This is a genomic window from Pseudomonas sp. BF-B-26, assembly GCF_019956495.1.
GTDB lineage: Bacteria > Pseudomonadota > Gammaproteobacteria > Pseudomonadales > Pseudomonadaceae > Aquipseudomonas.
Genome location: NZ_JAHBDP010000054.1, coordinates 1 through 109,858, shown reverse-complemented (window position 1 = coordinate 109,858; position 109,858 = coordinate 1). Strand labels below are relative to the sequence as shown.

Sequence of the window (109,858 nt, the reverse complement as noted above, 5' to 3'; positions counted from 1 at the left end):
CGAAGGCGGAGTGTCAGTCGACAATGATGTTGGCTGACACTCCGCCTTCGCGAGCAAGCCCGCTCCCACAGGGGATTTTTTGGGGTTCAAAATCCTTGCTATTTGCTGATTGATTGCAGCATTCGATGGAGCATGGTGTCGCAGGCGGTGAGTTGTTCGAGGCTGACGAATTCGTCGGGTTTGTGGCCTTGGTCCATGCTGCCGGGGCCGCAGACGACGGTGGGAATGCCTGCGGCGTCGAATAGACCGCCTTCGGTGCCGAAGGCTACGGTGCCGAACTCTCGGGAGCCGCAGAAAGCAGCAATTAATTCAGCCGCTTCGCTGTGCGCATCGGTCGCCAAACCGGGATACGCCGACAACTCGCTGAAGCGAATCTCGCTCTGCTCACTCACCGCCCGCATGCGCGGCAAGACCTGTTGCTCGGCGTAGGCCTTTAGCTCCTGCGCAACCTCACTCGGATCATGCGAGGGCAGGGCGCGGATTTCGAAGTCGAAGCGGCAATCGGCGGGGACGATGTTCAGGGCCTTGCCGCCGGAAATGACACCGGTTTGCACGGTGCTGAACGGCGGATCGAAACGCGTGTCGTGATGCTTGGGCGCTTTGAGCCGGTTGCCGATCCGCCCCAGTTCACCGATCAGTTCGGCGGCGTATTCAATCGCATTGACCCCGAGCGGTGCGTACGCCGAATGGCACGCTTCACCGTGAATATCGCAGCGCATCGCTAGTTTGCCTTTATGGCCCAGCACCGGTTTGAGCTCGGTCGGTTCACCAATGATGCAGAGCATCGGTTTGACCGGACGCTTTTCCAATTCCGACAGCAACGAACGCACACCAAGACAGCCGACTTCCTCATCGTACGAAAGCGCGATGTGCACCGGCAGCCGCAGCGAGGCGTTCACCAGGGACGGGACCAGCGCGAGTACGCAGGCGATGTAGCCTTTCATGTCCGCCGTGCCGCGACCGTACAACTTGCCGTCGCGCTCGGTGAGTTCGAATGGCGCAACGGTCCACGGCTGGCCGTCGACGGGCACCACATCGGTGTGCCCCGACAGCACGATGCCCGGCCGGTCCGCCGGACCAATGGTTGCGAACAGATTGGCTTTGCTGCGCTGCTCGTTGTAGACCAGCTCGCAAGGCACGTCGAAGCGTTTGAGGTAGTCGCGGACGAACTCGATGAGGTGCAGGTTTGATTCGCGGCTCGTGGTGTCGAAGGCCACCAACGTTTTCAGCAAATCGAGGCTGTTGCTCATCGGTCGTCTCCGGCGACACCGTAGCCAGGGGATTTGTCGGGGGCCAGGGCGCGGTCGATGTAGTCCTGGACCTGTGGGCGATAGGCGTCCCAGAGTTTCTCAAGCTGGCCGATTGGATCGTGATCTGCCCAATCCACCCGCAGGTTGATGATCGGCCAGGTCAATTCGCCGACCACCACCACTGCCGCCGAATGCACCGGCCCGGCTTCACCGCCCGCGGCGATGGCCGCTTTCATGGCCGCGAGCAGGCGGTCGGTCAGTTGGCCTTCACCATGCTCGAACGCCTCGACCATGGCCTCGATCACTGCACGGTCCGCCAGCATGTTGCCGGCCGCGACGCATTGGTCACCGGAGACGGCGTTGTGGTTGCCCAGGGTTTGTGCGCCGCTGAAGTGCGCGGTTCGGCCGAGGTGGTCAATCGCCGTGATCTGGCGATATTGGCTGTAGCCGTTGCGGGTCAGGACTTTGTCCAGTGCCTCGGCCGGTGCAAGGCCCTGTTCCATGAGGGCGAGGACTTCCGGGCCGAGTGACGGCAAGGTGATGTTTTGTGTGGAGACGGCGCCGACGCCGGGCAGCAGCCAGGGACAGCGGGCGCCGACGGCGATGCTTGAGGAACTGATCGCAATGCCGAACTGACCGGTTTCGGGGCAACGTGCTGCGATGGAGAAGGTCATGGGTTTTGCTCCTGGTTTAGCCTTGGCAAAGTGGGTGTCTGGGCGGGCCCCTTCGCGAGCAAGCCCGCTCCCACATTTGATCTGCGTCGCACACACACTATGTGTTCGCTGAAGATCCCCTGTGGGAGCGGGCTTGCTCGCGAAGGCCACGCCTCGGTCTACTTCCTTACTCAGGAATCACCGCAATCACATCAATCTCCATCAACCACTGCGGTTGCCCCAACGCCGACACCACCAACCCGGTCGAAATCGGAAACACGCCCTTAAGCCACTTGCCCACTTCCTGATACACCGGCTCGCGATACCGCGGATCGATCAGGTAGGTGGTGGTTTTCACAATATGGCTGAGGTCGCTACCAGCCTCTTCCAGCAACTGTTTTACGTTGCGCATGGCTTGCTCGGTTTGCGCTCGCGGATCACCGAGGCCCACCAGGTTGCCTTCGAAATCAGTCCCGACCTGGCCGCGAACATAAACGGTGTTGCCGGCCCGGACGGCTTGGCACAGGTCATTGTCCAGGCTCTGGTTCGGGTAGGTTTCCTTGGTGTTGAACATGCGAATACGGGTATGGGTTGGCGTGGACATTTGAAGCTCCTAAAGAAAAATGGCTCAAGCGCTGACGGTTGCTTTATGGGCGGCCGGGACGGTTTCAGCCTCGCGTTGCGCGGCGTCGTGGTAGTCGAGGTAGGAACGCTGGATGGCGATGTGATCAGCCACGTACTTGGCGTCGTGCCAAACGCCCCAGATGAACGAAGACCCGCGACGGGACTGCCACGGCAGGCCGAGGAAATACACGCCCGGCTCGCTCGAGACGCCGCGCTGATGCGCTGGTTTGCCGTTGTCGTCAAAGGCATCAACCTTGAGCCAGCTGTAATCCGTGGCAAAACCGGTGGCCCAGATGATCGAGGTCACGCCGGCCTTGGCCAGATCGAGCTCAAGAATCGGGTGAGTCACGCATTCCGGATCGGAAAAGGTAATACGCGCTTCAGGTTCTTCTGGCAGGTCCAGACCGTTGCGCTCGATGTAGGCATCGGCGGCATTGAGCAGCGCCAGATAGTTCTCATCGCCGCGCGCCAGGTTCTCGGCAAGGTTCGGTTGAAAAGTCGCTACGCCGCCGTTGAACGATTGGGTCAAACCCACCAGCGTCATGCCGCGATGAGCCAGACCACGGAAGTCCACGGTGCGGCCGCCATGCGCGCCGCTCACGGCGATGGTCACGTGTTCCCGGCCGGGTTTCATCGCCGCCTGATCCCACTCGCCGAGCACACCCAGCCACCAGCAGAAATCACGGTTGCGATAGGCGCGAGGAGGGCGGTCGTGGGCGCCGACCGAGAGGTAAACCTTCTTGCCGGCCCGCTGCAGTTCATCAGCGATTTGCACGCCTGACGACCCGGCACCGACCACCAGCACTGCACCCTCGGGCAGTTGCGCCGGGTTGCGGTATTCGGCCGAGTGGATCTGGGTGAATGGCTGATCTTTCGGCGCGATTGGCGGGATAACCGGACGCTGGAAAGGCCCGGTGGCAGCCACTACGCGGTTGGCTTCGATCACGCCTTCAGAGGTTTCAATGGTGAAGCCCGGGCGACCGACATTGCGCTCAACGTTCAGCACGTCCACGCCGGTGCGGATCGGGGCGTTGAATTTTTTGGCGTAGGCTTCGAAATAGTCGGCAACCCGCTCTTTCGGGGCGAAGTCGTCGGGGCTGAGGTCGTCGAAATCGAGACCGGGAAAACGGTCGTGCCAGGCCGGACCATTCGCCACCAGCGAATCCCAGCGCCCGGTGCGCCAGCGTTCGGCGATACGGTTGCGCTCCAGTACCAGGTGCGGCACGCCGAGTTTGCTCAAGTGTTCACTCATGGCCACGCCAGCCTGACCGGCGCCAACAATCAGCGTATCTGTTGTTATTTTTTCAGTGGTCATCTCTACACCCTTCGAAGTTGGATTTAGGTCGGTAACGGCCTGCCATTTCTTGGGGTCAAGACTAGGGATCACCCTGGTATCGGTAAAATATTATTAAGCTGGCATTTGAGTATAAATAACTGATGCAGAGCGTTTGGCTTGGCGGCTCGCCCTTTAAACGTTAGGCGCTGGCATCGGCCTGCAGGGCGGCATCGAGTTCGGACAGGGGGAGTGGCGCTAAGAGAAATCTCCTTGCAAACAGGTGCAATCGCAAAAGTTTAGTCGTTGTCGATGCGTCGCGTTGTGATAGGTCAAGTCTGAACTAAGCTGTTCGATGTGCTTGCGCAGGCCGGGTCTTGGCCATCCAGGCACGGCTGAAAACCAGGACAGGACCACGCTGACGCAGCCGTGGCGAGGATGAGCGCATGCGAAGCACTGGAGAGCAAAAGCGGGCCCGTGTTCTTGATCCGGTCGACCGTGTCACGGAGGTCATCTTCGGCCTGCTGATGGCAATGACCTTCACGGGGACGATCAGCGTGGCCACGTCAGGCCAGGAGGCAGAGCGCACGATGATGATCGCCGCGCTGGGTTGCAACCTCGCCTGGGGACTCGCGGACGCTGTGATGTATTTGTTGCGAACCCTGATTGAGCGCACGCGCAACCGTACGCTTTGCACCAACCTGGTCGGTGCGACGGACGCCGCCGCCGGGCAAGCGCTCATTGCCGAGGCGTTACCCCCGCGTCTCGCCGCTGCGGCCGGCCCTGAAGAGCTGGAATCGTTGCGTCGCCGCCTGGTCGAATATTCATCCATGCCGGTACAGCCGCGCCTCGGTTGGGATGATTTCAGGGGTGCTTTCGGCGTGTTTCTGTTGGTGGTGTTCTCGACTTTCCCGCTGGTGGTGCCGTTTCTGTTGCTCGACCAGACGCCACTCGCTGTGCGTCTGTCTAACCTGGTCGGTCTCGGAGTGCTGTTCATCGCCGGTTGGATGCTCTCGAAGTACGCCGGCGCAAGACCGTGGCAAGGCGGTCTTGCGACGGCCGTCATCGGCGCTGTACTGATCACCGCGATCATCGCGCTCGGCGGATGAGCAGAAAGCAACCTACGCTCAATACCTATCGGCGACTGGCATCTATGAGGTCTTGGTCATGGCAAAGGACAAGAAGAAAGCCCCTAAGCGTAATGCTGCTGAAACCCCGCAGCTGAAAAACAAGGAATACCTGGAGCAACTGCGCCACCTGCATGTCGAGTTGGTCAAGTTGCAGGAGTGGGTAAAAGCCAAAGGCATCAAGGTCTGCATCGTCTTCGAGGGGCGCGATGGCGCTGGCAAGGGCGGAACGATCAAGGCGATTACCGAACGTGTCAGCCCGCGTGTCTTTCGGGTGGTGGCGCTAACGGCGCCGAGTGATCGAGAGAAAAGCCAGATGTATGTCCAGCGTTACCTGCCGCACCTGCCCGCGGCCGGTGAAGTGGTGATCTTCGATCGCAGTTGGTACAACCGGGCGGGCGTCGAGCGGGTGATGGGGTTCTGCACCAAAGAGCAGGTGGCCAATTTCCTGAGGACAACGCCACTGGTGGAGCGGGCTATCGTCGACTCGGGTGTGATCCTGCTCAAATACTGGCTGGAAGTCAGCGAAGAGGAGCAGACCCGTCGGCTTCAGGAGCGCATCAAGGATGGGCGCAAAATCTGGAAACTGACCCCCATGGACCTAAAGTCATACAGCCGCTGGTATGACTATTCACGCGCGCGTGACGACATGTTCAAGGCAACCGACACCGATCATGCCCCATGGCTGGTGGCCAACTCGAACGACAAGCGGCGGGCGCGCCTTAACATCATTAACGATTTGCTCAGCCGGATCCCGTACAAGGAAGTCGAACGCGAGGAGGTGATATTGCCCAAACGGCAGAAGCCAGGCGGCTATCGCGACCCGGATTATCCGCACCGGCGAGTGCCCGAAAAATTCTGACGGGCACGTTTAATCGAATCTGCGCTGTACACCTATAGGCCACAGCTCTATGAGCGATTCGGATTCTTCACCTCCCGTCCCGGAACCGGGCCGGATTGCACACCGCAATACCGGCGTGCAATCGGGCTGGAGCCGTTGGCTTCCCGGGCTTCGCACGCTGCGCGGTTACCAGGTTGCCTGGTTGCGTCACGACATCATGGCCGGGCTGGTGCTCACCACGATGTTGGTGCCCGTCGGCATCGCCTACGCCGTGGCATCGGGCGTACCCGGCATCTATGGCCTCTACGCGACCATCGTTCCGCTACTCGCTTACGCATTGTTCGGGCCTAGCCGGATTCTGGTGCTGGGCCCGGATTCCTCACTGGCCGCCGTTATCCTTGCCGTCGTGCTGCCGCTGTCGGGCGGCGACCCGCATCGCGCCGTCGCCCTGGCGGGCATGATGGCGATCGTTTCAGGGGTCGTGTGCATCCTGGCGGGCATCATGCGTTTGGGCTTCATCACGGAGTTGCTTTCCAAGCCGATTCGCTACGGGTATATGAACGGCATCGCGCTGACCGTATTGATCAGCCAACTGCCCAAGTTTTTCGGTTTTTCGATTGAGTCCGACGGCCCGCTGAGAAACATATGGGCGATCATCACCGCGGTGATGGAAGGAAAGACCAACTGGACCACGTTCATGATCGGCGCAGCCACCTTGGTCGTGATCATGCTGCTCAAGGGCTTCAAGCGCGTTCCGGGCATCTTGATCGCTGTGGCAGGTGCGACCATTGCCGTCGGTGTGCTGGACCTTGCCGCGCGTGCGGGTGTGTCGGTCCTCGGCGCTCTGCCACAAGGTTTACCGGCGTTCGCCATCCCCTGGATCACCCGCGCCGATATTGTCCCCGTGCTCATCGGCGGTTTCGCCGTCGCCCTGGTGTCGTTCGCCGACACCAGCGTGCTCTCGCGTGTGTATGCGGCACGGACCCGTTCCTATGTCGATCCGAACCAGGAGATGGCAGGGCTCGGTTTTGCCAATCTGGCGGCGGGGTTTTTCCAGGGCTTTCCAATCAGCAGCAGTTCTTCACGCACCCCCGTGGCCGAAGCCGCAGGCGCCAAAACCCAGTTGACCGGAGTTGTCGGCGCGCTGGCCGTTGCCCTGCTGCTGATGGTGGCGCCGAACTTGTTGCAGAGTTTGCCCAGCAGCGCACTGGCAGCGGTCGTGATCGCCTCGGCCATCGGCCTGATTGAAGTCGCCGACCTGCGCCGCATTTATCGTATCCAGCGCTGGGAGTTCTGGTTGTCGATCGTCTGCACCGTCGGTGTGGCCGTGTTCGGTGCGATCGAGGGCATCGGGCTGGCCATCGTGATCGCCGTCATCGAATTTCTGTGGGATGGCTGGCGGCCGTATTCCGCGGTGCTGGGGCAAGCCAAGGGGGTCAGGGGCTACCACGACATCCAGCGTTATCCCGACGCGAGCCTTATCCCCGGCATGGTGCTGTTTCGCTGGGATGCGCCGTTGTTTTTCGCCAATGCCGAACTGTTCAATGACCGAGTGCTTGCCGCCGTATCGGCGTCGCCTACGCCCGTGCGCTGGTTGGTCGTTGCGGCAGAACCCGTCACCAGTGTGGACGTGACCTCTGCCGACATGCTGGCTGAACTGGACGACACCTTGCACGCGGCGGGTATCAAGTTGTGCGTGGCCGAGATGAAGGACCCGGTCAAGGACAAGCTGAAGCGATTCGGGCTGTTCGCGCGGCTTGGCGAAACGGCGTTCTTTCCAACCATCGATGATGCCGTCGACAGTTACCTGGTGATCCATCCGGTGGACGCGGCGCGCTGATTGGCATGGGCGTCACTCAGCGCTTGGGGTTTTCTGACTTCAAGGTGCACGAAGAGCGAACCCGTACCAGAATGCACGAACCCGTTTTGATTCTGGAGAACCAAGATGATCAGCAAAAACACGATTTGTCTGTGGTACGACGGCACCGCGCTGGACGCTGCGACGTTCTACGCCAAGACGTTTCCCGACAGCGCCGTGGGCGCAGTCCTTCGCGCGCCTGGCGACTATCCGGCAGGCAAGCAGGGCGATGTCCTGACGGTCGAGTTCACGGTGATGGGCATCCCTTGTCTCGGACTGAACGGGGGCTCGGGGATCAAGCACAACCAGGCTTTTTCGTTCCAGGTGGCAACCGACGACCAAGCCGAAACGGACCGCTTGTGGAACGCAATTGTCGGAAATGGCGGTCAGGAAAATGTATGCGGCTGGTGCCAGGACAAGTGGGGATTGTCATGGCAGATCACACCCCGTGTTCTGAGCGCCGCGATAGCCAATCCTGATCAAGCAGCGGCCAAACGCGCGTTCGATGCCATGATGGAAATGGGAAAAATCGACATCGCTGGGATTGAAGCGGCTGTTAAGGGTTAACCCACGCTGCTGGGGGTTACTGCGATTTCCAGTGACCTCCACCCGACTCGCAATCAATCTTCGCCTGACTCAAATGCTCAGCGCCGTAGTAATACGTAGTGACCTGAGCATTGTTCGGAATACTCAGCGATGTGCTGCTCTTGTCCTTGCTGGTGGAGTGAGGATTGGCCAGCGATTCTTGGGTCAACGTGGCGATGCAAGTGGCCTGAGCATGATCGGCGCACTGTTCGACTTTTTTCTTGGTGCTGGTCAGCATGTCTTTGCTCTCGTTGCTGCATGACCAATCGATGGCGTTCACCGGCATGCCTTCGTACTCATAGCAGCTATGCGTTTCGACCACCGGCACGGAAGGGCTTTGAGAGCGGGTCAGCACGTCACACCCTTCAGCCATGACCAGGCTGGGACTCAGGCTGGCCAGCAAAAACAGCAGTCTACTGTTCATCGGGATTTCCTCTTCAATGGCGCCTTGCTTGATCAAAGATGAGCGCTGATAGGGTTTCGAAAACGCGATGGGGCGCGGGGTTCCATTGGTTTTTTAGATCCGCCATGGGCGAGGGCGAAAAAAGCGCAGCCCCGATGGTATGCTCGCCGCGCCACGCGCTGGCAATCCAGGGAACACTCTTTAAGGAAGGGAATGGCGGATGATCGATTTCAACAACAAAGGCTTTTTCAAACTCAAGCAAAACAACGAGTACGCAGAGCGAGTCACCGCGTTGCTACTGGACGGCGAGCAGGTCATTGATGCCTATAAATCCATGCGCGACGGCGTGGTGTTTACCAACAAACGCATCATCGCAGTGAACGTGCAAGGCATCACCGGCAGCAAAAAAGACTTCACTTCGTTGCCCTACAAAAACATCGTCGCTTACTCCGTGGAAACGTCGGGCACCTTCGACCTGGATTCTGAGCTGGAAATCTACTTTTCGGCGCTGGGAAGAGTGAAGTTTGAATTCACCGGAAGGACATCGATGGTCGAGATTTCCAAACTTATTTCACAGCATCTGTTGGGCTGAACCCGGATTTTCGAGAACGCCATGAGCCAGACACTGGAACGCGCCGTTGCCATCGCCGCCACCGCGCATGAGGGGCAGGTCGACAAGGGCGGTAGCCCTTACATCCTGCATCCGCTGAAAGTCATGTTGCGGGTCAACACGCTGGAAGAACGCATCGTCGCGGTGCTGCATGACGTGGTCGAGGACTGCGGCATCAGCCTTGATGACCTGCGCAAGGAAGGCTTCAGCGAAGCCGTTCTGACCGCCATCGAGTCGGTCACCAAAGTGCCGGGCGAGTCCTATGAAACCTTCGTCGAGCGCGCGGCACAGAACCCGATAGGCCGGGTGGTGAAACTGGCGGACCTGGAAGAGAACAGCGACTTGTCGCGGATCGCGCAGCCGTCATGGGAAGACCTGGAGCGCGTTGAAAAGTATCGGCGAGCGATTGGCGTGTTGCGCTCCTGACGAGCCGAATAAATAGATCTGTCCCATTTCCTTCCGGATCGCCCTCTCCCTGGCAGGAGAGGGCCGGTGCCAGCCTCAGGTGTGATGAATTTCCCGATCCTTGGTTTCCGGCAGGAAGAACGTGCCAAGAATGGCCGTCATCACTGCGATGACAATCGGGTACCACAGCCCGTAGTAGATATCACCCGTGGCCGCGACCATGGCGAACGCCACCGTGGGCAGAAAGCCGCCGAACCATCCGTTGCCGATGTGGTAGGGCAGCGACATCGAGGTGTAGCGGATGCGCGCCGGGAACAGTTCCACCAGCCAGGCGGCGATCGGGCCGTAGACCATGGTCACGTAGATCACCAGGATGGTCAGGAGCAGCACCATCATCGGGTAGTTGGTCTTGGCCGGGTCGGCCTTCTCGGGGTAGCCGGCCTCCTTGAGCGCGGTGCCGAGGGTGGCGGCGAAGGCGTCGTTCTTGACCTTGAAGTCGGCGCCCGGCATGCCGGTGCCCTCGAAACTCGGGATCACCTTGTCGCCGATGCGGACCTGCGCGACGGTGCCCGGTTCGGCTTTCACGTTCTTGTAGGGAATGGCCTTCTTCGCCAGCACCGTCTTGGCGAGGTCGCAGGAGCTGGTGAATTTGGCCTTGCCCACCGGGTCGAACTGGAACGAGCACTGGCCGGGATCGGCGACCACCGTGACCGGGTTCTTCTCCTGCGCAATGAACACGTCGGGGTTACCGTATTGGGTCAGCGCATGGAAGATCGGGAAGTAGGTCACTGCCGCCAGGATGCAGCCGGCCATGATGATCCCCTTGCGGCCGATGCGGTCGGACAGGCTGCCGAATATCACGAAGAACGGCGTGCCGATCAGCAGGGAGCCGGCAATCAACAGGTTGGCGGTCTGCGGATCGATCTTCAGCGTCTGCAGCAGGAAGAACAGCGCGTAGAACTGTCCGGTGTACCAGACGACGGCCTGGCCGGCAGTGCCGCCGAGCAGGGCCATGATCACGATCTTGAGGTTTTCCCAGCGGGCGAAGGATTCGGTCAGCGGCGCCTTGGACGACTTGCCTTCTTCCTTCATTCTCAAGAACACCGGTGACTCGCTGAGTTGCAAGCGGATGTACACCGAGACGATCAACAGCAGGATCGACAGCAGGAACGGAATCCGCCAGCCCCAGGCCTCGAATGCTTCGGTGCCGAGAATGGTTCGGCAGGCGAGGATCACCAGCAGCGAAAGGAACAGCCCAAGGGTTGCAGTGGTTTGAATCCACGAGGTGAAGTAGCCGCGTTTGCCTTTCGGCGCATGCTCGGCCACGTAGGTCGCCGCGCCGCCGTACTCACCGCCCAGGGCCAGGCCTTGCAGCAGGCGCAGGCTGATCAGGATGATCGGTGCCGCCACGCCGATGGTCGCGTAGCCGGGCAAAAAGCCCACCACGGCGGTGGAGATACCCATGATCACAATGGTGATGAGAAAGGTGTGTTTGCGTCCGATCATGTCCCCCAGTCGGCCGAACACGATGGCGCCGAAGGGGCGTACCGCGAAGCCCGCGGCGAACGCGAGCAGCGCGAAGATGAAGGACGTTGTCTCATTGACGCCGGCGAAGAAGTGCTTGGCAATGATCGCCGCGAGAGACCCATAAAGGTAGAAGTCGTACCACTCGAACACGGTGCCCAGGGACGAGGCAAAGATGACCTTGCGCTCCTCCTTGGTGATCCCGTGGTGGGGCGCGCTGCCCGTGGAAGTGTTGTCGATTGCGGCCATGAGTCTTCTCCGTCGTTCTTGTTATAGGCCGGAGTACCTCGTTACCTTTTTGCCGCACCCAGGCCCTGGGGCTGATGTCGTCGGATTACGGATTGCGCGAAGCATGCACACAGGCTGACGGCCTCGCATCGCTGCAAGGTTTCTTGAAGCATAATCGGCTTCGCGCAGATATCCACTCGCCATCACGTTTACCCCTGGGCTGATTCCCCCCTGTGAGCCGCATCGCGCCCCGGCGCATCAGTGGCTGCGGGCAATTGTTATCTGAATGAGATCTGTGCAAACCGGCCCTGTAGGAGCAAAGCTTGCTCGCGATGCTGTTGGTGTACTCGAGGGCCCCATCGCGGGCAAGCCATGCTCCTACAGATGATGTGCGCGTCACTTAATGTGGGCGCGTCTTGATCACGTACCCGTAGGCTCGAATGCGATCACCTTCCTGTTTCAAGTACACGCCCTGGAGTTCCGGCGTGAAGCCAGGCAGTGAGTTGATGCCTTCCTCCAGCGCCAGGAAGTACTTGAGCACCGCACCGCCCCATATTTCCCCGGGCACCAGGCAGAGCACGCCGGGTGGATAGGGAAGCGCACCTTCGGCAGCGATGCGCCCCTGCGCGTCGGCCAGCGCCACCAGTTCGACGTTGCCACGGATGAATTCGAACTGCGCTGCTTGTGGGTTCATGGCCTTTTTCGGGAAGTGTTCCTTGCGGAACATTGCCTTCTGCAATTGCTGGACGTTGTGGGTGCGGTAGAGGTCGTGCATCTCCTGGCAGAGTTGGCGAATGGTGTAGTTGCGATAGCGCTCCTGATGCTGCGCATAGATGGCCGGCAACACCCGGCTCATCGGCGCGTCATCACTGATGAAGCGTTCAAAGCGCGCGATCTGTGAGGCGAGATGCGTCATCTTCGCCCAGTCTTCGGCCGGGGTGAGCAGGAACAGAATCGAGTTCAGATCGCACTTTTCCGGAACGATGCCATTTTCGCGCAGGAAGTTGGCGAGGATGCCGGCATGGATACCGAAGTCGGTGTAACTGCCATCGACCGGGTCGATGCCGGGCGTGGTGAACAGCAACTTGCAGGGGTCGATGAAGTATTGCTTGTCGGCGTAACCGCTGAAGGCATGCCAGCGATCCTTCGGATGGAATTCGAAAAAGCGGATGTCTTTGGCGATGTCTTCAGTGGGATGGTCCTGCCAGGGGCGACCGTCAATGGTGTCCGGCACGAAGGGGCGAACCATGGTGCACGCTTCCAGAATCAGCTTGCGCGCGTCGATGCCGAACTTCACACAGTCTTCCCACAGGCGCAGGCCACTGCGGCCGGAGTGGATGCGCGCGTTCACATCCAGTGAGGCGAACAGCGGGTAAAACGGGCTGGTGGAGGCTTGGGCCATGAAGGCGTTGTTCAGCTGCGCATGGCTGCAATAACGGGCCTGGCCCTTGATATGGCGATCTTTCTTGTGGATCTGCGACGCCTGGGAAAACCCCGCCTGCTGTTTGTGCACCGATTGCGTGACAAAGATGCCGGGGTCGTTCTCGTGCAGATCCAGCAGCAGCGGCGAGCAGTCCTTCATCATCGGGATGAACTGTTCATAGCCCACCCACGCCGAGTCAAACAGGATGTAGTCGCACAGTTTGCCGATGCGATCGACGACCTGTCTGGCGTTGTAGACGGTGCCGTCATAGGTGCCCAGCTGAATGATCGCCAGACGAAACGGCCGTGGCAGCTCGGCCTTGTCCGGTGCGACTTCGCAGATGAGTTCGCGCAGATAGCCTTCTTCGAAACAATGGGCGTCAATTCCGCCGATGAACCCATAAGGGTTGCGCGCGGTTTCCAGGTAAACCGGGGTCGCCCCGGCCTGGATCAACGCACCCTGGTGATTGGATTTGTGGTTGTTGCGGTCGAACAGCACCAGATCGCCAGGCGTGAGCAGCGCGGTGGTGACCACCTTGTTGGAGGCCGATGTGCCATTGAGTACGAAGTAGGTCTTGTCGGCGTTGAACACCTGCGCCGCGTGTTTTTGCGCCAGAAGGGCCGGGCCTTCATGGATCAGCAAATCGCCGAGCTTGATATCGGCGTTGCACATGTCGGCGCGAAACAGGGTCTCGCCGAAGAAGTCGAAGAACTGCCGGCCAGCCGGGTGTTTGCGGAAAAACTGGCCGCCCTGGTGACCCGGGCAGGCAAACGTAGCGTTGGCCGATTCGGTGTAGTGCTTGAGCGCGTCGAAGAACGGCGGCAGCAGACTTTCTTCATAGGCTTTTGCCGCAGTCTCCAATTGGTTGCCATGGTATTCGGCGTTGTTGCGTGAGGGGTCAAAAATGCCATTCACCTGAAGCAGAACATCTTGCAGGTGCTGGTAGACGTCCCGGGCGCGGTTGCCGGAACCGGGGGAGGCGACGAGAAAAATGGGGATATCAAAACCGGTACGCTGCAGGGCGTCCAGGGCGCCCGTCATCACATCTTCCACAGAGAACACCGCAACCGCGACATCGGTGTAGTCAGTTTGATTGAGCGCAATGACTTCTCGGGAGGTGTGGAAACAATCGAACGCGGAATCACTGGCGGCAATTTTCAGGGCTGCTTTCATGCGGGGGAAATCTCCTGGCGGACAGTCACTTGTCGGCTTTTTTCAAGAGATCAATTTAGCGAGGGCGCCTTCAAGGCTCCCTGATCCAAATCATGTGGATACGGGTTATAGACCTTGTTGGGAGGGATTACGGCTTTTCCGCCGGCTTTTGCCAGGCGCTCGACCACTTCTGCTTCGGCAACCCCTTGGTTTCCGCTGATCAGGCGTGCCCCAACGCAATGGCAAACGAGACCACGATCATGCAGGCAAAGGCAAAATTTAGATTCATGAAGTTTTCATCCAAAACATGTGTGATGGCGCCATCTTGAATAGGTCACAAACAAATAAAAAATTCGGCTTCATGATTTGAATCATCGAAACAATCGATAGCTGGCTGGATTGTGTTTACCCCGCGCTTTGGCTAGTCTCGCGAAAACACGCAACTACACGCAAAAGCGGGCAAAAACATGCGCGATTCACATTCAGCCGCCGAACTCCCTCATCTGCGTCGGCAAAAAATCTTGTTGATTCTCGAACGTGACGGCAAGGTCATGGCGGGCGAGCTGAGCCAGCATTTCGCGGTGTCCGAAGACACCATTCGCCGTGATCTGGCGGAGCTGGCGACCGCCGGGCTGGTGCAGCGGGTGCACGGCGGGGCGTTGCCGCGGCCCAAGGACACCGGCAAGGATTACTTCACCCGCGTCAGCGAAACCGATGAGGTGAAAACCCACCTGGCGAAACTCGCCGCACGCCAGGTACACAACGGCCAGATTGTGATTTTCGATTCGGGGAGCACGACGCTGCAGATCGCCCGATCGCTACCTTTGGACATTGCAATCACGGCCGTCACCGCCTCGCCGATGATCGCGATCACCCTGGCCGAATACAAAGGCATCACGGTGATTCTGGCCGGCGGGCAACTCAACCCCGCGACCATGTCGGCCAGCGGACATGAAACCCTGCGGCTGATCGAGGGCATCAAGGCTGATCTGCTGTTCACGGGCGTCTGTGCGATTCACCCGGAAGTCGGCATCAGCTCCCTGCATTTCGACGAGGTGCCGGTCAAACAGGCGATGCTCGCCAGCGCCTCCCATGTCGTAGCCGTCACCACCGCCGACAAACTGGGGGCGGTGGAGCCGTTCGTGGTCGCGCCGTGTCAGCGCATTCATACCCTGATCACCGAGCGCCACGTGGCGTCGGGCAATGTCGAGGACTATCAGAAACTCGGGATTGAAGTGGTGCAGGTGGAGGCGTGAAGTGCGTCATGCTTCAACCCCCGGTCACCGGCGGAGGCCGCGCCCGGGCGATTGCTCGGCCGGTGCGCGGTGACACCGTCGGCCCAGATGCCGCTGCCTGCCCCTTCAGCGAATTGTTCTGAAACCGAAAATCCCCTGTGGGAGCGGGCTTGCTCGCGAAGAGGTCGGCACATCCAACATTGATGTCAACTGACTGACCGCTTTCGCGAGCAAGCCCGCTCCCACAGGTTCTGCGTCTACTGGCATGTGCCAATGCCCGGTGAATCATCGAGCCCATCAGCTCAACACATAGTCCACCGGTTCCAGCGGCGGCGGCAGTTGTGTCACGCCCAGTGCCGCCAGTACATCTCGTTCAACGCTGCGCACCAATGCATCGATGGGCAGGTCGTTTTCATCGCGACCGAACGGGTCTTCCAACTCATCGCCAATCGCGTCCAGACCGAAAAAGGTATAGCTGACAATGGCGGTGAAAATCGGTGTCAGCCAGCCCAGTGGCTCGGCCATCGCGAAGGGCAGCAAAATGCAGAACAGGTAGATGGTCCGGTGCAGCAACAAGGTGTAGGGGAAGGGCAGTGGCGTGTATTTGATTCGCTCACAAACGGCTTGGGCCTGGGTCAGGCGGGTCAAATGGTTGGCCATGAGCGTGTAGCGCCATTCATTGATCGCGCCTGACTCGGCGAGCACCGAACACTGTTGACCGACCTGCAGCAGAATCTGCCCGCTGATATCCGCCGCGTTGTCCTTGGGCATCGGGTTCAGCCATTCACCACTGGCCGCCAGTTCGTTTTCTTTGCGCAGTTTGGCATTGAGCGCATGGGCGAAGCCGCAGAGGTTGCTGAGGATATGGTGTCGCTCGTTCGCGTCCTTGATGACCTGGGTTTCGCGCACCATCGAGCGAACATCCACCAGCATGTCGCCCCAGGCTTTGCGCGCTTCATACCAGCGGTCGTAGCAGGCGTTGTTGCGAAAGCTCATGAAGATCGACAACGACAAACCCAGCAGGGTGAAGGGCGTTGCACTGACCTTGGAAAAATAGCTCGGGTGCAAGGTTTCGATGAGCACGATGGCCGAGGCGAGCAGCGTCACCAGAAGACTGCGCCAGGCAATTCGTTTGGCGATCGAGCCCTTGAGTGACGTCAGGACGCCGATCAGATTGGGTTTGGGTCTAACGATCATGGTGTTCAGCCGCCCGTCATGTTCATGAAGCGAACCACCTGGACCTCGTCGTTCACTTCGAAAGTGTGCCGATAGGGTTTGAGTTTCATCGCCTCGATGATGGCTTTTTCCAGGCGCTCGGGATGGCCGGGATGGCTGCGCAATACGGCCTTGAGGTCGACAGCGTGCTCATTGCCCAGGCACAGCAGCAGACGACCTTCCACCGTCAACCGAACCCGATTGCAGGTGCCACAAAAGTTGTGGCTGTGGGGGGAAATGAACCCCAGGCGAATCTGCGGGGCCTCGGCCAGGCGCCAGTAGCGCGAAGGGCCTTGGGTCGACTCGGCGGACTCGATCAACGTGTAGCGCTCGGCGATCCGCTCACGTACCTGGCTGCTTGCATAAAACGACTCGGCGCGGCTGTGTTCATGGATGGTGCCCAGGGGCATTTCTTCGATGAAAGAAATGTCGAGATTTCGGTCGATGGCAAAGCTCACGAGGTCGTTGATCTCGTGGTCGTTACGGCCCTTCATCACCACGCAATTGAGTTTGGTATGGCGAAATCCCGCGGCGTTGGCCGCGTCGATGCCGTTGATGACCTGCGCCAGATCGCCGGTGCGCGTCAGTTCACGAAAGCGTTGCGGGTCCAGGCTGTCGAGGCTGATGTTGAGCCGTTTGACCCCGGCCTCGAACAAGGGCGCTGCAAGTTTGCCCAGCTGAGACCCGTTGGTGGTCATGCACAGTTCACGCAGGCCAGGCAGGGCGGCGATCTTTTCGCACAGCTGCACCACCCCCGGACGGATCAGCGGTTCGCCGCCCGTGAGACGGATCTTGCGGGTGCCCAACGCCACGAAGCTTTCGGCCAGTTGATAGATTTCTTCCAGGGTCAGTACCCGTTGGCGGGGCAGAAACTGCATGTCTTCAGCCATGCAATACACGCAACGGAAATCGCAGCGGTCAGTGACAGACATCCGCAGATAGTCCACACGCCTGGCGAACCCATCGATCAAGACTCGCTCTGACATGACATTCTCGCCTGCTTCCGTGAAATGAGTATTCCGCTATCCCCGGAATTGTTGTGCGCAGACTAAGAGCAACTTTAGAGGGGCGTCCAATCACTATTAATGACCGGCTGATCGACAGGGTCGATGAAGGATTTGATTGCAAAAAAAAACCGGAGCCCCATGACAGGGCTCCGGTTTTTTTCTATCGGCGTTCTGAACTTATTGCGCCCCGAACATCGCCGTCCAGTAAATCCCCGGATCACTCTTCGGATCAACCGCATAGGCCGCGCCCAACTCCCGGTACTGTGGGTTCATCAGGTTCGCGCAGTGACCGGCGCTGGACACCCAGCCTTCGACCACCTTGCGCACGGTGTCCTGGCCGGCAGCGATGTTCTCGCCGACCTGCCCGCCGCCATAACCGGCCAATTCAGCCCGGTCACCCGGCATGCGGCCATCGCGGTCCTTGTGATCGAAGTAATTGTTGTTGGCCATCGACCGGGCGTGCTCCTCGGCCGCCGTCGCCAGCGCGGCGTTCCAGGCCAGTGGCGTGGTGGCGGCAAAGGATTGCGTGCCGCACTGGCGCGGTTGGCTGCGTACGATGTTGAGCTCGGCCAGCAGCTTCTGGCCTTCCGCCTGCCAGTCGCCCAGGCGAGCGCTCAACAATGGACGCGCCAGCACGATGCGCCATTCGCGGTCCTGGTGGCTGACGCCGACATCGACGAATTGCGGGTCCAGCACGATCTGGCAAAAGCTTTCCTGAATCGCTTTCATCGCCGATGGCGCATCACGCGGCCCGGACAGGCTGATCGCCTGTACATTCTTCATCGGGTAACCCGCGCTGGCCATTGCCTGCTGCAGATTGCCGACGCTGTTGGCGTTCAGCGCCAACCGTGGGTCGCCGGCCAGCGGTGGCAGTTCCTGCGATACCTGACCTGCGCAGCGCTGCACCTGGCTGCGGTAGAGGTTGATCGAATCAATCAGTTGTTTCTCGTCGGCCGCCAATGCATTCGCGGCGAACAACATCCCCAGTGACAACGTGGCAAGACGCATGGCAGATGATTTGAAGCGCATGGAAATCCCCTTGAGCTGACTGCGCCCATGATGCGCGATTTCACCCCCGCGAGCGCAATGACTTTTCACGCTCGACGACAGTTTTTTTGTCCGTCTGTTGGAATCAATTCTGGCAACTACAATCAAGCAAAGTCGCCAGTTCGGCGTGCTTGCGGTTCCGTCCGAAGGGTCGATCATGCGAGTTGTCTGGATAGTCACCTGCTTGGCAATAACCCTTTTCGCAGGCCACGTCATCGCGTCTGAGCAGGAGCAAAAAAAGGAAATGGCTGAGGACAAGGCCGAGGTGCTGGAACAAAAAGCTGCGGAGAAGGGCACCGAAGTCCCTGTGCCCAAGTCCGAAACCATCACCACCTCTGAAGTTCAGGCCGTCGATCCCGCCGGCGCGTCGCCGCTGGACGATGCAATCACCTGTCTGTCCCGCTCCATCTATTGGGAGTCCAAAGGAAAATCGTCCGCCGACATGGAAGCCGTCGCCAGCGTCGTGATGAACCGCCTGGGCCATGAGGGCTTTCCGGACACGGTATGCGCCGTGGTCAAGCAGGGTTCTGAAAGCAAAAATTGTCAGTTTTCGTGGTGGTGTGATGGACGCTCGGATCAGGTCCAGGAAGAAACCCAATACGCGATGGCCAAGGAAATCGCGCGCAAAGCGCTCAACAAGCAACTGAACGACCGAACCCATGGCGCGATGTATTTCCACGACAGGAAAGTGAAACCTGCCTGGGCGAGGAAATACATCAAGACCGCCGAGACCTCGATGTTTCTTTTTTATAAGCCGCGTGGCGGGACGGCGAAGTAGGGGGGCGCTTTTTGTCCGTGTCGTTCAAGTAGCAAAGGCTGCAGCCTTGTTCCCAACCTCCGTTTTTTTCACGACTCATGCCAGCAGCTTGTCCGCCGGTCACTCCTCGCCGATGCCGGAAAGTGATTTTCCAGAATGACCTGATATCAACGTCTGGATGGCTACTGGTCTTCAGAAACCTCCTTCCAACTGTCATCCGGATCAAAGCGTTTCATTGCCTTCGCCAGTTTTTCGCCATTGGGGCCAAGGTCTTTCTCAAACACCTGTCCCTCATGACTGATCATGAAACTCATCACCCCGGTGTCATCATATTTTGCCGGCCAGGCGATCAGGGCAAAGCCTCGGCTCATTTTGTCGCCGATGCGGTAGCTGTAGGCGCCACCTGGTGCCGACGGACCTTGGGCATCAAGGATGCGGAAGTGGTAACCATGCCAGTCTTCGTCGTTGATGGCTTTGCCGAACAACGGCCCCAACGGACTGATCTGACCGCTGTCGTCGTCCGCCCAATAGAGGCCGTCATGCTTGCCGGGGGTGCTGAAGATTTTCTGCGCATATTCAAGTGCGCCGTCCCCGTCACGATCCACTGAGGCATAGTCCATCTGAGCATCGTGATAGGTCAGCGCCGCTTGCACGGCGTCCAGTTCGTTGCGGCCAATGCGACGGGCACGGATTTCGATGCCGGCGACCTTCATGTCGAAGCGCCAGCCGTTCGTACCTTTTGTCATGGGGATAGGCAGTGTCCAGTGGTCACTGCCGACTGCCAGGATCGCCTTGCGCTCGCTGGGTTTTTCAATCTTGTGCTGCTCGTGATACTGCTTCAAGAACGCCTCCACATCACTGCTCTGCACGCCTTCGCGGGGAATGTAGGTGCGCCAGTCATCGCCCAGCAGCTCTGTCAGGCGTACCTGATCGGGTTTTCCCGTACCCAAGGCCTTGACGAACGCCTCAGCAGCTTCTTCCGGTGTTGGAAATGCCTCCTGTGCCGCTGCCATGCACGTCCACGCCAAGCCGGCCGTTATCGCCAGCAGGCCCGTGAGGATCTTCACTTGCAGAGAGTTGTTCACCGACGCCCCCCCCTTGAACGCGCCGGCATGGACGGCCGACTGATCTGGTGACCGGCCGACCGCGCGGCACTCGGGCGCTGGGTGGATGCCTGGCTGGTCCGGCCACGAAGTGCTTGTGCGTTGGACTGGGAAGGGGAGCGCGCGCCGGCGAAGGCATTGTCGCGGGCGCTGCCGCGACTGGCGGCCGGTTGCCTCTGCGCAGTCTGGCGCACCTGCGAAGAGTCTTTTGTGCGCTGATTCACCTGAGCGTTCTCTCTCCTGGGCTGCTGATTCTCACGGATGTTTTTGGCCGTGCCCTGGCTCCGGTCAGCCGTCCTCGGTCTGTCCGCACCGGCTTGCATCCGATTGCCGACCGAGGCATCGGACTGCGCCCTGCGCACTTGATCACGGGCCTGGCGGTTGCTGGTGGCAGGTCGTTCGATACCGCGTTTGTCCATTGAACTACGGGCATTTTCACGGGCCTGGGCGCGCTGGGCATCGTCCCCTCGATACGCCTCACGCTGATTGGCACCGTTGAGTTGCCGGCCGTATTGTCCACGGCTCCGGGAGTCTCGATAGGGAACGCCATCACGGTGAACGGCGTTGTGCTGCCACTTGTTTTGATTATTGGTGATCTGGTTGTTGCGATTGATGTTGTTGTAGCGATCGACGTCGATGTCGATGTCGTTATTGCCCCAGTCACAGTCTCCCCACAGCGAGCCGATGATCGCCACACCGGTCCCGAACGCCAATCCGGCCATCAGTGCCGAACCGGGGTAATAGGCGGGCGGCGGCGGGTAGTACGGGGGCGGCGACGCAGGGTAGGCCCAAGTGCCGTAGGTGGTTGTCGGGTTATAAGCGGGTACGTACACCACCTGCGGATCGGCGGGCTGAATGATGATGGTCGACGTGCTGCTGGCAGGCGCGGGGGCGGGTGCCTGAGCGGTGGGCGCGGGTGCCGGTGTCGCAACATTCTGCACCGTCACGTTCTGGTACTGGTTGCTCTGAAGATTGCCTGCGGCTTGCGCCTGATGACGCAAGCGTTGCACGCCATCCATGAGATCGTCCGGCTGCGCGAGGAAGGCATCACCCAGGCGTTGTACCCAGACCGGGTCCTGTCCCAGCGTGGCCAGGACCTGCGGGAAGGCGACCAGTGCCTGCACGCTCGGATCCCACGGCTGGCTGGCCACTTGCTTGACCGCCTCGTCGCCCTTGGCGTCCGGATGAGCCTTGGACCAGGTCACCGCCTCGGCGATTTCGCCGGGGTAGGTGCTCGCCATCAATACCTGCGCCAGCAACGGGTCCGGGTAAAGGGCGATGGGCGCCAGCATTTGGGCCAACTGCTCCTGCGTAAACACGGCATCCTTGACCGGTGCCGTGACGGGCGCCGTTCCGGCAGGGGTTGTCGGGGCTGTATTCGTCGGGACAGGGGGAGGCGCGCCCGTGGTTTGCGCAAGGCACGCAGATCCGCTCAAGAACAGTGCAGCCGACATCGCGTAAAACAAGGGGATACGCATTGCTCCCTCCCTGTGATCAGGCAGGCATGACATGAGTGGATCAACGCCAAGGAGATGAAAGCCGGCTTTGCTAGCCGCAAACCTCAGCTTCGATGCCGTGGCTTAATGGTACATCACCAACCTAACGCCCAATGCTGTGGCACAAAGCTGAACATCGGTGCCAACGCTGTCACAGCGATTGTAGGCTGGCTTCTATGGTCGTGACCACACGGTTACGGCCTTCGTGTTTAGCGTGATACAGACGTTGATCGGCTGCACGCAGAATGGCGTCGATGGTGTCGCCGTCGCGGCCGGATTGCGCTACGCCGATGCTCACGGTGACCACGGTTAACCGCTGCAGGCCATGAAAAGAATTATTTGCGACGGTGTTTCGCAGTCGCTCAGCGATTACGTGCGCGCCTTCAAGCGAAGTCTGCGGTAGCAGAATCATGAATTCTTCCCCGCCCACTCGGGCTACGCCGTCATACGGGCGGATCGAATCGAGGCATTTCTCCACGAAATCCTTGAGGATGTCATCGCCCACCTGATGCCCGAAGCGATCGTTGATGGACTTGAAATTATCCAGGTCGAGTGCCAACACGGAGAACGGCTCACCGCCGCGCTTGGTCCGGCCCATTTCGACTTCGACCCGCTCCATGAACCGACGCCGATTATCAGCGCCAGTCAGGGGGTCGGTGGCCGCAAGGTGCCCGAGTTCTTGATTGGTGCGCTGCAGTTCCTGCAAGGCGCTTTCGGTATACGCCATCGCTTCGGCAAGCCGCGCCATCAACTCCTCTTGGCTGTAAATCTTCGAGAACGACCGCGTGGTGAGGAACGCTTGCACGACGCCATAGCTCAGCATGAAGAACCCGCCGGCGAAGATCGCATGAGCGAGCCACCACATGTGGTTCCACGGACGTGCAAGGATGAAGGCAAGCGATGACAGCGCGAACGCGGTGACCGAGACGACAAAAATCATCATCAGCGGCGAACGGATACGGCGCAGCAGGAGGATTACCACGGTCAATGTGGAAAGAATGAGGGCACCACCTTCCATCGAGAGGCGCACCGAGAGATTGCCGGCGATCGGTGAATTCGCGACGTACGCCACTGCCACATCAACCAACAGGAACAGTCCTATCCAGGTCAGCCACGGGCGGGCCTTCATTCGTTGGTCCGCGTCATCAGGCGGGCGGTGGTACGACAGCATTCCGACTAACAGCAGAATCGACATGACCAGACGAGAGGCCGGTCCATACAGCAGGAAGAGCCAGATATTGTGGTGGGCTTGCCCGGTGAACGCACCATGCAACGCGTAGATCAGTACAAAACCGAGAAAACCTAGCGTCATCCATCGCAGCAGCGGATCTCCCGATGACTGATAGCAGCGCCACGTGACGTAAGTCACAAACAAGCCCGCCAAGGTGGCTGCCGTGATCGCAATGATATGGAACAGGTGGTTCTCGAATGTAAGGGTGGGGTCTTGGAAGAAGTATAAATAGCCAATCAGATAGGCCGGAACAAACGCAAATCCTGCGAGCAGCAAGTAAGCATAAACCTTGACCATGAGGCGAACGGCTTCAGGTGGTTCGCCGCCGGCGATGAGATTGCTCATGGTTCCCTCCAATTTTGAATCTATTTAGTCAGCACCGGTCCGGTGTTGGCTCCAGAGACACCTACCTGCCAATGGTCCTTCGCCTCTTTACGCAGATAGGGGATGGACCGATCTATGGCAATTCAATATTAGACTCCCTCCCGATTTCTGCTGCGCAAGCAGGTAAAAATGTTCACGCGAACGCCTTTAATCGATCAGGAATGTCTCATTGTTCTCATCGGCGATTTTCGGTCAGTCGTGAGAGGCCGACATTGGCCGGTCGCTGCCCCGCGGATGCAATTGGTCGCGATCTCGGTCAGCTCGAGGCTGGGTTGCCTATTATTACTAGACAGAAGCGCAAACGACCTTTGACTTTGAGGACGTGAGTCATGATTTCCATACTTGAGCTTCGCCACATCATTGAGTGTGGTTTTCTGCCTCTTTCTTGCATCTGCACCTCCAATCCAGATGGATCGCTCATGATAAAAGTGTTCGAACCGTCATCGGGTCATGTCCAATTATTGGTCACTGGCGTTAGAACCGAAAAACTAACGTCCAGCCGAGCTATCGCGGAGTTGATCGGCGAATTACGAGTTGAAATGTTGGCTTTGAAAGAGGAGCTTTGCTGACAGAATTCTATTGGATGACAGGCAATTTAGAGCTTCACGTCCAGCCGAATCAAATTCGGGCCCTGTTGCCGCTCTGACTGACCGCTGCTGAGAGCAGCGATGGACGCCGACCCGCCACGGTCAATTGGTACTTGGATAACAACCGAGTGTCGTGGTGAAACATGCCCACGGCGCCACCGTCGATATCGCCAAACGCGTTGGCTACCAGGTACGTGTTGTGATCGACCAGCACATACAAGCTGTGTGCAATGGGTTCATTTGCGCAGGGCTTTGGTTGAGGCTGTTCAGGAACGCTGGATGAATTTTTCATGGGCTATTTCAAGGCACCACGAAATCAAACCCTATCGGTAAGTGTCCGGTAGAGGTCGACGTAACGTTGCGCCATCACCTTGGCTGAAAAACGTCTATCGAATACGTCATGTATCACTTGTCCCCATCAGCAATCTCTCCGATGAGTTCAATGCCGGGGAGCGTCAGTAAGGGGCGTATCTGCTGTTCGAAGTATTCGCGATCAGCCGCATCGATCTTGGCAAGGTTTAACGCCGCGACAAGCGGTTTTATAGATAGACCTATGGGCATGACGGATCTGGTAGCTCCAGCGTCCGCTTTCCATAGTTCCAATTGATTATTTTGGCGTGCACAACATCAAAGGTGAATCGACGCCGCGGCCCGGGAAAAAACCGCGGCGATCGATCAGGCGGCGGGGAGCAGGCCTTTCTGTTTGGCGACGTGAATCGCCAGTGCGTCCATCAAGTCCGGGGACAGGCAGTCATAGGGTTCCAGGCCGATCGAGCGCAGGCGCTCGCGAATAGCCTTCATTTGCGCTGGCGGCGTACCGGTTTCGATGATGGAGGATACGAACGCCGCGAATCCCGGCGCAGCCCATCCGCTCTGTGGCGAAAGCTCGGTGTGGACGAAGTCCAGGCCATAAAACGCATGGTCCTTGTTCTCGATGCGCCCGAATAGATGGGCGTGACACTGCTTGCAGGCGTGGCGCTGGATGGTGGCGGTTTCGTCGACGACCTCCAGTTTTTCGCCATGGGCAATGACGCTGACCTTATCTCGTGGCACCACGGCGATGACGGCAAATGTCGCGTTTTGCGGTTTCCAGCATTTGCTGCAACCGCACGCGTGGTTATGCAGCGTTTGTGCGTCGATCTTGACCTCGACCTTGTCGGTCGCACACAGGCATTGCAGGGTGCCACCGGCGAAATTCGCGGCGGCGGGTTGGATACCATTGTCCAGTGCGGGGTGTAGTTGCAAGGTACTCATGCTGGCGTCTCCGTTTCAGGGTGGGCAGAGTGCCTGGGCCGTGCCCCAGACCGGTAGTTCATCGGAAATCGATGACGGCGCGGCTCGATTTGCCTTCATGCATCAGATCGAATCGCGGCGGATTTCGAAAAGGACAAGTGCATAAACGAGCGACCTCCTTCGGTGCGACCGGTCGGGTACCCAGATTCCAGAATAGTCGGCGATGACGCCTTGAGCGCGGCTTGGGTCTGCGCGCGGGTGAGGGACGATAAAAGGTGGGACACAAAAAAACGGGCGCCGTCACGGTAACGACCTGGCCGCGGCCATTGCTGAAGATCCTCAGCTACGCGACTTCCTGCGTATCCCGGGTAAGGACAACGACTTCGATATCGAAGGGTTGGTGATGATCGGCTCGCGCCTTCTGCTGGGGCTGCGTGGACCGGTGCTACGCGGCTGGGCCGTGTTGTTGGAGATCGGCCCCGAGCTGAACGACGCCCCGTCCACCGCTGATGGCTTAAGTCCCTTCGCTGCAGCTGCCAAGCAAGCCGGATTAGTTCCATAAACTTCCAAAACAGCCGACGAACGGCTGCACCCGCAGGCACAAAGCCTGCAATAACCACCTCGACGAGCATTTGACGTCAATCTACCGCCACACGGATTTCCTGATCAGCAGACCCAATTGACACAGCTCAATAGCATCGGTTCGAGCGCAACTGTGGCCGCAACATTCCCCGCATACAGGATTATTGACATGATAGACCTCGCCACTTGGAATTTGAGCATCCCTGAAGGCAGCCCACCGGCCACCATAGAAACGCCTCGATTGGCGCAAGGTTTCAAGGATCAGTATTTCAGTTCTGAAGCCGCTACCCTTTCTTTCTGGGCGCCTGTGACGGGTTCCAGGACGGCCAACGCTATTTACCCGCGCAGCGAGTTGCGGGAAACCTATAGCGATGGAACGGTGCGCAACTGGCAGTATTCAGCGGCGGATAACATTCTGCGGGCGAGTCTTACCGTCAATCAGGTGCCCAGCACCGGCAAGATCGTGATTGGTCAGATTCACAACAAGGACAGCAACAGCCCCATGGTGAAGCTGGAGTACCAATACAAAACCTCGGCTTCGACGGGAAACATTGTCGCCAAGGTGCGCATGCGCCCCGACGATGAAGAGGGCCAGGTCATTACCATTGCGACGGGGGTGCCGCTCAACTGCAACTTTTCCTACCAGATCCACCTCAGCCCGAAGGGCGCGCTGGGCATCAGCGCAGCAGGATACAACTGGAGAACCACCATCGACCCGAGCTGGAAGACCAAACCTCTGTATTTCAAAGCGGGCGCATATGTGCAGGACAACACCGGCTATCCCACTGAGGGCGGAAAAGTGACGTTCAGGTTGCTGGAGATCCAACACAACATGTAGTCGCTTCTTTAGGTCACTACCGTTGGTACGCCGATCCGAAGGGTGAAGACTTTAGTGGATTTCCTCGTCGATCGGCTACCAAGTGGCTAGCTCAGTGAACTCAACCGCGCGGGTGGCAGATGCCGTTGAAGCCTTTCAAAACCATTGCGTGTGCATACTGGGGGATACTCTGTTATCGCAGGCGTGTGTCGAAGGTGGCGGCACGCATCCTTAAATAGCACTTTCCTGCCCCCAATACTGGATTGAGTTAACTAACCTTAAGGGCGTCGGTCGATTGCACCATTTCGCGACGGGCAGCTATCGGCCAAGAGCGGCCCTTCGGACTTGCCCCGAAAGCCCGGCTGCTGACCGGTCAATGCAGATAACGAAAACTATGCATGTCAGTCGGAGTATCGACTTTAATGTCGGTGCAGATTCACCTGCTCACGGCGCAGGATTTCTATAATTTGCGAGATGTGATGCACGCTATCGGTGGGTTCCAGGTTCTGAACCCCTATCTAAATCAAGGAAGACAACCCATTGAAAACAGCTCTCGGCGCCCTGCTTTTAACCTGTCTGACGACCAGCGCTCTCGCTGACGTCAACTCTGTCGGCTTCCAATCCTACACCCTGCCGGACCCACACAATGAGCGTCCGCTGGAGATGGTCGTCTGGTATCCCAGTACAACGACCGTCACCCCACAGTTGATCGGCGACGATGTGGTGTTTGTCGGTGCTTCTGCGGTTCGCAACGCGCCACCCTCTGCTGGCGAGCACCCATTGGTGGTGCTCTCCCATGGATTCAGAGGCAATTGGAACAATCAGAACTGGTTGGCGAGTGCATTGGCCCATAAGGGTTACATTGTCGCAGCGGTCAACCACCCCGGCACCACGACCCATGATCGAAGCCCGCAAGCGGCGGCGCAGTTATGGCAGCGACCCATTGACCTGCATCGGGCCATTGAGGCGGTCACCACTCAACCTGAAAAATTTGGCGTGGTCACAAAGCGTCAAATTGCTGTAGTGGGCCATTCACTCGGCGGCTGGACTGCAATGGAGATCGCCGGCGCTCGTTTCGACCCGGCCCTGTTTGCCCGTGACTGCAAACTCCATCCGCAGTTATCCAGTTGCACCAATTATCAAAAGATCATCCCTGAGAGTACTCCGGCATTAAAGGCTGGTCTGGCCGGAGATTTGCGCGATCAACGCGTCACCGCTGTGGTTTCTTTGGACCTGGGACTCTCGCGCGGGATGACAGATGAGAGCCTTGCGGCACTGCCGGTGCCAGTGCTAGTTATCGCTGCCGGCGCACCATCGGTGGAACTGCCTGCTCAGTTGGAGTCCGCCAACCTGGCCACACGCCTGCCCCAAGCGTCCAGCCGCTATGTCGAGATAGGTGACGCCAGCCATTTCAGCTTCTTGCCGATTTGCAAACCAGGTGCAGTGGCATTGCTCGAAGAGGACATTCCTGGCGATGGCATCATTTGCGGGGATGGCGACAATGCTCGCCCGCGCGAGGTAATCCAACAGCAGGTTACGTCACTGATCACCGAGTTTTTGACGCAGTCCGCGAACAACAAAGTGGAGCTCTAGGATTGCTGGCACTCGGCAACTCAGCAGACCTGAAATTTGCGTAGGAACGCAATTTTTGTGTCGAATCCAGCCACCTATTACGATCAAAAACGTTTTTACACAGCCTCGACCAGAAGCGGACATTCGAAAACGTCTACGAATCTAGGGTCGACTCACGCTGACCTGTGGTGAGGGGGATTGTTTCCACTGAGCGGCGAAACGGGTTCAACAGATGGGCCTGCTGCGCAGGCCAGCGGGAGCGAGCTCCCTCGCCACGGGTTGCTTGTTGTTTGTGCTATCTGTTTTCGCAAAAACGGGACGCTTGGCGTCCCGTTTTTTATGGTGGTGGTATCAGCCTCCAGCGCGTTTATTCAACGCCTCTGTCGCCGCAGCGATTTTCGCCTGGCGCCTGCGCGAGCCCGCAGTCAAGCAGCGGCAAGCCCGCCGTCAATCAGGTAGATCGCAAAGGAGAACGTCACGATCGACAGCACGGTGCTGACCAGAATGGAGGTCGCGGCTTCGCTTTGATAGGCGCCGGTCTGGTTCGCAAACATCGCCGGGATCGTCGCCGATGGAAGGGCGCAAAGCAGGATCATCTGTTGCGCGTACAGGCCATGAGTGCCGAGCAGTACCGTGGCGCTGAACATCAACACTGGGTGAATGAGCAGCTTGAGCCCAAGGTTGCCCCAGACTTCACCGGACATTTTTAGTTTCTCCGACGACATGATCAGTCCCAGGCACAGCAGGGATACGCCGGGCGTGGCTTTGCCGAGAAGGGTGAAAGACTCCGCCGCAAGCGGAGGCAACTTGACCTGCAGCACGGAAAGTAGAATCCCCAGGGCCGGCGCCCACATCAGCGGACGACGTACCGCCCCTGAAAGGCTCGACAAAAACGCCTGGCCGCCACTGGCCTTTCCATCGGCGATGGTGAGCAACATGGTCGTCAGCGGGATCATCACCAGGCTCGCGACCAGGTTCAGTACCAGCACCGAGTAGATGCTGCCCGCGCCGAACATTGCACCCAGGATAGGGATGCCCATGAAGGCGGCGTCTGGATAACCGTTCACGAAGCCCTTGAGCGTTGCCACCTTGAGATCGCGAGTGCTGAACCAGCCGATCGCCAGCGCTATCGTGTACATGCCCATGATGCCGATGAATGTCGCCACGATGAACTTGAAGTCGAAGAGCTGTTCACGGGGCGTGCTCGCCATCCCGACAAAAAGTAACGCCGGGAATATCCAGCCCAGCACCAGGCGGCTGATCAGCAGGCTGTCCGAATGGGTAAGTCGTCCGCGCTTGCCGGCGATGTAACCCAGCGCGATCACAAAGGCGACGGGCAAGATGGGTCCTACGATCCTGTCTAACATGTCATCAATCCTCGTGTTTATTTTTATCAAGAATGTCGTCATGGCTGATCGAGGCCGACACGTCGGCGTCGATCAACGCTGCAATGAGCCAGCGGCTTATGGGGTCAAGGTTTGAAGCGGTAGTCCCGGATGACGTCCTGGTCTGGCTCGATGCCGAGTCCCGGTCCTTGCGGTACGTCGATGCGTCCGTTACGCGGGATGATGGCGTCGCCATAGAGTTGCGCTTCGAGATCGAAGTAACGCCATTCGACCAGTGACTTGGCACCGCCCAGGGCTGCACTTCCATGCACCGCCGCCAGCAGGCCGGGGCCGTCATAAAAGGCGTGGACCATCACGGTGACGCCATGGGCGTTGGCCAGTGCATAGACTTTTTGCAGTTCGGTGATGCCGCCCATTTTGGCGGGGCTCGGCTGTACGAAATCCACCGCGCCGGCCTCAAGCAGGTGCTGGAAGTCCATGAGCGTCGAGGCATTCTCGCCAGCCGCAACCGGGATGCCGCCGTGCGCGCGCACCCTTGCCAGCCCCGAGTAGTCTTCCGGCGGCCACACCGGTTCTTCGATCCAGCGCAGGTTCAGCGGGCGAAGTTTCTCGGTCATGTCCAGCGCTTCGCGCACCGTCCACGGAGCGTTGACGTCGAGGGTGATTTCCACGCCGGGGCCAGCGGCCTCGCACGCAGCGCGGATGACGTCGATATCCACTTCGTGCAACTTGAGGTGGCGGAAACCGCTGTTGACCGCGCGCTGCACATTGACGCGGATGAGTTCGGGATCTGCATATCGGATCAGGCTTGCATACGCCGCAAGAGACGTGGCCTCACTCCCGCCCAGCAACTGGTAGATCGGTTTTTTGGCGGCTTTGCCCGCGATATCCCACAGCGCGATGTCAATCGCCGAGAGGCCATAGATAAACGCGCCGCTGCGACCGAAAACGTGAAATTTCTTCTGCAGGTCACCCTGTAATTTCTCCCGTCGGGTAACGTCACTGCCAATCAGTTCAGGCGCAAGGATGGTGTCGATCACCACTTTTACCGCAGGGATCGCGGTGAAGCCGAAGGTTTCGCCCCAACCAACGATACCGTCGTCGGTGGTGATCTTGACCACGAGAGAGTCGACCATTTGCAGGTCTTTCGGCCCCCAGACCCCGCCAGCGGACCGGCCACCCGTGGTGAAGGGAATACGAAGCGGAATGGTTTCAATGCTGGCAATTTTCATAGGATTGCGCCTCAAACGGGTTGCGAAGCTGGCACGGCGAGTTTTTTTATTCGTCCGTGCCAGGTTGAGGGCAACGTACATAACATCCTGTTGTCCTTCAACAGAACAACTGAGCTGTTTAGTGGATTTCGGCCTGTCTTGTTGTTAAGTATTTGTTTTTATTAGTTAATATTATTGATGTGTTTGGCGAATTTCAGTTTCAACTGTCAGGAACAAGTCTTCTGATGTAGATTAAGAAGACAAGTGAGGGGAGAAAAAGAATGAGTGAAATGAATGTGCAACCCGTAACGCGGCGACCTCATCTGGCCGAGCACATCGCCCGCTCGCTGAGCGACGAGATTGCTTCCGGGCGGCTGCGGCCGGGAGACCGTCTGCCCACTGAACAGTTTCTCTCGCAGAACTTCGGCGTCAGCCGCAACGTGGTGCGCGAGGGCATCGCCACGCTGCGGGCGCAGGGGCTGATTCAGTCTCGCCAGGGCGTAGGCGTCTTCGTCTCCGCCGCCTCCCAAGCGTCAGAGCCTTTGGCACCGCAGGCGAGTGCGCCGATGCTGGACGGTGACAACACCATCCGAAATATGTTTGAGGTGCGGGCCGTGCTGGAAAGCCAGGCCGCCGCGCTCACCGCGACGCACATGACTGCGGCCAAGCTGAAAATCATTCAGGCCGCGGTCCTGCGTATGCAATACGAAGGCGAGCCGACCCTGGAAACCGTCAACGCCGACCTCGATTTTCACAGGGCCATTGCGGCAGCGTCGGGCAACGACTACCTCGAGACGATGATTCGCACAGTGCTCGAGCCAATGCGCGCACTGATCACCATGACCTTCGCGCGGCGCGGCCCGGTGTTCAGCAACATTCCGCACGCGGCGCGCGGGGAGCATGAAGAACTCGTGCAGGCTTTTATCGATCGAAATGCGACGGCGGCACGCCAGATCATGGGGGAACATATCGTCAATGCAGCCTCACGATTCGGCTACGAGATCACATTTTTCTGATGGTTTCTGCCGCAAGGGTGTTGTCTCGTTGTTCTACAAGGCAGGCAGGTTGTTCTTTAGTCATGCGAGGCGCTACGAGTTGGCGAACAGTTGGCCGACAAAAGACGTCAACTGTTCGCTGCGGACATAATCAGGCGCATATCGAAAAATCCATCCCGTTCCTTCGGTGATGGACTGAGCCTCAAGTGGGGCTCAGGTCAGGCACTCGACACTCCTGTACCAGACGCAAACATCGGCAAGCGCTGCAACATCCAGTTCAGCAGCTCTTGAGCAGGGGCGGCCAACGGTCGACCGGATTTCACCAACAGTTTTGCTTCAACCCCAAGAAACAACGGATGGTCGATCGTTACCGCCGCCAGGCTGCCGTTGGCGATTTCCCGATAGGCCGCGAATTCGCCGAGCAACGAAGCAAAACCGCCGTCCTCCACCATGCGCTTGAGCGCCGCGAGGGAGTTGCTGACGAGTACCGGGCGGATCTCGATTTTCTCGGCATACTCGAGCATCTTGATCGCATGACCGATACCGAATGTCGTGGGCGTCAGGACCAGTTGGCAGGCGAGGATATCCTCGACGGTTGCCGCCGCGCCTCGCAATGCCAATGGGTGATCCGGGCGAACCAACAGCATCACCGGTTGCGAAAACGTCGCGCGATAGTCGATGTGCGGATGCGGCGGCGGATTGTACGCAAGGCCGATGTGCGCACGGTTTTCGGCGACTTCGTTGAGGACGTCGTCGACGGGCAGGATGTCCAGCCGCACATCAAGTTTGGGGTACTGCTTGCAGAACGGCGCGAGCACGTTGTCGACCAACGCATCGACATAGCCCTCGCTGATGACGACGCGCACATGGCCTTGCTGCAGGCCCTTGATCGCTTGCAACTGATCTTCGAGTTTCTCCTGGTGCGATCGATAGCCGCGCCAGAACTCCAGCAGGTGCGCCGCGGCCTCGGTGGGCTGAACACCACGTGCCTGGCGCTCGAACAGTTTTGCGCCGATTTCCTCTTCTAGCAGCTTGATCTGGCGTGTGATGACCGAGGGCGACGTATTGATGCTGTCGGCCGCGCCACGAATGGATCCGTGCGTCAGCACCTCATGAAAATACCGCAGCCGTTGTTGATTGATTTCGCGCATGCCGGGAACTCTCTCCAGAGATGTAGCGTTGCCTGTAGAGCAACACTACACGAACTTAGTTGCTCTTGCTGGTCCTGAGGTGCCGGTGCAACATTCTTGAGGACGAACGCAGACCAACAAGAATAACGGGAGATTCGCATGTCAATTCTTCAGACGCCGGCACGAAGTGATGCCATTTCAGCCCTTTACCGCAAGCTCAACTGGCGGCTGCTGCCACTCCTGTTCATCTGTTATGTATTTGCGTATCTGGACCGGATCAACGTCGGCTTTGCCAAACTGCAGATGCAAAATGACCTTGGGCTTTCCGATGCGGCCTATGGCGCGGGCGCCGGTATTTTCTTTCTGGGGTATGTGTTGTTCGAATTGCCGAGCAACCTGATGCTGCCGAAGGTCGGCGCACGGAAAACCTTCAGCCGTATTCTGGTGTGTTGGGGCATCACCTCGGCCTGCATGTTGTTCGTGCGCAACGTGCCGATGTTTTACGCCATGCGCTTTCTGCTGGGGGTGTTCGAAGCCGGTTTTGCACCGGGCATGATTTATTACCTGTCCTGCTGGTACGGTCCGAAACGTATGGCGCGGGCCATTGCGATCGTGTTTATCGCCGGCCCCATTGGCGGCATTGTAGGCGGCCCACTGTCTGCGTGGTTGATCACCACGTTCGAAGGCGTTGGCGGTCTGGCCGGCTGGCAGTGGATGTTCTTGATTGAAGGCTTGCCGTGTGTCTTCCTTGGTGTGCTGACCTTCTTCATCCTTTCCAATCGACCCGCTGAGGCGCGCTGGCTGAGCCATGAAGAAAAGGCCTTGCTGGCCAGTGAGCTGGGTGAATCGACCGGGCGCGTCCATTCGTTCCGTGCGGTGTTGCGCGACCCGAAAATCTACATTCTCGCCAGCGCCTATTTCTGCATCATCTTCTCGATCTACGCCATGAGTTTCTGGCTGCCGGCAATCCTCAAGGCCCAGGGCGTCAACGACACCATGCAACTGGGTTGGTACGCCGCGATTCCCTATGTCGCCGCCGCTTGCGGCATGTACTGGATAGGGCGCCGGTCGGACCGTGTCGGTGAAAGACGCTATCACTGTGCAGTGCCTGCGGGGATCGGCGCGAGCCTGCTGCTGGTGTACCCCTTTGCCGACGGCAACCTGATGGCCGCGCTGGCCCTGCTGACCCTGGCAACCGCCATGATGTTTATGGCCTACACCGTCTTGTGGGCGATGCCCTCTGAACACATCAAGGGCGAGGCGGCGGCGGGCGGCATTGCCTTGATTAATACCATCGGTCTTTCCGGCGGCTTCTGGGGGCCGGCCATGATCGGCTGGGCAAAAACCGCAACCGGCAGCGCAAATCTTGGCATCGTTATCGTGGGGTGCGTATTTTTGTGCGCAGCGTTGGTGATCCTGTCGACCAAGCCGAAAACCCGTGACGGCGCGATTCCGGAATACAGTGCGGGTTGATCTGTTGCCACCCGCGTCCTTTGTCATGTTCCGCAAGGAACCCTTTAAAAGTGAGAACTCAAATGCTTTTACACCTGTCGACCTGGGCCGAGATCGGTCAATTTCTTCAACGCAGCCGCACCATCGTGATCCCTATCGGTTCGAACGAACAACACGGTCCAACCGGTCTTCTGGGGACCGACTGGATGTGCCCGGAAATCATCGCCGGTGAAGCGCAAAAAAACGCAGACATCCTGATTGCACCGACCTTCAATATCGGCATGGCCCAGCACCATCTTGGGTTCCCTGGAACCATCTCGCTGCGTCCGTCGACCTTTATTGCGGCGATCGGAGATTGGGTGCGTTCGCTGGCCGCTCACGGGTTTGAAAAAATCCTCTTCCTCAATGGCCACGGTGGCAACGTTGCATCGATCGAGGCGGCGTTCTCTGAGCTCTACGCCGAAGCCAGCTTCGCTCGACGCCCAGCAGGGTTCGCGCTGAAGTTGTGCAATTGGTGGGACCTTGAGGGAGTAGGGGAGCTTGCGCGCGAGCAGTTCCCTACGGGGCACGGCGTGCACGCCACGCCGTCCGAGATTGCGGTCACACAATGGGCCTATCCGGATTCGATCAAATCGGCTGAATACTCGCCGCAGATCGCCCCTTGGGGCCCGATCCGCGAAGCGATGGACTTCCGCGCACGCCATCCCGATGGCCGCATGGGCTCGGACCCGGCGCTGGCGACGCCAGAAAAAGGTCGTGAACTGGTGATGTTGGCAGCGCAGAGCCTGGTGCGGGAGCTGGACGCTTTCAGCCGTGAATCAATGCCCGGCTGAACCTGCGGCTTCTCAACTTGGCCAACGCCCGGTAGAACCGGGCGTTGGTGCGTCCTGTTTGAGGGGATTTCATGATTGAACATGACGTTTATGCCCGCTTGAAAGACCTCGGTACTGTTAGAAAAGGGACGGATTATTTTTCTCAAAAGAAGACGGTTGGGTGCAAGGCTCGGTGATCGTTGATGCGGATGGTTATCCGTTGGCTGGGCCGGCGGAGCAGGTAGGGAAGGCGCAAGACAAATCCGCTTCAGTGACGGCACCCCCCCAAATATTGATTACCCAATGTAATAAGTGAAAGTCTGTTAAGGGGCTCTATCGCTGCCTGCTCTAGTAATAAGATGGCTCCGTCAAACCATTCCTACTGGAGAATCGCGTGAAAAAAGCCATTTTTGCCGCCCTGCTAGCCGGCGCCGCTAACTTTGCCAACGCCGGCACGGTATTGGTTGTACTGTCGGATCAGGCTCAACTGGACCTGAAAGACGGCAAGGTCATGCAAACAGGTTTCTTCCTGAACGAATTAATGCAACCGGTGCAGACCTTCATCGCGGCGGGTCAAACCGTCGTATTTGCCACCCCTAGCGGCAAGGCGCCAACCGCGGACCAGAAATCCAATGATGTGAGCTTCTGGGGTGGCGATGAAAAGGCCCGTCAGGAAAGTCTCGCGCTACTGGCCACGCTGAAGCTGACCTCGAAGAGCGGATCGCCGGCAATCAGCTTCGCGCAGGTTCAGAAAATCGGCTACGACAAGTTCGATGCCGTATTCGTGCCTGGCGGCCATATCCCGATGCAGGATCTGCTGAAGGACAAGCAACTGGGCCAACTGCTGACCAACTTCCATGAAAAAGGCAAGGTCACCGGCTTCACCTGCCATGGCACCATAGCCATGTTGTCGACGATCCCGGATGCGCGCGTTTTTGTCTCCGCGCTGGAATCGGGCAAACAGCCGGCAGCGCCGGCCAATTGGATATACAAGGGCTACAAAGTCACCGCCTTCACCGACGCGGAAGAGGAGCAGGCCAAGGGTTTCCTCGGCGGTGGCCATATGAAACTGTTCCCACAGGATGGCCTGACAGCAGCCGGTGCTAACTTCTCCGAAGCCAAGCCATGGAGCGAGAACGTGATCGAAGACCGCGAAGTCATTTCCGGCCAGAACCCACAGTCGGCCAAGGCAGTCGCCGTGGCCATGCTGGCGAAACTGAAGTAATCCTGGGCCGCCGTTCCGGGCGAGCCGGGCCGTAGGTGCTGGGGGGCGAGCTGCTTTGGCTCCAGCACCACCGTCTATCCCGACACACTGCAAGCTTATGTGTCGGAAGACGACACCCGCACATTACGTCCAGGCCCAAGGGCGGCTTCGTAATGCGGGCTCTGCCGTTTCAATCCGCCGACTTCGGTCCGAAGGGAGGCCATTAGGTTTGCAGATTTGCAATACACAAATGAACGCTAAACTGAGCTGACTGGATTTTGGTGATTGCTACCGAGGTCAATGCGATTCCATCGGCTACGGCAAGTCACCCCAGAAAGCCGTATGCAGGATTCGTAATGTAAACACTCTATGGAAGAGCTCCCCCATGAGACCAATCCGTTCCGTTGCCTGCGCCATTGCCCTCGCTTCACTTCTCTCGACTGCCTGCCTGACCGCACATGCCGCCGATATACCGTTGGGAAGCAGTACGATGGAGGGGCACATTGTTTCCCGTGTATTGGCCGTTGATCCCGCTAACTACCAAGTCACCATCGAAGGTCGCGACAAAAGTCCAGTGCCTATCCAGCTCACCGACCAGGCCAAGAACCTGCACAATTTGAAAGTCGGCGACACGGTCGATATTCATGTGATTCGTTCAGTGGCTTATAGGCTTGATACCGAGGTTGGCGGTGCACCGGGCGTCACTAAGGAATCCATGTCCATCCGTGCCACCAAGGACAATCCCAATCCCGGAGGTGAAGCGGTTCGCCAGGTCAAGGTTACGTCCAAGATCATTCGCATTGACTTGCAACAGCATGAGGTGACTTTGCTTCCGCCGGAGGGAAAAGCAACGGTCCTGAAAGTCGAAGACCCGAAGCTTCAGGAACGGATGAAGAAGCTCCAGGTGGGGCAGACGGTTGACGCCATTTATACCGAAGTCCTGAAGGTCAAAACTTCACGCTAACAACGCTCGCCGACAAACGTGGCCTCGAACAACAGGACTTGAGTTCGACATGACAGATCTGTTCAATGCAATCGGCCTTGGGTTGCTGGCGCTGCTGCCATTGACTAACCCTCCCACGACAGTGGCGCTGTTTCTCGCCTTGAGCAAGGGGCTGAGTCACAAGGAAAAAAAGACACAGGCTTTTCTGACGTCGTTCTATGTCTTTCTGATCATGACGTTGACTTACTACGTAGGCGCGTTTGTTATGGATGCATTTAACATCTCTATACCGGGCTTGCGTATGGCCGGGGGAGGAATTCTCATCATCATGGGCTTGAAGATGCTGTTTCCGCCGCCTCTTCAGCCCTCTGCTTCCAGCAGCGGTGCAAGCGAACAACCGAACTTTGCCTTCATTCCCCTGGCCATGCCCAGTACGGCCGGGCCTGGCACCATTGCGATGATCATCAGTTCCGCCGCCACTATCAAACACAGTACGTTATTTCCTGCCTGGGTCTTATTAACAGCCCCGCCGTTAATTTTCCTGTTTACCGCTCTTATCCTTTGGGTATGCCTGCTTGGCTCAGGAATAATCATGAGAATAATGGGACAGTCAGGCATTGATGCCATATCACGGCTGATGGGTTTCCTGCTGGTATGCATGGGCGCGCAATTCGCCATTAATGGCTCGGTGGAAATCATCCAAACCATCATCGACAGTAATGCTCACCTGTTTCGCCCTCAGTAGTTTCTAGAGCCTTTATTGCTCTTCACGAAGGATAGCTCTCGGCAAATCGGTCCGGCTTTCCTAGGACTTGAAATTCCAGCCCCTGATGTATATTTGTTGTCGCCACTTGTTATTGGCACTCATAAAGGATTCTGACTGATGGCACGCGTGGGATTGGTACTGACACCCGGTTTTGCGGACTGGGACTCGACACGGTTCCTCATACTTCAAACAGCGCTGATTTCTTAAAACAGAATGCCGTAGGTTATGAAGGGGGCACGCTCTATCGAAACAGTCCGGTAGCTGTGGTTGCAGACCGCATCATCACTGCTCCAGGCCCTGCACCCGTTAGCTTCACTTGCGCAGTGTTCGAAGGTGCCGGGCTATCTTCGGAAATCATTTCTCAGTTCAGGTCAATGTTGGCTGCGGAACATCGGTGACCGCTTCGTCCTAGAAAACAGCCGATCAGGTGATGTGTTTGAGTGGCACCTGTTGGCCCAAAGCAGTCGCCCACCAACCCTGTTCATTCGCGCGTGGATTCCGGTTCTTCCAGGTGATCGATGTGCTTGAAGCGCTCGACCAGGAAATCAATCAAGCTGCGCACCCGCGCCGACAGGTGCAATTGTTGTGGATACACGGCGTAGACATCGGCGCGGGTGGGGGTCTGATCTTCCAGCACCAGGCGCAAGCGGCCGCTGCGCACGTAACGGGCGATGTCCCATTCGGCCCGCAGCAGAATGCCGTAACCTTCCAGCGCCCAGTTCAGGGCCACTTCACCGTCGTTGCAGCCTAACGCGCCGCGCACTTTGATGTTTTGCGTGCGCCCGCCGTTGGTGAAACTCCACACGCCGTAGGGCGTTTCGTTTTGGCGAAGGAAGATGCAGTTGTGTTGCTGTAAATCCGCCAGGCGTTGGGGCACGCCATGCTGTTCCAGGTACAGGGGCGAGGCGCATAACAGACGGCGATTGGACGCAATTTTACGGGCATGGAAAGCGGCGTCCGGCAGCGTGCCGAAACGTATACCCAGGTCAAACCCGTGAGTCGTCAGGTCGAGCGGGTGGTCGCTGATTTCCAGCTGTATTTCCACCTCCGGGTACTGCGCGAAGAACGCACCCAGAGCCGGGCCGATGTAGCGCCGACCGAACCCCAGCGAAGCATTGACGCGGATCAAGCCTTTAGGTGTCGCCCGGCTGCTGCTGATCAACTGCTCGACCTCATCGATCTGCGTGAGGATGCGCGCAGCATGGGAAAAATACAGTTCACCTTCCGAGGTCAGGCTCATCGAGCGGGTGGTGCGGTTGACCAGACGTATGCCCAGCCGTGCTTCCAGCGCGGTCAGGCGTTTGCTCACGGCCGGCGGGGTGACGCCCAACTCGCGAGCCGTCGCCGCCAGGCTGCCTTTGTTGGCCAGCAGGTAGAAAAAAGACAAATCCAGGGTTTGGCTCATTGGTAACTCAAATTCATCTATGTAGTGATTTGGAGTAACTCACGCTCATTTGTTCACTACATATACTCCGCTCACACCCTGATTGAACACCCCCGTTCGACAGGCACAACAAGAACGTGACGAGAGTGGAGTTAATAGATGAGCACCTACAAAATTGCTGCAGTTCCAGGTGATGGTATCGGTGTAGAAGTGATCGCTGCGGGCGTCGAGGTGCTGCAAGCCTTGTCGAAGAAATCCGGCTTCGAACTGGATTTCAAACACTTCGACTGGAATTCGGATAACTACCTGAAAAACGGTTACTACATTCCTGAAGGTGGCCTGGAAGAGCTGAAAACCTTCGACGCCATTTTCTTCGGCGCGGTCGGTGCGCTCAAGGTGCCGGATCACATTTCGCTGTGGGGTCTGCGCCTGCCGATCTGCCAGGGCTTCGACCAATACGCCAATGTGCGCCCGGCTCGCGTGCTGCCAGGGGTTAAAAGCCCGCTGCTCAATGGCGATCAAATCGACTGGGTGGTGGTGCGTGAAAACTCCGAGGGCGAGTACTCCGGCAACGGGGGGCGTGTCCACCGGGGCCTGCCTGAAGAAGTCGCCACCGAAGTGTCGGTGTTCACTCGGGCCGGGGTCGAGCGCATTCACCGTTTTGCCTTCGAACTGGCGCAAAGCCGTCCACGCAAACACCTGACCATGGTCACCAAATCCAACGCCCAGCGTCACGGCATGGTGCTGTGGGACGAGATCTTCTATGAAGTCGCCAAGGATTTCCCGGACGTCAAAATCGACAAGGAACTGGTCGACGCCGTGACCACGCGCATGGTGCTCAAACCGTCGACGCTGGACGTGATCGTCGCCACCAACCTGCACGCCGACATCCTGTCCGATCTGGCCGCCGCGTTGTCCGGCAGTCTGGGCATCGCGCCGACTGCCAATCTGAACCCCTCGCGCAAATTCCCCTCGATGTTCGAGCCGATCCACGGCTCGGCCTTCGACATCACCGGCAAAGGCGTGGCTAACCCAATCGCAACGTTCTGGACGGCGGCGATGATGCTCGAACACCTGGGCGAAGCAGGCGCGGCGAAGCACCTGATGTCGGCTATCGAGGCGGTGACCGAGAGCGGTCTGCACACCCCGGATCTGGGCGGCACGGCCACCACCCGCCAGATCACGGATGCGGTCATCGAGTTGATCAAACGCTGATTCAAGCGGCGGCACAACGCCAAGGGGCTGATCACCGATCAGAGCCCCTTGGCATTTCCTGACAACAATAAAAAATCAGGGCCCTGTCATGAAAAGAATATTCGGCAAACTTTACGTACAAGTGCTCATCGCCGTGATCCTCGGCGCCATCGTCGGGGTATTTGTGCCCGAAACCGCAACGGCGCTCAAACCCTTGGGCGACGCGTTTATCAAACTGATCAAAATGCTTCTCGCCCCGGTGATCTTCCTGACGGTGGTCACGGGCATTGCGCGCATGGAGAACATGAAAGAGCTGGGTCGCGTCGGCTTTCGGGCGCTGATCTATTTCGAAGTGGTGTCCACCCTGGCACTGGTCGTCGGCCTGGTGGTGGTCGACGTGTTCAAACCCGGTGCCGGCATGAACATCGATGTCGCCTCGCTGGATACGTCCAGCCTGGCCACCTACACCAGCGCCGTGAAGCATGCGTCGTTCATGGACTTTGTGATGAACATCATCCCCGACACCATCGTGGATGCCTTCGCCAAGGGCAATGTGCTGCAAATATTGCTGTTCTCCATTCTGCTGGGCATTGCCCTGGCGCATGTCGGGCCTCGTGCCAAGGCGTTCGTCGACACGCTGGACAGCCTGATGCAGGGCATGTTTCGCATCGTCAACATGGTCATGCGTCTGGCACCCATCGGCGCCTTCGGGGCGATTGCCTTCACCATCGGCAAATACGGCTTTGGCTCGCTGTTCTCACTCGGCAAGCTGATGGCCTGTGTCTACCTGACCTGTGCGGTGTTCGTGATTTTTGTACTGGGCCCGATCTGCCGTTACAGCGGATTCAGCCTGTGGAAGTTTTTGAAATTCATCAAGGAAGAACTGTTCACCGTCCTCGGCACCAGCTCTTCGGAGTCGGTGCTGCCGCAGATGATTTCCAAGATGGAAAAGGCTGGTGTTTCCAAGCCTGTCGCCGGCCTGATCATTCCTTCGGGCCTGACCTTCAACCCGGACGGACAGGCGATCTACTACACCATCGCCGCGATCTTCATCGCGCAGGCCACGAACACGCCGCTGACCCTGACGGATCAGTTGATCGTCCTGGCCGTGCTGATGTTTACCTCCAAGGGCTCTGCCGGGGTCACCGGCTCGGGATTCATCATTCTGGCGGCGACCTTATCGTCCCTTGGCACCATTCCGGTGGCGGGCATGGTGCTGCTGTTGGGCGTGGACCGGTTCATGTCGGAAGCGCGTGCGATCACTAACACCATCGGCAATGGCGTCGGGACAATGGCCATTGCCAAATGGGTCGGGGCGCTGGACACCGTGAAAATGCACAAGGCGTTGAATGGTGAGGTCGAAGGTGAGAAGCCCGCAGAGGTTATCGCTGCTCCTTCGGCGTTGGGCGCTCGCGTGCTGCCAGGCCGCCAAAAAGCCTCTCAGGCGTGAGGTGTGAGGCGCTGAACGTGATGCTCAGCGCCTGCTTTGCTCAAAGTTTGTAGCCGATCTGCCGCAACAGGTTCTTGCGCCACAGGATGTCTTCCTCGCCTTCAATGCCACGGGCACAGAAGCCATCCACCACGCCCAGAATGGCTCGCCCTTGGTCCGTCTCGGCCAGAATCACTTCAGTCGGGTTGGCCGTTGCACAAAAGATGCGGCACACCTCTGGAACCATTTTGACGGCGTTCAACACGTTTACGGGATAGAAGCCATCGGCGAGAAAAATGATGAAGCTATGGCCTGCGCCGATGGCTTGGGCATTGCTCCGGGCCAGGTCGATCATGGCGGCATCGGTGCCGGACCAGCGCACCAGGCAGTTGCCGGAAGCTTCGCAAAAGGCCACGCCAAAGCGGATACCTGGCACGGCATTGACCATCGCTTCGTGGATGTCCTCGACGGACTTGATGAAGTGGGTCTGACCGAAAATGAAGTTGGTCGCTTCCGGTTTGTCGATTTTCAACGTGATGAGTTGCATCTCGAACGCCTCCTTTCACGATGTCGTTACTCTTCAGCCTAGCGTGAGAACGAGCCGGGCGTTGAGCGTCACCGCTGTTGATACTTGAAAATACAAATGGCCCCGGTGCTGACACAGTGCAGATACATCAGTGCGCTTTCATGGGCCAATCCCACACGCACAGAGAGAATTGCCATGTACCGCAAACTGCAGCATGTCGCGAAGTTCTTCAGCCAGAGCGCGCGTTTAATGGTTGGCGTACCCGATTACGATAACTACGTTGCGCAAATGGCGCTCAATCATCCCGGCGAACCGGTCATGAGCTATTCGGCGTTTTTCCGCGAGCGTCAGGAGGCCCGTTTCGGCCGTGGCAAATGCAATACCCGTTGCTGCTAGAACTCGCATCGTTCAACCCATCGAGATTGGCCGAGCCGCCGATACCGGTCAGCGTCAGTACCCTAAAGCGTGCAATGACGATCATCTTGCGATGCAACGTCAGTGGCTGTTAAATCAGGCATACCACTTTTAAGGTCAGAAGAGCCAACTGCCATGCACGCCATCGGACTCATCGTTTACCCCGGGTTTCAGGTGTTGGGCCTGGCCATGTGCGCCACGTTCGAGTTGGCCAACATGGCCACCGCCGAACCGGCGTACGACATTGCCTTGCTGTCCGAGCACGGCGGTACGGTGCAGACCTCCGCCGGGTTTGGCGTGGAAACCACGGCGTTCGACCAGCGCTCGTTCGATACGCTGTTGGTGATGGGCGACAACCTGATCCGTCCAGTATCGCCGGGCATGGTGGCGTTTTTGCGCAACGCCAGCCGGACCACCCGGCGTCTGGGCTCGATCTGCAGCGGCGCCATTGCGCTGGCCGAGGCCGGTTTGTTGGATGGTCGACGGGCGACCACGCACTGGTGCCATGCACCGGCGCTGCAGAAGGCGTACCCGAAGGTGAAGGTCGAGGAAGACCGGATCTTCATCAACGACGGCAACATCTGGACGGCTGCGGGCATGAGCGCTTGTGTCGATCTGGCGTTGGCGCTGGTGGAAAAGGATCTGGGCGCGGAAGTGGCGCGGCGGGTAGCCCGGCAATTGGTGGTGTACCACCGGCGCGCGGGAGGGCAGTCGCAGTTTTCGGTGATGCTCGAACTGGAGCCCAAGACCGACCGCATCCAGGCCGCGTTGACCTATGCCAAACAGAACCTGAAGTCCGCGCTGTCAGTCGAGGAACTGGCCAGCGCCGCCAACCTCAGCCCTCGGCAATTCAGCCGTGTGTTCCATGCCGAAACCGGGCAATCACCGGCCAAGGCCATCGAAAACCTGCGGGTGGAGGCGGCGCGTCTGATGATGGAAACCGGTCGGCACCCCATCGACGTGGTGGCGACCGATACCGGTTTTGGCGATCGGGAGCGGATGCGTCGGGCGTTTATCCGCGCTTTTGGGCAGCCACCGCAGGTCATTCAACGCGCCAATCGCGGATGATGCCAGTCAGTCAAACGTGACACCGAACCTGTGGCGAGGGAGCTTGCTCCCGCTGGGTCGCGAAGCGACCCCCTTACCCCAAAAAAGAAGGGGACTGCTGCGCAGTCCAGCGGGAGCAAGCTCCCTCGCCACAGGTTACTCATCAATCGTCGCAGCAGATTTTCATGATGTCCTAAAAGGTGGTGTATTCGACATTTCGGTCTAAATATTATTGGCGTAATTTTGATCTCGAAGTAGTCCATTCCCTCAATGAGATCACCGCCATGACCCTCGTAAAAGCCGCCGCCGTACAAATCAGCCCCGTTCTTTATAGCCGTGAAGGCACCGTCGACAAAGTGGTGCAGAAAATTCTCGAGCTCGGCGAGCAGGGCGTGCAGTTCGCCGTGTTCCCGGAAACCATCGTGCCTTATTACCCGTACTTCTCGTTCGTTCAGTCGCCTTTCGAAATGGCGGCCGAACACCTCAAACTGCTGGATCAGGCCGTCACTGTCCCTTCGGCTGCCACCGAGGCTATCGGCGCCGCCGCCGCCAGACAGGCCGGCATGGTGGTTTCAATCGGCGTCAACGAACGTGACGGCGGTACGCTGTACAACACGCAGTTGTTGTTCGATGCCGACGGCACCCTGATTCAGCGTCGGCGCAAGATTTCCCCGACCTATCACGAACGCATGATCTGGGGCATGGGCGACGGCTCAGGCCTGCGTGCCACCGACAGCGCAGTAGGGCGCATCGGCCAATTGGCGTGCTGGGAACATTTCAACCCGCTGGCCCGTTATGCCTTGATGGCCGATGGCGAACAGATCCATGCGGCGATGTATCCAGGATCGTTTGCTGGGCCTTTGTTCGCTTCACAAATGGAAGTCAGCATCCGCCAGCATGCATTGGAGGCGGCCTGCTTCGTGGTCAACTCCACCGCTTGGCTGAACCCTGAACAACAGGCGCAAATCATGGCCGACACCGGTTGCCCCATCGGCCCGATTTCCGGTGGCTGCTTTACCGCGATCATCAGCCCGGACGGCGTGGTGCTGGGCTCGCTGACCGAAGGTGAAGGCGAGGTGATCGTCGACCTCGACATGAGCCTGATCGATAGGCGCAAACGCATGATGGATTCGCGCGGTCACTACAGCCGTCCGGAACTGTTGAGCCTGCTGATAGATCGCACACCGACGAGCCATGTGCATGAACGCAGTGCTCATCCGAAGTTGATGGTGAACGAGGTGGTAGAAGAAACCAGTCGTTGAGCGGCTGAGACCGTGTCGACGCCATCGCGGCAAGCCATGCTCCTACATTGGAATGCATTTCCCTGTAGGAGCATGGCTTGCCCGCGATGGGGCCATCACAGACACCAAAAAAAGGGGACTTCCACCGGATCGATGGAAGTCCCCTTTTACTCGTCTGGCCTTACAGTTCCTGACCCAAAAAGATCAGTGTATTGCCATGGGCTTCAGCCGCTGCGCGTTGGTTGTAGCTGTCGCGATGCGAGCAGTTGAAGCCATGTTCGGCTTCTGGGTACACGACAATTTCCACGTTATCGTTGGTATCGAAGCGCTCGGCGATTTTCTCCACGGCTTCCAGTGGGATGTGGCTATCCTGTTCACCGAAGTGCATCAGCAGCGGCACTTCGATTTCATCGGCGCGGTCCAGATGATTCTGGATGCCGCCGCCGTAATAGGCGATGGCCACGTCCACCAGCCCATTGGCGGCGGTGTGGTACGAGAGCAGACCACCGAAGCAGTAACCAATCGAAGCGATCCCGCCGTCCAGACCCGGCTGGGCTTTCAAGGCGTCGATGGCCAGTTCGATGTCGGCCTGTGCCTTGCCAACATCGGTGGCGTTCATCAACTCGACGGCGCGTTTCCAGCCGGCCTCGTCGTAACCCAGTTCGATACGGTGGCCGCTGCGCCAGAACAGGTCCGGTGCAATCACCAGGTAACCGTCGGCAGCGTATTGTTCGGCGACCGAGCGGATGTGTTCATTCACGCCGAAAATTTCCTGGATCAACACGATCCCCGGGCCTTTACGGGTGTGCGGAATCGCCAGGTAAGCGCCGAATTTACCGTCGGCGCTGTCAATTTCGATCCATTGGGTGGTCACGCTCATGGTGGCTCCTGTCTACACAAGTGAGTGGGGTGAAGGATACTTGGGGTGTGTGGTGTTGAAGCTTGGCATCGCCTGCATACGTTTCCATCATTCGGCGAAACCGTCCACTGCAAATACCCTTCAGCGGTTATCGCGACGCCAGAAGACTCGAGCCAGCAGCGCATCGAGGCTGAGCTTGCCGGCACCCGAGAGCAACAGCGGCATAAAGGCCGCGAGGTAGATCAGCGGCAGTTTGAAGTTGCCGTGCCCCTTGTTGCTGATGGCGTAACCCTGAGCAAGCTCACTCAATGTAGACCAATCGGCCGGCCAGTGAACGGCGGCAGTCGCGACGACCGTGACCACGATCAAAATGATTGCCGAGATCCGTGTCCCCAGGCCGACCAGTATGGCCAGGGCGCAGATCAGTTCGGCCCACATCGACAGTTCCCAGTTCAGCGTGGCCGGCACGTGGTTGAAGGGGAACGGGAAGCTGTCCTGAATATCGGCGAACCAGTTTTCGCCATTGAATTTTTCCAGGCCTGATTCGAAGAACTCCCACGCGAGGAACACCCGCAGGGTCAGCGGCGCAATCCAGCTACCGGCACGGTCGAGGTTCAGGTGCAGGCCTTTCACGGCCGATGAGAGTGAGGTGGTCATGGGCTTGATCTCCGTTCAGTCAGGGAGGAGGGGCACAGCGGTGCCCCATGCAAAGGGTTACTCGCTGGCGCCGCACTTGCCTTCGCCACATTTACCTTCCGCCGGTTTTTCTGCCGAGTCGGCCTGGACCTGGCTGTAGCCGTGGGCCAGTTGTTTCATGCTGAACGCCTCGGACTCAGAGGCAGAAGCCACGTTGGACAGGGCCAGGCCGCCAGCGATGATCAGGCCGAGGGTCAAGGAAGAGGTCGAGAGCTTGAACATGGTGATACTCCGTAGCATTGAGTGAGTTGAGCGCTTTGATCGGCGTGGCCAATCGACAGGCACAGTTCATCAAGCAGGTGTATCTGCGATGTGTCTTTGGCGTGGGGTTTTAGGGGCAGGGTGTGTCGGGAGGGGCGTTGTACACACTGTGATACGTAACCCACTGATCTCTTGTGGGAGCGGGCTTGCTCGCGATAGCGGTGTGTCATTTAAAAGTGATGTTGGCTGACACACCGCCTTCGCGAGCAAGCCCGCTCCCACAGGGGATCAGTGGGGTATTGGAGATTGGGTTTATCCAATGCCACGGAAAACTGTGATCCGGCCTCGACCGCTGGCGTCTAGCGTCTGTGTCCCCGCAATCCCATGGGGCGAGACTTCGGAACCCGGCATGCAAGCGCTGTTGAACGAGATCCTTGACGCAGTTCGTCCCCTGATCGGCCAGGGCAAGGTGGCTGACTACATTCCCGCCCTCGGTACGGTGCCGGCCGATCAGTTGGGCATCGCGGTGTACGGCAATGACGGCGAACTGTATTGCGCCGGCGATGCCCATACGCTGTTCTCGGTGCAGAGTATTTCCAAGGTGTTCAGCCTGGTGCAGGCCATCGAGCACTCCGGCGAAGCCATCTGGCAGCGCTTGGGTCACGAGCCTTCCGGCCAACCGTTCAATTCGCTGGTGCAACTGGAATTCGAGCGCGGGCGCCCGCGCAATCCCTTCATCAACGCCGGTGCGCTGGTGATCTGCGACATCAATCAGTCACGCTTTGCCGCGCCGGCACTGTCGATGCGCGATTTTGTCCGTCGACTGTCCGGTAACCCGCAAGTCATGGTGGATGGCAAGGTGGCCGAGTCCGAATACCAGCACCGCGCGCGCAACGCTGCGATGGCTTATCTGATGCAGTCGTTCGGCAATTTCCACAACGACGTCGAAGCGGTGCTGCGCAGTTACTTCAGCCATTGCGCGCTACGCATGAGCTGCGTGGATCTGGCGCGGGCGTTCTGTTTTCTGGCCAATGACGGCTTCTGCAAGCACAGCGGCCAACAGATCCTCACCGCCCGCCAGACCCAGCAAGTCAACTCGATCATGGCCACCAGCGGCCTCTACGATGAAGCCGGCAACTTTGCCTATCGCGTCGGTTTGCCCGGCAAGAGCGGCGTGGGCGGGGGGATTGTCGCGGTGGTGCCGGGGCAATTCACGGTGTGCGTCTGGTCGCCGGAGTTGAACACCGCCGGCAACTCCCTCGCGGGCATGGCCGCGCTGGAGTTGCTGAGTCAGCGAATTGGCTGGTCGGTGTTCTAGGCACGGTACCGCGGCTCATGACGGCCACCCTGGAAAACAGGAAACGCTGATGTATCTCTTTCCGCGTAGGAGGGCCGGGTGCAGGGCCGCCGGGTTTTCGATCACCGGTCAGGCGTGCGGTTAATGACGCTCCAGGGATTTTCCTATACATTTTCCGGCCGCCCCCTGCATGGTGAAACCGCTTCATGTCTCTTGCGCTCGAACGTCTAGTCGCTGGCACGCCGATCCCTTTCGCTGGTAACCGCGTCACTGTGGTCAGCCCCGAATTGGCCGCGCGTTTTCAGCCCGGGGACCATTTGCTGGTGGAGCAGGTCAGCGGCGAATTGTTGCTGATCCCGGTGGCTGACCAACAAGCGGCGGCCATTGCAATCGAGCGTGCCGATGCGGCCTTCAGCGCAATGTCCGCGGTCTCCGATCAAGCCATCAGCGAGTTCTTCGATCGCTTCGCCCAACGCCTGGAAAACCCTGACTGCTGGGCCTTGATCGAAGCCGCCAACCTGGCCGACATCGAGCGGGCCAAGAGCCGCGGACGCTCCACCACGCGGCTTCTGGCGGATGAACGCATGCGACGCGACATGATCGCCGGCCTCAGGGCCTGGCGCGATGCGTCCGCCACGCGCGGCAAAGTGGTCAGTTGCATCGAGCATGACGGCTGGAAAGTCGAGCAAGTGGTCTCGCCCCTGGGCATCGTCGCGTTCGTCTTCGAAGGCCGGCCAAACGTCTTTGCCGACGCCGCCGGTGTGTTGCGCACGGGTAACACGGCGGTGCTGCGCATTGGCAGCGATGCGCTGGGCACGGCGCAAGCCATCGTCGCCCATGCACTGAATCCGGCACTGAGCGATGCCGGGTTGCCGACCGGCGCGGTGTCGCTGGTGGAAAGCGTCAATCACGCCGCCGGCTGGGCGATGTTCGCCGACCGGCGCCTGTCGCTGGCGGTGGCCCGTGGTTCGGGTCGCGCCGTCAGTCAATTGGGCAGCATCGCCCAACAGGCCGGCACCGCCGTCAGCCTGCACGGCACCGGGGGTGCCTGGCTGATCGCCGACCAAGACGCCGATGCCCAGCGCTTTGCCGCTGTAGTGCGCAACTCCTTGGATCGCAAAGTCTGCAACACGATGAACGTCTGCCTGATTCACCGTGACCGTGTCGCAGAACTGCTGCCGCTGTTCCTCGACGCGTTGCAACAGGCCGGCACCGCACGCGGGCAGGGCTGCAAATTGCACATCGTCGAGGGTAGCGAGCCTTATTTGCCGGCCGATTGGCAGACCGCCAGCGTTGAGGTGTACCGCGCCGAAGGCTATCAAACCGAAGCGTTGGCCGAACCGCTGCCCGAGGATCAGTTGGGCCGCGAGTGGGAATGGGAAGAAACCCCGGAAGTCAGCCTGAAGATTGTCGATGACCTGGACAGCGCCATCGCGTTGTTCAATCGCTACAGCCCGCAGTTCACCGTGTCGCTGATCAGTGAAGATGCCGCGGCTCAGGAACGCTTCTACAGCGCCGTCAACGCACCTTTTGTCGGTAACGGGATTACCCGCTGGGTCGACGGACAGTACGCGCTGAACAAGCCGGAACTGGGGCTTTCGAACTGGGAGAGCGGTCGCCTGTTTGCTCGCAGCGCGATTCTCTCGGGAGATGGGGTGTTCACGATCCGCAGTCGCATGACCCAGACGGATCTGTCGGTCAAACGCTGATCCAGCACCACGACCCCGGTCAACAGCCGCACTATACTTAATGTGCGTCCGTAGGGGCGTGGCGAGCACTCCAAAACGAATCAGATGTCCATAACGCTCGCCTGAGCATCAAGGCTGCACAGCCAATGGACGGGCAGTGCATCTGATGACGGAGAGAGGGTTACATCATGAAACTTCATTCCTTCCAACAATACTCTCATGATCTGGAAAGGGGCGTTCACGACACGTGGATTACCGCCAGGGTGAAGTCAGCCCTGGCAATGGCCGAACCCAGCCTTGGCCTGCAAATCCATGTCAAAACCCATGGGGGCACGGTGGCATTGAGCGGTCGCGTCAACACCCATAAACAGTGTGAGCAGGCTGTTGCTCTGACCCGTTCGGTTCAGGGGGTCGTCGATGTCGATGCCAGAGACTTGCTGACTCACGTGTTCAGGCCAGGCAGTATTCCAGAACCACCCAATGCGGAAGAGGCCCCTGAGCGTCGGCCACCATCGTCAACCAGGATCGACGATAAATAACCCGGTCGATCGTGTCAGTGCAGCGCTCCCGTGAGCCGGGAGCGCTGCGTCGATGGATACACACTTCAGGCTGCTGCTTCTATGGCTCGGGCTTGAAGGGCGCAGGTGTCCGGATACTCGGCGAGCGCCACAAAACGGTGGCTGTTGGCATCCAGGGCGTCGACCGAACCGGTCTCGATGTCGTACACCCAACCATGCAAATTCAACAGGCCTTTCTCCTGAGCCAGGCGCACGCTCGGATGCGTCTGGATGTTGGCCAGTTGCGCGATGACATTCTCCCGAACCATTGAACTCACCTTCGCCGCTTCATTGGCGTGAGGGCGGGATTCGTTGATGACTTTCGCTGACTCGGCGTGTTGCAACCAGCCGCTGACGGCGGGCAGGTGGTCCATGCATGTGCACTTGGCGACGGCGGTCATGGCGCCGCAGTCCGAGTGCCCGCAGATCACAATGTCGGTGACGCCGAGCACCGCGACCGCATATTCGACCGTGGCCGACACACCTCCGGGGTGAGGGCTGTAGGAGGGCACGATGTTGCCGGCGTTGCGGATCACAAACAGTTCACCGGGTTCCTGTTGGGTCAGCAGCTCCGGCACGACACGGCTGTCGGAACAGGTGATGAACAGCGTGCCCGGATGCTGGGTAGTGGCCAGGTGTTTGAACAGGTCGGTCCGTTGCGGAAAGGCGTCTTTCTGGAACTTCAAAAAACCTTCGATGAGCGCTTTCATTGCGATGTCCTCATGGGTGAGTCGGGTTTGGCCCGCACATCCGTGCGGGCCGGTATCCGCTTAGAACGGACGCAATGGCAGGAACTTGCCGTCGAGGGTAATCACCGCGCGGGAGCCGCCTTCCGGGTCTTCGACTTTCTTCATGTCGAGCTTGAAGTTGATCGCACTGATGATGCCGTCGCCGAATTGCTCATGAACCAGGGCTTTCAGGGTGGTGCCGTAAATCTGGATCATTTCGTAGAAGCGATAGATGGTCGGGTCGGTCGGGACACCCGAGAGGCTGCCGCGCAGCGGAATGATCTGCAGGCGGGCCACGGAGTCGGCGTCCAGGTCCAGTTTTTCGCCAATCACCTTGGCAGCGCTTTCCGGCAGCGGGTGCTGACCGAGCAGGGCGGCAGTGACGTAGGCCAGGCCGAGGCCGGTGCCGTCGGTCAGATCCTGCCAGGACAGGTTTTTGCGCGTTTTTGCATCGAGGATCGACGTGGTCAGGGCCAGGCTTGGGTCGTTGTAGGCGTGGGACTGTTGCATGGTGATTCTCCTGTCGGGAGTGATGTTGCTTGGGTGTGGAGCCATCTTCTGCCGATCGATCCATAGCGTCCAAGACCGATATACAATGCAGCGCATAAGCACAGCCTATAGATGGTGATTCCCCATGCTGCTCCGACATTTGCGCTATTTGCTGGCGGTCGCCGACCATGGCGGTTTCACTCGCGCCGCCGAGGCGCTTCACGTTTCGCAGCCGACCCTGTCCCAACAGATCCGGCAACTGGAAGAAACCCTGGGGGTCAGCCTGTTCGACCGAACCTCGCGCACGGTCAAACCCACCGATGCGGGAGAGGCCTACATCGAATGCGCTCGTCGGGTGCTGGTGGAACTGGAGGCGGGTAAACGTGCGCTGCATGACGTGAAGGACTTGTCCCGCGGCACCTTGCGGCTGGCCATGACCCCAACGTTCATGGCGTACCTGGTGGGGCCTCTGGTGCGCGATTACGTGGCGCGGTATCCGAACATCCATTTACAGATTTTTGAGCTGTCGATGGATGACATCGAGACCGGGCTGTTGAATGACTCACTGGACATCGCCATCGCGTTTACCCAGGTCAGAAATGCCGACATCGAGTCGATCCCGGCGTTTACCGAGACTTTGGGCGTTATGGTGGGGCGCGATCACCCGTTATACGAAAGCCAGGTCGCATTGTCCGCGCAAGAGGTCGCGCAACTGGAGTTTGCGCTGCTGGCCCCGGACTTCGTGACCCGCACCCGCATTGATGAGTACTTTGCCCAGGAGCAGATCACGCCGAAGGTGGTGATCGAGGTCAACTCGGTGAGCACCTTGCTGGAAGTCATTCGGCACACGGCCATCGCCACCATCCTTCCGGAGCCCATTGCCACCGAGGACCGGGCGTTGCGCAAAATCCCGTTATTGGGGGAGGCGCCCAAAAGAGGAGCCGCGCTGCTTCGACGCAAAAACAACTATCACAGTGCAGCGTCGGTGGCGTTTATGGAGCTGGTGTTGGGGGCGGCAACGGGTGAGTCGACAACCTCAGTCCTCTACTAATTGGCAGACACCATTGGGCGCCTTGCCCGTGGAGGACACCGTGACCGAGTCGTCATCGGAGAGGAGGATCGAGATGACGACGCCAGAACCCCTGGCTTCGAATCGGCGATCGTCGATGGCTTTGGTCTCGGCTTCCTTGCTGTTGATCAACACCGGGCCGTCCTGATCCGCGTGGACGATGATTTTGCCGGGGCAGTCCGCATCGAACAACGGCACGCCAGTGATGCTGTTTGCATGGGCAGCACTGGCCATTACGAGTAACAGCAAGCCTGTCAGTTGTATGTTCATCACAAACCTCCAATGATCCAATGCACACGGTTAACGATAGCGTTGTTTGGTGCGCACGAGACAAACAAAAAAGGCCCCGCTCGATATGACGAGCGGGGCCTTTTTATGGATGGGGTGTAGAGGTATCAGTAGAACCGGTCAATCACCCGAACTTCGTTCTGGTTCTGCATCGAGGCCCACGCCTGTTTCAGCGTTTGCAGAACATGACCGATGAAGTCCTTGTCGGCCGCGGCTTTCTTGCCGACATAGCCTTGGCCGCGACGGTACATCTTCAGTCGGGCGAGCAGGTTCTGGTTGTTCTTGTCGAACTCCGCTTCATGGGCGTGAGGCGACAGGCAGTCGATATGCACCTGGCCCGACTTGCTGATCCACAGAATATGGCTGTCATGGCTGTCTTTTTGCGCAGCGAACAGATGAGCCAGTTCATCGATAGTGGGTTGATTGTTCAGATTCATAGTAAGCCCCTTGACCATTTGGTGATCTTTCAAAGTTGATTCGCTAATACAGGTAGCCCATCGGTTAGTTGATCCCTGGCACCGAAACCAGGACGTCAGCGGTCAGCCGCCAAATTGACGGGGGCCCGCGTCTGTTGCATGTAGTCGTGTTGAATAACTGCTACGCAATAGCGTCACAACGAGGAGAAGCAGCGAAAACCTTCAGGCCACTGCCGACATTTTCAGGGTCGGCCACAAGCTTCATGAGGATTGATCGCCAGCGCTTCTCGTCCTTGTACTGGACGTTCAGGCCAGGTCAGCTTCTTCAATCTGCCTTGTGGGCAGCGTGTATCCGGGAAAAACAGCTCGGCGGTCAGACGAGCTTGCTCAAACGTGTTGCCTGTACTCCCGATCGGGGAGACGTCTGCATCATGCAAGGGCAAATCGGAGGCGTCAACGGTTTTGTAGTGATTATTTTTGATCACTACATATTGTCGGACAAAGTCGTTTGGAATTAAAAAGCCGAATGGGAAAGCGCCGGTCAGGACGCTGGCAGCGATGTCTGAAATCGGTAAACGGTGCAGGGATAACCGTCTACCGGCAGCTGATGCAGGGTGAACTCGCCATGGGTGAGATCAGCCAGGACCCGGGCCCAGAACCGCTGCGCAGGCTGATTCACGTCGAGGTGGAAAATTTGCCATTGACCGGGGAACCGGCTCAAGAGGGTGGAAACGACAAACTTCGCGACGCCTTGGCCACGAAAGCGTCGACTGACAAAGAAGTAGCCGATGTTGTACTCGGCGCCGTGAAGATGGGTTTCGTCATCCACCGTCACGAAACCGGCCAATTCTCCGTCGACCTTGATCAAAAACGGCCTGGTGGCGGGGTTGCGCCAGTAACCCGGTTTGGGCTGAGCGTTGAAGAAGCCATGCTCACCGAGCTTCAGCGGCAGCCACTCGCTGAAGTCATACAGGTAGAACTGCATCAGGTTTTCAATCGTTTCCAGTTCGTCGCGCTGGGCGGCGTGCAGTTCAATCAAGGGCTGGCTGCTGATTGTCGCCATGATCGTACCTCTCAGAAAGCAGGGCTGTTGCCTGGCGGGTAAGCTGTGGAAGCTGTCTTGCTTCGGGTAATGCTGTTCACTTAGGCGCGCTCTGGGATCGTGCGTACCTTTGCGGCGAGCGAGCTTGCTCGCGCTGGGCTGCGTAGCAGCCCCAAAAATCTGACAATCATTGCCGACTTTTTGTGAGTGCTACGCACTCAAGCGGGAGCAAGCTCCCTCGCCACAGGTTTCTCTGATTCAAGACTCTCTTAAGTGAACAGCATTATCTTGCTCCGGGCGTTCCGACGAAAGCGGTGTGCCAGCAACACGAATGTTGACTGACACTCCCTCTTCGCGAGCAAGCCCGCTCCCACAAAGAACATAGTCCATTCGGGCTCGCTCGAAATCCCCTCAGGCCTTGCTCGCCGGTTTTGCCGCGCGTTTGGCGCCCGTCGAGGGCTTGCGTTTGGCGGGCTTGCGTTTGTTTTTCCACGGAGTGGCACCGCGCCCGGCGGGGCTTGCCGGTCCGCTGATGGTCAGGCTCAGGCCGGCGCAACGGGCGACCTGTTTGCTCATCCACGCGGCCTGCTTGGTGACGAATTCTTCCAGGCTCATCTCGCCACTCTGCACCATGTCCAGCGCCTGCTCCCAGATTGCCGTGGTCCCGGGGTCGGCGATGGCACGCGGCACGGCATCGATCAGGCTGAACGCGGCCGGGGTGGCGGCCAGGGCCTTGCCGTTCTTGATCAGATAGCCACGGTCGAGCAGGCCCTGGATGATCGAGGCGCGGGTCGCTTCAGTGCCGATGCCGGTGGTGTCCTTGAGTTTCTGTTTGAGTAGTGGATCTTCCACCAGTTTGGCGACGTTCTTCATCGCCTTGATCAGATCGCCTTCGGTGAACGGTTTGGGCGGTTGCGTCCAGAGGTCCTTGAGCTTGACGTCGGCCACCGCGCAATCACGTCCTTCGGCCAATGCCGGCAGCGTTTGCGGCGCCGGTGCTTCGCGGCCCTTGGCCGGGGCAAGGGCCTCGGGCAGGGCGCGTTTCCAGCCGGGCTCGACGATCTGCTTGCCGACGGCACGCAAGGCTTCACCGGCGCAGTTGAAGTCGGCCTGGGTCCGGTCGTATTCATGGTTGGGCAGAAACTGCGCCAGGTAACGTGCGCGGATCAGGGTGTAGACCGCCCGCTGCTTGCCCGCCAGCCGTTCGAGGTTTTTCGCCGCAGCGGTGGGGATGATGCCGTGGTGAGCGCTGACCTTGGCGTCGTTCCAGGCCCGTGAGCGGCGCTGAGGCTCGAGGAAATCGTTCAAGGCGTTCAGCGCCGGATCCGCCTGTCTCAGCGCGGCAAGTATGCCCGGTGCTTCGCTGTGCTGACTTACGGGCAGGTAACCGCAATCGCTGCGTGGGTAGGTGATGACCTTGTGGGTTTCGTACAGGGCCTGGGCGATGTCGAGGGTTTCCTGGGCGCCGAGCCCGAGCTTCTTCGAGCAGACTTCCTGCAAGGTGCCCAGATCGAAGGGCAGGGGGGCCACTTCGCGCATCCGCTCGGTACGCAGTTTGATCACCCGGGCACTCGCCGCACTGCCAATTGCCGCCGCTGCTTGCTGCGCCAACGCCTGATTCAGGCAGCGATCCTGATCGTCGCAAACCTCGGAGGCTGCACGCCACTGGGCGGTGAACGTGGTGCCGTCGTGCAGCAGTTGCACGTCGATGGCCCAATAGGCGACCGGTACGAAATCGGCGATGCTGCGGTCGCGATCCACCACCAGACGCAGGGTCGGCGTTTGCACCCGACCGACCGGTAATACGCCCTGATAACCGGACTGACGCCCCAACAGCGTGAACAGCCGACTCATGTTCATCCCGATCAGCCAGTCGGCCCGCGAGCGCCCGAGTGCCGAATGGTAAAGGCTGAAGGTCTCGGCCCCCGGCTTCAGGGCTGCCAGCGCCTTGCGGATCGACGCATCGTCCAGCGCTGACAGCCATAGCCGCTGGATCGGCCCGCGATACCGGCAATGCTCCACCAGTTCCCGGGCGATCATCTCGCCTTCGCGGTCGGCGTCGGTGGCGATCACCAGTTCGCTGGCCTCGCCGAGCAGGCGCTTGACCGCTTTGTACTGGCTGGCCGTGCGCGGTTTGACGGTCATTTTCCACTTCTCTGGAATGATCGGCAGATCCGCCAGCACCCAGCGCTTGTAACGCGCGTCATAGGCGTCGGGCGGCGCGGTTTCCAGTAAATGGCCGATGCACCAGGTCACCGTGACGTCCGTTCCCAGCCAGCAGCCGTCGCCACGACGCCTGGCGCCGAGGACGGCCGCAATGTCTTTGGCCTGGGAAGGTTTTTCACAGAGGTACAGCCGCATAACCACCATCGCTCATCAACTGTCGAGAGGCGGACAGAATGGCGGCTGATGAGCGATGGGGCAATCTTTATCTGTATGGATGTACAGTCGGTGCGTTGCGATTCATTGCACAGGCTCCTCAGTAGTTCAGGTTAACCACCGGTTGGTCCAGCTTCGCGCCGGGCTCTCGCCTGAGAATGGTCAGCAACGCGGCGGTAATCACGTTCACATCATTATCGAAGCCGCCGTGGGAGGTGTCTTTTTTGGTGCCCGCGCCATAGTTCATTTTCGGATCGTTGAAGATATGCAGGGTTTGCGCGAACGCTTCGGGAAGCCCGCGACCCGTTGCGGCAAACCCGGCCGGAATGGTTTTCCCAAAGTAAAACTGGTTCCACTGTTCGGTCATGTTTTTGGCGGCGATGTTCCACTCCGCCAGATCGGGATTGCTGAAGTCCTGGTACTGCTTATCCAGACTTTTGGCCAAGCCCAGCAGCGGCATGCGTTGCAGTTCTTCATAGGCCCGGGAAACGAGGTACAACAGGGATTTGTGGTACACGCCGATGACGTTGTCATCCTGTTCGCGGCTGTCGGACATGAGGTGGATGTGGAAATCCTTGCGCTTGAGGCCTCCACCTTCGATGACTTTGCGGTAGGTCTGGTTGGCGAAATCGAGGGTGCAGGCCGGGGCCATCAGCGTCGATGTTTCGGTGGGCAATCCCCTGGCCCACAGCAGTTGAATCAAGTGGCCATTGATCAGGGAGCCTGCGGAATGGCCGATCAAATGCAGCTCGACGTTTTTCTTGCCCATGTCGGCAATCAGGTTCTTCAGGTTCTCCGCCATTTCCACCAGCCCACGCGGGGTAAAGCCGGCGACTGCGGCGGCTTCGGCGTTCTGTTTCATCTGGCTCCACTGGTCGCCGCCGGGTTTTTTGGTTGCCAGTTCCAGCGTGCGATCGAAGCCTTCCACGGCTTTGTCCTTGATTGCCTTCAATGCATCGCTGATGCTGCCGGCTTCGGGAAATAGTCCGGGCAGGGTGTCCTGGACGATGTCTGCCAGTGTTTCGAGGGCCCCGGTGCGCCAAGTGACAAACAGCGGATAGATGCCGTTTTCAAGGAAGTAGGGCGCCATCGCACAGATTCGATTGATCGAATCCTGCTCGGAATTGAGCCCGCCGTGGGCCATGACGGCGATGCGCAGCACAGGGGGTTTGTTTGTGGCCGGCAGCTTGTCGTACCAGGCGCGAGGCGCCTCGTAGACGATGCGTTTGACGCCCGCCCGGACGTTTTCCACGTCGGTAAGGCGAGGGCCGATGCTGCCATTGTTTTCCATCACGATGGTCAGGCCGTAAGCCTGATCCTTGGTCAACAGCGGCGGCCCTTTGCGATCGGGCTCGCTGGTGCTGGCGGTGAACAGGGAAAACCCTTCGCGCTTGGCGCTTGAGCTCGACAGCGCGCTACGAAACGGTGATTGAGCGCCGTTGTGGGAGCCTGAAGGGCGTGCGTTCTGCGATAACGCGCCGCGTTCGATCGGCACCCCGAGGGCCACGGTCCAGGCGTCGGTGCCATTGGCCAGCCAGTCTTCGAACGTCAGGATGGCGAAGCCGGAAAATCCCCAGTCGGTTGACCATGAGTTCTGTACGATGAACCCCTGATGGGTGTACCCGATCAAGGCAAAGGCGTGACCGCCCTCACTGGCCGCCGGCCATTTGATGACGGGCAGCTGAGACATGCTCTGGAATTCCACCGCCGGCTGTTTTTTGCCTTTGGGCCGCATCAGTGCCCAGCCCTGATGCACATTGGCGCAGACGTAGAGCGCGCCGGCCTCATACAACGCCGCCATCATGGCGGTGACATCGTCCTTCTCGACGCGGTAGTAAACCCCCAGCGGCCGTGTCATGGCATCCGTTGCCCAATTCTCCGCCGGTGCTTCAAAGGCTGGAACCGATCCGTCCGGCTTGACGGTATAGGGCCACAGTTCCTGCGCGCAGACGCCGTGTTTGTGCCAACCCTTCAACGCGCCGCGACAACTGGAACCCACATAGTCCTCGCCCGGCCATTCATCATAGAGTTTGGCCAGATGATAGAGCTGGCGCGGACTCGTTTTGGTGGAGGCCCGGTCTCGCCGCCACAACAGAAAATTGACCACCGCCGCCAGTCCGAACCCGGTGCACGCGCCTTCGCTGCCCTGGTAGAGCACCATGTTTTTGTCCAGGTAGCCCGAGAGTTCGCAAGCAATGTCCTTGTCGGCGGGCCAGGAGGGCGGCAGCGACTGAACCCGTGGGGTAAAAATACGATCGCGCAAGTCGAGGCGATCCGGACGGGCGTCGAGGGTGATGATTTTCTGGTCGAGGGAAAACTGTGTGGCGGGCATGGTGAGACCCTCAAGTTTCTGAGACTCAAATCCCCACGCCATGCCACGACTGCCTGTCTGAGCAGCAGGGAGGTCAACGGTCTTATTGATCGTAGACGATGTTTTACCGACTTCGAGTGTTTGCCCTGCTTAATGCGGCATCTGGTGCTTGATCCGGTTCAGAATCGAACGGCCGGCGAGGGGGCTTTCTCCCGTTCGGCTGCGAAGCCGTCGTGAATGCAAAACATGAGGTATACCTAATGAACCGCGGTCGCGGCGTGCCCCTGTAGGAGCAAAGCTTGCTCGCGATGAACGATAACCCGATGTGTCTGGCTTGACGCCATCGCGGACACCTGCAGGTCCATCACCGTCATGAGGAACGTATTTCATGAAAAGCACCGGTCCTAGTCCTGTCATCACCATTGCGGAGCAGCCGGGCTGCCTGCTTGTGAAGTTTCACGGTATCCAGGTGGCCGCTTCCGCACGGGCGCTGGTGTTGCTCGAGGCCAACTATCCTCCGGTGTATTACGTACCGCGGGAGGATATCGATGAAAAGTACTATGCCCGCACCGATCACACGAGTTATTGCCCCTACAAGGGCGATGCCAGCTATTTCAGTCTGCAAGTCCCGGGACATGAGGGCGCTAACGCGGTATGGAGCTATGAAGACCCCAAAGTGTCGGTAGAGCAGATTCGCGGCTACATGGCGTTTTATCCCGATCAAGTGACCTTTGAAGTTCTCAAAGACGTTGAGTGAGGGGCGTTTTCCAGGCATCCACGAAAACGCCGCGCATGGGCGCGGCGTTTTAAGGTCAGGTGTTCAGCTCATCGAACAGCCCCCACCAGCGTAGATTCATCAATCTGGCTGATCGAAGTCACCCCGGTCAAGGTCATGGCGACGCGCATTTCCTTGGCGAAGATATCCAGCATATTTTCCACCCCGCGTTGACCATCGGCGGCCAGCGCATAGGCCATGGAACGCCCCAGCAATACGCCTTTTGCGCCCAGCGCCAACATCCGTACGACATCCAGTCCCGAGCGGATTCCCGAATCGACCAGCACCGTCAAATCATTACTGATGGCTTGCATGATGGGCGGCAATGCCCGAGTGGTGGAAAGCACGCCGTCCAGCTGTCGCCCGCCGTGGTTCGACACGACAATGCCATCCGCGCCAAAGCTGACCGCATCCCGGGCGTCCTGAGGATCGAGAATGCCTTTGATGATCATCGGGCCTTTCCAGAACTCACGAATCCATTCCAGGTCATTCCAGCTGATCGAAGGGTCGAAGTTGTTGGCCAACCAGCCCATGTAGTCTTCGAGGGTTACGGCTTTGCCAAGGTACTTCGAGATATTGCCCAAGTCATGTGGACGTCCCATGAGGCCGACGTTGAATGCCCAGTCGGGTTTGGTCATGGCCTGAAGCATTCGCCGCGATGATGCAAAAGGGCCTGACATGCCCGAGTGTGCGTCCCTGTATCGGGCGCCGGGCGTGGGCATGTCCACGGTAAACACCAGGTTTTTCACACCGGCGGCCTTCGCCCGCTCCAGTGCATTTCTCATGAAGCCTCTGTCCTTCAACACATACAGCTGAAACCAGATGGACTGCTGGCTTTGTGCCGAGACTTCCTCGATCGAGCACACCGACACCGTTGACAGGCAAAGCGGAATGCCTTTGTTCTCCGCGGCTTTAACCGCCTGCACCTCACCACGACGGGCGAACATGCCCGTCAGGCCGACCGGGGCCAATATGATCGGCATTGAAAGCGGTTGGTCGAAGAGGGTGGTTTCAAGACTCAAGGTCTCGACGTTTTTCAGAATGCGCTGACGCAGGCTGATGCCCGTCAGATCGGTGCTATTGGACCTCAGCGTATGCTCTGCATAAGCCCCGCCATCAATGTAATCAAACAAAAAACGCGGGAGTTTGCGACGTGCTGCCTCGCGATAGTCAGATGCGGATGAAATGATCATGGTGCCTCGGTCTGTGAATGGCGGGGCTGCCGATGTCGTCGAGCTTACCTGTGGTGAGGGGATAAATCCCCTCACTACAAGGATTGTGGTGAGCTCAGTTTTTATCGAGGTCCACGTTCTTGGTCTCACGCAAACAGATCATCCCGACGACCAGGCTCACCCCGGTTATCACCACCGGGTACCACAGCCCGTAGAAGATGTCCCCGGTGTACACCACCAAGGCAAACGATACCGTTGGCAGGAAACCGCCGAACCAGCCATTACCGATGTGGTACGGCAGGGACATCGAGGTGTAGCGGATGCGGGTCGGGAACAGTTCGACCATCAGCGCCGCCAGCGGGCCGTAGCACATGGCGGAAATGATGATCAGCGCGACGATCAGCGCCACGATCATCGGTTTGTTGATCAGTTGAATGTCGGCTTTTGACGGATAACCCGCCAGGGTCACGGCGCCTCGCAGGGCCGCTTCATCGTAGCCTTCGAGTTTCACTTCACCGACACTCACCTGTATGGCGCTGCCGGCAGGTAGAGCTTCACTGTTGTAGGGAAGGCCCTGTTTCACCAGGAAGGTTTTGACCTTATCGCAAGGGCTATCAAATTTTGCCTTGCCCACCGGGTCGAACTGGAAGGTGCAGGTGGCGGGGTCCGCCAGCACGGTGATCGGTGCCTGACGGCTGGCCTGGTCAATGGCCGGGTTGGCGTAGTGGGCGATGGATTTGAAGATCGGGAAGTACAGTGCAGTCGCCAGCAGCAGGCCGATCATCAGCACCGGTTTGCGCCCGACTTTATCCGACAGCCAGCCAAAAAAGATGAAGAACGGTGCGCCGATGATCACACTGACGATCAGCAGACTGTTGGCCAGCGCCGGGTCCATTTTCAAGAACTGGGTGAGGAAGAACAGCACGTAGAACTGCGCCGCGTAGAAGGTCACGGCTTGTCCGGCGTTGATGCTGAACAGGGCGATCAGTACGACTTTAAGGTTTTCCCATTTGCCGAAGGAATCGCGCAGCGGTGACTTGCAGAGTTTGCCTTCCTCTTTCATTTTCACGAACGCCGGCGACTCGTGCAGGCTCATGCGAATCCAGGTCGAGATGCCCAGCAGAATGATCGAAAACAGGAACGGAATCCGCCAGCCCCAGACTTCGAACTGGTCACCGGTGAAGTAGCGGCAACCGAGCACCACCAACAGCGACAGCAGCAAGCCGAGGGTTGCGGTGGACTGTATCCAGCTGGTGTGGAAACCGCGTTTACCCAGCGGCGCATGTTCGGCCACGTAAGTGGCAGCGCCGCCGTATTCACCGCCCAGGGCCAGGCCCTGAAGCATGCGCAGCAGCACAAGAATGATCGGCGCGGCAATGCCGATACTTGAGTAGGTCGGTAGCAGCCCGACGCAGAAGGTCGCCAGGCCCATGAGAATGATGGTCGCAAGGAAAGTGTATTTACGCCCGATCATGTCCCCCAACCGGCCGAACACCAGCGCGCCGAACGGCCGCACGATGAAACCGGCAGCGAAGGCCATCAGCGCAAAGATGAACGCCGTGGTGTCGTTGACCCCGGCGAAAAACTGTTTGCTGATCACCGCCGCGAGGGCGCCATAGAGGAAAAAGTCGTACCACTCGAAGACTGTCCCGAGCGACGAGGCGAAGATGACTTTCTGGGTTTCCTTGCTGGTGCCCGCGCTGCGCACGGCTTCCAGGGTCTGAACATGTTCTGACATATCGGTATCCCTCACAGTGATTGTTTTTTTTGTTCCACTGGTGTTGCGTGTTCCTTGCAGGGTTAAAGCTCAATGTCCGTGAATCAAATACAAATCCCCTGTGGGAGCGGGCTTGCTCGCGAAAGCGGTGGGTCAGTCGACATCTATGTTGAATGTAAAGCCGCCTTCGCGAGCAAGCCCGCTCCCACAGGGATAGTGTTTACAGGAGTGGCCAGGATCAGTTGTGCTGCCTTTTCGGCAATCATCAGCGTAGGCGAGCAGGTATTACCCGAGGTGATGCGCGGCATGATCGAGGCGTCGGCGATGCGCAGGCCGGGGATGCCATGGACTTTGAGTTGCGCATCAACCACGGCGTGCGCGTCATTGCCCATGCGGCAGGTGCCGACCGGATGGAAAATCGTGGTGCCGATGCGGGCGGCGGCTTCATGCAATTGTTCGTCGCTCTGCAAGCTGTCGCCGGGCAAGTACTCGACCGGATTGAACGCTTGCAGGGCCGGTGCGGCGACGATGCGGCGGGTCAGGCGAATGGCGTCTGCTGCCACCCGCAAGTCCTCCGGATGGCTCAAGTAATTGGGCTGAATCAGTGGCGCTTCCTGCGGATCGGCGGAGCGAATCTCGACGCGGCCTCGGCTTTGCGGGCGCAGATCGCACACCGACGCCGTGAAGGCGGGGAAGGCGTGCAACGGCTCACCGAAACGCTCCAGCGACAGTGGCTGAACGTGGTACTCGAGATTCGCCGACGTCTGCTCCGGTCCCGAACGGGCGAAGGCCCCGAGTTGGCTCGGCGCCATGGATAACGGGCCGCTGCGGTCATACAGGTAACGCAGGCCCATGCCCATCTTGCCCCACAGGCTGCCGGCGATCTGGTTAAGGGTGCGGGCGTTTTCCAGTTTGTAGATCAGGCGCAGTTGCAGGTGATCCTGCAGATTGCCACCCACGCCGGGCAGTTCATGGGCAACGCCGATTCCCAATCGTTGCAGCAGCGGGCGAGGGCCGATCCCGGAACGTTGCAGGATGCTCGGTGAACCGACGGAACCGGCGCACAGCACGATTTCCTTGCGCGCCTTGAAGGTTTTCGCCTGACCCTGCCAACGCGCACTGACCGCTGACGCACGGCCGTTTTCCAGCAGCACGCGGTCGACTTCGACGTCAGTCAGCACGGTGAGATTGGGGCGGTTGCGGATCGGTTTGAGAAACGCCTTGGCCGCGTTCCAGCGAATACCGGCCCTCTGGTTGACCTGAAAGTAGCCGCAGCCTTCGTTGTCGCCCTGGTTGAAGTCATCGATGCTGGCGATGCCGGTTTGCTCGGCGGCGCTTTGGAAGGCATCGAGAATCGGCCACGACAGTCGCTGACGTTCGATCCGCCATTCACCGGCGGCGCCGTGAAACTCCGAGTCGCCAGCAAAGTGGTTTTCGCTTTTTTTGAACAACGGCAGCACGTCGTTCCAGCTCCAGCCGGGATTGCCCTGAGCCGCCCAGCCGTCGTAGTCGCCGGCCTGACCGCGCATGTAGATCATGCCGTTGATCGAGGAACAACCGCCGAGCACTTTGCCACGCGGGTAACTCAGGGCGCGACCTTGCAGGCCGGGTTGCGCTTCGGTCTTGAAGCACCAATCGGTGCGCGGGTTGCCGATGCAGAACAGGTAACCCACGGGGATGTGAATCCACGCATAGTTGTCGCGTCCGCCGGCTTCGAGCAGCAGCACGCGATGTTGCGGGTTGGCCGACAACCGATTGGCCAGCAAACAACCGGCCGGGCCGGCCCCGACCACGATGTAGTCGTATTCATCCAGGGAAGTCTGCATCCGTGACCTCATGTTGTTGTTCTTGTTGTCGGTCATCCTAGTTGTTAGCTTTCGTCAAAAGAATGTTAGTTTTTGCGCAGCCGCTGTGCGTTTTTAAACAGCCCCACCTCAAGGACGGTTCATGTTCGACTGGAATGACCTGCGGTTTTTTCTCGAGTTGCAGCGCAGCGGGCGTCTGCTCACCGCTGCCCGCCGTTTGAACACCACCCACGCCACCGTGGCCCGGCACATCGAGGCCATCGAAAAGAGCCTCGGCACGGCGTTGTTTGTCCAGCATGCCCAGGGTTATGAGCTGACCCCGGCGGGCGAAGCGTTGCTCAAACACGCCGAAGCCATGGAAAACGTCGCCTTGCTGGCTCAGGAAGAAATCACTCAGTCGAGCGCACCGTTAGGCAAGATCCGCGTCGGCGTGACCGAAGGGCTGGGCATCATGTTCCTCGCCAGCCGCATGAACGGCTTGTTCGAACGTTATCCGGGCCTGGAAGTGGAACTGGTGGCGGTGCCGCGTTTCGTCAGCATCCTCAACCGCGAAGCCGAGATCAGCATCCACCTGGAGCGCCCGGCCGCCGACATGCTGGTCACGCGAAAACTGACTGACTATCGATTGGCGCTGTACGCCAGCCAGGCGTATCTGGATCGTTCGCCACCGCTGCGCAGCCGCGAAGACCTCGCTCGTCACGCCTGGATCGGCTACGTCGATGACTTGCTGTTCAGCCAGGAACTGATGTTCCTCAACAGCTTCTGCCGCAATCCGCAGGTTGTGTTTCACAGCACCAGCGTCATCGCGCAACAACAGGCCGCGCGTTCCGGGTTGGGGATCGCCGTGCTGCCGTGTTACATGGCCAGCGCCGATCCTGGTCTGGTGCCGTTGCTGCCGGACGAGAGTATTCAGCGCAGCTACTGGATCAGCACGCGGCGTGAGCTGCACAAGTCGGTGCGGTTGCGGGTGTTGTGGGATTACGTGGTGGGGTTGTGTGAGGCCGAGCAGGGGTTGCTGCTGGGATAGCGTTTGTCGTCCATTCTATTGGATGACGACAAGGAGCGTTATCCGACTTGCCCACGAAGGCGTCCTATGGCTCACCGCATTCAGGCGAGGATGCTTCGCTCGGCGGCATTGCCATAAAACCCTGCTTGTGATCACTCAAGCATTCGGCGGCAACTCGCGCGTGGTGCGCTGTAAAGGCGTGCGGGACTGGCCGTCCGGAATCGACAGCGTTGCCCGCAACCCGCCCTCCGGCCGGTTGACCAGGGTAATTCGTCCACCCAGCCGAGTTGCAATGGTGTTGACGATTGTCAGACCCAATCCCGCCCCCTGGACGTTCCCTCGGCTGTAAAAACGTTCGAACAACCGGCCGCGTTCCGCTTCGTCGATGCCCGGCCCCTGATCTTCGACACTCAATAAATAAAACCCGTCAGCCTGATCCAGCTGCACGGTGATGACGCCGTGCGCGGGGGAGAAATTTGCCGCGTTGCTGATCAGGTTATTCAGGGCGATGTCGATGGCGGCGGCGTCAGCGATTACTTTCAGGGGCCGGTCAGTGACGTCGAAGGCCAGTTCAAGGTTCTTGCTCAGTAACCAGGGCGTGAGCTGAACCAGGCTGTCGCGCACCGTTTGAGTCAGGTCGATGGTGTGCGGCACCGGCGTTACGGCTGTGGGTTCAAGGCGAGCCATGGTCAGCAATTGGTTGACCAAACGGCTGGTTCGGTCCACGCCCGAAATCAGAAACGCCAGGGATTCCCTGCGCTCTTGTTCGGTGCCGGCCTCCAACAGGTTTTGCGCATGCACCCGCAACACCGCCAGGGGCGTGCGCATTTCATGGGCGGCGTCGGCGATAAAGCGCCGCTCGCGGCCGAGCACTTCCTGAATCTGCGCGAGCATGCGATTGAGCGCCGCTTGCATCGGTTCGAGCTCGTTGGGCAGCGGGGTCAGTTGCAGCGGTTCCAGAGAACCGCTGTGCCGTGCGCGCAGCGTCGCCGCCATATCGGCCAGGGGCTTGAGGCCCCAACCAATGGCCAGCCAGACCATCGCCACCAGAATCAGGCTGCCCAGCACATTGGGCCACAGGGTATGGCGCAGGATCCGGTCCACCAGCTCCGACCGCACATCGCCGCGTTCGCCCACCCAGATCCGCACATCAGTTGGTTTGTCTTCCAGCATGAACGCGCGCCAGTGGTTGTTATTCAGATCGACCACATCGCTGAAGCCGGGTGTCGACGGGGGCGTGGTGAAGGAGGGCGCGCTGGCGGTGTGCACCAGCACTTCGCCCTTACGATTCCAGACCTGAAAGGCAATCTTGCTTTCATAAGGATGGCCATCGCTTCCTGGCGCCGCTTCGCCCAAGGCCCTGTTGAATGCCTGATACAGCTCGGCGTGTTCCTTGCTGGCCAGCGGCATGCGCATCACACCCTGCAGCAGCCGGGCGTTCTGCGCCAGTTGAGCGTCATAGACTTCGGCAATTTCGTGGTTGCTGTCGTGCCAGTTGAACACGCTGATCACCGCCAGACCCGCGAGCATCAGGCCGATGATCAGCGTCAGGGTACGGTGCCGAATGGACGTCATCGACGCTCCTCCACCAGATAACCGACACCGCGAATGGTACGGATCAGATCGGTGGAAAATTTCTTGCGCAGATGATGAATGTGCACTTCCAGGGTGTTGCTTTCGGCTTCTTCGTTCCAGCCGTAAAGCAACTGCATCAAGTGATCGCGGGTCATGACCCGGCCCGGCGGCGAGAGTAATTCGTGGAGCAGTTGATATTCCTTGGGCGTCAGCGCGACCGGTTCGCCCAAATAACTGACTTGCTGGGTGCCAGGGTTGAGGCTGATGCCAGCGTGTTCGATGAGCATCTGCGCGCGGCCGGCACTGCGCCGCAGCAAGGCCCGCAGGCGCGCCTTGAGTTCGGCCAGGTCAAAGGGCTTGATCAGGTAGTCGTCGGCGCCGGCATCCAGCCCTTCGATACGGTCTTCGGTGGCGTCCCGCGCGGTGAGGATCAGCACGGGCAGGTTGGAGCCGCTGTCACGCAGACGGCGCAACACTTCCAGCCCGTCCATGCGCGGCAGGCCGAGGTCGAGCACTGCCAGGTCGAAGGATTCACTGAGCAGCGAATGCAAGGCGCTGATGCCGTCCTGCAACCAGTCGACTGTGTAACCTTCGCGGCCCAGGGCCTGATGGATGCCTTCGCCCAGGGCCACGTCATCTTCAACCAGTAATAAGCGCACACGGACTCCTGTCAGTTGAGTTTCTTGTTCACGTCCGCCAGCAATGCTTCGATCTCTTTGCGCCGCCCGGCGTCGGCGGTTTCCCGGCCTGGCCTTGGCTCCGCTTGCAGGGCTTTTTGCAGGGCGCCCCGGGCTTCGCTGTAGCGTTTTTGACGGTAGAGGTGATCGCCCCAGAAGTACAGACTATCGATGCCGTTCGGGTTCAGTTGCAAGGCCTGCTTGAGCAACTGTTCGGCCTTGTCGGCGTCGCCGAAACCGATGGGCCAGCCCGGTACGCGGTCGTACAGTGCGCCGAGGCTGGTGTAGGCCGAGCCTTGCAGGGCTTTTGGGTCCAGGGCCAGGGCTTTCTCCAGGTCGACTTTCGCGTCCTTGACCTTGCTCAGCGCACCGAGCCCGCCCTGGGCACCGGCCCAACTGCTGGTGACGATTCCGGACCAGATCCAGGCTTCGGCCACCGATTGGCGTTCGTGAGTGAACGCCGACGCCTGGCCGGCGAGTTTTTCGAATGCGGCGGTGCGCTGCTCGGCCGGCAGTTCGTATTGAATATGAGCCCAGCTTTGCTGGATGCCATTGAGACGTTGTTGATCGGCGGCGTCCAGCGCCCAGGCGCTGTGGCTCAAGGCGCCCAACAGCAAGCAAGCAAAGAGTTTTTTCATGGCTTGAGATTCTCGTTATCAGGCTTCTGACTCAGGCGACGGATCAGTGGCAACTGCTTGCGCAGGCCGCGATCCACCAGGTTTGGCAACAGGCTGTTCAGGCGCACGAAAAAGCGTTCCGGCCAACCCAGGTACAAATCACGGTGGTCTCCGGCAATCGCGTGGATCACCGCCGAGGCTACTTTTTGAGGATCGTCGACACTGGATTTGAGCGCGTCATTCAAGGCCTGTGCCGCCGGGCTGTTCATGCTGGTGCGGGTGGCCCGTGGCGCGACGTATAAAACGCCGACCCGGGTGTCGGCCAGTTCCCGGCGCAGGGCTTCGGAAAAACCCCGCAGGGCAAACTTGGTGGCGCAATAGCTGGCGTAACCGGGGTAGCCGATGGAGCCGTAGGTCGAACCGACGTTCACCACCATCGCGCTTTCAGCTTGCTTGAGCAGCGGCAGTAATAGCTTGGTCAGGCAGATCGGCGCGCTGATGTTCACTGCCAGCATGGCGTTGATGTCGCTGTCATCGAGCTGCTCGAGCATGGCGAAGTGATTGACCCCGGCGGCGTTGATCAGCAGGTTGATGCCGCCGATGGCTTCGGCGGCGGCCAGTACTTTGCGGCGGTCGGCGAGGAACGTCAGGTCGGCGCCGATCCAGCACAACTGCTGCGGATAGCGTTCGAGCAAAGGCGCCAACGGTTCCCGATGCCGAGCCACGGCCAATACCCGGGCGCCACTGGCGCACAGGGCGGTAGTAATCGCCAACCCGATACCGCCGCTGGCGCCGGTCAGTACCACGCGAGCCTCAGACAGGCGCATGCAGGTTCTCCCCATCGCGTGGCAAACCGCGGAACATGTCGGTGTAAAGCGTGTACACCACCTTGGAGGCGTGAATCACAGCCGCCTGGTCGGCCGGATCATCGAGGGTGTTCATCAGTCGGCGATAGGTGTGCATGTGCTCGATATCCAGCGAACCATGGGAGCTGAGGTAACTGAAAGCGCTTTGCGGCAGGTCCAGGCGTTCGCGAATGCTGTCGGCGGCATGAGTGGCCAGGGCGATGCTGGTGCCTTCAAGCACGTTGACCATGCCGAACAGGCCGACCGGGTTGCCCCGGGCAATCAGGTCGTAGAGGAAGCTGACCATCAATTCGATCGACAAGGACGGACGACCGTCGCGCACGGCCTCTTTGTCGCCGCCGCAGGCTTGGATGTCGTCGAGGACCCATTGTTCGTGGCCGTATTCGTCCTCGATGTACTCGCACACCGCTTTACGCAGCCATTCCAGGCGCGACGGCAAACGGGCACCGCACGCCATCATCAGCGGTACGGTATGGCGCACGTGGTAATAGGCTTGCGCCAGGAAGGCCCGGTAACTTTCCAGGCTGACCTTGCCCTCGAGGGCGTCGCGAATGATGGGCAGATTGAACAGCTCGTGGCGTTCTTGCTGGGTGGCTTCTTGCAATGTGTCGAAAAAGCTCATGACGCAGATTCCTCTGAAAAGACAGCTTCAGTCAGTTGCGAGCGGTAACGCTCGACGATGGCGTCCCGGCGTGGTCGGCCATTGGCGGTCAGCAGACCGTTGTCGGATGTGAATGGTTGATCCAGGCGTGTCCACAGATGGACCTGGGCGTAATCGGGCAAGGCTTCGTTGGCTTGGGCCACGGCGGCGGCCAGTTCTGCGTCGGTGCAATCGGGGCGATGGGGCCAGAGCAGCGCGTGGTTGCTCGGCATGGCTTCGCCGTAGACAAAGGCCTGGGCGATATGACGGCGTTGGGTCAATTCGGCCTCGACCCATTCCGGGTTCACATTGCGGCCGTAACTGGTGACGAATTGATGTTTCTTGCGCCCCTTGAGGTAGAGAAAACCTTCGGGGTCGAACTCGCCAAGATCGCCGCTGGGCCACCATTCATCGGTGTGCGGCGCCTCGCCGAGATAACCGAGCAAGGTCGATCCTTTGATCAGCACTTCGCCGTCGTCGGCCAGGCGAATGTCCACGTGGGGCAGGGGCCGTCCGACACTGCCAGGGCGGCGCGCTTCTGGCCGATTGAGGCACACCACCGACGCGCACTCGGACAGTCCGTAGCCTTCGTAAACCGGTAGGCCGATCCGTTGCGCACGGAGCAGTAATTCTTCACTAACCCGTGCGCCACCCACCGCGGCAAAACGCAACGCGTGGGGGCTGAAGGCTTTTTGCTCGGCGGCGCTGACCAGCATCAACAGCAACTGCGGCACCAGGATCAAACTCTCGGGGGCACGGGTGGCCAGGCATCCGAGCAGTCGCGGCACATCCACACTGCTGGCACCCTCAATACCCAGGGTTTTCTGACTGGGCAGGCTCAGCGTTGCGCCGGCGTACAGCGCCGCATAGCAGCCGATATTTTCCAGCAGGATCGCCAGTGGCAAAAGTGCGAGGTGGTGCTGTGGATCGGTGGGCTTGCTGGCCTGATCCAGTTCGCGGGCGACCCGCAGAATGCTTTCGGCGCTCAGGCACACGCCTTTGGGGGTGCCGGTGGTGCCCGAGGTAAAGGTCAGTTTGGCGGTACCTTCGGGCATCCGACTTGGGCCGCTGAAGGTACGGCGCCAGAACTCGCCGGCTTTCTCATAACCGGCCGTTTGCAATTCGCCTTCCAGTGCTGGCTCGGCAATCACCAGGGCGGCCTGGCTTTGCTTCAGGCAATGTTTACGTTGAGCCGGGCTGAAAAAAGGTGGCAACGTCAGGCAGGTCAGACCTTCAAACAGCACGGCCAGGTCCCAGAGCATGGCTTCGACGCCATTGTCCAGCGCCAGTGCAACCACCTTGACGCTTTCATCGCGCAGACGCTGCTGGCGATACATCACTTCTGCGTACAGCGTGGCGTAGTCCAGTTTCAGGTGATCGCCCCACAGGGCGATGGCATTGGACTTACGTTCGGCATGGCTGCGCAGGGTCTGCTTGAAACGTTCCATTTCAGGCGACATGGCTGGATTCCTCGATGGACGATGGCAGCCCCAGGCGATTGAACATCCCGATATTGCGCAAATGGATGAAGCCGGCGCGGATGTTGCCAACGTGTACCCAGGGCTTGCTCTCGTAGTAACTGCCCCAGCTATGGCGGTCGTCGCCCAGCCGCGCAGGATCGGCGGCGCACAAGGTCACGGGTTTCAAGCCCAGACGATGGAAGCTGTTCACCAGGCCGATGTTGCCGGTGAACGTCACCCATTCCAGGCCGCCCATGGCCAGCAGGTAAGTGATGGCGATGATGCTCATTCGCGCACTGCCGGTGTCGGTGGCGGCCAGGTTGCCCACCTCGACGATACCCGCGCGGTCTACTGCACAATCGGCCGCGACACTGATCAGCGGATCGATCGGTTCGTCCAGGTAACGTTCCAGAAACAGTGGTTCGCTATTCGCCAGACGCACGCCGGCCACTGCACACAGTTCACCTGACGCGTTGTTCATGCCGAACAGCTCCGGCATGAAATGACGGATGTCGGCACCGTGGGCCTTACGGAAGCGTTGCTGGATAAAGGCTTCGAAGACGGGGCGCAGGGGCTCGTCCGGCAGGGCTCTGGCCAAACTCATCTGCGGGGTTTCGGCTTGGCCGAAATGCAGGGGCAGAGGGATGTTCCAGTTGAAATCGGGCATTGGAAAACGCCTCCCCAGGTCAGTGTGGAAGGAGTATCGGAGGCATTTCTTAACGAAACCTGAAGGAGGCCAAAAGATCGGTCGGGCCTGTCTTCAGATTGTCTTAAGACTGGGCGGGCAGGGTGTCGCCCCGGGCTGCGCGAATGAGTCGCCAGTCACAATGATATTCACGAGGCTTGTTATGACCCGCGATGCACTCGCTCACCGGTATGGAAAACTCTCGATCACTTTGCACTGGCTGATGCTTGCGCTGTTTGTTGGCGTGTATGCCTGCATCGAAATCAAAGGGCTGTTGCCCCGCGGGCATGCGTTGAAGAGCCTGTTCCTGGGGCTGCACGGCTTGTTCGGGTTCAGCATTTTTGTGTTGGTCTGGGTGCGCTTGCTCGGGCGGCTCGCCCCGCGTCCGCCCATCACGCCGGCGTTACCCGTGTGGCAGACAGGCGTTTCGCACCTGATGCACCTGGCATTGTATGGGCTGATGATTGCCACGCCATTATTGGCCTGGCTGATGCTGTCGGCAGGTGGCAAGCCGATGCCTTATTTCGAGTTCTTCCTGCCTTCGCTGGTGGCGGTCGATCCAGACCTGGCGAAGCAGTTCAAGCATTGGCACGAATTGCTCGGCAGCGCCGGTTACTGGCTGATCGGCTTGCACGCGGCGGCGGGGTTGTTCCATCACTATTGGGTCCGTGACAACACCCTGACGCGCATGCTGCCCGGTCGATCCGCTAATACGGTCAATCAGCGTCAGCGGTAATCTCGAACCCGGTGCTGGCCAGGCGCTCGCCGTTCACCAGAATGTGCACGGCGTGATGACCCGCGTAATGCCGGCGGGTGGTGAGTTCCTTGATGTGCTGACCCCGGACGATGGATTCGGTCGCCTTGCCGGGAAGCGTCAGCGCCTTGAGCTTGAATACCTTCGCTGACGTGCTGCCGCTGGCTTTTACGTAATCGATTGCGTAGTCGATCACCAGTCGCTGACTGTCCTGGACCGTGGATCTCACGGCGAAGGACAGGGTGATTTTTTCACCCAGGCGAATCACCTCCGGTACCACCTTCACATCGATGATCTCGACCTCAGGCTTGCAGCCCGCGCCAATGATCGCCAACGCGCGTTGATTGCCTTGTTTGATCAGGCTGCGCAGGGCGTGTTTGGCGATCCATGCCGTGTGTTTGTTGTCCAGCGACCAGCCTTCGATCAGGTCCAGCACCCATTCGGGATGATCCTTGGTGATGTCGTTGAGATGGTTCGCCACGGACTTGCGCACGTAGAGGCTGTCGTCGGCCTTGAGGTTGTCGAGGATTTCCGCCGCCAATGTTGGGTCAGCCTGAATCTGTTCCAGTCGAAACGACCATGGCAGGCGCGGTCGGCTGCCTTCGCTGGCCAGGCGGCGGACGTGTTCGTTTTGGTCCAGGGACCACTCATGCATGACCGCCAGGGAGCGTTCGATGTCGCTGCGCAAGAAATAGCGGATCGCAAATTCCGAAGAGCCGAACGCAGTGAAGTACTTGAGGGCGTCCATGGACTGCTCGAAGGCATGTTCGCCGTAGGTCGCGACGTAGTGCGGTAATGAGATGCTGACGAAGCCGCTGTTCAGCCGCGGGGCGAGGGCGCGTAGCAGTTCAAGCGTTTCCTCATAGTTCAACGGCAGGACGGTGTGCAGGCACTCGCTGACCCGGGCCATGCGCTGCATGATGGATAATTCGCCTAGCCCGTCGTTGGCCAGTTTCAGGAAGGCCTTGGCGTTGAACGCGGGGTAGACGGCGGTCATTTCGGTGGCGATGTGCTTGAGGCGGTCGGCGTTGAAGATTTCTTTCAGGGCGGGGGCGGGTTGGTCAGCAGCCATTGTGGATTCCTTATGTCGATCGTTCCCACTCTGCGTGGGAATGCATCCTGTGACGCTCTGCGTCACGACTTGCGAAGGGACGCGGAGCGTCCCGGGCGGCATTCCCACGCAGAGCGTGGGAACGATCGGCTGTGGGGGAGCGTGGGGGCGATCAGTTATGCCTTGCCTGATTGTTCTTCCAACTGATCCGACTCAAACAATCTCGCCAGTTCCGCCCGGGCTTCCTGCGCCGTCTGCAAGACCTTCGCCGCATCGTCATAAACCGCATGCTGGGCCTCCAGCACCTGTTCGTCGTGATGCTTGAAGCGTTTGATCCGCGCATCGGCCTGGGCCTGGGTCAGCCCCAGGCCGACCAGCGTGCGCCGGCTCATTTCCAGACTCGAGTAATAGGTTTCCCGAATGGCCTCGGCGCCAAGGTCCACCAAGCGATGCACATGCTGACGGTTACGCGCCCGGGCGATGATTTTGATGTGCGGGTAGAGTTTATGCACCAGTTCGGCAGTCTTGATGTTGGTGTCCGGGTCGTCGGTGGCGATGACAAAGTATTCCGCCTGCTCGACTTTGGCCGCACTGAGGATCTCCGGGCGCATCGGGTCGCCGTAGAACACGGGCACACCGCCGAAGCTGCGCGACAGTTCGATGGTTTCCACCGAGGTGTCGAGGGCGACGAACTTGATGTTCTGCGCGCGCAAAATCCGCGCAACGATCTGCCCCATGCGGCCCATGCCGGCGATCACCACGCGTGGCGTGTCGGTATCGATCTCGCGGAATTTCTCCGGCACCACCACCGGTTGAACCTTTGGCCTGACCAGTCGCGCGCACACCAGCAACAGCAGTGGCGTCACCGCCATGGACAAGGTGATGGTCAGCACCAGCAAGTCGTACAGGTTTGGTTCGAACAGGCCCTGGTCGCGGCCGATCTTGAACACCACAAACGCAAATTCACCACCGGCCGCAAGCACGATGCCGAGGCGAATCGCACTGACCTTGCCCAGACCACCCGCCAGCCGACCGACAACAAACAGCAGCGGCAGTTTGATTGCGATCAGCAACAGGGTCAGGCCCAGCACCGTGATCGGCGCGCTCAGGAGCAGGCTCAGGTTGGCGCCCATGCCGACACTGATGAAAAACAGCCCCAGCAACAATCCCTTGAATGGCTCGATTTGCGCTTCCAGTTCGTGGCGGTATTCGGAGTCTGCCAGCAGCAACCCGGCGAGGAACGCCCCCAGCGCCATCGACACGCCGACCAGATCCATCAGCCACGCCGTGCCCATCACCACCAGCAACGCGGTGGCCGTGGAGACTTCCGGCAAACCGGTCTTGGCCACCACCCGGAACACCGGCCGCAACAGGTATCGCCCACCGATCACCATCACCGCGATGCTGCCCAGCACGCGCAAGCCGTGATTGAGGCCTTCCCCAGCGCTGCTGGTGTGATCGCCGCCCGCCAGCAACGGCACCATGGCGATCAACGGGATAGCGGCGATGTCCTGGAACAGCAGAATCGCGAATGCCAAGCGCCCGTGGGGACTGGTCAGTTCCTTGCGCTCGGCCAGGCTTTGCAGACCGAACGCCGTGGACGACAGCGCCAGGCCCAAGCCCAGCACGATCGCGCTGTTCAACGGTTGGCCGAACACGAACAACGCCAGCACACCAATCACCGAGCCCGTCAGCAGCACTTGCGCCAGGCCGACGCCGAACACCGATCTGCGCATCACCCACAAACGTCGCGGCGACAGTTCAAGACCAATGATGAACAGCAGCAACACCACCCCGAGTTCGGAAATGTGGCTGACGCTTTGCGGATTGCCAATCAGGCCCAGCACCGACGGCCCGATGATCACCCCTGCAAACAGATAACCCAGTACCGCCCCCAATTGCAGGCGCTTGGCCAAGGGAACGGTGAGCACCGCCGCGAACAGAAACACGACAGCGGCTTGCAACAGGTTGCCTTCATGGGGCATGACAAAAACTCCATTCACTCGGTACGGCGGGGGGACAAGGATAAAGGGTGATGCTTCATGCGTCAGCCATGAACATACAACGATGTTGCCTGACCCACCGCTATCGCGAGCAAGCCCGCTCCCACAATAGATCTGTGGTGGACACAGTATCTCTGCACGCCACAAACAAATGTGGGAGCGGGCTTGCTCGCGAAGGCGGCCTGAAGGGCGACGAAAATATAGTTACATGTTGCATTAATTAGTTACATTTATGCGATAGGCTGATCAATCTGTCCCGCTTCCCGAGTGCGCATCATGGCCATCAACTTCGACCTTAATGACTTGCAAGCCTTTCGCGCCGTGGTGGAGCAGGGCAGCTTTCGCAAGGCCGCCGACACGGTGCGCATCTCCCAACCGGCGCTGAGCCGGCGCATTGAAAAGCTCGAAGACGCCCTCGGTGTGAGGTTGTTCGAGCGCACCACGCGCAAGGTCAGCCTGACCCAGGCCGGACGCGGTTTTATGCCGAGTGTCGAGCGTCTGTTGGACGACCTGGACGTGGCGCTACTGGGCATCAGCGAAGTCGCCTCGACCCGCCTCGGTCACGTCACCGTCGCCTGCGTGCCTTCAGCGGCTTACTACTTCATGCCGCGAGTGATCGCCCACTACCACCGGCAGTTTCCACGGATCAAGGTCAAGGTGCTCGATTCCAGCGCCCACGAAGTGCTGAGTGCGGTGGTCAACGGCGAGGCGGATTTCGGCCTGAGTTTCATGGGCACCCTGGAGGCGGAAGTGGAGTTCGAGCCGCTGGTACAGGAAGGTTATGTGGTGGCGTGCCGGCGCGATCATCCGTTGGCCGCACGCGCCAGCGTGACGTGGGATGAGTTTTATCAGCAGGACTACATCTCGCTGGACAAAACGTCCGGCAATCGCTTTCTGCTGGATCAGGCGCTCACGGGCATTGTGCCGCAGCGGTCGAGCATCTGCGAAACCCGGCATGTGACGACGATGATTGGTTTGGTCGAAGCGGGGTTGGGCGTGGCAGCGGTGCCGTTGATGGCGATGCCGGCGGCGGATCACCCGATCCTGACACGGGTGCCGCTGACCGATCCGCAGGTGATGCGCAGTGTCGGTTTGATCAAGCGCCGGGGTCGCACCTTGACCCCGGCGGCACTGGAACTGGAACGGCTGGTGGTGGAAATGAAAGTCCAGGTCAGCGGCTGACTGAGTCCAGCCCGGTGGCTTTCACATCCGGTTGAGCGGCGGTGGAGGCCAGGTATTCCAGCAATGCCTTGGCTTGCGCCGGGTGTTGCGCCCCCACCGGAATGCCGGCGGCGAAACGCGTGACCGACTGCACCGATTCCGGAATCTTCGCCACAAAACTCACCCCCGGCACTGGCAGCAACTCGCTGACCTGCTGAAAGCCCAGTTGATAGTCACCGGTGGCAACCACCGAACCCACCGGGATTTTCGGGACCATCGTCGACTTGGGTTTGAGCTGGTCTTCAATGCCCAGCCGTTTGAACAATTGCTCCTCGATGTATACGCCACTGGCGCTGTCGGAATAGGCCACGGACTTCGCGTCGAGCAAGGTCTTTTTCAGGCCGTCGACAGAGCTGATGTCCGGTTTCGGCGCGCCTTCACGTACCACCAGGCCGATCCGCGAGTCCGCCAGCTCGACCCGTGAGGCGGGATCGACTTTGCCTTGCTTGATCAGGTCATCGAGGGCGTAGCCGACCATGATCACCACGTCGGCCTTTTCACCGCGAGCCAGGCGATTGGGGATCGCTTCCGGCGCCTTGCCCATCGAAGGGCCAAGGGCGGTGTCCAGTGTGTTACCCGTGGAGGCGGCGAATTTCGGGCCGAGGATTTTGTAGGCTGCGGTGAAACCGCCGGAGGTCATCACACGGATCTCTTCGGCCTGGGTGACGGTGCTCAGCCCCAGGCTGACCAGCAACGTCAGGGCAGCAAAATTGAATAGCTTCTTCATGGTCATGTGCTCTGGAAGGCTTCAGGACATCGCCGATTGCAGGCGACCGGTCGAACGGCGATAGAGATACAGCGTCGCGCACAGGGCACAGAGCGCGGCAAAACTCATCCAGTAACCGGGCGCAGCCTTGTCGCCGGTGTACTGGATGAGGAAGGTCGATATCGCCGGGGTGAAACCACCGAATACCGCCGTGGCCAGGCTATAAGCCAGGGAAAAACCGGCAACCCGAACTTCGACCGGCATGATTTCCGTCAGCGCGGCAATCATCGCGCCGTTGTACAAACCGTAAATGAACGACAACCACAGCAGCACCAACAGCATGTTGATGAAGCTTGGCGCCTGCACCAGATAGGTCAGTGCCGGATACGCCGTGGCCAAGGTCAGCAGGGCCATGGCAATCAGCACCGGACGACGGCCGATGCGGTCGGACAGCGCGCCACCCATCGGCAGCCAGAAGAAGTTCGAAACGCCCACCAGCAAGGTCACCAGCAGCGCATCAGACGTGCTCAGGTGCAGCACGGTCTTGCCGAAGGTCGGTGCGTACACGGTGATCAGGTAAAACGCGGTGGTGGTCAGGGCAACCATCATCATCCCGGCGAACACGATCACCCAGTTCTGCGCCAATGTGCGAAATACATCGCCCATGCTCGGGCGGTGTTTTCGGGCGGCGAACGCTTCGGTTTCCTCAAGGTTGCGGCGCAGGAAAAAAATGAACGGCACGATCATGCAACCGACGAAAAACGGAATTCGCCAGCCCCAGTCGGCAATCATCGCTGGCGCCATCCATTGGTTCAGGCCATAGCCCAACGCCGCCGCGACAATGATCGCCACTTGCTGGCTGGCCGACTGCCAACTGGTGAAGAAGCCTTTGTTGCCGGGCGTGGCGATCTCCGAGAGGTACACCGAGACGCCACCCATTTCTGCGCCAGCCGAGAAGCCTTGCAGCAAGCGGCCGATCAACACGATGGCCGGGGCGAACAACCCGATGGTTTCATAGCCCGGCACCAGCACGATCAAAATCGTGCCGCTGGCCATGATCGACAAAGTGACGATCAACCCTTTGCGCCGACCCACATCATCGATGTAGGCGCCCAGTACCACGGCGCCCAACGGTCGCATCAGAAAGCCTGCGCCGAACACCGCGAAGGTCATCATCAGCGAGGCGAACTCACTGCTGGCCGGGAAGAACACGGCAGCGATCTGCGTGGCGTAAAAGCCGAACAGGAAGAAGTCGAATTGTTCGAGGAAGTTGCCCGAGGTGACCCGGAAAATCGCACTGGCCCGGGAGCGACCGGAAGTCGCGGGCCGTTGGGTTGATGCTGTCATAGACGTGTACTCCACCGCTTTTATGACGTGCACCGCCTGGACGCGGCGCACGGTTCTTATTGGGGCGGATAGTGGAGCAGGGGGATCGATATGTTAATTGCATTGTTGGCATGCATTGATGTGTGAAACGGATCAATACGAGTGCGCAGGCGTGAGGCTCAAGCTGTAGTCGTTGGTGCGATTTCGTGTTGCGCAAACAGCACAGGCGGCATGGGGCAGTCCAGCAGGTCTGCGATCGCCCGCATCAATTGCGCTTCCGCCACGGTGACCTTGCCGTCATGCTCCACGCAGCGAACCAAGGCGTTGAGCAGGGCGGGCTTTTCCTCAGGCATCAGGTGACGCAGTCGCTTGAGTGCCGCTTCGAGGTTTTCCAGTTCGCTCGGCAGTTCGTGCCCGCGTTCGAACGGCAGGCCTTCCCAAGCGTATTCAAGGGCTGCTAAAGCGTTTTTAGGGTCTGGCTGGCCCGCGTTGGCCAGGGTACCCAGCAGTACGGTGAGTTCATCGGCGCACTGGAACAAACCGAACTTGAATTGAACGGCGGGCGCGCCATCAACATTGCGCTCGACGATACGCAGAAGGGTCCACTCCAGCAAATCGATGTCGTGGTCGGCTTCAATCAGCAGGTTCAAGTTACGTTTCACCGCCGCAAAGGTTTTTTTGCCGAGCTGCTTGAGGCTCGGTATCGCCAGATCCAGCAGCGGCAAACGCAATCCTGGGTTTAGGGTCGAGAGCGATTCGCGCAACAGGTCCAAGGTATTGAACACCGTGCTGTCGACCTGTGGCTGCAGCGTCTCGAGCTGCATCGCCAGCACTGGCGTGGAAGGCGATAACACCAGGCCATAGAGCAACGCCTCGGCGCCGTCGGTACTGCGAGCCGCGAGTTTGAGCGCCTGCGGAATATCTTCCAGCAACCGGCGAGCCTCGGTGATGTGCTCGGGCTGTGGGGAGCCGATCATCGCGATCGATTCCTGCACTGCGCGGACGTCGTAGAGCACCGCTGTGGCGGCAGCGGGCAAATCACTGAAGGCGTCAGACAGCGGCAACACCGTTGCGACGTCCATCGCAGCCAGCGCCGGTGCTTCGATTGTCGGGAAGCTGCCGTCCCAATGCGCATCAATGCGCCGGATGCGCTCACTCAGTTCAGGGTGGGTGGCCAACATGCCACCTATCGCCGTCGACACGCCGGCGCCAAAGTACAAGTGACTGAATTCGGCGGCACGGGTCGCCTTGATGTTCGACCCCTGTTCATACCCGCCGATCTTTTTCAACGCGCCGCTAATGCTTTGCGGGTTTCGGGTGAACTGCACCGCAGTCGCATCGGCCAGGAATTCTCGTTGTCGGCTTACGGATGCCTTGATCAGATTGCCAAAAAAGCTTCCGGCAAACCCGACCACACACAGCACCATGCCCACGACGAAAGGCACCATTATCAAGCGGCGGGGCGCCACTTTGTCGACGTCTTCCAGCTTGCGCAAAATGTAACCGCCCGTCAGGCCCAGCACCAGAATCCCGTGGACGATGGCGATCAGTCGGGTATTGAGGCGCATATCGCCGTTGTAGATGTGGCTGAATTCGTGGGCGATCACGCCTTGCAACTCATCACGCGAGAGCAGCGAGATCGCCCCCTGCGTGACGCCGATGACGGCATCCTGAGGCGTGAAACCGGCGACGAAGGCGTTGATGCCGGGCTCCGGCAGCAGGTACACCGACGGCACAACGGTGCCCGAGGCGAGCGCCATTTCTTCAACCACGTTGAGCAGGCGCTGTTCTTCCAGGGTGCTTGCACTGTGGTTGATCAAGCGGCCCCCGAGGCGCCGGGCGACCACTTTACCGCCTGTGGCGAGCTCGGAATATTTCGCCACACTGCCCAGCAGCACAATGCCCAATACGACCGCCGAAACCACCGTGACGAGCCGCAAGTCCAGGGTCAGGTATTGCCGCAGGACGTAGGGGACTTCTTCCATTGGTAGGGTCAATGCCAGGCAGGTGATGGCGATCAGGCTGAACACGGCCAGGGTCATCAATATTACGAGCAGCACGGTGCGGCGCTTGGCCTGGCGCTGTTGTTCAAAGAAATTCATGGGGCCGTCCGTGGATAAGGGGCGTCAAAAAGAAACTTTCGGAGCGTCCTGAATCACCGCGCTGTCGGCAAATTCCAGCAGGCTGGCGTCGGCGCCATGGCCGAAGGTGGCGGCCAGCAGCACAGCCGGGAAGCTCTGCTTGAGCGTGTTGTAGGCCATCACCGCATCGTTGAACGCCTGACGGGCGAACGCCACCTTGTTTTCGGTGCTGCTCAACTCTTCACTGAGCTGCTGCATGTTCTGCGAGCCCTTGAGATCGGGATAAGCCTCCATCGTTACGTTCAGGCGCCCCATGGCGCTATTGAGCGCACCATCCGCCAGGCTAAGTTGCGCGATGCTGCCCGCATCACCCGGTTCTGCCTGGGCGGCCTGGAGTCCGGCCAGTGCGGTGTTGCGCGCGGCGATGACGGCTTCAAGGGTGCCGCGCTCGTGGGCCAGATAGCCCTTGGCGGTTTCCACCAAGTTGGGGATCAGATCGTAGCGACGCTTGAGCTGAACTTCCACTTGGGCGAAGGCATTCTTGAATTGGTTGCGGCGGGCGACCAAGGCGTTGAAGACGCCAATGGCATAGAGAATGAAAATAGCCAGAATGACCAGAATAACGGCGCTGGAAGCTGCCATGTGATGTCCTTATCAGCGTGCGGGATGGGGCGCGGGATGTTAGCTGAAATCAGCGGACTTGGCTGCTACCGGTCGCTTCGCTTGATCCTGGATTCGAATTTTCGGCATTGAGCCTCAGCGATGTGCCCGGCAGCGGCGGCATCGGGCAGTCCCTAGATGACGTTTTTTCGAATGATTGGGCGTCACTGCGGTCCCAGATCGGGTACCACGAATTTACTGGAGGTTCACCGATGAACAACAAAACCCTTATCGCCAGCCTCGCCGTTGTCGCAGGCATTGCCGGTATCAGCCCAATCGTTCAAGCGGATGACCCACAGCAAAAAACCGTTCAACCCGGGGTCAACAAAACCCGGAAGTTAGTGGTCGGTGACCGCGCCCCGGACGTGTACCAGCGCAGCGAAAAAGCTTTGACCAACTGGAAGCAGAAAGGCCTGAAAGCCCCGAAGGCTCAGGCGCAGTGGGTGCAGATCAATGACAAGTACATGATGGTGATGATTACCAACGGAACGATTGTGGATATCACTCCGGTGGAGCGTTAAACCGCCAGCAATATTTAGCCATTGAAGGCTGATTGAAATCGCGTGCGGTTCCGGTAAAGCTCGGCGGCGATTTCATTGACTGGATGTCAGGAGCTACCGTTGGAAAAGAAACCCCTCTACCGCAAGGTCAATACCCGCACTTGGGGTGTCTGGCGTAACGAAATTACCGGGCATTACCGGCATCAGCGCAATACCAAGAATGAAATCAACAACGATGCATCACGGGGTTCGATGCATGGAACTCGCCGGCACGGATTCGATTACACGCCGTTGTTCCGGTTTCTGTTGTCCCGCGTCGGTAGGCAATGGGATGAGGTTTTCAGCGAAGCAGTTACTCGCCTCGATCGGCCTGAACCGGTGTTCTGGATGGTGGCCCTGCATGAGAGCGAAAGGCAGGAGCAGGTCCGATTGGGAGATTCGAGCTACTTCAGCGGCTTGTATGTCGATGATCAGGGGCGTTTGCGGATCGTCAATCCTGAGCTGACAGCCGAGCGCATGACGCCTTACTGCCATTGCTGCACCCACACCTTCAACGGCATTCCTTTCGGCCAGCGCAAGGACTGAACGGGTCAATCAACCCGGCTATGGCTCATCGATTGTTCACCCAACCGATACTGATTATTCCCACTGCGCTTCGCCTCATACATCGCCAGGTCCGCAATATGAATCAACCGGTCCATGCTCGGCGCATGGTCCGGGAACACCGCGACCCCAAGGCTAGTGCCGATGTGTCGTTGATCATTACCGATGGTCACCGGTGGTGACAGTTCGACGAAGATTTTCTGGCAGATGCTGCGAGCTTCGTCTTGCAGGCTGTTGCCCTGGGGCAGGCCTTGAAGGATGACTACAAACTCGTCGCCACCGATCCGGGCGACGGTATCGGTTGAACGCAGGATTTTCTTCAGTCGGGTGGCGGTGGTGATCAGTACCCGGTCGCCGGCGGCATGGCCGTAATGGTCGTTGATGGCCTTGAAACCATTGAGGTCGACAAACACCAGCGCAACCCTTGTAGCGCTGATGCGCGCCTGTTCCAGTGCTTCGGACAGACGCTCCTCGAGCACCAGACGATTGGGCAGACCGGTCAGCGGGTCGAAGTGGGCCAAGTGTTGCAGGTAGCTGGCGGAGGCTTTTTCCTCGGTGATATCGCGTACCACGCCCATCATCTTGATCGTTGCATCGTGGTCGTTCTTGACCACATTCCCGGTTTCCCGAAGCCAGCGGATCGTGCCGTCGGGCCAGACCACCCGATATTCCTCGTCATGGTTGTCGCCGGTTGCCAGGCAACGCAATTCCCCGGCCCGGACCCTGGCCCGGTCGTCCGGGTGAACACATGAGCAAAACAGCGCGTAGGAAGGCGTTACTTCGTCGATCTTGAAGCCGAACATGCCGTAGATCGCGTCCGACCAGTAGAGCTTGTCGGTGTCGACGTCCCAGTCCCACGTGCCGATACGGGCGAAGTACTGGCTGCGCTTGAAGCGTTCGGCGTCACCGTCCTGATGGATATTTTGTCCGTCAGTCAGGCTGGTGATCAGCACGCGATACTCCGCCAGCTGCTTTTGCAGCGAGCGCTCGCGACCGATCAACGCGACGATCAGGGCTAGCATCACTGAGCCGAGGGCGGCGCTGGTCCAGTCCACATTCATTCAGGTTTCGCCATCGTGGCGTATCAGCCGTATCGGGAGAGGTGTGCCTATGTTAGTTCACACGGCCCTCGATCATCAGCCCCTATTACGAGGGGCGCCCAACTTATAGCAGTTCACCTTTGTCCCACAAATGCACCAATTCCCCTGGCGCCTGATCTTCAGGCACCTTCATCACCATCCGCTCGTCCTGTTCGCCGCTGCGGTAGCGCACTTCGATTTGATAGAAACGCTGATCGCCACGACCGGCGGATGAACTCGTCATCAGCAGGCAACCCTCGAGCAACGAACAAATGCGGGTGCGTTGGTCGGCATTGCATTGGGCGAATTCGATCTCTCGGGGGCGGGTCAAGGTGTGGATTGCCGCTAAGCCGCCCTGGCGGGAGACGCAGACCACCGCGTTATCGTCCAGTGTTGGCAAGGTTTTCATTGTTCCTCCGGCGTCAGGTCGACGCCCACTTCAGACCAGCCGTGTCGCAATTCGGTTGAGGATGTAGGGCGGGGTGAAACTATACGGCGGTGATGAGTCGGTCATCAGAGCATCCTTTCCTGAATACGAAGTCGTTATTCATGTGAGCCGGATGGCGGTCTTTCGGTTCCATGGATTGCCTTGCGCGCCGGTTTCTGCGAAAACCTCCGTCCGCGCCCCAATCACTGGGCGACAGTGAACGAGTAGGAATCATGAACGACGAGTTGCAAATCATTGACCTTGAGCCAGGCGACGGCAAAGCCGCCGTCAAAGGCGCGCTGATTACCACCCAATACCGCGGCTGGTTGGAAGACGGGACTGAATTCGATTCTTCCTACAGCCGGGGTAAACCTTTCCAGTGCGTGATTGGCACGGGGCGGGTGATCAAGGGTTGGGATCAAGGGATTATGGGCATGCAGGTCGGCGGCAAGCGCAAGTTGTTGGTGCCGGCGCATCTGGCCTACGGTGAACGGACCATGGGCAAGATCACGCCGAATTCGAGCCTGATTTTCGAGATTGAGTTGCTGGAAGTGCTGACGCGGGATGATTGATGCGTGAGTTGAAACCAGCTTTATGACGAGGGCAGCCCCCTCGTCATAATGTTCGTGCGTTCGAGGTCCCCGGCGGATCAGGTGAATGCGTCAATATCGTCAAGCGTGTCCGCAATAATTCCTTCAAGGGAAGGGAATTTGTTTTTCACCTTTTCGAGTGTCGCCAGCACCGTTTTCTTATCCAGTTCGCCATGACGGCGAGCGAGATGACCAAGAGCCGTGATGGCGGATGCTGCAACTGATTCGGTCTCACTTGCGAGGTATTTAAGGCAAGTGTTCTGAGCCCAGGTGCTGTCAGCTTCATTCAGACCGATGGAAATCAATGCTGCAGTAATGTTCGTATCCACGCCGCTTGCAAGAAGCGTCGTCGCTTCATCATGGCTCATTGATGGATCTTGATAGTGAAGGCTCACTTTTTAACTCCCAGAATATTGCCCTTGTTGTCTACTTTCTTAGCTTTGATCAGAGCATTTTTCATATCTTGGTGGAGTTTATCCCATGGCCTGACGTGGCCGTGGTAGACATCCCCTCCCGTACGGTCAAAGACAACAAGCTCATTTGTGTCTGGATCGACGCCGATTCTGCGTGGTGACGTAGGTTTCACCTGCACTGAGTTCTCCAATGCTTCTTGTCCATTGGAGGGGCCCTTACTTTTGACTGGTGTATCCGTTTTACCATGGTAACTGGCTGCATCGAACTCCAGTGCCAAGACAATATAGAGAGGATTGATACCGGAATCAGCCGGGAAAACAAGGATGAAGTCCTTGTACTCAGGCGGGTAGATCGGGTTAACAATGATGTTGTCAGCCGCTGGTGTAGGCGGATAAATCCAGATTTGCGGAGCTTGTGGAGCTCCTTCTAGCGGCGGGATTCCCGAAGTGCTCGACGGATCTACGGCTGGCGTCCATATCAGCGTTGCCCCGTTACCAAAGTCAGCCACTTGCTGAGAGCCTTGAGCTACGAACTGCACGACAGGAATCATTTCCCAGTCGCTGCGCTTTTGAGTGTTGTATCCGTATGCCTTCAAGGTGCCATCGGCCTGTTGTTCAATATGCAGGCGAACTCGGGTGCGACCTTCTTTGAGTGATTTGAGCTGTTCTTCCGAATACAGGGAACTGTCCCCGAGCGTCGATGGCCAGAGCAACGCAACGACTCCCGCCAAAGCGCCAGCAACAACACCAGCCGTCACTACCCCTGCACCGCTTGCAGCCGCCCCGGAGCCAGCAGCTCCTACGCCACCCAAAATCAGTGTTCCGAATGAGCGAGGTAATGCGCTACCACTGATTTTTTTGAGAGGTATGTTTCCTGCTTCATCCCTTTCACTGCCACCTAAAAGCGAGAATTTTCCGTAGTCGGCCAATTTCTCGACCGGGACAAACCCGGTTGGATTGTCGTGGTTGATTACGCCGTCGGGGAGGTTGCAGCTTTTGGCGAATACGCAACCCATGGAGCTGGGCTGGTCATGTTGCTGAGGTTGCCTTATGACACGGTCTTCATATACCTGTTGTCGGGCCAACATGTCGTCATATGTTTTTTGTCTGGCTTCCCGCTCTGCCAGTTCGGTGGCGTTCATGTAGCGGCTGGTGACGTGGTGCCCGTCGCCGGACGGTGGGTTTTGAATCCTGGGTATGCCTGTTTTGCGAGACATGAGCGTCCTTGTTTCATCTTTTGAAAACGATGCGGACGCTATATCAAAGGACATTTGATAGATGTAGGACGGGTCTGAAACTCTATGAATTGCTGGAAGTGCTCACGCGGGATGATTAACCGCTAAGACTGAAAGGTCTCCCGATAGGCATACAAACCCGGTGTTCCGCCGGTCATCACGAACAGCACGTTGTCGCCAGAACGGTAACGTCCGTGCCTGAGATCAGCCAACAGTCCAGCGAACGCTTTGCCGGAGTACACCGGGTCGATCAACAGGCCTTCGGCGCGAGCCATCAGGCGCACTGCTTCCTGCATGGCTGGCGTTGGCAGACCGTAACCGTCGCCCAACTGACTGCCGTCGATGGCGATCTCTTCAGCTTGAACGACGGCGCTACTGCCCAACAGCGCCAGTGCGTCCTGGGTCAATTGCCGGGTTCTGGCCGCTGACGTGTCTCGATCGGACAAAACCGAATAGGACTTGACGATCGAGGTGCCTCGGCCCAGCAGCTGGAAGCCGGCCGCGAGCCCGGCGTGGGTGCCGGCGCTGCCGTTGGGCACCACGACCTGATTGAAGGTGAGGCCGAGTTCCGTCTCTTGCTGTGCGATCTCCGCTGCGCAGCGCGCATACCCGAGACTGCCCAGCGGCGTTGAGCCACCCGTAGGAATCACCAGCACGTTGCGCCCTGAATCCCGAAGTTGCGTGGCCCGTGTTTCGGCGACGGCGAGTGAGTTGCTGCCCCCGGCAAGCACCTGCAGCTGAGCGCCGAACAACTGGTCGAGCAGAACATTGCCGTTGAGTTCGTAATCCACATCGTTTTTGGGTACCGCGCGGGTCAGGATCAGTCCACAGGCAAGGCCCAGGCGAGCACACACCGCGGCGGTCAGGCGCGCATGGTTGGACTGAATGCCGCCCACAGTGATCACCGTGTCGACTCCGGCCGCCAGCGCTGCGCCGATGTGGAACTCGAGTTTGCGCAGTTTGTTACCGCCGCCGCCAATCAGCATATGATCGTCGCGTTTGAGAAACAGGCCGATTCCCTGTGGCTTCAAGCCCAGCAGGTGTTCGAGGCGTTCGGCGCGCTGAATGGGCGTGGAGCCTTGCAGGAGGTCGGCCCGCGCAAAAGAACTCAGTGACGTGTCCAGAAGGGTTTGCATCGATGGAGCCTCGTTGTTCACCTTTAATCATGTGACTCTAGGGAGAACGGCTCTCGTGATAAACGCATTGCCGGTTATTACTCCTTTAACCTGATGTATTTAATCAAGCGTTCCGTTTCCTCCCTTCACAAGGCATGGTCATGAGCAAACTCAGGCAAATGGAAGTTTTCGTCGCCGTGGTCGAGGCGGGCAGCTTTGCCGATGCGGCCAGTGACATCGGAATGTCGGCAGTCATGGTTGGACGGCATATCCAGAGCCTGGAGAAAACCCTCAACACCCAGCTCATTCAACGCACCACCCGACGGCAATCCATCACCGGGGAAGGGCGGTTGTTTTATGAAGAAGCCAAGCGGGCGCTGGAGCAGGTGAAGTATGCATTCAGCCGGGTGGAGGCGTCGAACCCGGAGCCCAGTGGCTTGTTGCGAATCACCGCACCGATGACCCTCGGCGTGTCTTTGGTCGGTCCTCTGGTGTCGGCGTTCATGCAGTGTTATCCGCAGATCCAGGTCGAGCTGATTCTGAGCAACGAAGTGGTGGACCTGTACGAGACCTCATTCGATCTGGCGTTCAGGATCTCCGAACTGATCGGCGTGAATCTGCTGGCCAAGCCATTGCCACCGTATCAAATGGTGATCTGCGCATCGCCCCGGTATCTGGAAAAATGGCAGGAACCTCAGTCCCCCGAAGACCTGCACCGACACCGAATCCTCACTCACACGTCCTGGAACAACCGGTTCGCCTGGCCTTTGCAAAACGGCGCTAGCGAGGTTCCCTGGCCCGAAGGAGCGGTGCTGAAAAGCAATGACGGTCAAGTGCTGCTGCAGGCGGCCGTGGCCGGAGAGGGGATTTTGATGCAGCCCGATTTCCTGGTGTCGGCCGCGTTGGCCAAAGGCGAACTCGTGCGGATCCTGGACGCCTATGCGCCGCCACCCAAGCCGGTACAGATGGTGTATCCACGCTCGCGAAAGTCACTGCCGAAGTTGAAAGCCTTTATCGATTTTGTTGCGCAGCGACTGGCGTGACCGTTGCGGAGGCGGATTTTTCAGCAGGGTTTCGAGTTGCTGGAGCAGGTCACGGCCAACGGGATTGCTCATGGCTACAGCGGTTATCGGGTGGATCGGGATGGCAATGCCTCCATGATTCACGAAGGCAACCTCTGGACGCTGATCGGTCTTACGGCAAATCGCTAAACAGCGGAATACGCCCGTTCAGCGAAGGCCGGTAATGCCAGGTCAGGCGATCCAAAGCAGGCTTCATCGTCAGAATCTCCTTCAACGTAGCGCTGGCAATGCTTAGGGCCAATGTCTGCCCCGGACATTGATGCCGACCCGCACCAAAGGTGAAGCTGCGCCGGTCTGGACGATCAAGAAGAAAGACGTCGGGATGGTCATTGAGCTGCGGATCACGATTGGCCGAAGCCAGCAGCACCAGAATCACGTCGCCGGGGTTCAGGCTTACCCCTTCAATTTCACAAGGCACAGCGACAAACCGGCGGGTGTTCTGCACCGACGGATCGAAGCGCTGAACTTCAGCGATCAAGTCGTCAACCGGTGTCGATTCGCTGTGCAGCGACGGGTTTCGAATCAACGCCAACAACGCATTGCCGATCAGCCCGGCGGTGGCTTCATAGGTCTGGGAAAACAGCCCGATCAGGTTGGCGATCAACGTTTCAGCGTCGCCAGAGGTTGCCGCGAAGCGCTGGCGGATTCCGGCGAGCAGGGTGCTCTGATTGCTCGGGTCATCCAGCAGCTCAACGAAATAGCCGCTCAAGTGTTCCGCCGCAACGTTCGCTGCGTCCCGTTGCGCCTGATCGCCAAGGGGCGACAGGCACGCGACGAAGTCCCCGGTCAGCTCGCTGATAGCCCGGCCCTGAGCCGGCGAGAACCCCAGCAATGCAGCCACCACGCACACCGGCCCGCGAAACATCGCCTTGCACAACCCATCAGCGCCCGCAGTGATCAGGCGAGCGCCAACCAGCGCATTGACTTCATCGGCATCAATCGACGCCAACCCTGGCTGAATCGCCGACCTCGGGCAGCGCTGCCGTTCGCCCTCATTCATCCGCATCAACTGACCGAAGACCTTGCCGGCCATCCCGCCAACAATCGCCTTGGGCACCGGTTCGTGGGACGGCCGGACATGACAGTCAGGATGCGCCAGCACGGCCGCAACGGCTCGGGCGCTACTTGCCACCCACACGTTCAGTCCTTGGTGAAAAACCAACCCGCCCTCCGAACGCAGTTGCGCGTAATAGGGATAAGGATCGGCATGAGTCGCAGCGATGATCGGGTCCATGGGTCGCAGCCTTGTTTGTGCTTGGAAAAGTGTTGCTACTATCTCCAGTTCGAAAGGGCCTTGATTCGTCCGGGAGCGAAATATGAACGTAGAACAGCACGACATCGGCGTCTCTCACGTGGCCGCGGCCATCGCGGAACCGGCCCGGACGAAAATCCTCTGTTCGCTGATGGACGGCCACGCCCGCACCAGCACCGAGTTGGCGGCGATTGCCGAAGTCAGTGCCTCCACCGCCAGCGCGCACCTGGCCAAACTCAAGGAGTTGGCGCTGGTGCGGCTGCACGTACAGGGCCGACATCGCTATTACAGCCTGACGGACAGGCGCGTCGCCCAGGCGCTGGAAGCGTTGATGGTGATCGGCCAGAACGCTGCGCCGACCTTCAATTCGCGCACCCCGGATCGCCTGCAATTCGCCCGCACGTGCTACGACCACATGGCCGGCACGCTGGCGGTGCTGCTGCATGACCGGATGATCGAAGCGGGGTGGCTGCTGGAAACCGATGAACAGGTCTATCAGCTGAGCGACAGCGGTGAGGTGTTGTTTGAAGGGTTGGGTATCGAGGTCAAGGATTTAACCGCGATGCGCCGCCGTTTTGCCTGCCCGTGCCTGGACTGGAGCATGCGCCGCCCGCATCTGGGTGGTTCGTTGGGGGCGGCGTTGTTGCAAACGGCGATCACGCGCAAATGGGTGACTCAAGACCTGGACAGCCGCGCGCTGACGTTGACGGCGACGGGGCGCAAGGAACTCAGCATCCGGTTCGCTGTTGAACTGCCGATTCAGGTATCGACAGCACAACCCGCATTCGCCGAGCCCCGGCGTCGCGCGAACGCCGGTTCTGCGCCTTAGCGACTGGCCGAGGCCATCAGCACGCCGAAACCGGCGAAGGTCACACCCGAGACCTTCGCCGCCAGCCAGGAACCCTTCGGGCTCGACAACCAGCCTTTGGCGGCATTGGCGAGCAAGGCATAGCTGCCATGCACGAGGATCACCAGTACGCCATAGGAAGCGACCAGTTTGAAAAACTGGGTGGAGAAGTGCGCTGAGGTGTCGATGAATTGCGGGAACACCGCCAGAAAGAAAAACACCGCCTTGGGGTTCAAGAACTGGATCGAAGCCGCTTCGAGGAAGCGGTAGCCCGGGCTTGAGGGGCGCGTTTCAAGCAGCGTATTGATACCCGCCGAGCGCCAGCTCTTGTAACCCAGGTACAACAAATAGGCGGCCCCTGCGTATTTCAACGCGGTAAAGGCGTTGGCGGAGGTGCTGAGGATCAGGCCGACACTGGTGGCGCTGATGGCGGCGACGATAAACGCACCCGACGCGATCCCCAGAATGCCCGGCACGGCCCCGGTCCAGCCGTGGCGCACCGCGTTGGACAGGGTCAGGACCACGCCAGGCCCCGGACTCAAAATGGTCAGGGTGGCAAACAATAGAAAGAGTCCGTAGCTGTTCATATCTTGTTCCGTCAGGTGGCGCTGGCTGCGTACGAGCAGATTGGCGTGACGACGTAGGCGTGACAAACGCTTTAATTGCGCTGCATATGTGACTAAATTAGACACATGATCAATCCACTACCGCCGCTTAATGCTGTTCGCGCCTTCGCCGTTGCTGCTCGCCATCAAAGTTTCAGCCTGGCGGCCGAGGAGCTGCATGTCAGTCACAGTGCCGTCAGCCGGCACATCAAATTGCTTGAGGAGCACCTGGGTGTGCTGCTGTTTGAGCGGCGTGTCCGTCAATCGGTGTTGACGCCGGCCGGTCAGCGCTTTTATGAGCAGGTGAGTGCCGGGCTGGCGCAGATCGCCAACGCCGCGGCTGCGCTCAAGCAACATGCGTCGCTGCCGACCGTGAAGATCAATGTCCGCCCATCCTTTGCGATGCTTTGGCTAGCGCCCAGACTGGAAGATTTCATTGCGCAGCACCCGGACATCAAACCGCAAGTGATGACCCAAACCCAGGCACCCGATCATGCGCGCGACGGGTTCGACATCGTCATTCGCCGTGGTCGTGACGATTGGGCGCCGGCGATTGAGGCGCGAGTCCTCTTCGAAGACGAACTGTTGCTGGTCGCAGCACCCTCGCTGATCGAGCGCCTGGCCCTTGAAGACCTCAGGTCCCTGAGCCGGCACACGTTATTGACCGCCAAGGCGCGTCGCGAAGATTGGCACAACTGGGCCCTGCATTTTGCTCAAGGCCAGTCAGCCACTCAGGTCACCCGGCAGTTTGACCACATGCACCGAGTGCTTGAGGCCGCCGTGGAAGGTCAGGGCATTGCCTTGTGCCCGACCTCTTTGCTGGGCACCCACCTCTCGAGCGGTCGCCTGATTTGCCCGTTGCCCGAGTTGCGAATGCCATTGCCGCGTTATTACTACGGTGTCGCGCCGGACGTGACGGCGCAGACTCGGGTGTTTGTGGAGTGGTTGTTTGCCCGCATTGCTCAGGATGAATACACACCAGCAGGTTCTTGATGTTATCGAATACTTGCGTGGTGAACCGGTTTCACCAATTGGAGGGTGTTGTGTCAAACTACTTGCTAAATGGCAATGTGCTATGCACCTGAGAACTATGATATGAGAGTGTTTTTTTTAGGCTGGAAAGCTCGATATGAGCAGATTATGATCGATGGTCTTGCTGAAAAGCATGATGTTCATATGTTCCACATTCCGGCTTACGCCAAAAGAATCAACCGCACTCTAAGATCACTTCAAAAAAAAATCCCGCTAACTATGTCAACAGCCTGGCTAGGGAGGTGGGTCAATGCGAGTAAATCTGTAAGTACCAAAGACATACTGATCTGTAATGAGGGGCAAGTTAGACGCGGATTAAACCCTAGTGTTATCAGCACTTTCAGAGGCTTAAAGGTTCTTCTGATCAGAGATCTGGTGGATGCGGCCTTTGTCGATGAAATGAGAAAACTTTTCGACAAAATCTATAGCTTCGACCCGGACCAGTGCCGTTTGTTTGGTATCGATTACCTGGAGCAGTTCTTTCCTTTCAATGCAGAAGCAGCAAGAAAGCTGAATACCGAAAGGCTGGAGCAATCCCCCCGTATCACTTGTTTTTTTCTTGGTAGGGATAAAGGTCGCGCTCACCTGATAGAAAGTATGGCTAATGATCTTGAGAGCTTGGGTTGTAGCATTAAATTTCAAATCGTGAAGGATGAGTCATCCGTCCCGCTATCGAAATATCATACTGATTCAGTATTGCCGTATGAGGAAAACCTTCAGAAGGTAATTGATGCTGACGTGCTGATAGAGATCAATCAGCCCGGGCAATCTGGCCTCACGCTTCGAGCCTTAGAGGCGGCCTTTTTTGACAAAAAACTAATTACTACTAATAAAGGCGTCAAGGATTTGTACTTTTATGATCCTAGCCGCTTCTATATTTTTGAAGAGTTTGACAAGGAGGCCATTGCTCGGTTTTTAGCTTCACCACCAAAGCCGATTGACGTGGAATCCCTAAAGCAACATTGCCCAGAAAACATGCTTGAACGCATACGAGAACTGCAAGGTTCCATCCCGTGCCATTAACGCAATAAAAAACCCACCCATCGCCACAGCGATGGATGGGTTATGTGCCGCTTGGGATCAAGCCCCGTCAAATCAAACCTTGACGATCCAGCCCGCTGGCGCTTCGATGTCGCCGGTCTGTACACCGGTCAGCTCTTTGTAGAGCTTCTGGGTGACCGGGCCGACTTCGGTTTCGCTGTGGAACACGTGCAGTTTGTCTTTGTAGCTGATGCCGCCGATCGGTGTGATCACTGCGGCAGTACCGCAAGCACCGGCTTCCTTGAAGTCGGACAGCTTGTCGATGAACACGTCGCCTTCGACCACTTCCAGGCCCAGACGCGTTTTGGCCAGCTCGATCAACGACAGACGGGTGATGCCCGGCAGGACGGACGGCGAGTTCGGGGTGACGAACTTGTTGTCGTGGGTGATCCCGAAGAAGTTGGCCGAGCCGACTTCTTCGATTTTCGTGTGGGTCATCGGGTCCAGGTAAATGCAGTCGGCGAAGTGGGCTTTCTTGGCCTGGGAACCTGGCATCAGGCTGGCCGCGTAGTTACCACCGACCTTGGCGGCACCGGTGCCTTGTGGGGCGGCGCGGTCGTAGCTGGAGATCAGGAAGTTGTGCGGGGTCAGGCCGCCCTTGAAGTAGGCACCGACCGGAATGGCGAAGATCGAGAAGATGAACTCGGGCGCGGTACGCACGCCGATGTTGTCACCCACGCCGATCACGAACGGACGCAGGTACAGCGCGCCGCCGGTGCCGTAAGGCGGGATGAAACGCTCGTTGGCGCGGACCACTTCCTTGCAGGCTTCGACGAACTGCTCGGTGGACACGTGTGGCATCAGCAGGCGCGCGCAGCTGCGTTGCATGCGGGCGGCGTTCTGGTCCGGGCGGAACAGGTTGATCGAACCGTCCTTGCAACGATAGGCCTTCAGCCCTTCGAAGCATTGCTGGCCATAGTGAAGGGCAGTGGAACCTTCGCTGATGTGCAGCACATTGTCTTCGGTCAGGGTGCCTTTGTCCCACTCGCCATTACGCCAGTGCGACAGATAGCGCTTGTCTGTCTTGATGTAGTCAAAACCCAACTTGTCCCAATTGATGCTTTCGTTACCCATGACACCCTCTATCGCTTAACAACCGCCGAAACGGTTCAAGGCTTCTGACGTTTTTCTGGATGGGGACAACAATACTTCATTCCGAGACCATTTCGCAGCCCGGACTATCGGCTCGCTCATTAAATTTGCCGCCGATTACTTATCGTTCGAAATCCTGTGGCGAGGGAGCTTGCTCCCGCTCGGCTGCGAAGCAGTCGTAAATCCAGACAACACGGTGTGTCTGGAAGTCAGCAGGGGGCCGCTTCGCAGCCCAGCGGGAGCAAGCTCCCTCGCCACAGTTGACCGCGTTTACAGGTGCAGCGCGTGACCAAGAGCTCGCAACGCCGCTTCCTGTACCGCTTCGCCGAGCGTTGGATGCGCGTGGATGGTGCCGGCAATGTCTTCCAGCCGGGCGCCCATTTCCAGGCTTTGACCGAACGCCGTCGACAATTCCGACACACCCACACCGACCGCCTGCCAGCCAACAATCACATGATTGTCACGTCGCGCTACGACCCGTACGAAACCGCTTTTCGATTCCAGCGTCATCGCCCGACCATTGGCGGCGAACGGGAAGCTGGAAACGATGCAGTCCAGACCCGCCGCCTTGACGTCGTCCGGGGTCTTGCCGACCACCACCAGTTCCGGGTCGGTAAAGCACACGGCGGCGATGGCGGTGGGGTTGAACTCGCGGTATTTACCGCTGATCAGTTCGGCCACCATCTCGCCCTGAGCCATGGCCCGGTGCGCGAGCATCGGTTCGCCACTCACGTCGCCAATGGCATACACGTTGCGCATGCTGGTCTGACAGCGGTTGTCGATCTTGATCGCCGAGCCGTTCATGTCCAGGTTCAAACCTTCGAGGTTCCAGCCCTGGGTGTTCGGTTTGCGGCCGACGGCCACCAGTACCTGATCGGTTTCGAGGTTGAAGGTGTCGCCATTCGGGTCAAGAACTTGCAGTGTATTACTAAGAGAATCAAAGCCTTGAACGCTGTGCTTCAAGTAAAGCTTCATGCCGAGTTTTTTCAACTCGTCATGCACGGGCTGCGTCAGTTCGGCGTCGTAGGCCGGCAGGATGCGATCCTGAGCCTCGACCACGCTGACCTCGGCACCGAGCTTGCGATAGGCAATCCCCAGCTCCAGACCGATGTAACCGCCACCGACCACGATCAGCCGTTTCGGCACGGACGTCGGCGCCAGGGCTTCGGTGGAGGAGATGATCGGGCCGCCAATCGGCAGCATCGGCAGGTTCACGCTTTTCGAGCCGGTGGCCAGCACCAGGTGCTCGCACTGAATGCGTGTGTTGCCGACTTCTACGGTTTTACCATCAATGACTTTCGCAAAACCCTGAATAACCTGGATTTTGTTCTTTTTCAGCAGCGCCGAAACGCCCGTGGTCAGGCGATCAACGATGCCGTCCTTCCACTCGACACTCTTGCTGATATCGAGGGTCGGCGCTGACACGCTGATGCCCAGCGCCGAGTGCTGGCTGTGATGCTGGGTCTGGTGAAACTGTTCGGCGACGTGGATCAACGCCTTGGACGGAATGCAGCCGATGTTCAGGCACGTGCCGCCCAGTGATTCGCCTTCCACCAGAATGGTCGAAATGCCCAGCTGGCCGGCACGAATCGCCGTCACATAACCGCCGGGGCCGCCGCCGATGATCAGCAGCGTGGTGTTCAGAGTTTGCATGCCTGCTCCAGTTAAAAAGAGTCCACAAACAGGGTGGCGGGTTGTTCGAGCAAGCCACGGATGGCCTGGATGAATTGCGCCGCGTCCATGCCATCGACCACGCGGTGATCGAAGGAGCTGGAGAGGTTCATCATCTTGCGAATCACGATCTGGCCTTTGACGACCATCGGGCGTTCGACGATTTTGTTGACGCCCACGATCGCCACTTCCGGCAGGTTCAGCACCGGGGTGCTGACGATACCGCCCAAGGCGCCGAGGCTGGTCAGGGTGATGGTCGAACCGGACAATTCATCGCGGCTGGCCTTGCCAGTGCGGGCAGCGGTAGCGAGGCGAGAAATTTCCTGAGCGCTGTCCCACAAGCTGCGGGTTTCGGCGTGACGGACCACCGGCACCATCAAACCAATCTCGGCTTGGGTGGCGATGCCCACGTGCACGGCGCCGAGGCGGGTGATGACCTGGGCTTCGTCGTCGTAACGGGCGTTGATCTGCGGGAAGTCGCGCAGGGCAACAACCAGAGCGCGGACCAGGAACGGCAGCAAGGTCAGCTTACCGCGGGTTGCACCGTGTTTTTCATTCAGATGAGCGCGCAGTTCTTCCACGGCGGTGACGTCGATTTCTTCGACGTAACTGAAGTGAGCGGCGCGCTGAGTGGCGTCCTGCATGCGCTGGGCGATCTTGCGGCGCATGCCGATGACCGGGATTTGCTCTTCGTCGTTGCGCTGGGCGTAAGCAGCGGCAGCGGTTGATTGCGGCTGCTGACCCTGAGCCAGATAGGCCTCGAGGTCTTCGTGCAGCACCCGACCGGCAGGGCCGGTGCCACGCACCAGACGCAACTGGATGCCGAGGTCCAGCGCATGTTTGCGCACGGCCGGGGAGGCCAGCGGACGTTCATCCGCTTCGCGAGCGACCATTGGGCCCTGGCATACGACCGCTCGCGGCGCTGCAGCGGCGACCGGTTTGCTTTCAACAGCGGCGGCAACTTTCGGCGCCGCCATCGGTGCTTCTTTAACAGGTGCAGGCTGAGCGGACTCTTTAACGTTGCCCGCGCCTTCGACTTCAATGCTGATCAGGATGCTGCCAACCGCCATGACTTCGCCAGGCTGTCCGCCCAGCGCAATCACCTTGCCGTTCACCGGCGACGGGATGTCGACCATCGCCTTGTCGGTCATGACATCGGCCAGTACCTGATCTTCGACGACCATGTCGCCGACCTTGACGTGCCACTGAGACAGTTCAACTTCTGCAATGCCTTCACCAATGTCCGGCATTTTAATAACGTGCGTGCCCATTCAGACCTCCATAACCCGATGCAAAGCCGCGCCCACTCGGGACGGACCAGGGAAATACGCCCACTCTTGTGCGTGCGGGTAGGGAGTGTCCCAACCGGTGACGCGCTCGATAGGCGCTTCCAGGTAGTGGAAGCAGTGCTCTTGCACCAGGGCGACCAGTTCGGCGCCGAAACCGCAGGTGCGGGTCGCTTCGTGAACGATCACGCAGCGGCCGGTTTTCTTCACTGACTTGACGATGGTGTCCAGGTCCAGCGGCCACAAGCTGCGCAGGTCGATGACTTCAGCGTCGATGCCGGTTTCTTCAGCCGCCACTTGCGACACATAAACCGTGGTGCCGTACGTCAGGATGGTCACGTCCTTGCCCGGACGGGTGATCGCGGCGACGTCCAGCGGCACGGTGTAGTAACCGTCCGGAACTTGTGCGGCCGGGTGTTTCGACCACGGGGTCACCGGGCGTTCGTGGTGACCGTCGAACGGGCCGTTGTACAGGCGTTTTGGCTCGAGGAAGATCACCGGGTCATCGTTTTCGATGGAGGCGATCAACAAACCTTTGGCGTCGTAAGGGTTGGACGGCATGACCGTGCGCAAACCGCAGACCTGGGTGAACATCGCCTCAATACTTTGGCTGTGGGTCTGGCCGCCGTAGATGCCGCCGCCGCAAGGCATGCGCAGGGTCATCGGTGCGGTGAACTCGCCGGCCGAGCGATAGCGCAGGCGGGCGGCTTCGGAAATGATCTGGTCCGATGCAGGGTAAACGTAATCGGCGAACTGAATCTCGGCCACCGGCCGCAGACCATAAGCACCCATACCGACGGCGACGCCGACGATGCCGCTTTCGGAGATCGGCGCATCGAATACGCGGGAGGTGCCGTACTTGTTCTGCAGGCCTTCGGTGCAACGGAACACGCCGCCGAAGTAGCCAACGTCCTGGCCGAACACCACGACATTGTCGTCACGCTCAAGCATCACATCCATGGCCGAGCGCAGGGCCTGGATCATGGTCATGGTGGTCGTGGTCATGGCGGTTTCCAACTCGATTTTGTTGTTGTGATCGTTCATGTCAGATCCCCAACTCTTGACGCTGGCGCTTCAAGTGCTCCGGCATCTCTTTGTAGACGTCTTCGAACATGGTCGCGGCGCTCGGAATCTGGCCGCCGGCGAGGGTGCCGTACTGCTCGGCTTCTTTCTGCGCGGCGATCACTTCGGCTTCCAGTTCGGCGCTGACGGCGACGTGTTCCTCTTCGGACCAGTGACCGATTTTCACCAGGTGCTGCTTCAGACGCGCAATCGGGTCGCCCAACGGGAAGTAGCTCCAGTCGTCAGCAGGACGGTATTTGGACGGATCATCAGAAGTCGAGTGCGGACCGGCGCGGTAGGTAACCCATTCGATCATGGTCGGGCCGAGGTTGCGGCGGGCGCGTTCGGCGGCCCAGGCAGAGGCGGCGTAGACCGCGACGAAATCGTTGCCATCGACCCGCAGGGAGGCAATGCCGCAACCGACGCCACGGCCGGCAAACGTAGTGGCTTCACCGCCGGCAATCGCCTGGAACGTGGAGATTGCCCACTGGTTGTTGACCACGTTGAGGATCACTGGCGCACGGTAAACGTGGGCGAAGGTGAGGGCGGTGTGGAAGTCGGATTCAGCGGTGGCGCCGTCGCCGATCCAGGCCGAGGCGATTTTGGTGTCGCCCTTGATCGCCGAGGCCATGCCCCAGCCTACTGCCTGGACGAACTGGGTGGCGAGGTTGCCGGAAATGGTGAAGAAGCCATAGTCTTTGACCGAATACATGATCGGCAGCTGACGTCCCTTGAGCGGATCACGCTCGTTGGACAGCAGTTGGCAGATCAGGTCCACCAGCGGCACTTCGCGCGCCATCAGGATGCTTTGCTGGCGGTACGTCGGGAAGCACATGTCATCGACGTTCAACGCCAGGGCCTGGCCGCTGCCGATGGCTTCTTCGCCAAGGCTCTGCATGTAGAACGACATTTTTTTCTGACGCTGGGCGACCACCATGCGGTTGTCATAAATCCGCGTCTTGAGCATGGCGCGCATGCCTTTGCGCAGGATCTCGGACGGCACGCCTTCAGCCCAAGGACCGAGGGCATTGCCCTCGTCATCGAGCACGCGAATCAGGCCCTTGGCCAGATCAGCGGTGTCGGCCGGTTCAACGTCGATTGGGGGTTTGCGCACCGTGCCGGCGTCGGTCAGACGCAGGTAGGAGAAGTCGGTTTTGCAGCCAGGACGGCCCGATGGTTCGGGAACGTGCAGATGCAGCGGTTCGTACGCTTGGTTCATGGCTTCTACGCTCGATCTTGTGAATTTTTTGTAGTGAGCTGACCGTCATTCTTCGATGAAAGAAATCTTGTCCTACAACAATCATAGGCCGGGCCAAGAAGAATATTTCTCTCTGTTTCGTTGCGCTGGCGATCATTTGAGGATAAAAAATCTGCATAAACATAAAAAACAGGTGGTTTTGTCTCATGCGCAAACTGGACCGTACCGATATCGGCATTTTGAACAGCCTTCAGGAGAACGCGCGCATCACCAACGCCGACCTCGCACGCTCGGTCAACCTGTCGCCAACCCCGTGCTTCAACCGGGTCAAGGCGATGGAAGAATTGGGCTTGATTCGTGAGCAAGTGACCCTGCTGGATGCCGATTTGCTGGGGCTGCATGTGAACGTGTTCATTCACGTAAGTCTGGAAAAACAGGTGGAGGAGGCGTTGCAGCATTTCGAGGAGGCGATCTCGGATCGCCCGGAAGTCATGGAGTGCTATTTGATGGCCGGCGACCCGGACTATTTGATCCGGGTGCTGGTGCCGACTATTCAGTCGCTGGAGCGTTTCATGATGGACTTCCTCACCAAAGTCCCCGGCGTCGCCAACATCCGTTCGAGCTTTGCGCTCAAGCAAGTGCGCTATAAAACCGCGCTGCCGTTGCCGGCCAACGGATTGACCCTCAACAACTAAACGCAAATCCCCTGTCGCAGCTGTCGTTGTGGCGAGGGGATTTATCCCCTCGCCACAACGACAGTTGCTACGGAGCGGGGGAACGATCGAACTCAGAGTTTATTCAGGGGGATCTTCAAGTAAGTAACGCCATTGCCCTCGGCTGGCGGCAAATTCCCCGCCCGCACATTCACCTGGATCGCCGGGAGCAACAGCGTCGGCATGCCCAACCCCGCATCTCGCCGGGTGCGCATGGCGACGAACGCGGTTTCGTCGATGCCGTCATGAATGTGAATGTTGCTTTTGCGCTGTTCGCCCACCGTGCTCATGCACTGCGGTTTACGACCCTCGGGCGGGTAGTCGTGGCAGACATACAGTCGAACGCCGGCAGGGAAGGCCAGCAGTTTGCGAATCGAAGCAAACATCTGGTTGGCGTTGCCGCCGGGAAAGTCGCAGCGCGCGGTGCCCACGTCTGGCATGAACAGCGTATCGCCCACCAGAATCACATCGCTGTCGATCAGATAAGCCATGTCCGCTGGCGTGTGGCCGGGAACATGCAGGGCCGTGGCCTTGAGATTGCCGATCCTGAACGATTCATCCGGCGCGAACAGGTGATCGAACTGCGAACCATCGATACAGAACTCCGGTTCAAGATTGAACAGGGTCTTGAACACCCCTTGAACCTTGCTGATCGACTGACCAATCGCAATCTTTCCGCCCAGTTCCCGCCGCAGATAAGGCGCAGCGGACAGGTGATCGGCATGGGCGTGGGTTTCCAGCAGCCATTGCACCTGCAGCTGATGTTGGCGAACGAAGGCGATGATCTTGTCGGCCTGGGTGGTGGCGGTTCGCCCGGCGGCGGGGTCGTAGTCGAGCACCGGGTCGACGATGGCGCAGTGCCCGCCATCGTGCTCGTAGATGACGTAGCTGTAGGTCGACGAGGCAGGGTCTAAAAAAGCTTCAATCAAGGCGGGCATGGTGGCCGTTTTCTTTTAGGACAAGCCATGAGGGTAGTTTCATTTTCCCTGCGCTGACCAGCCCGCATCCATTCAATTAATGAAAAAAACTGCGCGGGCTCTATCCTGTCAGTCATCGATACCGGGCGTTCCCGGCTTTTTTCGCAGATCACGAGTGTTTTATGTTGCTGGCGAGTTTTTTTGGCGTGGTGATGGGGTTGGTACTCGGTTTGACCGGGGCCGGTGGCGGCATTCTTGCGGTGCCGGCGCTGGTATTGGGGTTGGGTTGGACCATGACGCAAGCCGCGCCGGTCGCATTGTTCGCGGTGGGCAGTGCGGCGGCTGTCGGCGCCATTGACGGGTTGCGCCATGGCCTGGTGCGCTACCGCGCCGCGCTGCTGATCGCCCTGCTGGGGGCGATTTTTTCGCCGATCGGCATCTACTTCGCCCATCAGTTGCCGGAAAAAATCCTGATGATCCTGTTCAGCCTGCTGATGGTCATGGTGGCCTGGCGGATGCTGCGTCGTGAGCGCCAGGACGAAGGTCCAAGCGACCACGGCCACGCCAACTGGGGCCAGAAGAACTGCATGCTCGACCAGCAGACCGGGCGCTTTTCCTGGACCGCCAAGTGCACCGCGACCCTCGCGGCATTGGGCGCGGTGACCGGTGTGGTCTCCGGGCTGCTCGGGGTCGGTGGCGGCTTCCTGATCGTCCCGGCGTTCAAGCAGCTGACCGATGTGCAGATGCGTGGAATCGTCGCCACTTCGTTGATGGTGATCAGCCTGATTTCCGCCATCGGCGTGATCGGCGCGTTTCAGGCCGGGGTGCGAATCGACGGTTTGGGCGTGGCGTTTATCGTCTCGAGCATCGTCGGCATGATCATTGGCCGCAGACTTTGCGCGCGAGTACCGGCCCGGGGATTGCAGATCGGCTTCGCCAGCATCTGTGTCGTGGTCGCCGCTTACATGCTGTTTAGAGCGGGCGTCTAGCCAGTACCGGTTCCTGTGGACGCCAGTCCGTTCCACAGGCGTACACCTTAAGTTCCGGGCCTCGTCGACGGACGGTCTTACACCGAACTTGTCGCGCATCACCGGCCACTCCAAAGCATTTCAAAACCGCCTCCAAGGCAGCGTATGACGCCGCCGGTCAGCTTTCGATAATCGCCTCCGACATCCAGTCCCCCGCTGCGGAGCGCGTCATGCACAACAATAAGAACATCAAGCATCGTTTCTTGCCTGCCTTCATCGCCAGCCTTTCGACCCTCGGTTTGAGCTCGATGGCCCAAGCCGAGATCGTGTTGTACGACAAGGACCAGACCACGTTTTCCACCGACGGCTACATCAACGCCTTCTATGTGAACAGCAAAGTGGACCGTGCCGGCGACCAGTTCGACCGGCGACAGGCGCGGGTGAAGATGGGTTTTCTGCCCAACTATCTGGGCTTCAACATGAGCAAGCAGGTCGACGACCTCAAGCTCGGCGCCCGGTCCTCCTTCTGGGTGACCATCAACGACAGCGAAACCAACGGCACCGACACCGCCATCGACGTGCGGCAGTTCTACGGCACGGTGGCCAACCCGGAGTGGGGCGAAGTGCTGATCGGCAAGGACTTTGGCCTGTTCGCCCGTTCCAACATTCTGCTGGATGAAATGCTCGCCGGTTACGGCCAGGTCAGCGATACCCTGGGGCTGGTGGACGGTGGCGGGGTGTCGTTCGGCAACATCGGCACGGGTTATCCGTACCCGTTCCCGACGTCACAGATCACCTACCGCACGCCGGTGATGGAGGGTTTGCGGGTGGCCGTGGGGATCATGGACCCGGTGGACACCAACGACAGCAGTCCGACAGGCAAGGCTTACCAGGAGAACCCGCGGACCGAGAGCGAGATCACCTATCAGTTCGACCTCGCCGGGGCGAAGATTTACAGCTGGGTCAATGGCAGCTACCAGACGTCGGACAATACCGATTCCACCGTCCAGTCCGTCACCTCCAAAGGCGTCGGCTATGGCGTGCAGGCGAAAATGGGCGGCTTGTCCCTCACCGGCTCCGGCTTCCAGGCCAAGGGCATCAACCCGTTCTTTACCAACAACGCCGGCGAGCCGGTTCTGCGCAACGTCGACAGTGACGGTTACCTGCTGCAGGGCTCCTACAAACTGGGCAAGAACCGCTTGGCCTTGTCTTACGGCAAGACCAACGATGACGGCAATGGCGTGGTCGGCAGCGGCGCGGACTACGAAACCCGCGGCATTGCGCTGTTCCATGACGTCAACGACAACCTCAAGCTGGTGGCCGAGTACAACCAGTTCGCAATCAACGGCCACGACACCAATGCCCAGGACGAAGACACCGACACCTTTGCGGTGGGGGCGGTGCTGACCTGGTAACCCTGTAGCAACGCCGCTCACCTGTGGCGAGGGGACTTGTCCCCGTTGGGTCGTGAAGCGGCCCCCTTCCGGTTGCGCATCGACCGCAGGGGGCCTGCTGCGCAGTCCAACGGGGACAAGTCCCCTCGCCACAAAAGCGTCGGCCATCATGAACTCATTGCAGACTCTCATCCCATCGAAGCGGCTACCCGCTACCCAAGTAGCATACGTCGCAGCTCACAGGCTTCGTACACTCGAACCTCATACATGCGCACCTGCGGGAGGCGAAGATGCAGCAGGTCCAGAGTGAAGGTGTGGTCAGTGCCATGTCCCAGGCCACCGATGCCCAGCAAGTGGCGCAGGAGCTGGCGCGACAACTGTTGCATCCGCACTTGGGTTTCGTGCTGTTCTTCTGTTCCGCCGAGTACGACTTGCAGGCGCTGGGCCAGGCCTTGCAACAAAGCTTCGGCGGCATTCGCCTGGTGGGTTGCACCAGCGCCGGGGAAATCACGCCTTTGGGCTATGGCCGCAACTGCGTGACCGCGGTCGGCTTCGACCACCGGCATTTCTCCATCGACGCCGAACTGATCTGCGAGATGGAGCGCTTCAGCCTGATCGACGCCCAGCAAATGGTCGAGCGCCTGGTCAGTGGCTGTCGCAGCAACACCCTGGCGCCGATCAAGGGCAACAGCTTTGCGCTGACCCTGCTCGATGGCTTGTCCAGCCGTGAAGAAATGGTCCTCGCGGCCCTGAGTGCAGCGTTGGGCGACATCCCGCATTTCGGCGGTTCGGCCGGCGACGACAATTACCTGACCCACACTCACGTCTATTTCAATGGCGAGTTCCACAGCGGCGCGGCCGTGGTGGTGTTGGTCAATACCTGGCTCGACTTTGAAGTCTTCACCACCCACCACATCCTGCCCCGAGCAGAAAAACTGGTGGTCACCGGGGCCGACAGCGCCTCGCGTCGGGTCTTTGAACTCAATGCCGAGCCGGCCGCCGAGGAGTACGCCCGGCACATCGGTGTGCCGGTGGCGGAGCTCGATCACCGGATCTTCGCTGCGCACCCCTTGGCCGTACGGATCAACGATCAATATTACGTGCGGGCGATCCAGCAGGTTCATCCGGACCTGAGCCTGAGTTTCTACTGCGCGGTGGAAAACGGCATCGTCCTCACTGTCATGACGCCCGGCCCGATGCTGCCGAATCTGCAAACCCTGTTCGAAGGCTTGCAGGAGCGCCTCGGCGATCTGTTGCTGACCATCGGCTGTGACTGCTTTCTCAGGCGACTGGAACTGGAAGACGGCGGCCGTCTGGAGCAGATCGGAACGTTTTTGCGTGACCAACGGGTGATGGGTTTCAACACCTACGGAGAACAGTTCAATGGCATGCACATCAACCAGACCTTCACCGGGGTTGCCATTGCCCGAGGCCGGTCCCCTGGACACCGTTGAGCTTCAGGCCCAGATCGCCAGCCTGCAGCGCGACAACCACAAACTGCAGCGCATCAATGGCGCGCTGATCGAGCGGATCGAGTCCGGCATCACCCGCGGCAATGACCCGTACGCGGCGTTCCAGCATTCGGTGGTGCTGGCCGAGCAGGTGCGTGAGCGCACCGACGCCTTGAACCAGGCCATGGCTGAACTCAAGTCAGGCAATCACTTGCTCAGCGAGGCACGCCTGCGGGCGGAAACCGCGCATCAGCATTTGATCGATGCGATCGAGAGCATTTCCGACGCGTTCGTGCTGTTCGATGCGGACCAGCGAATCGTCTTGTTCAATAGCCGCTTCAAGGCGTTCTGGAGCAACAGCCGGGTGCGGATCAACGCCGGCATGCGCCTGGCCGAGGTCAAGCGACTGATGTCCGCCACCGGGCTGTTCACTGAGGAGCCGCGCGGGCATGCCGACGAAAACCTGCTCTATCGCCTGCAGGACGGTCGCTGGTTGCAAGTCAGCGAACGCCCCACCCAGGAAGGCGGGCGGGTGATCCTGTTCACCGACATTACTGACGTCAAACTCAGCGAAACCGTGCGCCGCGAGCAGGCGGTGGCGCAGAAATCCCATTTGTTGCAACGGGCGGTCGATAACCTGTCCCAAGGCGTGGCCATGGTCAACGCCGAGGGCATTCTGGAGTTGTGGAACCGGCGTTTCCTCGAACTCAGCGGCCTGGCCCCGGTGGCGGCCCATCGTCCGTTTGCCGAAGTGATCGGCGACAGCGAGTTGAACCTGCTGACCCCGGCCAGTCGGGATCTGAACGGGCGCCACGTGCAGGAATGCGAGCAGCGCCTCTACGATGGCCGGGTGCTGGAAATCCGCACCCATCCGTTGCCCACCGGCGGTTTCGTCAACACCTTCACCGACATCACCGAACGCTACCAACACGCCGAAGCGCTGAGCGAAAGCGAGCGCTGGATTCGCCTGATTACCGACCATGTGCCGGCGCTGATTGCCTACCTGAATGCCGATCTGGTCTACGAGTTCACCAACAAGGTGTATGAAGAATGGTACTGCTGGCCTCGGGGCGTGATGCTTGGGCAGAGCCTGCGCGAAGTCCACAGCGAACAGCATTACCAGCGCCTGGAAGCCTACGTGGCCCGGGCCCTGGCCGGTGAGAGCGTGACGTTCGAGGTCGCTGAAACCAACATCAACAATCAGGAGCGCTACATGCTGCGCTCCTACGTGCCCAATCGCCTGGCCACCGGGGAAGTGGTGGGGATTTTCGTGTTGATCCGCGACATCACCGAACGCCGCCGCACCGCCGAAGCGCTGCACCAGGCCTATCAGAATCTTGAGTTGCGGGTGCGCGAACGCACGGCGGAACTGACTACGCTCAATGACCAGTTGCTGCGCGAGATCGACGAGCGTCGGCGGGCGGAATCTCGCCTGCGTGAAGCCAAGCTCGAGGCCGAACAGGCCAACCTGTCGAAGACCAAGTTTCTCGCTGCCGTCAGTCATGACCTGCTGCAACCGCTCAATGCTGCGCGGCTGTTTACCAGCGCGTTGCTCGAACGGCGGGAGCCGGTGGCCAATGCCATTTTGGTGCGCAATGTCAGCAATTCCCTGGAAGACGTGGAGAACCTGCTGGGTACGCTGGTCGACATCTCCAAGCTGGATGCCGGGGTGATCAAGGCCGACATTGCGCCGTTTGCCCTGAGCGAATTGCTGGAAAACCTCGCGGCCGAGTACACCCAGGTGGCGCGCAGCGAAGGCCTGGAACTGCATTTCATCCCCTGTTCGGCATTGGTGCGCAGCGACATTCAGTTGCTGGCGCGGATTCTTCGAAATCTGTTGAGCAACGCCATTCGCTACACCTACAGCGGTCGTGTGGTGCTCGGTTGCCGGCGTCAGCACCAGCGCCTGTCGATCGAGGTCTGGGACAGCGGCATGGGCATTGACGAAAACCGCCTCGAGGAGATTTTTCAGGAATTCAAACGCGGTGATGTGCAGCGTCCCGATCAGGATCGCGGTTTGGGCCTGGGTCTGGCGATCGTGGAAAAGATTGCCGGGATTCTCGGTCATCGCATTCATGTGCGTTCATGGCCGGGCAAAGGCTCGATGTTCTCGGTTGAAGTGCCGCTCAGCGCCACGGCACCCAAGGCGCTGCCGAGCTTGCTGATGAGTGAGCCGATGCTCGAGCGTCTGCGTGGGGCGCGGGTGTGGGTGCTGGACAATGACGCAGCCATTTGCGCCGGCATGCGCACGTTGCTCGAAGGGTGGGGGTGTCTGGTGGTCACGGCGCTGTCCGAGGAGGACCTGGCGCGGCAAGTGGACAACTATCACGAAGAAGCCGATTTGCTGATCGCCGACTATCACCTCAATGACGATCAGAACGGCGTCGATGCCGTGGCCCGGATCAACGCCCGTCGCGGCTCGGCGATTCCGGCAATGATGATCACCGCCAACTACAGCAACGAACTCAAACAGCAGATCCGCGAACTGGGCCACACCCTGATGCACAAACCGGTGCGGCCGATGAAGCTCAAGACGGCGATGAGTCATTTGCTCGGCAGGCCTTGAGGCTTCTGGTGCCTGTGCGGGCCTCTTCGCGAGCAAGCCCGCTCCCACAATTGACCGAGGCGACTCAGATCCAATGTGGGAGCGGCGGTGCGACGATTCGACTTGCTCGCGAAGGGGGCAACTCGGTCTCAGCGGCGTAAGTAAGACCCGAAATCAATATCCCCGGCACTCAAAATCGCCTGCACCCGGTTGTGCACATTGAGTTTGCGCAGGATCGCCGAGACGTGGGCCTTGACGGTGGTTTCGGCGATTTCCAGGGTGTAGGCGATCTGTTTGTTCGACTCGCCCTTGGTCATGCGTTCGAGCACCAGCAACTGTTTGCGGGTCAAGGCCTGAAGCAGTTCAGGTGGGAAGCTCGGGGCGTCGTTCATGCGCCTTGTACCGCTTTTTTGCGTGCGGATGATGTCCGGCGGCAAGTAGACATTGCCGTTGAGGATTTGCTGGATGGCTTCGGTCATCTGCACCCGTGGCGAGGATTTGGTGATGAAACCCACCGCGCCATAAGTGATGGCTTGCAGCACGACTTGTTTGTCCTGTTCGGCCGAGACGATCACCACCGGAATGGTCGGTGCCTCGTTGCGCAGGTTGATCAGGCCATTGAGGCCGTGCATGCCGGGCATGTTCAGGTCGAGCAGGATCAGGTCCAGGTCATCATGTTCCTGCGTGAGCACCAGGGCGCTGTCCAGGTCGGCGGTTTCCATCACCTCGCTGCCCGGAAAACCATCGCTGATGACGTTATGAATGGCTTCGCGAAACAGCGGGTGATCGTCGGCAATCAGAATTTTGTACATAGCCTTTCACCTCATTATTTTGATTAGGGTGTGGCAACAACTCGCACGCGTAAAGGTCAGGGGAAGGGCTCTGGCTGGGCGGGTGTTACGGGCAGATTGGCAGCCTGCCAGGCGTCCAGGCCGTCGCGATACCAATACAGAGTCTTATAGCCTATGGCGGCGGCGCGCTTCACGGCGTTCCAGCTCAACCAGCAATCGGAGCGGCAGTAGAAGACCAGCGGTTGCGCGAGATCACCAGCGGTCAATGTATTCAGCTTACGCGCAAAATAGTCCTGCCAGTCGGGTGTCAGGTCACCGTCGCCGGTATTGGCCAGCCAATGGCTGCCGGGGAGGTTTTCGTGGGGTTGGTCCTCGATGAAGCGTCCTTGCAGCCATTGCCGGCGGTAGACGTCGATCAGTACCGGACGCGGTGTTTGGGTCAGCAGGGTTTGCAGGGCGGCGGTATCGATGATGCCGGCGCCCTGTACTTGATTCGGGGTCGGGCTGCGGTACAGGCCGATGCGATAGCCGTCGGCGGAAAACAGCGGTGTTTCGGCCTGCGCGACGCCCAGCAACAGGCTCAGCGATAGCGCAGCGAGAGAAGGGCGCAGCAGACGACGTCGGGCACGCGGCATGGGGTTCAATCCTTATAGTTATGAACCTATTACATGCCAGTCTCGGTGCGATTGGAATGCGACGATAGACAGGAAAACCAGTACTAAAGTAGTAATTTCTCCCTGTTCAACACAAATCCCCTGTGGGAGCGGGCTTGCTCGCGAAGGTGGCTTCACATTCAACATTTACATTGGCTGATAC

The 109,858-nt window shown here is 59.2% G+C and carries 105 protein-coding genes and 2 pseudogenes; 45 read left to right on the top strand and 62 right to left on the bottom strand.

Going from position 1 to position 109,858, the window contains the following annotated elements; genetic code table 11:
* Window positions 1-98: 98 nt before the first annotated feature.
* The 4 genes from argE to KGB03_RS05260 all read right to left on the bottom strand — a co-directional run bounded on the left by argE (window position 99) and on the right by KGB03_RS05260 (window position 3,842).
* The gene (gene argE / locus KGB03_RS05275; protein ID WP_223526512.1) at window positions 99-1,250 is read right to left on the bottom strand and encodes an acetylornithine deacetylase; all 1,152 of its coding nucleotides are present in this window, start codon (window positions 1,248-1,250) and stop codon (window positions 99-101) included.
* Window positions 1,247-1,924 carry a DUF1028 domain-containing protein gene (locus tag KGB03_RS05270; protein ID WP_218537777.1) on the bottom strand — a complete coding sequence of 226 codons (678 nt, stop codon included), beginning with the start codon at window positions 1,922-1,924 and terminating at the stop codon, window positions 1,247-1,249. Before KGB03_RS05270 ends, argE begins: the two co-directional genes overlap by 4 nt.
* 166 nt (window positions 1,925-2,090) lie before the next feature.
* Window positions 2,091-2,507: a RidA family protein gene (locus KGB03_RS05265; protein WP_008027166.1), complete on the bottom strand. Its 417-nt coding sequence runs from the start codon at window positions 2,505-2,507 to the stop codon at window positions 2,091-2,093.
* 24 nt (window positions 2,508-2,531) lie between these two features.
* Complete coding sequence (locus tag KGB03_RS05260) at window positions 2,532-3,842, bottom strand: flavin-containing monooxygenase (protein ID WP_218537778.1); 1,311 nt, start codon at window positions 3,840-3,842, stop codon at window positions 2,532-2,534.
* 404 nt (window positions 3,843-4,246) lie between these two features.
* On the opposite strand from KGB03_RS05260, the gene KGB03_RS05255 reads away from it, so the two are divergent.
* From KGB03_RS05255 to KGB03_RS05240, 4 genes are all read left to right on the top strand, one after another.
* Complete coding sequence (locus tag KGB03_RS05255) at window positions 4,247-4,909, top strand: VIT1/CCC1 transporter family protein (protein ID WP_223526511.1); 663 nt, start codon at window positions 4,247-4,249, stop codon at window positions 4,907-4,909.
* A gap of 58 nt (window positions 4,910-4,967) precedes the next feature.
* On the top strand, window positions 4,968-5,789 hold the full coding sequence (gene ppk2, locus KGB03_RS05250) for a polyphosphate kinase 2 (protein ID WP_223526510.1): 822 nt from the start codon (window positions 4,968-4,970) through the stop codon (window positions 5,787-5,789).
* A gap of 49 nt (window positions 5,790-5,838) precedes the next feature.
* Window positions 5,839-7,608, top strand: coding sequence for a SulP family inorganic anion transporter (locus tag KGB03_RS05245; protein WP_223526509.1), 1,770 nt, complete (start codon window positions 5,839-5,841; stop codon window positions 7,606-7,608).
* Window positions 7,609-7,713: 105 nt separating this feature from the next.
* Window positions 7,714-8,193: a VOC family protein gene (locus KGB03_RS05240; protein ID WP_111448593.1), complete on the top strand. Its 480-nt coding sequence runs from the start codon at window positions 7,714-7,716 to the stop codon at window positions 8,191-8,193.
* A 16-nt stretch (window positions 8,194-8,209) separates the two neighbouring features.
* On the opposite strand, the gene KGB03_RS05235 is transcribed toward KGB03_RS05240, so the two are convergent.
* On the bottom strand, window positions 8,210-8,635 hold the full coding sequence (locus tag KGB03_RS05235; protein ID WP_223526508.1) for a hypothetical protein: 426 nt from the start codon (window positions 8,633-8,635) through the stop codon (window positions 8,210-8,212).
* Window positions 8,636-8,834: 199 nt separating this feature from the next.
* Between KGB03_RS05235 and KGB03_RS05230 the strand changes: the two genes are divergently transcribed.
* The gene (locus tag KGB03_RS05230) at window positions 8,835-9,206 is read left to right on the top strand and encodes a PH domain-containing protein (RefSeq protein WP_046049313.1); all 372 of its coding nucleotides are present in this window, start codon (window positions 8,835-8,837) and stop codon (window positions 9,204-9,206) included.
* Between the two features lie 21 nt (window positions 9,207-9,227).
* Window positions 9,228-9,650, top strand: coding sequence for an HD domain-containing protein (locus tag KGB03_RS05225; RefSeq protein ID WP_223526507.1), 423 nt, complete (start codon window positions 9,228-9,230; stop codon window positions 9,648-9,650).
* A 75-nt stretch (window positions 9,651-9,725) separates the two neighbouring features.
* Here the strand turns inward: KGB03_RS05225 and KGB03_RS05220 are convergent, their stop codons facing one another.
* Window positions 9,726-11,402: an MFS transporter gene (locus tag KGB03_RS05220; protein WP_192409601.1), complete on the bottom strand. Its 1,677-nt coding sequence runs from the start codon at window positions 11,400-11,402 to the stop codon at window positions 9,726-9,728.
* A 379-nt stretch (window positions 11,403-11,781) separates the two neighbouring features.
* Window positions 11,782-13,977 (bottom strand): ornithine decarboxylase SpeF, encoded by a 2,196-nt coding sequence (gene speF / locus KGB03_RS05215; protein WP_223526506.1) that lies wholly within the window; start codon window positions 13,975-13,977, stop codon window positions 11,782-11,784.
* 446 nt (window positions 13,978-14,423) lie between these two features.
* Between speF and KGB03_RS05210 the strand changes: the two genes are divergently transcribed.
* A complete protein-coding gene (locus tag KGB03_RS05210; protein WP_223526505.1) occupies window positions 14,424-15,212 on the top strand; it encodes a DeoR/GlpR family DNA-binding transcription regulator in 789 nt (262 codons plus the stop codon).
* A 276-nt stretch (window positions 15,213-15,488) separates the two neighbouring features.
* Here KGB03_RS05210 and KGB03_RS05205 read toward each other — a convergent pair whose 3' ends face one another.
* The 3 genes from KGB03_RS05205 to KGB03_RS05195 form a co-directional block, all read right to left on the bottom strand.
* Window positions 15,489-16,388, bottom strand: coding sequence for a bestrophin family protein (locus KGB03_RS05205; RefSeq protein WP_223526504.1), 900 nt, complete (start codon window positions 16,386-16,388; stop codon window positions 15,489-15,491).
* Between the two features lie 5 nt (window positions 16,389-16,393).
* On the bottom strand, window positions 16,394-17,392 hold the full coding sequence (gene moaA / locus KGB03_RS05200) for a GTP 3',8-cyclase MoaA (RefSeq protein ID WP_223526503.1): 999 nt from the start codon (window positions 17,390-17,392) through the stop codon (window positions 16,394-16,396).
* 198 nt (window positions 17,393-17,590) lie between these two features.
* A complete protein-coding gene (locus tag KGB03_RS05195) occupies window positions 17,591-18,442 on the bottom strand; it encodes a CAP domain-containing protein (protein WP_111452490.1) in 852 nt (283 codons plus the stop codon).
* 175 nt (window positions 18,443-18,617) lie between these two features.
* Here KGB03_RS05195 and KGB03_RS05190 point away from each other — a divergent pair, with 175 nt between their 5' ends.
* Complete coding sequence (locus tag KGB03_RS05190) at window positions 18,618-19,238, top strand: cell wall hydrolase (protein ID WP_223526516.1); 621 nt, start codon at window positions 18,618-18,620, stop codon at window positions 19,236-19,238.
* Window positions 19,239-19,399: 161 nt separating this feature from the next.
* Here the strand turns inward: KGB03_RS05190 and KGB03_RS05185 are convergent, their stop codons facing one another.
* From KGB03_RS05185 to KGB03_RS05175, 3 genes are all read right to left on the bottom strand, one after another.
* Window positions 19,400-20,230: a DUF2950 domain-containing protein gene (locus tag KGB03_RS05185; RefSeq protein ID WP_223526515.1), complete on the bottom strand. Its 831-nt coding sequence runs from the start codon at window positions 20,228-20,230 to the stop codon at window positions 19,400-19,402.
* A 68-nt stretch (window positions 20,231-20,298) separates the two neighbouring features.
* Window positions 20,299-21,798, bottom strand: coding sequence for a DUF3300 domain-containing protein (locus tag KGB03_RS05180; protein WP_223526502.1), 1,500 nt, complete (start codon window positions 21,796-21,798; stop codon window positions 20,299-20,301).
* Between the two features lie 169 nt (window positions 21,799-21,967).
* Complete coding sequence (locus KGB03_RS05175; protein WP_218537788.1) at window positions 21,968-23,392, bottom strand: GGDEF domain-containing protein; 1,425 nt, start codon at window positions 23,390-23,392, stop codon at window positions 21,968-21,970.
* 368 nt (window positions 23,393-23,760) lie between these two features.
* Here KGB03_RS05175 and KGB03_RS05170 point away from each other — a divergent pair, with 368 nt between their 5' ends.
* Complete coding sequence (locus tag KGB03_RS05170; protein WP_223526501.1) at window positions 23,761-24,000, top strand: DUF1652 domain-containing protein; 240 nt, start codon at window positions 23,761-23,763, stop codon at window positions 23,998-24,000.
* Between the two features lie 49 nt (window positions 24,001-24,049).
* On the opposite strand, the gene KGB03_RS05165 is transcribed toward KGB03_RS05170, so the two are convergent.
* The 3 genes from KGB03_RS05165 to gfa all read right to left on the bottom strand — a co-directional run bounded on the left by KGB03_RS05165 (window position 24,050) and on the right by gfa (window position 25,272).
* Complete coding sequence (locus KGB03_RS05165) at window positions 24,050-24,310, bottom strand: glycogen debranching N-terminal domain-containing protein (protein ID WP_223526500.1); 261 nt, start codon at window positions 24,308-24,310, stop codon at window positions 24,050-24,052.
* Between the two features lie 113 nt (window positions 24,311-24,423).
* The gene (locus KGB03_RS05160; protein ID WP_223526499.1) at window positions 24,424-24,579 is read right to left on the bottom strand and encodes a hypothetical protein; all 156 of its coding nucleotides are present in this window, start codon (window positions 24,577-24,579) and stop codon (window positions 24,424-24,426) included.
* A gap of 114 nt (window positions 24,580-24,693) precedes the next feature.
* A complete protein-coding gene (gfa, locus tag KGB03_RS05155; protein ID WP_111452496.1) occupies window positions 24,694-25,272 on the bottom strand; it encodes an S-(hydroxymethyl)glutathione synthase in 579 nt (192 codons plus the stop codon).
* Window positions 25,273-25,519: 247 nt separating this feature from the next.
* Here gfa and KGB03_RS05150 point away from each other — a divergent pair, with 247 nt between their 5' ends.
* From KGB03_RS05150 to KGB03_RS05140, 3 genes are all read left to right on the top strand, one after another.
* Window positions 25,520-25,813: a DUF3616 domain-containing protein gene (locus KGB03_RS05150; RefSeq protein WP_223526514.1), complete on the top strand. Its 294-nt coding sequence runs from the start codon at window positions 25,520-25,522 to the stop codon at window positions 25,811-25,813.
* A gap of 189 nt (window positions 25,814-26,002) precedes the next feature.
* Window positions 26,003-26,671 (top strand): polysaccharide lyase family 7 protein, encoded by a 669-nt coding sequence (locus tag KGB03_RS05145; protein ID WP_111452497.1) that lies wholly within the window; start codon window positions 26,003-26,005, stop codon window positions 26,669-26,671.
* A 519-nt stretch (window positions 26,672-27,190) separates the two neighbouring features.
* Window positions 27,191-28,243 carry an alpha/beta hydrolase family protein gene (locus tag KGB03_RS05140; RefSeq protein WP_223526498.1) on the top strand — a complete coding sequence of 351 codons (1,053 nt, stop codon included), beginning with the start codon at window positions 27,191-27,193 and terminating at the stop codon, window positions 28,241-28,243.
* 404 nt (window positions 28,244-28,647) lie between these two features.
* Here KGB03_RS05140 and KGB03_RS05135 read toward each other — a convergent pair whose 3' ends face one another.
* The gene (locus KGB03_RS05135; protein WP_111452501.1) at window positions 28,648-29,589 is read right to left on the bottom strand and encodes an AEC family transporter; all 942 of its coding nucleotides are present in this window, start codon (window positions 29,587-29,589) and stop codon (window positions 28,648-28,650) included.
* A 104-nt stretch (window positions 29,590-29,693) separates the two neighbouring features.
* Entirely contained in the window at window positions 29,694-30,800 is a 1,107-nt protein-coding gene (locus KGB03_RS05130; protein WP_111452502.1) for a mandelate racemase/muconate lactonizing enzyme family protein, read from the bottom strand.
* Window positions 30,801-31,060: 260 nt separating this feature from the next.
* Between KGB03_RS05130 and KGB03_RS05125 the strand changes: the two genes are divergently transcribed.
* Window positions 31,061-31,795 carry a FadR/GntR family transcriptional regulator gene (locus KGB03_RS05125; protein ID WP_223526497.1) on the top strand — a complete coding sequence of 245 codons (735 nt, stop codon included), beginning with the start codon at window positions 31,061-31,063 and terminating at the stop codon, window positions 31,793-31,795.
* A 197-nt stretch (window positions 31,796-31,992) separates the two neighbouring features.
* On the opposite strand, the gene KGB03_RS05120 is transcribed toward KGB03_RS05125, so the two are convergent.
* Window positions 31,993-32,925 carry a LysR family transcriptional regulator gene (locus tag KGB03_RS05120; protein WP_218537794.1) on the bottom strand — a complete coding sequence of 311 codons (933 nt, stop codon included), beginning with the start codon at window positions 32,923-32,925 and terminating at the stop codon, window positions 31,993-31,995.
* 138 nt (window positions 32,926-33,063) lie between these two features.
* On the opposite strand from KGB03_RS05120, the gene KGB03_RS05115 reads away from it, so the two are divergent.
* The 6 genes and pseudogenes from KGB03_RS05115 to KGB03_RS05090 all read left to right on the top strand — a co-directional run.
* Window positions 33,064-34,377, top strand: coding sequence for an MFS transporter (locus tag KGB03_RS05115; protein ID WP_111452505.1), 1,314 nt, complete (start codon window positions 33,064-33,066; stop codon window positions 34,375-34,377).
* 62 nt (window positions 34,378-34,439) lie between these two features.
* On the top strand, window positions 34,440-35,189 hold the full coding sequence (locus tag KGB03_RS05110) for a creatininase family protein (protein ID WP_074877481.1): 750 nt from the start codon (window positions 34,440-34,442) through the stop codon (window positions 35,187-35,189).
* A gap of 373 nt (window positions 35,190-35,562) precedes the next feature.
* Window positions 35,563-36,393 carry a type 1 glutamine amidotransferase domain-containing protein gene (locus tag KGB03_RS05105; RefSeq protein ID WP_223526496.1) on the top strand — a complete coding sequence of 277 codons (831 nt, stop codon included), beginning with the start codon at window positions 35,563-35,565 and terminating at the stop codon, window positions 36,391-36,393.
* A gap of 364 nt (window positions 36,394-36,757) precedes the next feature.
* Entirely contained in the window at window positions 36,758-37,336 is a 579-nt protein-coding gene (locus tag KGB03_RS05100; RefSeq protein ID WP_192409588.1) for a hypothetical protein, read from the top strand.
* A 49-nt stretch (window positions 37,337-37,385) separates the two neighbouring features.
* On the top strand, window positions 37,386-38,060 hold the full coding sequence (locus KGB03_RS05095; RefSeq protein WP_192409587.1) for a MarC family NAAT transporter: 675 nt from the start codon (window positions 37,386-37,388) through the stop codon (window positions 38,058-38,060).
* Between the two features lie 185 nt (window positions 38,061-38,245).
* Window positions 38,246-38,479: pseudogene (locus KGB03_RS05090) on the top strand (glutamine amidotransferase); the annotation flags it as partial.
* 83 nt (window positions 38,480-38,562) lie between these two features.
* On the opposite strand, the gene KGB03_RS05085 reads toward KGB03_RS05090, so the two are convergent.
* Complete coding sequence (locus KGB03_RS05085) at window positions 38,563-39,486, bottom strand: LysR family transcriptional regulator (RefSeq protein WP_192409583.1); 924 nt, start codon at window positions 39,484-39,486, stop codon at window positions 38,563-38,565.
* Between the two features lie 138 nt (window positions 39,487-39,624).
* On the opposite strand from KGB03_RS05085, the gene KGB03_RS05080 reads away from it, so the two are divergent.
* Window positions 39,625-40,680 carry a tartrate dehydrogenase gene (locus KGB03_RS05080; RefSeq protein WP_223526495.1) on the top strand — a complete coding sequence of 352 codons (1,056 nt, stop codon included), beginning with the start codon at window positions 39,625-39,627 and terminating at the stop codon, window positions 40,678-40,680.
* Window positions 40,681-40,768: 88 nt separating this feature from the next.
* Window positions 40,769-42,109: a dicarboxylate/amino acid:cation symporter gene (locus KGB03_RS05075; RefSeq protein ID WP_223526494.1), complete on the top strand. Its 1,341-nt coding sequence runs from the start codon at window positions 40,769-40,771 to the stop codon at window positions 42,107-42,109.
* A 40-nt stretch (window positions 42,110-42,149) separates the two neighbouring features.
* On the opposite strand, the gene KGB03_RS05070 is transcribed toward KGB03_RS05075, so the two are convergent.
* Window positions 42,150-42,635, bottom strand: a complete 486-nt coding sequence (locus KGB03_RS05070) for an adenosine-specific kinase (RefSeq protein WP_111452511.1) — start codon at window positions 42,633-42,635, stop codon at window positions 42,150-42,152.
* A gap of 174 nt (window positions 42,636-42,809) precedes the next feature.
* Here KGB03_RS05070 and KGB03_RS05065 point away from each other — a divergent pair, with 174 nt between their 5' ends.
* The 3 genes from KGB03_RS05065 to KGB03_RS05055 all read left to right on the top strand — a co-directional run bounded on the left by KGB03_RS05065 (window position 42,810) and on the right by KGB03_RS05055 (window position 45,337).
* Window positions 42,810-43,010, top strand: a complete 201-nt coding sequence (locus tag KGB03_RS05065) for a YbdD/YjiX family protein (RefSeq protein WP_111452512.1) — start codon at window positions 42,810-42,812, stop codon at window positions 43,008-43,010.
* A gap of 153 nt (window positions 43,011-43,163) precedes the next feature.
* Window positions 43,164-44,096, top strand: coding sequence for a GlxA family transcriptional regulator (locus KGB03_RS05060; protein ID WP_218537800.1), 933 nt, complete (start codon window positions 43,164-43,166; stop codon window positions 44,094-44,096).
* Between the two features lie 263 nt (window positions 44,097-44,359).
* Window positions 44,360-45,337 carry a carbon-nitrogen hydrolase family protein gene (locus tag KGB03_RS05055; RefSeq protein ID WP_223526493.1) on the top strand — a complete coding sequence of 326 codons (978 nt, stop codon included), beginning with the start codon at window positions 44,360-44,362 and terminating at the stop codon, window positions 45,335-45,337.
* A gap of 160 nt (window positions 45,338-45,497) precedes the next feature.
* On the opposite strand, the gene KGB03_RS05050 is transcribed toward KGB03_RS05055, so the two are convergent.
* The 3 genes from KGB03_RS05050 to KGB03_RS05040 form a co-directional block, all read right to left on the bottom strand.
* Window positions 45,498-46,196 (bottom strand): dienelactone hydrolase family protein, encoded by a 699-nt coding sequence (locus tag KGB03_RS05050; protein ID WP_218537802.1) that lies wholly within the window; start codon window positions 46,194-46,196, stop codon window positions 45,498-45,500.
* Between the two features lie 120 nt (window positions 46,197-46,316).
* Complete coding sequence (locus KGB03_RS05045; RefSeq protein WP_008151486.1) at window positions 46,317-46,832, bottom strand: DoxX family protein; 516 nt, start codon at window positions 46,830-46,832, stop codon at window positions 46,317-46,319.
* Window positions 46,833-46,889: 57 nt separating this feature from the next.
* Window positions 46,890-47,093, bottom strand: coding sequence for a hypothetical protein (locus tag KGB03_RS05040; protein ID WP_008151484.1), 204 nt, complete (start codon window positions 47,091-47,093; stop codon window positions 46,890-46,892).
* A 388-nt stretch (window positions 47,094-47,481) separates the two neighbouring features.
* On the opposite strand from KGB03_RS05040, the gene glsB reads away from it, so the two are divergent.
* The 3 genes from glsB (at window position 47,482) to KGB03_RS05025 (ending at window position 50,596) form a co-directional block, all read left to right on the top strand.
* Window positions 47,482-48,390 (top strand): glutaminase B, encoded by a 909-nt coding sequence (gene glsB / locus KGB03_RS05035; protein WP_223526492.1) that lies wholly within the window; start codon window positions 47,482-47,484, stop codon window positions 48,388-48,390.
* Window positions 48,391-48,575: 185 nt separating this feature from the next.
* Window positions 48,576-50,078: an aldehyde dehydrogenase family protein gene (locus KGB03_RS05030; protein ID WP_223526491.1), complete on the top strand. Its 1,503-nt coding sequence runs from the start codon at window positions 48,576-48,578 to the stop codon at window positions 50,076-50,078.
* 167 nt (window positions 50,079-50,245) lie between these two features.
* Entirely contained in the window at window positions 50,246-50,596 is a 351-nt protein-coding gene (locus KGB03_RS05025; protein ID WP_111452520.1) for a BON domain-containing protein, read from the top strand.
* A gap of 65 nt (window positions 50,597-50,661) precedes the next feature.
* Here the strand turns inward: KGB03_RS05025 and KGB03_RS05020 are convergent, their stop codons facing one another.
* Window positions 50,662-51,324, bottom strand: a complete 663-nt coding sequence (locus KGB03_RS05020) for a carbonic anhydrase (protein ID WP_223526490.1) — start codon at window positions 51,322-51,324, stop codon at window positions 50,662-50,664.
* 60 nt (window positions 51,325-51,384) lie between these two features.
* Entirely contained in the window at window positions 51,385-51,852 is a 468-nt protein-coding gene (gene cynS, locus KGB03_RS05015; RefSeq protein WP_218537804.1) for a cyanase, read from the bottom strand.
* A 124-nt stretch (window positions 51,853-51,976) separates the two neighbouring features.
* Between cynS and cynR the strand changes: the two genes are divergently transcribed.
* Window positions 51,977-52,882: a transcriptional regulator CynR gene (gene cynR, locus KGB03_RS05010; protein WP_223526489.1), complete on the top strand. Its 906-nt coding sequence runs from the start codon at window positions 51,977-51,979 to the stop codon at window positions 52,880-52,882.
* Here cynR and KGB03_RS05005 read toward each other — a convergent pair.
* The 5 genes from KGB03_RS05005 to KGB03_RS04985 form a co-directional block, all read right to left on the bottom strand.
* The gene (locus KGB03_RS05005) at window positions 52,868-53,170 is read right to left on the bottom strand and encodes a hypothetical protein (RefSeq protein WP_111452523.1); all 303 of its coding nucleotides are present in this window, start codon (window positions 53,168-53,170) and stop codon (window positions 52,868-52,870) included. The two genes, cynR and KGB03_RS05005, sit on opposite strands and share 15 nt — an antisense overlap.
* A gap of 125 nt (window positions 53,171-53,295) precedes the next feature.
* A complete protein-coding gene (locus KGB03_RS05000) occupies window positions 53,296-53,625 on the bottom strand; it encodes a hypothetical protein (RefSeq protein ID WP_008151464.1) in 330 nt (109 codons plus the stop codon).
* A gap of 520 nt (window positions 53,626-54,145) precedes the next feature.
* Window positions 54,146-54,667 (bottom strand): GNAT family N-acetyltransferase, encoded by a 522-nt coding sequence (locus KGB03_RS04995; protein WP_223526488.1) that lies wholly within the window; start codon window positions 54,665-54,667, stop codon window positions 54,146-54,148.
* Between the two features lie 390 nt (window positions 54,668-55,057).
* Window positions 55,058-57,007, bottom strand: a complete 1,950-nt coding sequence (locus tag KGB03_RS04990; protein WP_223526487.1) for a DNA topoisomerase III — start codon at window positions 57,005-57,007, stop codon at window positions 55,058-55,060.
* A gap of 118 nt (window positions 57,008-57,125) precedes the next feature.
* A complete protein-coding gene (locus KGB03_RS04985) occupies window positions 57,126-59,357 on the bottom strand; it encodes a C1 family peptidase (protein WP_223526486.1) in 2,232 nt (743 codons plus the stop codon).
* 367 nt (window positions 59,358-59,724) lie between these two features.
* Between KGB03_RS04985 and KGB03_RS04980 the strand changes: the two genes are divergently transcribed.
* Window positions 59,725-60,093, top strand: a complete 369-nt coding sequence (locus KGB03_RS04980; RefSeq protein WP_008151451.1) for a DUF427 domain-containing protein — start codon at window positions 59,725-59,727, stop codon at window positions 60,091-60,093.
* 68 nt (window positions 60,094-60,161) lie between these two features.
* On the opposite strand, the gene lldD is transcribed toward KGB03_RS04980, so the two are convergent.
* From lldD to KGB03_RS04965, 3 genes are all read right to left on the bottom strand, one after another.
* Entirely contained in the window at window positions 60,162-61,304 is a 1,143-nt protein-coding gene (lldD, locus tag KGB03_RS04975; RefSeq protein WP_223526485.1) for an FMN-dependent L-lactate dehydrogenase LldD, read from the bottom strand.
* A 94-nt stretch (window positions 61,305-61,398) separates the two neighbouring features.
* Window positions 61,399-63,021, bottom strand: a complete 1,623-nt coding sequence (locus KGB03_RS04970) for an MFS transporter (protein ID WP_218537811.1) — start codon at window positions 63,019-63,021, stop codon at window positions 61,399-61,401.
* Between the two features lie 143 nt (window positions 63,022-63,164).
* Entirely contained in the window at window positions 63,165-64,826 is a 1,662-nt protein-coding gene (locus tag KGB03_RS04965; RefSeq protein WP_223526484.1) for a GMC family oxidoreductase, read from the bottom strand.
* A 121-nt stretch (window positions 64,827-64,947) separates the two neighbouring features.
* On the opposite strand from KGB03_RS04965, the gene KGB03_RS04960 reads away from it, so the two are divergent.
* A complete protein-coding gene (locus KGB03_RS04960) occupies window positions 64,948-65,832 on the top strand; it encodes a LysR family transcriptional regulator (protein ID WP_223526483.1) in 885 nt (294 codons plus the stop codon).
* 135 nt (window positions 65,833-65,967) lie between these two features.
* On the opposite strand, the gene KGB03_RS04955 is transcribed toward KGB03_RS04960, so the two are convergent.
* From KGB03_RS04955 to KGB03_RS04925, 7 genes are read right to left on the bottom strand one after another with little or no spacing between them, the layout of a single operon-like run.
* Window positions 65,968-67,386, bottom strand: a complete 1,419-nt coding sequence (locus KGB03_RS04955) for an ATP-binding protein (protein WP_218537813.1) — start codon at window positions 67,384-67,386, stop codon at window positions 65,968-65,970.
* On the bottom strand, window positions 67,383-68,045 hold the full coding sequence (locus KGB03_RS04950) for a response regulator (RefSeq protein ID WP_192409566.1): 663 nt from the start codon (window positions 68,043-68,045) through the stop codon (window positions 67,383-67,385). The genes KGB03_RS04955 and KGB03_RS04950 overlap by 4 nt, the downstream gene beginning before the upstream one ends.
* An 11-nt stretch (window positions 68,046-68,056) precedes the next feature.
* Window positions 68,057-68,701 carry a tetratricopeptide repeat protein gene (locus KGB03_RS04945; RefSeq protein ID WP_192409565.1) on the bottom strand — a complete coding sequence of 215 codons (645 nt, stop codon included), beginning with the start codon at window positions 68,699-68,701 and terminating at the stop codon, window positions 68,057-68,059.
* A complete protein-coding gene (locus KGB03_RS04940) occupies window positions 68,698-69,507 on the bottom strand; it encodes an SDR family oxidoreductase (protein WP_218537816.1) in 810 nt (269 codons plus the stop codon). The genes KGB03_RS04945 and KGB03_RS04940 overlap by 4 nt, the downstream gene beginning before the upstream one ends.
* A complete protein-coding gene (locus KGB03_RS04935) occupies window positions 69,494-70,168 on the bottom strand; it encodes a TenA family transcriptional regulator (RefSeq protein WP_218537817.1) in 675 nt (224 codons plus the stop codon). Before KGB03_RS04935 ends, KGB03_RS04940 begins: the two co-directional genes overlap by 14 nt.
* Entirely contained in the window at window positions 70,165-71,646 is a 1,482-nt protein-coding gene (locus tag KGB03_RS04930) for an AMP-binding protein (protein WP_223526482.1), read from the bottom strand. The genes KGB03_RS04935 and KGB03_RS04930 overlap by 4 nt, the downstream gene beginning before the upstream one ends.
* Entirely contained in the window at window positions 71,636-72,313 is a 678-nt protein-coding gene (locus tag KGB03_RS04925) for a thermostable hemolysin (protein ID WP_111452539.1), read from the bottom strand. The genes KGB03_RS04930 and KGB03_RS04925 overlap by 11 nt, the downstream gene beginning before the upstream one ends.
* A 181-nt stretch (window positions 72,314-72,494) precedes the next feature.
* On the opposite strand from KGB03_RS04925, the gene KGB03_RS04920 reads away from it, so the two are divergent.
* A complete protein-coding gene (locus KGB03_RS04920; protein ID WP_111452540.1) occupies window positions 72,495-73,067 on the top strand; it encodes a cytochrome b in 573 nt (190 codons plus the stop codon).
* Here KGB03_RS04920 and KGB03_RS04915 read toward each other — a convergent pair.
* Together KGB03_RS04915 and KGB03_RS04910 are read right to left on the bottom strand one after the other, a co-directional pair.
* Entirely contained in the window at window positions 73,048-74,157 is a 1,110-nt protein-coding gene (locus KGB03_RS04915; protein ID WP_223526481.1) for a DNA alkylation repair protein, read from the bottom strand. The genes KGB03_RS04920 and KGB03_RS04915 overlap by 20 nt on opposite strands.
* A gap of 155 nt (window positions 74,158-74,312) precedes the next feature.
* Complete coding sequence (locus tag KGB03_RS04910; RefSeq protein WP_223526480.1) at window positions 74,313-76,121, bottom strand: monovalent cation:proton antiporter-2 (CPA2) family protein; 1,809 nt, start codon at window positions 76,119-76,121, stop codon at window positions 74,313-74,315.
* Window positions 76,122-76,415: 294 nt separating this feature from the next.
* On the opposite strand from KGB03_RS04910, the gene KGB03_RS04905 reads away from it, so the two are divergent.
* Entirely contained in the window at window positions 76,416-77,321 is a 906-nt protein-coding gene (locus tag KGB03_RS04905) for a LysR family transcriptional regulator (RefSeq protein ID WP_218537822.1), read from the top strand.
* On the opposite strand, the gene KGB03_RS04900 is transcribed toward KGB03_RS04905, so the two are convergent.
* The 4 genes from KGB03_RS04900 to KGB03_RS04885 all read right to left on the bottom strand — a co-directional run bounded on the left by KGB03_RS04900 (window position 77,311) and on the right by KGB03_RS04885 (window position 82,115).
* Entirely contained in the window at window positions 77,311-78,087 is a 777-nt protein-coding gene (locus KGB03_RS04900) for a substrate-binding domain-containing protein (protein WP_192409560.1), read from the bottom strand. The two genes, KGB03_RS04905 and KGB03_RS04900, sit on opposite strands and share 11 nt — an antisense overlap.
* Window positions 78,088-78,108: 21 nt before the next feature.
* On the bottom strand, window positions 78,109-79,413 hold the full coding sequence (locus tag KGB03_RS04895) for an MFS transporter (RefSeq protein WP_218537824.1): 1,305 nt from the start codon (window positions 79,411-79,413) through the stop codon (window positions 78,109-78,111).
* 158 nt (window positions 79,414-79,571) lie between these two features.
* Window positions 79,572-81,494 carry a M48 family metallopeptidase gene (locus KGB03_RS04890; RefSeq protein WP_218537825.1) on the bottom strand — a complete coding sequence of 641 codons (1,923 nt, stop codon included), beginning with the start codon at window positions 81,492-81,494 and terminating at the stop codon, window positions 79,572-79,574.
* Window positions 81,495-81,518: 24 nt separating this feature from the next.
* Entirely contained in the window at window positions 81,519-82,115 is a 597-nt protein-coding gene (locus tag KGB03_RS04885) for a LemA family protein (protein ID WP_223526479.1), read from the bottom strand.
* A 230-nt stretch (window positions 82,116-82,345) separates the two neighbouring features.
* Between KGB03_RS04885 and KGB03_RS04880 the strand changes: the two genes are divergently transcribed.
* Window positions 82,346-82,654 carry an RcnB family protein gene (locus KGB03_RS04880; protein WP_223526478.1) on the top strand — a complete coding sequence of 103 codons (309 nt, stop codon included), beginning with the start codon at window positions 82,346-82,348 and terminating at the stop codon, window positions 82,652-82,654.
* A gap of 99 nt (window positions 82,655-82,753) precedes the next feature.
* Complete coding sequence (locus tag KGB03_RS04875) at window positions 82,754-83,218, top strand: hypothetical protein (protein WP_218537828.1); 465 nt, start codon at window positions 82,754-82,756, stop codon at window positions 83,216-83,218.
* A 5-nt stretch (window positions 83,219-83,223) separates the two neighbouring features.
* Here KGB03_RS04875 and KGB03_RS04870 read toward each other — a convergent pair whose 3' ends face one another.
* Entirely contained in the window at window positions 83,224-84,297 is a 1,074-nt protein-coding gene (locus tag KGB03_RS04870; RefSeq protein WP_218537829.1) for a sensor domain-containing diguanylate cyclase, read from the bottom strand.
* Window positions 84,298-84,400: 103 nt separating this feature from the next.
* The gene (locus KGB03_RS04865; RefSeq protein ID WP_223526477.1) at window positions 84,401-84,724 is read right to left on the bottom strand and encodes a protealysin inhibitor emfourin; all 324 of its coding nucleotides are present in this window, start codon (window positions 84,722-84,724) and stop codon (window positions 84,401-84,403) included.
* A gap of 251 nt (window positions 84,725-84,975) precedes the next feature.
* On the opposite strand from KGB03_RS04865, the gene KGB03_RS04860 reads away from it, so the two are divergent.
* A complete protein-coding gene (locus KGB03_RS04860) occupies window positions 84,976-85,314 on the top strand; it encodes an FKBP-type peptidyl-prolyl cis-trans isomerase (protein ID WP_223526476.1) in 339 nt (112 codons plus the stop codon).
* A gap of 77 nt (window positions 85,315-85,391) precedes the next feature.
* Here KGB03_RS04860 and KGB03_RS04855 read toward each other — a convergent pair whose 3' ends face one another.
* The 3 genes from KGB03_RS04855 to KGB03_RS04845 all read right to left on the bottom strand — a co-directional run bounded on the left by KGB03_RS04855 (window position 85,392) and on the right by KGB03_RS04845 (window position 88,116).
* Window positions 85,392-85,700, bottom strand: a complete 309-nt coding sequence (locus tag KGB03_RS04855; RefSeq protein ID WP_223526475.1) for a hypothetical protein — start codon at window positions 85,698-85,700, stop codon at window positions 85,392-85,394.
* A 23-nt stretch (window positions 85,701-85,723) separates the two neighbouring features.
* Window positions 85,724-86,962 (bottom strand): S-type pyocin domain-containing protein, encoded by a 1,239-nt coding sequence (locus KGB03_RS04850; protein ID WP_223526474.1) that lies wholly within the window; start codon window positions 86,960-86,962, stop codon window positions 85,724-85,726.
* 122 nt (window positions 86,963-87,084) lie between these two features.
* Window positions 87,085-88,116: a D-cysteine desulfhydrase family protein gene (locus tag KGB03_RS04845; protein ID WP_218537833.1), complete on the bottom strand. Its 1,032-nt coding sequence runs from the start codon at window positions 88,114-88,116 to the stop codon at window positions 87,085-87,087.
* A 140-nt stretch (window positions 88,117-88,256) separates the two neighbouring features.
* On the opposite strand from KGB03_RS04845, the gene KGB03_RS04840 reads away from it, so the two are divergent.
* Complete coding sequence (locus KGB03_RS04840; protein ID WP_218537834.1) at window positions 88,257-89,138, top strand: LysR substrate-binding domain-containing protein; 882 nt, start codon at window positions 88,257-88,259, stop codon at window positions 89,136-89,138.
* A gap of 36 nt (window positions 89,139-89,174) precedes the next feature.
* Window positions 89,175-89,285, top strand: a pseudogene (locus tag KGB03_RS04835) (MEKHLA domain-containing protein); the annotation flags it as partial.
* A 4-nt stretch (window positions 89,286-89,289) separates the two neighbouring features.
* Here the strand turns inward: KGB03_RS04835 and KGB03_RS04830 are convergent.
* Window positions 89,290-90,411: a cytochrome P450 gene (locus KGB03_RS04830; RefSeq protein ID WP_223526472.1), complete on the bottom strand. Its 1,122-nt coding sequence runs from the start codon at window positions 90,409-90,411 to the stop codon at window positions 89,290-89,292.
* Window positions 90,412-90,493: 82 nt separating this feature from the next.
* On the opposite strand from KGB03_RS04830, the gene KGB03_RS04825 reads away from it, so the two are divergent.
* Window positions 90,494-91,258, top strand: coding sequence for an ArsR/SmtB family transcription factor (locus KGB03_RS04825; RefSeq protein ID WP_223526471.1), 765 nt, complete (start codon window positions 90,494-90,496; stop codon window positions 91,256-91,258).
* Here KGB03_RS04825 and KGB03_RS04820 read toward each other — a convergent pair.
* Window positions 91,255-91,863, bottom strand: coding sequence for a LysE family translocator (locus tag KGB03_RS04820; RefSeq protein WP_111452203.1), 609 nt, complete (start codon window positions 91,861-91,863; stop codon window positions 91,255-91,257). The genes KGB03_RS04825 and KGB03_RS04820 overlap by 4 nt on opposite strands.
* A 105-nt stretch (window positions 91,864-91,968) precedes the next feature.
* On the opposite strand from KGB03_RS04820, the gene KGB03_RS04815 reads away from it, so the two are divergent.
* Together KGB03_RS04815 and KGB03_RS04810 are read left to right on the top strand one after the other, a co-directional pair.
* On the top strand, window positions 91,969-92,874 hold the full coding sequence (locus tag KGB03_RS04815) for a LysR substrate-binding domain-containing protein (protein ID WP_223526470.1): 906 nt from the start codon (window positions 91,969-91,971) through the stop codon (window positions 92,872-92,874).
* Window positions 92,875-93,021: 147 nt separating this feature from the next.
* On the top strand, window positions 93,022-93,936 hold the full coding sequence (locus tag KGB03_RS04810) for a hypothetical protein (protein WP_218537838.1): 915 nt from the start codon (window positions 93,022-93,024) through the stop codon (window positions 93,934-93,936).
* A gap of 72 nt (window positions 93,937-94,008) precedes the next feature.
* Here KGB03_RS04810 and KGB03_RS04805 read toward each other — a convergent pair whose 3' ends face one another.
* From KGB03_RS04805 to KGB03_RS04785, 5 genes are all read right to left on the bottom strand, one after another.
* On the bottom strand, window positions 94,009-95,028 hold the full coding sequence (locus KGB03_RS04805; RefSeq protein ID WP_111452205.1) for a branched-chain amino acid aminotransferase: 1,020 nt from the start codon (window positions 95,026-95,028) through the stop codon (window positions 94,009-94,011).
* A 288-nt stretch (window positions 95,029-95,316) separates the two neighbouring features.
* Window positions 95,317-96,699, bottom strand: a complete 1,383-nt coding sequence (gene lpdA, locus KGB03_RS04800) for a dihydrolipoyl dehydrogenase (RefSeq protein ID WP_223526469.1) — start codon at window positions 96,697-96,699, stop codon at window positions 95,317-95,319.
* An 11-nt stretch (window positions 96,700-96,710) separates the two neighbouring features.
* On the bottom strand, window positions 96,711-97,988 hold the full coding sequence (locus KGB03_RS04795) for a dihydrolipoamide acetyltransferase family protein (RefSeq protein WP_223526468.1): 1,278 nt from the start codon (window positions 97,986-97,988) through the stop codon (window positions 96,711-96,713).
* Complete coding sequence (locus KGB03_RS04790) at window positions 97,989-99,047, bottom strand: alpha-ketoacid dehydrogenase subunit beta (RefSeq protein WP_033054499.1); 1,059 nt, start codon at window positions 99,045-99,047, stop codon at window positions 97,989-97,991.
* A gap of 1 nt (window position 99,048) precedes the next feature.
* A complete protein-coding gene (locus tag KGB03_RS04785) occupies window positions 99,049-100,284 on the bottom strand; it encodes a 3-methyl-2-oxobutanoate dehydrogenase (2-methylpropanoyl-transferring) subunit alpha (RefSeq protein ID WP_192409545.1) in 1,236 nt (411 codons plus the stop codon).
* Window positions 100,285-100,469: 185 nt separating this feature from the next.
* On the opposite strand from KGB03_RS04785, the gene bkdR reads away from it, so the two are divergent.
* On the top strand, window positions 100,470-100,958 hold the full coding sequence (gene bkdR / locus KGB03_RS04780) for a Bkd operon transcriptional regulator BkdR (protein WP_008005367.1): 489 nt from the start codon (window positions 100,470-100,472) through the stop codon (window positions 100,956-100,958).
* Window positions 100,959-101,050: 92 nt separating this feature from the next.
* Here the strand turns inward: bkdR and KGB03_RS04775 are convergent, their stop codons facing one another.
* Window positions 101,051-101,914 carry an MBL fold metallo-hydrolase gene (locus KGB03_RS04775; protein WP_223526467.1) on the bottom strand — a complete coding sequence of 288 codons (864 nt, stop codon included), beginning with the start codon at window positions 101,912-101,914 and terminating at the stop codon, window positions 101,051-101,053.
* Between the two features lie 161 nt (window positions 101,915-102,075).
* On the opposite strand from KGB03_RS04775, the gene KGB03_RS04770 reads away from it, so the two are divergent.
* The 4 genes from KGB03_RS04770 to nahK all read left to right on the top strand — a co-directional run bounded on the left by KGB03_RS04770 (window position 102,076) and on the right by nahK (window position 108,272).
* Window positions 102,076-102,882 (top strand): sulfite exporter TauE/SafE family protein, encoded by an 807-nt coding sequence (locus KGB03_RS04770; RefSeq protein WP_111452209.1) that lies wholly within the window; start codon window positions 102,076-102,078, stop codon window positions 102,880-102,882.
* Window positions 102,883-103,091: 209 nt separating this feature from the next.
* Entirely contained in the window at window positions 103,092-104,276 is a 1,185-nt protein-coding gene (locus KGB03_RS04765; RefSeq protein WP_111452210.1) for a porin, read from the top strand.
* 269 nt (window positions 104,277-104,545) lie between these two features.
* A complete protein-coding gene (nosP, locus tag KGB03_RS04760; RefSeq protein WP_111452212.1) occupies window positions 104,546-105,709 on the top strand; it encodes a nitric oxide-sensing protein NosP in 1,164 nt (387 codons plus the stop codon).
* Window positions 105,678-108,272 carry a hybrid sensor histidine kinase/response regulator NahK/ErcS' gene (nahK, locus tag KGB03_RS04755; RefSeq protein ID WP_223526513.1) on the top strand — a complete coding sequence of 865 codons (2,595 nt, stop codon included), beginning with the start codon at window positions 105,678-105,680 and terminating at the stop codon, window positions 108,270-108,272. Before nosP ends, nahK begins: the two co-directional genes overlap by 32 nt.
* 128 nt (window positions 108,273-108,400) lie before the next feature.
* On the opposite strand, the gene KGB03_RS04750 is transcribed toward nahK, so the two are convergent.
* Entirely contained in the window at window positions 108,401-109,063 is a 663-nt protein-coding gene (locus tag KGB03_RS04750) for a response regulator transcription factor (protein ID WP_074876021.1), read from the bottom strand.
* 56 nt (window positions 109,064-109,119) lie between these two features.
* Entirely contained in the window at window positions 109,120-109,677 is a 558-nt protein-coding gene (locus tag KGB03_RS04745; protein ID WP_223526466.1) for a PQQ-dependent catabolism-associated CXXCW motif protein, read from the bottom strand.
* Between the last annotated feature and the right edge of the window lie 181 nt (window positions 109,678-109,858).

Excerpts from the sequence above, each read along its gene's own strand:
- KGB03_RS05255 (WP_223526511.1), top strand. The coding sequence starts at position 4,247 with ATGCGAAGCACTGGAGAGCAAAAGCGGGCCCGTGTTCTTGATCCGGTC.
- lldD (WP_223526485.1), bottom strand. The coding sequence starts at position 61,304 with ATGATCATTTCATCCGCATCTGACTATCGCGAGGCAGCACGTCGCAAA.
- KGB03_RS05085 (WP_192409583.1), bottom strand. The coding sequence starts at position 39,486 with ATGAGCCAAACCCTGGATTTGTCTTTTTTCTACCTGCTGGCCAACAAA.
- KGB03_RS04865 (WP_223526477.1), bottom strand. The coding sequence starts at position 84,724 with ATGAAAACCTTGCCAACACTGGACGATAACGCGGTGGTCTGCGTCTCC.
- KGB03_RS05220 (WP_192409601.1), bottom strand. The coding sequence starts at position 11,402 with ATGGCCGCAATCGACAACACTTCCACGGGCAGCGCGCCCCACCACGGG.
- KGB03_RS05160 (WP_223526499.1), bottom strand. The coding sequence starts at position 24,579 with ATGCCCATAGGTCTATCTATAAAACCGCTTGTCGCGGCGTTAAACCTT.
- KGB03_RS04895 (WP_218537824.1), bottom strand. The coding sequence starts at position 79,413 with ATGACAGCATCAACCCAACGGCCCGCGACTTCCGGTCGCTCCCGGGCC.
- KGB03_RS04830 (WP_223526472.1), bottom strand. The coding sequence starts at position 90,411 with ATGGACCCGATCATCGCTGCGACTCATGCCGATCCTTATCCCTATTAC.
- KGB03_RS05225 (WP_223526507.1), top strand. The coding sequence starts at position 9,228 with ATGAGCCAGACACTGGAACGCGCCGTTGCCATCGCCGCCACCGCGCAT.
- KGB03_RS04990 (WP_223526487.1), bottom strand. The coding sequence starts at position 57,007 with ATGCGGCTGTACCTCTGTGAAAAACCTTCCCAGGCCAAAGACATTGCG.
- KGB03_RS04870 (WP_218537829.1), bottom strand. The coding sequence starts at position 84,297 with ATGAATGTGGACTGGACCAGCGCCGCCCTCGGCTCAGTGATGCTAGCC.
- KGB03_RS05265 (WP_008027166.1), bottom strand. The coding sequence starts at position 2,507 with ATGTCCACGCCAACCCATACCCGTATTCGCATGTTCAACACCAAGGAA.
- KGB03_RS04980 (WP_008151451.1), top strand. The coding sequence starts at position 59,725 with ATGAAAAGCACCGGTCCTAGTCCTGTCATCACCATTGCGGAGCAGCCG.
- KGB03_RS05185 (WP_223526515.1), bottom strand. The coding sequence starts at position 20,230 with ATGGCAGCGGCACAGGAGGCATTTCCAACACCGGAAGAAGCTGCTGAG.
- KGB03_RS04930 (WP_223526482.1), bottom strand. The coding sequence starts at position 71,646 with ATGTCGCCTGAAATGGAACGTTTCAAGCAGACCCTGCGCAGCCATGCC.
- KGB03_RS05115 (WP_111452505.1), top strand. The coding sequence starts at position 33,064 with ATGTCAATTCTTCAGACGCCGGCACGAAGTGATGCCATTTCAGCCCTT.
- KGB03_RS04775 (WP_223526467.1), bottom strand. The coding sequence starts at position 101,914 with ATGCCCGCCTTGATTGAAGCTTTTTTAGACCCTGCCTCGTCGACCTAC.
- KGB03_RS04945 (WP_192409565.1), bottom strand. The coding sequence starts at position 68,701 with ATGAAAAAACTCTTTGCTTGCTTGCTGTTGGGCGCCTTGAGCCACAGC.
- KGB03_RS05110 (WP_074877481.1), top strand. The coding sequence starts at position 34,440 with ATGCTTTTACACCTGTCGACCTGGGCCGAGATCGGTCAATTTCTTCAA.
- KGB03_RS05135 (WP_111452501.1), bottom strand. The coding sequence starts at position 29,589 with ATGTTAGACAGGATCGTAGGACCCATCTTGCCCGTCGCCTTTGTGATC.
- KGB03_RS04920 (WP_111452540.1), top strand. The coding sequence starts at position 72,495 with ATGACCCGCGATGCACTCGCTCACCGGTATGGAAAACTCTCGATCACT.
- ppk2 (WP_223526510.1), top strand. The coding sequence starts at position 4,968 with ATGGCAAAGGACAAGAAGAAAGCCCCTAAGCGTAATGCTGCTGAAACC.
- KGB03_RS05270 (WP_218537777.1), bottom strand. The coding sequence starts at position 1,924 with ATGACCTTCTCCATCGCAGCACGTTGCCCCGAAACCGGTCAGTTCGGC.
- KGB03_RS05000 (WP_008151464.1), bottom strand. The coding sequence starts at position 53,625 with ATGAATCTGAACAATCAACCCACTATCGATGAACTGGCTCATCTGTTC.
- KGB03_RS04845 (WP_218537833.1), bottom strand. The coding sequence starts at position 88,116 with ATGCAAACCCTTCTGGACACGTCACTGAGTTCTTTTGCGCGGGCCGAC.
- KGB03_RS05190 (WP_223526516.1), top strand. The coding sequence starts at position 18,618 with ATGCGAGTTGTCTGGATAGTCACCTGCTTGGCAATAACCCTTTTCGCA.
- KGB03_RS04935 (WP_218537817.1), bottom strand. The coding sequence starts at position 70,168 with ATGAGCTTTTTCGACACATTGCAAGAAGCCACCCAGCAAGAACGCCAC.
- lpdA (WP_223526469.1), bottom strand. The coding sequence starts at position 96,699 with ATGCAAACTCTGAACACCACGCTGCTGATCATCGGCGGCGGCCCCGGC.
- KGB03_RS05120 (WP_218537794.1), bottom strand. The coding sequence starts at position 32,925 with ATGCGCGAAATCAATCAACAACGGCTGCGGTATTTTCATGAGGTGCTG.
- KGB03_RS04915 (WP_223526481.1), bottom strand. The coding sequence starts at position 74,157 with ATGGCTGCTGACCAACCCGCCCCCGCCCTGAAAGAAATCTTCAACGCC.
- KGB03_RS05095 (WP_192409587.1), top strand. The coding sequence starts at position 37,386 with ATGACAGATCTGTTCAATGCAATCGGCCTTGGGTTGCTGGCGCTGCTG.
- KGB03_RS05245 (WP_223526509.1), top strand. The coding sequence starts at position 5,839 with ATGAGCGATTCGGATTCTTCACCTCCCGTCCCGGAACCGGGCCGGATT.
- KGB03_RS04880 (WP_223526478.1), top strand. The coding sequence starts at position 82,346 with ATGAACAACAAAACCCTTATCGCCAGCCTCGCCGTTGTCGCAGGCATT.
- KGB03_RS05045 (WP_008151486.1), bottom strand. The coding sequence starts at position 46,832 with ATGACCACCTCACTCTCATCGGCCGTGAAAGGCCTGCACCTGAACCTC.
- KGB03_RS04985 (WP_223526486.1), bottom strand. The coding sequence starts at position 59,357 with ATGCCCGCCACACAGTTTTCCCTCGACCAGAAAATCATCACCCTCGAC.
- KGB03_RS04955 (WP_218537813.1), bottom strand. The coding sequence starts at position 67,386 with ATGACGTCCATTCGGCACCGTACCCTGACGCTGATCATCGGCCTGATG.
- speF (WP_223526506.1), bottom strand. The coding sequence starts at position 13,977 with ATGAAAGCAGCCCTGAAAATTGCCGCCAGTGATTCCGCGTTCGATTGT.
- KGB03_RS04855 (WP_223526475.1), bottom strand. The coding sequence starts at position 85,700 with ATGAGCCATGATGAAGCGACGACGCTTCTTGCAAGCGGCGTGGATACG.
- cynS (WP_218537804.1), bottom strand. The coding sequence starts at position 51,852 with ATGCAACAGTCCCACGCCTACAACGACCCAAGCCTGGCCCTGACCACG.
- bkdR (WP_008005367.1), top strand. The coding sequence starts at position 100,470 with ATGCGCAAACTGGACCGTACCGATATCGGCATTTTGAACAGCCTTCAG.
- KGB03_RS04785 (WP_192409545.1), bottom strand. The coding sequence starts at position 100,284 with ATGAACCAAGCGTACGAACCGCTGCATCTGCACGTTCCCGAACCATCG.
- KGB03_RS05005 (WP_111452523.1), bottom strand. The coding sequence starts at position 53,170 with ATGAACATACAACTGACAGGCTTGCTGTTACTCGTAATGGCCAGTGCT.
- KGB03_RS05175 (WP_218537788.1), bottom strand. The coding sequence starts at position 23,392 with ATGAGCAATCTCATCGCCGGCGGCGAACCACCTGAAGCCGTTCGCCTC.
- KGB03_RS04810 (WP_218537838.1), top strand. The coding sequence starts at position 93,022 with ATGATCGATGGTCTTGCTGAAAAGCATGATGTTCATATGTTCCACATT.
- KGB03_RS04905 (WP_218537822.1), top strand. The coding sequence starts at position 76,416 with ATGGCCATCAACTTCGACCTTAATGACTTGCAAGCCTTTCGCGCCGTG.
- KGB03_RS04825 (WP_223526471.1), top strand. The coding sequence starts at position 90,494 with ATGAACGTAGAACAGCACGACATCGGCGTCTCTCACGTGGCCGCGGCC.
- KGB03_RS04745 (WP_223526466.1), bottom strand. The coding sequence starts at position 109,677 with ATGCCGCGTGCCCGACGTCGTCTGCTGCGCCCTTCTCTCGCTGCGCTA.
- KGB03_RS04890 (WP_218537825.1), bottom strand. The coding sequence starts at position 81,494 with ATGAATTTCTTTGAACAACAGCGCCAGGCCAAGCGCCGCACCGTGCTG.
- KGB03_RS04960 (WP_223526483.1), top strand. The coding sequence starts at position 64,948 with ATGTTCGACTGGAATGACCTGCGGTTTTTTCTCGAGTTGCAGCGCAGC.
- gfa (WP_111452496.1), bottom strand. The coding sequence starts at position 25,272 with ATGAGTACCTTGCAACTACACCCCGCACTGGACAATGGTATCCAACCC.
- KGB03_RS05210 (WP_223526505.1), top strand. The coding sequence starts at position 14,424 with ATGCGCGATTCACATTCAGCCGCCGAACTCCCTCATCTGCGTCGGCAA.
- KGB03_RS04840 (WP_218537834.1), top strand. The coding sequence starts at position 88,257 with ATGAGCAAACTCAGGCAAATGGAAGTTTTCGTCGCCGTGGTCGAGGCG.
- KGB03_RS04965 (WP_223526484.1), bottom strand. The coding sequence starts at position 64,826 with ATGCAGACTTCCCTGGATGAATACGACTACATCGTGGTCGGGGCCGGC.
- KGB03_RS05055 (WP_223526493.1), top strand. The coding sequence starts at position 44,360 with ATGACCCTCGTAAAAGCCGCCGCCGTACAAATCAGCCCCGTTCTTTAT.
- KGB03_RS05040 (WP_008151484.1), bottom strand. The coding sequence starts at position 47,093 with ATGTTCAAGCTCTCGACCTCTTCCTTGACCCTCGGCCTGATCATCGCT.
- KGB03_RS04925 (WP_111452539.1), bottom strand. The coding sequence starts at position 72,313 with ATGCCCGATTTCAACTGGAACATCCCTCTGCCCCTGCATTTCGGCCAA.
- KGB03_RS05235 (WP_223526508.1), bottom strand. The coding sequence starts at position 8,635 with ATGAACAGTAGACTGCTGTTTTTGCTGGCCAGCCTGAGTCCCAGCCTG.
- KGB03_RS05020 (WP_223526490.1), bottom strand. The coding sequence starts at position 51,324 with ATGAAAGCGCTCATCGAAGGTTTTTTGAAGTTCCAGAAAGACGCCTTT.
- KGB03_RS05060 (WP_218537800.1), top strand. The coding sequence starts at position 43,164 with ATGCACGCCATCGGACTCATCGTTTACCCCGGGTTTCAGGTGTTGGGC.
- KGB03_RS05195 (WP_111452490.1), bottom strand. The coding sequence starts at position 18,442 with ATGCGCTTCAAATCATCTGCCATGCGTCTTGCCACGTTGTCACTGGGG.
- glsB (WP_223526492.1), top strand. The coding sequence starts at position 47,482 with ATGCAAGCGCTGTTGAACGAGATCCTTGACGCAGTTCGTCCCCTGATC.
- KGB03_RS04910 (WP_223526480.1), bottom strand. The coding sequence starts at position 76,121 with ATGCCCCATGAAGGCAACCTGTTGCAAGCCGCTGTCGTGTTTCTGTTC.
- KGB03_RS04885 (WP_223526479.1), bottom strand. The coding sequence starts at position 82,115 with ATGGCAGCTTCCAGCGCCGTTATTCTGGTCATTCTGGCTATTTTCATT.
- KGB03_RS05170 (WP_223526501.1), top strand. The coding sequence starts at position 23,761 with ATGATTTCCATACTTGAGCTTCGCCACATCATTGAGTGTGGTTTTCTG.
- KGB03_RS04900 (WP_192409560.1), bottom strand. The coding sequence starts at position 78,087 with ATGAAGAAGCTATTCAATTTTGCTGCCCTGACGTTGCTGGTCAGCCTG.
- KGB03_RS05230 (WP_046049313.1), top strand. The coding sequence starts at position 8,835 with ATGATCGATTTCAACAACAAAGGCTTTTTCAAACTCAAGCAAAACAAC.
- KGB03_RS04795 (WP_223526468.1), bottom strand. The coding sequence starts at position 97,988 with ATGGGCACGCACGTTATTAAAATGCCGGACATTGGTGAAGGCATTGCA.
- KGB03_RS05075 (WP_223526494.1), top strand. The coding sequence starts at position 40,769 with ATGAAAAGAATATTCGGCAAACTTTACGTACAAGTGCTCATCGCCGTG.
- KGB03_RS05070 (WP_111452511.1), bottom strand. The coding sequence starts at position 42,635 with ATGCAACTCATCACGTTGAAAATCGACAAACCGGAAGCGACCAACTTC.
- KGB03_RS05025 (WP_111452520.1), top strand. The coding sequence starts at position 50,246 with ATGAAACTTCATTCCTTCCAACAATACTCTCATGATCTGGAAAGGGGC.
- KGB03_RS05050 (WP_218537802.1), bottom strand. The coding sequence starts at position 46,196 with ATGAGCGTGACCACCCAATGGATCGAAATTGACAGCGCCGACGGTAAA.
- moaA (WP_223526503.1), bottom strand. The coding sequence starts at position 17,392 with ATGTCAGAGCGAGTCTTGATCGATGGGTTCGCCAGGCGTGTGGACTAT.
- argE (WP_223526512.1), bottom strand. The coding sequence starts at position 1,250 with ATGAGCAACAGCCTCGATTTGCTGAAAACGTTGGTGGCCTTCGACACC.
- KGB03_RS04805 (WP_111452205.1), bottom strand. The coding sequence starts at position 95,028 with ATGGGTAACGAAAGCATCAATTGGGACAAGTTGGGTTTTGACTACATC.
- KGB03_RS04765 (WP_111452210.1), top strand. The coding sequence starts at position 103,092 with ATGCACAACAATAAGAACATCAAGCATCGTTTCTTGCCTGCCTTCATC.
- cynR (WP_223526489.1), top strand. The coding sequence starts at position 51,977 with ATGCTGCTCCGACATTTGCGCTATTTGCTGGCGGTCGCCGACCATGGC.
- KGB03_RS05260 (WP_218537778.1), bottom strand. The coding sequence starts at position 3,842 with ATGACCACTGAAAAAATAACAACAGATACGCTGATTGTTGGCGCCGGT.
- KGB03_RS05130 (WP_111452502.1), bottom strand. The coding sequence starts at position 30,800 with ATGAAAATTGCCAGCATTGAAACCATTCCGCTTCGTATTCCCTTCACC.
- KGB03_RS05205 (WP_223526504.1), bottom strand. The coding sequence starts at position 16,388 with ATGATCGTTAGACCCAAACCCAATCTGATCGGCGTCCTGACGTCACTC.
- KGB03_RS05145 (WP_111452497.1), top strand. The coding sequence starts at position 26,003 with ATGATAGACCTCGCCACTTGGAATTTGAGCATCCCTGAAGGCAGCCCA.
- KGB03_RS04770 (WP_111452209.1), top strand. The coding sequence starts at position 102,076 with ATGTTGCTGGCGAGTTTTTTTGGCGTGGTGATGGGGTTGGTACTCGGT.
- nosP (WP_111452212.1), top strand. The coding sequence starts at position 104,546 with ATGCAGCAGGTCCAGAGTGAAGGTGTGGTCAGTGCCATGTCCCAGGCC.
- KGB03_RS04860 (WP_223526476.1), top strand. The coding sequence starts at position 84,976 with ATGAACGACGAGTTGCAAATCATTGACCTTGAGCCAGGCGACGGCAAA.
- KGB03_RS05240 (WP_111448593.1), top strand. The coding sequence starts at position 7,714 with ATGATCAGCAAAAACACGATTTGTCTGTGGTACGACGGCACCGCGCTG.
- KGB03_RS05080 (WP_223526495.1), top strand. The coding sequence starts at position 39,625 with ATGAGCACCTACAAAATTGCTGCAGTTCCAGGTGATGGTATCGGTGTA.
- KGB03_RS04820 (WP_111452203.1), bottom strand. The coding sequence starts at position 91,863 with ATGAACAGCTACGGACTCTTTCTATTGTTTGCCACCCTGACCATTTTG.
- KGB03_RS05065 (WP_111452512.1), top strand. The coding sequence starts at position 42,810 with ATGTACCGCAAACTGCAGCATGTCGCGAAGTTCTTCAGCCAGAGCGCG.
- KGB03_RS05180 (WP_223526502.1), bottom strand. The coding sequence starts at position 21,798 with ATGCGTATCCCCTTGTTTTACGCGATGTCGGCTGCACTGTTCTTGAGC.
- KGB03_RS04995 (WP_223526488.1), bottom strand. The coding sequence starts at position 54,667 with ATGGCGACAATCAGCAGCCAGCCCTTGATTGAACTGCACGCCGCCCAG.
- KGB03_RS04850 (WP_223526474.1), bottom strand. The coding sequence starts at position 86,962 with ATGTCTCGCAAAACAGGCATACCCAGGATTCAAAACCCACCGTCCGGC.
- KGB03_RS05165 (WP_223526500.1), bottom strand. The coding sequence starts at position 24,310 with ATGAAAAATTCATCCAGCGTTCCTGAACAGCCTCAACCAAAGCCCTGC.
- KGB03_RS04815 (WP_223526470.1), top strand. The coding sequence starts at position 91,969 with ATGATCAATCCACTACCGCCGCTTAATGCTGTTCGCGCCTTCGCCGTT.
- KGB03_RS04750 (WP_074876021.1), bottom strand. The coding sequence starts at position 109,063 with ATGTACAAAATTCTGATTGCCGACGATCACCCGCTGTTTCGCGAAGCC.
- KGB03_RS04790 (WP_033054499.1), bottom strand. The coding sequence starts at position 99,047 with ATGAACGATCACAACAACAAAATCGAGTTGGAAACCGCCATGACCACG.
- KGB03_RS04970 (WP_218537811.1), bottom strand. The coding sequence starts at position 63,021 with ATGTCAGAACATGTTCAGACCCTGGAAGCCGTGCGCAGCGCGGGCACC.
- KGB03_RS04940 (WP_218537816.1), bottom strand. The coding sequence starts at position 69,507 with ATGCGCCTGTCTGAGGCTCGCGTGGTACTGACCGGCGCCAGCGGCGGT.
- KGB03_RS05125 (WP_223526497.1), top strand. The coding sequence starts at position 31,061 with ATGAGTGAAATGAATGTGCAACCCGTAACGCGGCGACCTCATCTGGCC.
- KGB03_RS05100 (WP_192409588.1), top strand. The coding sequence starts at position 36,758 with ATGAGACCAATCCGTTCCGTTGCCTGCGCCATTGCCCTCGCTTCACTT.
- KGB03_RS05030 (WP_223526491.1), top strand. The coding sequence starts at position 48,576 with ATGTCTCTTGCGCTCGAACGTCTAGTCGCTGGCACGCCGATCCCTTTC.